This window comes from Mucilaginibacter sp. Mucisp73 (assembly GCF_059491465.1).
The window spans coordinates 4325225-4440567 of record NZ_CP168507.1 but is presented as its reverse complement, the minus strand read 5'-3'; the positions used below and the strand labels follow the sequence as shown (position 1 = coordinate 4440567).

64 protein-coding genes and 1 riboswitch (2 of these 65 running past the window's edge) are annotated in these 115343 nt (G+C 44.5%); of the genes, 56 read left to right on the top strand and 8 right to left on the bottom strand.

Features of this window, described 5'->3' with window-relative positions:
* The 12 genes from ACEN82_RS18315 to ACEN82_RS18260 form a co-directional block, all read left to right on the top strand.
* Positions 1–578: the 3' portion of a tagaturonate reductase gene (locus ACEN82_RS18315; RefSeq protein ID WP_413322603.1), read on the top strand. It extends 916 nt beyond the left edge of the window; only the last 578 of its 1494 coding nucleotides appear in the window; its start codon lies off the left edge, out of view; its stop codon occupies positions 576–578.
* A 12-nt stretch (positions 579–590) separates the two neighbouring features.
* Positions 591–2243 carry a UxaA family hydrolase gene (locus ACEN82_RS18310; protein ID WP_413322602.1) on the top strand — a complete coding sequence of 551 codons (1653 nt, stop codon included), beginning with the start codon at positions 591–593 and terminating at the stop codon, positions 2241–2243.
* 287 nt (positions 2244–2530) lie between these two features.
* Complete coding sequence (locus ACEN82_RS18305; RefSeq protein ID WP_413322601.1) at positions 2531–3547, top strand: zinc-binding alcohol dehydrogenase family protein; 1017 nt, start codon at positions 2531–2533, stop codon at positions 3545–3547.
* A complete protein-coding gene (locus tag ACEN82_RS18300; RefSeq protein ID WP_413322600.1) occupies positions 3547–5094 on the top strand; it encodes an MGH1-like glycoside hydrolase domain-containing protein in 1548 nt (515 codons plus the stop codon). Before ACEN82_RS18305 ends, ACEN82_RS18300 begins: the two co-directional genes overlap by 1 nt.
* Before the next feature lie 220 nt (positions 5095–5314).
* Positions 5315–8068 carry an alpha-d-galacturonidase gene (locus ACEN82_RS18295; protein WP_495643992.1) on the top strand — a complete coding sequence of 918 codons (2754 nt, stop codon included), beginning with the start codon at positions 5315–5317 and terminating at the stop codon, positions 8066–8068.
* A gap of 5 nt (positions 8069–8073) precedes the next feature.
* A complete protein-coding gene (locus ACEN82_RS18290) occupies positions 8074–10881 on the top strand; it encodes a glycoside hydrolase family 95 protein (RefSeq protein ID WP_413321382.1) in 2808 nt (935 codons plus the stop codon).
* A 174-nt stretch (positions 10882–11055) separates the two neighbouring features.
* A complete protein-coding gene (locus ACEN82_RS18285; RefSeq protein ID WP_413321383.1) occupies positions 11056–14703 on the top strand; it encodes a malectin domain-containing carbohydrate-binding protein in 3648 nt (1215 codons plus the stop codon).
* Positions 14704–14712: 9 nt separating this feature from the next.
* A complete protein-coding gene (locus ACEN82_RS18280) occupies positions 14713–17475 on the top strand; it encodes a family 78 glycoside hydrolase catalytic domain (protein ID WP_413321384.1) in 2763 nt (920 codons plus the stop codon).
* 13 nt (positions 17476–17488) lie between these two features.
* Positions 17489–18613: a glycoside hydrolase family protein gene (locus ACEN82_RS18275; protein ID WP_413321385.1), complete on the top strand. Its 1125-nt coding sequence runs from the start codon at positions 17489–17491 to the stop codon at positions 18611–18613.
* The gene (locus ACEN82_RS18270; RefSeq protein WP_413321386.1) at positions 18610–21036 is read left to right on the top strand and encodes a glycoside hydrolase family 2 TIM barrel-domain containing protein; all 2427 of its coding nucleotides are present in this window, start codon (positions 18610–18612) and stop codon (positions 21034–21036) included. Before ACEN82_RS18275 ends, ACEN82_RS18270 begins: the two co-directional genes overlap by 4 nt.
* A 479-nt stretch (positions 21037–21515) precedes the next feature.
* On the top strand, positions 21516–23072 hold the full coding sequence (locus tag ACEN82_RS18265; RefSeq protein WP_413321387.1) for a sodium:solute symporter family protein: 1557 nt from the start codon (positions 21516–21518) through the stop codon (positions 23070–23072).
* Positions 23073–23084: 12 nt separating this feature from the next.
* A complete protein-coding gene (locus ACEN82_RS18260) occupies positions 23085–24011 on the top strand; it encodes a dihydrodipicolinate synthase family protein (RefSeq protein ID WP_413321388.1) in 927 nt (308 codons plus the stop codon).
* A 196-nt stretch (positions 24012–24207) separates the two neighbouring features.
* On the opposite strand, the gene ACEN82_RS18255 is transcribed toward ACEN82_RS18260, so the two are convergent.
* Positions 24208–25101, bottom strand: a complete 894-nt coding sequence (locus ACEN82_RS18255) for an AraC family transcriptional regulator (RefSeq protein ID WP_090531643.1) — start codon at positions 25099–25101, stop codon at positions 24208–24210.
* Positions 25102–25535: 434 nt separating this feature from the next.
* Between ACEN82_RS18255 and ACEN82_RS18250 the strand changes: the two genes are divergently transcribed.
* The 23 genes from ACEN82_RS18250 (at position 25536) to ACEN82_RS18140 (ending at position 68281) form a co-directional block, all read left to right on the top strand.
* The gene (locus tag ACEN82_RS18250; protein WP_413321389.1) at positions 25536–26201 is read left to right on the top strand and encodes a DUF3826 domain-containing protein; all 666 of its coding nucleotides are present in this window, start codon (positions 25536–25538) and stop codon (positions 26199–26201) included.
* Positions 26202–26307: 106 nt separating this feature from the next.
* Positions 26308–29493 carry a SusC/RagA family TonB-linked outer membrane protein gene (locus ACEN82_RS18245; RefSeq protein ID WP_413321390.1) on the top strand — a complete coding sequence of 1062 codons (3186 nt, stop codon included), beginning with the start codon at positions 26308–26310 and terminating at the stop codon, positions 29491–29493.
* A 12-nt stretch (positions 29494–29505) separates the two neighbouring features.
* Positions 29506–31314 (top strand): RagB/SusD family nutrient uptake outer membrane protein, encoded by a 1809-nt coding sequence (locus ACEN82_RS18240; protein ID WP_176622974.1) that lies wholly within the window; start codon positions 29506–29508, stop codon positions 31312–31314.
* A gap of 62 nt (positions 31315–31376) precedes the next feature.
* Positions 31377–33038, top strand: a complete 1662-nt coding sequence (locus ACEN82_RS18235; RefSeq protein WP_413321391.1) for a polysaccharide lyase — start codon at positions 31377–31379, stop codon at positions 33036–33038.
* A 70-nt stretch (positions 33039–33108) separates the two neighbouring features.
* A complete protein-coding gene (locus ACEN82_RS18230) occupies positions 33109–36207 on the top strand; it encodes a DUF6298 domain-containing protein (protein ID WP_413321392.1) in 3099 nt (1032 codons plus the stop codon).
* Positions 36208–36372: 165 nt separating this feature from the next.
* On the top strand, positions 36373–37755 hold the full coding sequence (locus ACEN82_RS18225; RefSeq protein WP_413321393.1) for a glycoside hydrolase family 140 protein: 1383 nt from the start codon (positions 36373–36375) through the stop codon (positions 37753–37755).
* 2 nt (positions 37756–37757) lie between these two features.
* On the top strand, positions 37758–38708 hold the full coding sequence (locus ACEN82_RS18220; RefSeq protein WP_413321394.1) for a glycoside hydrolase family 43 protein: 951 nt from the start codon (positions 37758–37760) through the stop codon (positions 38706–38708).
* Entirely contained in the window at positions 38701–40536 is a 1836-nt protein-coding gene (locus ACEN82_RS18215; protein ID WP_413321395.1) for a six-hairpin glycosidase, read from the top strand. The genes ACEN82_RS18220 and ACEN82_RS18215 overlap by 8 nt, the downstream gene beginning before the upstream one ends.
* Positions 40536–41990, top strand: a complete 1455-nt coding sequence (locus ACEN82_RS18210) for a sialate O-acetylesterase (protein ID WP_413321396.1) — start codon at positions 40536–40538, stop codon at positions 41988–41990. Before ACEN82_RS18215 ends, ACEN82_RS18210 begins: the two co-directional genes overlap by 1 nt.
* Before the next feature lie 8 nt (positions 41991–41998).
* A complete protein-coding gene (locus tag ACEN82_RS18205; RefSeq protein ID WP_413321397.1) occupies positions 41999–44785 on the top strand; it encodes a glycoside hydrolase family 2 protein in 2787 nt (928 codons plus the stop codon).
* Between the two features lie 3 nt (positions 44786–44788).
* Complete coding sequence (locus tag ACEN82_RS18200; protein ID WP_413321398.1) at positions 44789–47545, top strand: alpha-L-rhamnosidase; 2757 nt, start codon at positions 44789–44791, stop codon at positions 47543–47545.
* A gap of 13 nt (positions 47546–47558) precedes the next feature.
* Positions 47559–48284: a DUF3826 domain-containing protein gene (locus tag ACEN82_RS18195; RefSeq protein WP_413321399.1), complete on the top strand. Its 726-nt coding sequence runs from the start codon at positions 47559–47561 to the stop codon at positions 48282–48284.
* A 7-nt stretch (positions 48285–48291) separates the two neighbouring features.
* Positions 48292–49422: a sialidase family protein gene (locus tag ACEN82_RS18190; RefSeq protein ID WP_413321400.1), complete on the top strand. Its 1131-nt coding sequence runs from the start codon at positions 48292–48294 to the stop codon at positions 49420–49422.
* Between the two features lie 265 nt (positions 49423–49687).
* Positions 49688–51088 (top strand): alpha/beta hydrolase family protein, encoded by a 1401-nt coding sequence (locus ACEN82_RS18185; RefSeq protein ID WP_413321401.1) that lies wholly within the window; start codon positions 49688–49690, stop codon positions 51086–51088.
* Between the two features lie 3 nt (positions 51089–51091).
* On the top strand, positions 51092–51976 hold the full coding sequence (locus ACEN82_RS18180; protein WP_413321402.1) for a sugar phosphate isomerase/epimerase family protein: 885 nt from the start codon (positions 51092–51094) through the stop codon (positions 51974–51976).
* A 9-nt stretch (positions 51977–51985) separates the two neighbouring features.
* A complete protein-coding gene (locus ACEN82_RS18175) occupies positions 51986–53908 on the top strand; it encodes a hypothetical protein (RefSeq protein ID WP_413321403.1) in 1923 nt (640 codons plus the stop codon).
* On the top strand, positions 53905–54618 hold the full coding sequence (locus ACEN82_RS18170; RefSeq protein ID WP_413321404.1) for an L-rhamnose mutarotase: 714 nt from the start codon (positions 53905–53907) through the stop codon (positions 54616–54618). Before ACEN82_RS18175 ends, ACEN82_RS18170 begins: the two co-directional genes overlap by 4 nt.
* A gap of 1 nt (position 54619) precedes the next feature.
* A complete protein-coding gene (locus tag ACEN82_RS18165; RefSeq protein ID WP_413321405.1) occupies positions 54620–55699 on the top strand; it encodes a Gfo/Idh/MocA family protein in 1080 nt (359 codons plus the stop codon).
* 8 nt (positions 55700–55707) lie between these two features.
* Entirely contained in the window at positions 55708–57297 is a 1590-nt protein-coding gene (locus ACEN82_RS18160; RefSeq protein WP_413321406.1) for a sodium:solute symporter family transporter, read from the top strand.
* A gap of 2 nt (positions 57298–57299) precedes the next feature.
* Positions 57300–59498: an alpha-L-rhamnosidase-related protein gene (locus tag ACEN82_RS18155; protein ID WP_413321407.1), complete on the top strand. Its 2199-nt coding sequence runs from the start codon at positions 57300–57302 to the stop codon at positions 59496–59498.
* Positions 59495–62803, top strand: a complete 3309-nt coding sequence (locus ACEN82_RS18150; protein ID WP_413321408.1) for a glycoside hydrolase family 2 TIM barrel-domain containing protein — start codon at positions 59495–59497, stop codon at positions 62801–62803. The genes ACEN82_RS18155 and ACEN82_RS18150 overlap by 4 nt, the downstream gene beginning before the upstream one ends.
* Entirely contained in the window at positions 62800–66141 is a 3342-nt protein-coding gene (locus ACEN82_RS18145; RefSeq protein WP_413321409.1) for a glycosyl hydrolase, read from the top strand. Before ACEN82_RS18150 ends, ACEN82_RS18145 begins: the two co-directional genes overlap by 4 nt.
* A gap of 97 nt (positions 66142–66238) precedes the next feature.
* Complete coding sequence (locus ACEN82_RS18140) at positions 66239–68281, top strand: aceric acid hydrolase (RefSeq protein WP_413321410.1); 2043 nt, start codon at positions 66239–66241, stop codon at positions 68279–68281.
* 604 nt (positions 68282–68885) lie between these two features.
* On the opposite strand, the gene ACEN82_RS18135 is transcribed toward ACEN82_RS18140, so the two are convergent.
* Genes ACEN82_RS18135 through ACEN82_RS18105 form a run of 7 tightly spaced genes read right to left on the bottom strand, consistent with a single transcriptional unit; the run spans position 68886 to position 78510 of the window.
* Positions 68886–71198 carry a DUF5703 domain-containing protein gene (locus tag ACEN82_RS18135; protein ID WP_413321411.1) on the bottom strand — a complete coding sequence of 771 codons (2313 nt, stop codon included), beginning with the start codon at positions 71196–71198 and terminating at the stop codon, positions 68886–68888.
* A 2-nt stretch (positions 71199–71200) separates the two neighbouring features.
* Positions 71201–72622, bottom strand: coding sequence for a sialate O-acetylesterase (locus ACEN82_RS18130; RefSeq protein ID WP_413321412.1), 1422 nt, complete (start codon positions 72620–72622; stop codon positions 71201–71203).
* Positions 72623–72631: 9 nt separating this feature from the next.
* A complete protein-coding gene (locus tag ACEN82_RS18125; RefSeq protein WP_413321413.1) occupies positions 72632–74197 on the bottom strand; it encodes a sodium:solute symporter family protein in 1566 nt (521 codons plus the stop codon).
* Entirely contained in the window at positions 74194–75360 is a 1167-nt protein-coding gene (locus tag ACEN82_RS18120) for a four-carbon acid sugar kinase family protein (protein WP_413321414.1), read from the bottom strand. The genes ACEN82_RS18125 and ACEN82_RS18120 overlap by 4 nt, the downstream gene beginning before the upstream one ends.
* 4 nt (positions 75361–75364) lie before the next feature.
* A complete protein-coding gene (gene pdxA, locus ACEN82_RS18115) occupies positions 75365–76405 on the bottom strand; it encodes a 4-hydroxythreonine-4-phosphate dehydrogenase PdxA (RefSeq protein ID WP_413321415.1) in 1041 nt (346 codons plus the stop codon).
* Positions 76402–77334: a dihydrodipicolinate synthase family protein gene (locus tag ACEN82_RS18110; protein ID WP_413321416.1), complete on the bottom strand. Its 933-nt coding sequence runs from the start codon at positions 77332–77334 to the stop codon at positions 76402–76404. The genes pdxA and ACEN82_RS18110 overlap by 4 nt, the downstream gene beginning before the upstream one ends.
* 9 nt (positions 77335–77343) lie before the next feature.
* Positions 77344–78510: an iron-containing alcohol dehydrogenase gene (locus ACEN82_RS18105; protein ID WP_495643991.1), complete on the bottom strand. Its 1167-nt coding sequence runs from the start codon at positions 78508–78510 to the stop codon at positions 77344–77346.
* Positions 78511–78929: 419 nt separating this feature from the next.
* On the opposite strand from ACEN82_RS18105, the gene fbp reads away from it, so the two are divergent.
* The 21 genes from fbp to ACEN82_RS18000 form a co-directional block, all read left to right on the top strand.
* Positions 78930–79973, top strand: a complete 1044-nt coding sequence (fbp, locus tag ACEN82_RS18100; protein WP_413320344.1) for a class 1 fructose-bisphosphatase — start codon at positions 78930–78932, stop codon at positions 79971–79973.
* Positions 79974–80112: 139 nt separating this feature from the next.
* The gene (locus ACEN82_RS18095) at positions 80113–82578 is read left to right on the top strand and encodes a TonB-dependent receptor (protein WP_413320346.1); all 2466 of its coding nucleotides are present in this window, start codon (positions 80113–80115) and stop codon (positions 82576–82578) included.
* Between the two features lie 285 nt (positions 82579–82863).
* Entirely contained in the window at positions 82864–85077 is a 2214-nt protein-coding gene (locus ACEN82_RS18090; protein ID WP_413320348.1) for an alpha-N-acetylglucosaminidase, read from the top strand.
* A complete protein-coding gene (locus ACEN82_RS18085) occupies positions 85077–86249 on the top strand; it encodes an acyltransferase family protein (RefSeq protein WP_413320350.1) in 1173 nt (390 codons plus the stop codon). Before ACEN82_RS18090 ends, ACEN82_RS18085 begins: the two co-directional genes overlap by 1 nt.
* 556 nt (positions 86250–86805) lie before the next feature.
* On the top strand, positions 86806–87765 hold the full coding sequence (locus ACEN82_RS18080; protein WP_413320352.1) for a family 43 glycosylhydrolase: 960 nt from the start codon (positions 86806–86808) through the stop codon (positions 87763–87765).
* Positions 87766–87779: 14 nt separating this feature from the next.
* The gene (locus ACEN82_RS18075) at positions 87780–89762 is read left to right on the top strand and encodes an alpha-L-arabinofuranosidase family protein (RefSeq protein ID WP_413320354.1); all 1983 of its coding nucleotides are present in this window, start codon (positions 87780–87782) and stop codon (positions 89760–89762) included.
* Positions 89763–89799: 37 nt separating this feature from the next.
* A complete protein-coding gene (locus ACEN82_RS18070) occupies positions 89800–91941 on the top strand; it encodes a glycoside hydrolase family 43 protein (RefSeq protein ID WP_413320356.1) in 2142 nt (713 codons plus the stop codon).
* Between the two features lie 186 nt (positions 91942–92127).
* Entirely contained in the window at positions 92128–92943 is an 816-nt protein-coding gene (locus ACEN82_RS18065; protein WP_090531577.1) for a helix-turn-helix domain-containing protein, read from the top strand.
* A 70-nt stretch (positions 92944–93013) separates the two neighbouring features.
* A complete protein-coding gene (locus ACEN82_RS18060; protein WP_090531576.1) occupies positions 93014–93394 on the top strand; it encodes a YybH family protein in 381 nt (126 codons plus the stop codon).
* A 220-nt stretch (positions 93395–93614) separates the two neighbouring features.
* Positions 93615–94403 (top strand): isocitrate lyase/PEP mutase family protein, encoded by a 789-nt coding sequence (locus tag ACEN82_RS18055; protein ID WP_413320358.1) that lies wholly within the window; start codon positions 93615–93617, stop codon positions 94401–94403.
* Positions 94404–94707: 304 nt separating this feature from the next.
* Positions 94708–94821, top strand: a riboswitch (SAM riboswitch).
* Between the two features lie 121 nt (positions 94822–94942).
* Positions 94943–95512, top strand: a complete 570-nt coding sequence (locus ACEN82_RS18050; protein WP_413320360.1) for a TlpA disulfide reductase family protein — start codon at positions 94943–94945, stop codon at positions 95510–95512.
* A gap of 334 nt (positions 95513–95846) precedes the next feature.
* Entirely contained in the window at positions 95847–99029 is a 3183-nt protein-coding gene (locus ACEN82_RS18045; RefSeq protein WP_413320362.1) for a SusC/RagA family TonB-linked outer membrane protein, read from the top strand.
* Between the two features lie 6 nt (positions 99030–99035).
* Positions 99036–100472, top strand: a complete 1437-nt coding sequence (locus ACEN82_RS18040) for a SusD/RagB family nutrient-binding outer membrane lipoprotein (RefSeq protein WP_413320364.1) — start codon at positions 99036–99038, stop codon at positions 100470–100472.
* Positions 100462–100644, top strand: a complete 183-nt coding sequence (locus tag ACEN82_RS18035; protein WP_413320366.1) for a hypothetical protein — start codon at positions 100462–100464, stop codon at positions 100642–100644. Before ACEN82_RS18040 ends, ACEN82_RS18035 begins: the two co-directional genes overlap by 11 nt.
* 3 nt (positions 100645–100647) lie before the next feature.
* A complete protein-coding gene (gene idi / locus ACEN82_RS18030; protein WP_413320368.1) occupies positions 100648–101190 on the top strand; it encodes an isopentenyl-diphosphate Delta-isomerase in 543 nt (180 codons plus the stop codon).
* Between the two features lie 173 nt (positions 101191–101363).
* Positions 101364–105551 carry a hybrid sensor histidine kinase/response regulator transcription factor gene (locus ACEN82_RS18025; protein WP_413320370.1) on the top strand — a complete coding sequence of 1396 codons (4188 nt, stop codon included), beginning with the start codon at positions 101364–101366 and terminating at the stop codon, positions 105549–105551.
* Between the two features lie 470 nt (positions 105552–106021).
* Complete coding sequence (locus ACEN82_RS18020) at positions 106022–109204, top strand: SusC/RagA family TonB-linked outer membrane protein (protein WP_413320372.1); 3183 nt, start codon at positions 106022–106024, stop codon at positions 109202–109204.
* Positions 109205–109216: 12 nt separating this feature from the next.
* The gene (locus ACEN82_RS18015; protein ID WP_413320374.1) at positions 109217–110917 is read left to right on the top strand and encodes a RagB/SusD family nutrient uptake outer membrane protein; all 1701 of its coding nucleotides are present in this window, start codon (positions 109217–109219) and stop codon (positions 110915–110917) included.
* Positions 110918–110987: 70 nt separating this feature from the next.
* Positions 110988–112490, top strand: coding sequence for an RICIN domain-containing protein (locus ACEN82_RS18010; RefSeq protein WP_413320376.1), 1503 nt, complete (start codon positions 110988–110990; stop codon positions 112488–112490).
* A 54-nt stretch (positions 112491–112544) separates the two neighbouring features.
* Positions 112545–114080 (top strand): glycoside hydrolase, encoded by a 1536-nt coding sequence (locus ACEN82_RS18005; protein WP_413320378.1) that lies wholly within the window; start codon positions 112545–112547, stop codon positions 114078–114080.
* A 22-nt stretch (positions 114081–114102) separates the two neighbouring features.
* Positions 114103–115343 carry the 5' portion of a glycoside hydrolase family 2 TIM barrel-domain containing protein gene (locus tag ACEN82_RS18000; RefSeq protein WP_413320380.1) on the top strand. 1192 nt of this gene lie beyond the right edge of the window, so only the first 1241 of its 2433 coding nucleotides appear in the window; the start codon lies at positions 114103–114105; its stop codon lies beyond the right edge, outside the window.

Here is a 115343-nt window from a genome sequence, read left to right as displayed (position 1 = left end):
TAGCCTATCTATCCGGCTTCAAAACAGTGAAGGAAGCCATGGATGATGCGCATTTTACCAAATTCATCACTCAACTGATGTTTACGGAGATCATGCCATCTATCCCATACCAGATTGATGAAGACGTAGCCCGTGATTTTGGTAACAAGGTGCTCGACAGGTTCCGCAACCCCAACATCAGGCACGAGTGGCTGAGCATTTCGGTGCAGTACGCTACTAAAATTAAAATGCGGGTTATTCCGTTATTATTGAACTATTACAAACAAAACAATAAGGCACCTCAAATGATGGCTCTTGGTTTCGCAGCTTTTATCCGCTTTATGCAGATTACCGAGACGGCTGATGGTAAATATACCGGAACAGCACATTCGGATAATTACGCGGTAACCGACGACCAGGCACCTAATTTAAGCAAAGCATGGAACGGCGCTGATGCAGAAACAGCAATTGCAGCTATCCTTAAAAATAAAAGCCTTTGGGATACCGATTTGACAACGTTACCCGGCTTTACAGAAGCAGTGACAGCACAGTTTAAGCTTATTAACGAACAGGGAAAACTGGAAATAAGCGCTATTTAAATAGGAGGACAGATGAAACAGAATATATTAAAAGTACACCCTGCCGATAATGTGCTTGTAGCACTTACCGATCTGCAGGCCAATGAACAGGTTACTTACAAAGGTGAAACTTATACCGTAAAAGAATTGATCCCGGCAAAGCATAAATTCGCTATGGTCGAGATTCCCGAAGGTGGCGAGATCATTATGTATGGCGTACTGGTCGGCAAGGCGCAAAGCCTGATCCCGGTAGGCGGATTGCTCAGTACCGCTAATGTAAAACATGCGGCAAACAGCTTTTTAACAGGCCAAAGCCATACTGATTGGCACAGGCCTGATATCAGCAAGTGGGAGGGTAAAACATTTAACGGCTATCACCGCGGAGACGGCAGTGTAGGTACTGCGAACTATTGGCTGGTAATACCGATGGTTTTTTGCGAAAACCGAAATATTGAAGTATTGCAGGAGGCCCTGGTAAAACCTTTGGGTTATGGCCGCAAAAAAACATACGAGATCAAAGCGCAGGAGTTGATCGGTAAGATCAAAGCAGGCGCCGAGATAGATGAGGTTTTATACACCGAAATAGGTAGCGACACCGCTCAAAACGCCGGTAATAAAGTTTTCCCTAATGTTGATGGGATTAAATTTCTAACGCATACAGGCGGTTGCGGGGGTACCCGCCAGGATTCAACTGCGCTTTGCGGTTTGCTGGCCGGTTATATTACGCACCCTAACGTTGCAGGTGCAACAGTATTAAGCCTTGGCTGTCAGAATGCCGAAGTAAAAACACTACAGGAGGAGATCAATAAACGCTCGCCGGAGTTTAACAAACCACTTTATATTTTAGATCAGCAGAAAACAGGTAAAGAAGCCGATTTAATGGAGCTGGCTATCAGGCAAACACTTGCCGGGTTGATGCAAGCTAACCAATATACCCGTAAACCGGCTCCTTTAAGTAAACTGACCATCGGTTTGGAGTGCGGCGGATCGGATGGCTTCTCTGGTATTTCGGCAAACCCTGCTATCGGTTACACATCTGATTTGTTAGTGGCGATGGGTGGTTCGGTTATTTTGGCCGAGTTTCCTGAACTTTGCGGGGTTGAACAAAACCTGATTGATCGTTGTTTGGATAAAACTAAAGCCGAGCGCTTTGCCGATCTGGTACGTACCTACAGCCAACGGGCCGAAGAGGCCGGTTCTGGTTTTTACATGAACCCGTCGCCGGGTAATATTAAGGATGGCCTGATCACGGATGCCATCAAATCTGCCGGGGCAGCCAAAAAAGGCGGCACATCGCCGGTTGCGGATGTGCTGGATTATCCCGAAAAAGTAACACAGCCGGGGCTAAACCTGTTGTGTACCCCGGGTAACGACGTGGAATCGACCACGGCCGAGGTTGGCTCGGGCGCTAATATCGTATTGTTTACTACCGGTTTAGGTACGCCAACCGGCAATCCAATAGCTCCGGTTGTAAAAATCGCCACTAATACTGCATTATTTAACCGAATGAGCGATATTATTGATATCAATACCGGTACTATTGTAGAAGGTGACGAAACCATTGAGCAGGCGGGCGAACGCATCCTGGATTATGTGGTAAAAGTAGCCAGCGGCGAAATTGAAGTTCACGCTGTACGCCACGGTCAGGATGATTTTATCCCATGGAAAAGAGGGGTTTCACTTTAATTTGATATTTATTTCTCCGTGTTCGTGGGGACACGAACACCCGGTAGATGAGCATAGATAAAACTTCATTGCCGTTGGTTTTAACCAACGGAATAATGAGCCGCGAAAAGAGGGCTTCAGCCCAAATTCGCTTATAGAGTTGGGCTAAGGCCAGAATATTTTAGTTTTTTTTACCGTTGGTTAAAACCAACGGCAATGAATATTTTGCATTTTAAACAGATTCTAAGCATAAAAAAAGAGAAAAGCCTGAATTTAACTTCAGACTTAGTACTACTAACTTAACACTAATGAAAATACTAACCTGTACAACACCCGGTCAATTGGATTATGGCACTGCTGATGTACCCCAATTAAAACCGGGTAATGCACTGCTTAAAATAAAACGAATAGGGATTTGCGGTACCGATCTGCATGCCTTTGAAGGTACTCAGCCATTTTTTAGCTATCCACGAATTTTAGGCCACGAACTTGCGGCCGAACTGGTTGAAGCCGGCAATGCCAAAGGTTTTGAAAAAGGTGAGGCTGTTACTTTTATCCCGTATTTCAATTGCGGGCATTGTATCGCTTGTCGCTCGGGCAAACCAAACTGTTGTGTAAATATCCAGGTTTGCGGCGTACATACCGATGGCGGTATGGCCGAATACCTGGAGGTCCCATCACACCTATTGGTTCATGGTGAGGGCTTAAGTTTTGACGAACTGGCCTTGGTTGAGCCCCTTGCTATTGGTGCCCACGGGGTACGACGGGCAGATGTAAAGCCGGGCGAATTTGTACTGGTTATTGGCGCCGGCCCTATAGGTTTGGGTATTATGGAATTTGCCCGCATTGCAGGAGCAAAAGTCATTGCTGCCGATGTGAACGAACAGCGTCTTGATTTTTGCAGAGAAAATTTGAAGGTTGATTATACCATCAACGTAAAAAACGAAGATGTGAATGAGCGCCTGAAAGAGATCACCAATGGCGATATGCCTACTGTGGTGATTGATGCTACCGGCAATCAAAAGGCTATAAACGGCGCGTTTTTGTACCTGGCGCATGGCGGCAGGTATGTGTTGGTTGGTTTACAACGAGACGAACTTATTGTAAGTCACCCCGAGTTTCACAAACGTGAAAGCACGTTGATGAGCAGTCGCAACGCTACCCGCGAGGATTTTGAACACGTGATCCGTTCCATGAAAAATGGTTTGGTAAACCCGCAAACCTATATTACCCACCGGGTAACTTTTGATGAAGTTAAAGATCAGTTTGAAAGCTGGCTTAACCCGGCAAATGGCGTTATAAAAGCAATTGTGGAAGTATATTGATGAGGAAAAGGGCGTTTTTGACCGGCTTGCTTTTTTGTATTGCATGCAATGCTTTCGCACAGCAAAAGCATATAGTGGGTTTTGACAAGCTGAAAACGTATGTAAACGGTTTTAATAAAACCGATACCGAAACGGTTAAAAACTATATCACCAATGACCATGCTTACGAATGGCTGGCCAAAAATGTACCCTTATTTGATTGCCCGGACTCGGCTATTCAAAAAATCTATTATTACCGCTGGTGGACGTTCAGGAAACACTTGAAACAAACACCCGATGGCTTCATTTTTACCGAATTTATAACGCCGGTTAGCTTTACCGGCGTTTATAATAGTTCAAGCAGTGCCCTTGGTCACCAGATTTATGAGGGACGCTGGCTGCATGATCCGCAATACATCAACCAGTACATCAACTTTTGGCTGTATGTTGATCCCAAACAAAAGAAACCTCATTTACATGCTTTCAGTAGCTGGATAGATGATGCAGTTTACAATTATTACCTCGTAAACCTTGATAAACATTTTGTTGAGCAGGCGTTGCCTTTACTCAATACTGATTATCACGTTTGGGAAACGGAAAAGCAGCTGCCTTCCAAACTGTTCTGGCAGTTTGATGTACGCGACGCGATGGAGGAAAGTATCAGCGGGGGCCGCAAAGTCAAAAATATCCGCCCTACTATTAATAGCTACATGTATGGCAATGCCGTGGCTTTGTCAAAAATGGCGGCGCTAACCGGTAATGATTCGCTAAAAACAAAGTATAAACAAAAGGCTATCGACCTAAAAAAACTGGTGCAGGATAGTTTGTGGAACGATAGCGCATCCTTTTTTGAAGTGCGTAAACCCGATGGCCATTTTGCCAATGCCCGCGAGGAACTGGGCTTTATCCCCTGGTATTTTAACCTGCCCGATGATAAACCCGCTTATGCCAAACAATGGGACCAGCTCACAGATCCTAAAGGTTTCAATGCACCCTGGGGAATTACTACTGCCGAGCGCAGGCACCCATTGTTCCGCACCCATGGTACCGGGCACGGCTGCGAGTGGGACGGCGCTGTATGGCCTTTCGCCACTACCCAAACATTGAAAGGATTGGCTACCCTGCTTACCACTTATCAAAATAAAGGCGCCATGAACGCAGGTGTTTTTTATAATGAACTACATAAATATGCCCTTTCGCACATCAAACGCGGACTGCCTTATTTGGGCGAGTACCAGGACGAAAAAACAGGCTATTGGCTTAAAGGTGATAACCCTCGCAGCAGTTACTATAACCACTCCGGTTTTTGCGACTTAGTAATTAATGACCTTGTAGGCCTGAAACCGCGTGAAGATAATATGCTGGAAGTTTTCCCGCTAATCCCTCAAAATCAATGGAAATGGTTTGCGCTGGATAATGTGCTTTATCACGGGCATACTATCAGTATTGTATGGGATAAAAACGGCACTAAATATCGCAAAGGCAAAGGTTTTATCATTTATGCCGATGGAAAAATGATATCCCGGAGTACGCAACTGAAGCATGTACTGGTGAAACTCCCGGGTTAAATCCTGACTCATTTTCTCTCTTTTATTGGCTTGTTGGCTTTAATGATGATAATATCGTATAGTAGATAGAGAAAATATCAGATGAAATTGCAGCAGCGTACTGATATTTTTGAATACTATACAACCAATTAAGTTCAAAACTAAAGAGTAGGTTTCAGAAGCTAATTCGCTTTAGATATTGAAAGCCTGCTTGGGTACGCCTGTCTAAATACCAATGAAAATGAAGCTGTTTAACCGTTGCCTGCTGCTGTTGCTATTAATCTCTTGTTTTCATTCAAACTTAAAAGCACAGGGAAAGTCACAAAAAGTCACCATTGTTACCTTATCTAAGCATCATGCAAGGATAAGCTATGGCGTACAAAAGTTGACTCAGGCTTTACAGCATGCGGGATATTCGGTTACTGAACAAACTTATAAAGGCGCAATGCCTTCCGGTAGCGCAATAGTTATTGGGCTGCTTACCGATGCTCCGGTTAAGAAATTCGCGGCTGCTGCAAATAGTCAACCCCGAAAAGAGGGATTTATAATCAGTGATAGCGGCCTTAAAAATAAACTCCTGATAGCAGGTGCCGATAATTCAGGTGCGCTTTATGGCTGTCTTGAACTGGCGGATAGGATCAATTTAAATAACAAGCTTCCCGTAAATATCAACCTGCATGATCAGCCCGAAATGGTTTTGCGGGGTGCATGCATCGGCGTACAGAAGCCTGCTTTATTACCTGGTCGCGGTACTTATGAGTATCCTTATACGCCGCAGAATTTTCCATGGTTTTATGATAAGGCTCTGTGGATCCGTTACCTGGATTCGCTGGCGCATAACCGTATGAACTCTTTGTATTTGTGGAATGGTCATCCTTTTGCTTCATTGGTGAGGGTAAAAGATTATCCGTATGCTGTTGAGGTTGATGATGCTACTTTTAAGAAAAACGAAGAGATCTACAGTTTTTTAGCCGAAGAGGCTGATAAACGCGGTATCTGGCTTATTCAGGGTTTTTACAATATCATCGTCTCCAAGCCCTTCGCCGAAAAAAATAACCTAAAAACGCAGGATAGGAACCGGCACATTGTACCCGTCATCGCCGATTATACCCGTAAATCAATAGCTGCTTTTGTTGAAAAATACCCTCATGTTGGATTGTTGATTACGCTGGGCGAAGCCATGGAAGGTGTAGGTCAGGATGATATCGACTGGTTTACGCAAACCATTATTCCGGGCGTAAAAGACGGATTAAAAGCCCTGGGGCGCACAGATGAGCCGCCGATTGTGCTCCGTGCGCATGATACCGACGCACCTGCGGTGATGAAATACGCCAAACCTTTATATCACAACCTGTACACCATGGCCAAATACAATGGTGAGGCACTTACTACGTATGAACCACATGGTCCCTGGGCTGATCTTCATCGCACTTTGAGTAATATCGGTACCGTACAAATAGAAAATGTGCATATCCTTGCCAACCTGGAGCCTTTCCGCTATGGCTCGGCCGATTTTATTCAGAAATGTGTGCAGGCCATGCATACCGTTTATGGGGCAAATGCTTTGCACCTGTATCCGCAGGCATCCTATTGGGATTGGCCCTATACAGCAGATAAAACGGATGGCAAACGCCTGCTGCAGTTGGACAGGGATTGGATCTGGTATAAAGCATGGTCGCGCTACGCCTGGACCAGCAAGAGGGACAGGGCCGGCGAAATAAACTATTGGTCAAAACAACTGGCTGATAAATACGGATGCGACCAGGCTCATGGCGAAGCCATCTTAAAAGCTTATGAACAATCAGGCAATATCTCACCCGAGTTATTGCGGCGTTTCGGGATCACCGATGGTAACCGCCAAACCATGACTTTGGGGATGCTGATGAGTCAACTGGTTAATCCTGAAAAGTATGGTTTGTTTTCTTTGCTCTATAACTCCGAAAGCCCTGTTGGTGAAATGATGAGCGAGTATGCCGAGAAGGAGTGGAAGCACCAGCCGCACATAGGCGAAACACCGGTTAAAGTTATCGATAGTGTAATAGTGCAAGGGAAAAAAGCCGTTGAGGCTATCGACGAAGCATCACTGAAAATTAGTAAAGATAAAGCCGAGTTTGCCCGCTTAAAAAATGATATGTATTGCTATAACGCAATGGCCAATAATTATGCTTACAAAGCAAAAGCAGCTTTATGGGTGTTGCGCTATAAATATTCAGATGATGTTGCCGATCTGGAAAAGGCTTTACCCGAGTTGCAAACCAGTTTGGATTATTATAAGCAATTGGTGAAACTAACTGAAAATGCTTACCTGTATGCCAACAGCATGCAAACCAAACAACGCAAAATCCCGGTTGGAGGCAATGATGCCAAAATGAAAACCTGGGCCGAGCTTTTGCCGGTTTATCAAAAGGAACTGGATAATTTTAAAAGAAATATCGATTCATTGAAATCGCCTCAAACACAGCAAAAACAAAAGGAGGTTGTGGTTTTGAAAGATGCGCTTGTGAGGTTTGAAAATAGTGGCAGTAGCAGTTATCAGGTCAAAGCCGGCGAAGTGGTATTTTCCGATACAGCAGCAGCCATCAAAAATATCGCAAAAGAACTGGCGGCTCTAAAAGGTGTAAAACTATCCAAGACCGATCAGCAGAAGAACGGCACGACAATCAGCTTTAAAAATGATAGACCGGTAAAGGTGCTGGTTGGCTTTTTCAATAGTAAATTGCCTCAATACCTGCCCGAACCGCAGCTGGAAACAGATGCCAGCGCCAATGATTATGGGCAGGCCGATATCAAGATTGCCAATGCCATTCAAATTGATGGCTTGCCGCCGGTAAATATCCATACCTATACCTTTAAGGCAGGTTCAAATACGCTTACCTTAGGCAAAGGTGCTGCTTTGGTATTAGGCATTGTTGATGCTGACGCTAATGTGCCGGTGTACGACGCCGGGCTGAGCAACGAAGGTAATATCAAAGATTTACGCTGGCTTTTTAACTGATGTTTATGAATAGCAGAAAGAGTTTTTGTATCGCGATATTAATGTTTGGGGCTGTACAGGCTTTTGCCCAGCAGTCCTTAAAACTTTGGTATAAGCAACCCGCTCAAAAATGGACGGATGCTTTGCCTATTGGCAATGGCAGGATAGGAGGTATGATCTATGGCGGCGTTACTGAAGACCATATCCAATACAACGAACAAAGCCTTTGGACAGGCGGTCCCCGCGATTATAACCGTAAAGGTGCTGTAAAATATTTAGAGCCTATCCGCAAGCTCCTTGCAGATGGTAAGCAAGCCGAAGCAGAGGCCCTGGCCCAGCAGCATTTTATGGGGATGAAGAGCAATGAAGCCACTTATGCGGTTGATTCGGCGAAATGGTTTAATATGATGAGTTCGTATCATTTACCGCAGGACGTGCTATTTCATGATAATAATCTCAGAACTATCAATTTGCCAATTGAACAGGGCTGGGAAATAACACCCGGTTTTGAAGGTTTGGATGGAGCAGTTTGGTTTATTAAGTATTTTAATATTCCTTCTGGTTGGAAAGGAAAAAATATCGTAATTAGTTTAGGTAGGATACGTGATATAGACCGAACCTGGCTTAACGGAGATTACATCGGCACAACATCGGGTAACGCTTACAGGAAATACATTATCCCTTCTGATAAGGTACATATCGGCGAAAACAGGATCGCTGTACAGGTAGTTAATTTTTACGATAAAGGTGGATTTACAAGCAACGCTAAAACTTTATCTGTTTATCCCGGAGGAAGTGAATGTGATGCGATTAGTTTGGCCGGTCAATGGAAATATTTTATCCAGGATGATAGCCCACCCGCATATCCCCGTTACAATGCCGATTACCAACCCTTTGCCGATCTGTACCTGCAATTTCCAAAACAGGAGGTTACGGACTATAAACGCGACCTTGATCTTACCAATGCCACTGCCCATGTGAGCTATAAAGTGGATGATGTTACTTACACCCGCGAATATTTCAACAGTGCTCCCGATCAGGTGATGGCAGTGCATTTAACTGCCGATAAACCCGGTAAAATTACACTCAAAGCTTTGCTAAGTAGTCTGCATAAAAATTACGTTACCCGCAAAGTTGATAACCATACCCTTGCGCTATCTTTAAAAGTAAAAGATGGTGTTTTGCGTGGCGTAAGCTATCTAAATGTACAGGCGGCGGGTGGTAAGGTTGTAGTGGATTCTAAAGATATATCGGTTACCGGAGCTAATGAAGCCACATTTTACCTTACAGCGGCAACTAATTTTAAAAACTATCATGATGTATCAGGTAATCCGGAAGCCATCTGCAAAAAACAAATTACAGCTATAGCCACTAAGAGTTATGTAAGTATCAAAGCTGCTCACATCTGGGATTATCAAAAATATTTCAATACTTTTTCTATTAATTTAGGCAAGGGAGAAAACGCGGAGCTGCCAACAGACGAAAGGATCCTGAAGTTTAGCCAGTCGCCAGATCCTTCGTTTATTAGTTTATATACACAATATGGCAGGTATTTGTTGATCTCCTCATCCCGGTCGGGCGGTGGTCCGGCAAATTTACAGGGATTGTGGAATAACCTGCTTACACCGCCGTGGGGCAGTAAGTTCACCACCAATATCAACCTCGAAATGAATTACTGGCCTGCCGAAGTGCTTAACTTATCAGCTTGCAGTCAGCCGTTTTTTAGTATCGTTGATGATCTTTCCAAAACGGGTCATGAAACCGCGGTTGAGCATTACGGTGCGCCGGGTTGGGTGCTGCATCACAATACAGATTTATGGCGGGGGGCGGCACCTGTTAACGCTTCCAATCATGGCATTTGGGTTAGCGGCGCTGCCTGGCTTTGCCATCAGTTATGGGAACATTATTTGTATACCGGCGATAAGGATTTTCTGCAAAAACGGGCTTATCCCGAAATGAAGGGTGCAGCCGAGTTCTTTGTGCATTCTTTGGTGAAAGATCCGAAAACCGGCTTCCTCATCAGCACGCCATCTAACTCGCCGGAGCATGGGGGTTTGGTTGCGGGGCCAACGATGGATCACCAGATCATCCGCGACCTGTTCAAAAACTGCATGGAAGCTGCCAAAGTGTTGAATATCGATAAGGCTTTTGCCGATACATTAAAACTCAAATACAGCCGGATAGCACCAAATAAAATTGGCAGATACGGCCAGTTACAGGAATGGCTTGAAGATAAGGACGATACTACGGATACCCACCGGCATGTTTCGCATATGTGGGGCGTCTACCCCGGCACTGAGATCTCGCTTAAAACTCCCGAACTGTTGAAGGCCGCCGAACAATCTATGAAATACCGTGGCGATGAAGGCACTGGCTGGAGTATCGCCTGGAAAGTAAACATCTGGGCGCGGATGCACGAGGGAGATCACGCTTATTTGATGTTAACTAAACTACTGTCGCCCGCGGATGTAACCTCGGGTAAGGAGAAAGGCGGCGTTTACCATAACCTGTTCGATGCACACCCGCCATTTCAAATTGATGGAAATTTTGGCGGCGCCGCAGGTTTAGCCGAAATGCTTTTACAAAGTCAGGGTGACGTTATTGAATTGTTACCTGCTTTACCAACTGCATTACCGCAGGGCAGTATCAGAGGCATCTGTGCAAGGGGCGGTTTTGTGCTTGATTTTGAATGGCAAAACGGGCGCTTGAAAAACCTGCAGGTGTTTTCTAAACTGGGTAAAACCTGTCGCTTAAATTATGCCGGAAAGACCATCGATATCGAAACTCAAAAAGGTAAAAGTTATCGCTTTGATGCCGAGCTGAAACAATTATAAAAGATGGGCGAAACTCAAAAATATCACAATGGGATCGCAGAAAAAAAACAATGTGATTTGGGATTGTGCGATTCTCCTCTTGAGAGCGTAAATGCTCACGTGTTGACAATTCCCTCCCTTGGGAGGGGTGCGTTAGGATTGCGTGTTGGCAGGGAGGGGTTTATACGCCTCTCAATGACTGGGCATCTCACTGAAACCCCTCCCTACACCCTCCCAAGGGAGGGAATCGCGCGGCCCAATACGTTCAAAATTCTCTCTGTCGATTCATGGGCTATTACTCCTGAAAGCACGCGTAGAGTAAGTTTCCCTTTTTTTAAACTGATTGCCTCACTGCTGTTTTTGCTTCTTCGTTTCAATAGTTACCTTTTTGCACAGCGTAATGATATCCCGCTAAATACCAACTGGAAAAGTATTGCAGATGATAACAATCCAAAAGCTAATGCCGGTTTTGAGCAAGCCGGTTTTAATGATGCTAAATGGGAAACAGTAAATGTACCGCATAACTGGGACACCTACGGAGGCTATCGCCGCCTAAAACACGGCAACAGGCATGGCACCGCGTGGTACCGCAAAACATTTGCTCTGGAAAAGAAACAAAATGATAAACGGTATTTCCTGAGGTTTGAAGGTGTTGGTTCTTATGCCACGATTTGGCTTAACGGCAAACAGGTTGGCTACCACGCCGGCGGACGTACGTCTTTTACCATTGATGTAACGGATGCTATCAAAGCAGGCAAGCAAAACCTGTTATGCGTTAAGGCCGATCACCCTTCTTTTATTAAAGATCTGCCATGGGTTTGCGGGGCCTGCTCGGATGATCCGGGTTTTTCGGAGGGTTCGCAGCCGATGGGTATTTTCAGACCGGTGCATTTGATGGTTACCAATGCTGTCAGGGTGGAACCTTTTGGTGTGCATATCTGGAACGATACTACCGTTCGTGAAAAATCGGCTACGCTTAATCTCGAAACTGAAGTTAAAAACTATAGCGGACAGCCATCTGCAATAACCGTGACAAACAGCATGGTTGATGCCGCTGGCAAAACTATCGCGCAAGTAAAAGCAAAAAAAATATTAAAAGCCGGTGAGGTTAATACGGTAAGTCAACAATTTTCTGATGTTAAAAACGTGCAGCTATGGTCGTTAGAAAAGCCTTACCTGTACCAGGTAATAACAGAGGTTTGGGCCGATGGAAAACTGATTGACAGAACTCAAACCTCTTACGGTATCCGGTGGATTAGCTGGCCAATTGGCAGCAATAATAAGGACAATCGTTTTTATCTCAACGGAAAACCTGTTTTTATCAATGGCATTGCCGAGTACGAACACCTAATGGGCAAAAGCCAGGCTTTTGAAACGCAGGAGATCAAAGCCAGGGTAATGCAGGTAAAAGCAGCTGGTTTTAATGCTTTCAGGGATGCTCATCAGCCTCATAACCTCGCCTATCAGCAGTATTGGGATAAGCTGGGCATTTTATGGTGGCCGCAGTACTCAGCACATATCTGGTACGACTCGCCGGAGTTCAGGGCCAATTACAAAGCTTTACTGGTTGATTGGGTAAAGGAACGGCGCAACAGTCCTTCGGTGATATTATGGGGATTACAGAACGAAAGCAAGTTACCGGCTGATTTTGCCCGCGAATGCAGCGATCTCATTCGCAAGCTTGACCCCACAGCCTCATCGCAACGCAAAATAACAACCTGCAACGGCGGAGAAGGCACCGATTGGGACGTGCCCCAAAACTGGACGGGTACCTACGGCGGTAACCCGCTTACTTATGGTGATGACCTGAAAAAACAGATATTAGTAGGCGAGTATGGTGCATGGCGAAGTTTGGGTCTGCATACCGAAGGCCCTTTCAATGCAAACGGCCCCCTGAGTGAAGACCGCATGACCCAATTGATGGAAACCAAAGTCCGCCTGGCCGAGTCTGTAAAAAATCAGGTTGCGGGGCATTTTCAATGGCTGCTCTATTCGCATGAAAACCCTGGTCGCACACAAGGCGGCGAAGGGCAGCGGGAACTGGATAGGGTTGGCCCTGTTAACTATAAAGGTTTGTTTACACCCTGGGGGCAGCCAACCGATGCGTTTTACATGTACAGGGCCAATTATGCGCCTAAAGGTAGCGAGCCGATGGTTTACATCGTATCGCACACCTGGCCCCACCGCTGGCTTACTCCGGGTAAGAAGGATAGTATAATTGTTTACTCCAATTGCGATGAGGTTGAGCTTTTTAATGATCTCAACCATGAGTCATTAGGCATACGAAAACGACAGGGGATCGGCACACATTTTCAATGGGATGGCGCGGATATTAAATATAATGTGCTGTATGCTGTGGGATATATTAATGGTAAGCAGGTAGCGCATGATGAGATCATGCTGAACCATCTGCCACAAGCACCCCATTTGCCAAAAGAGGATCCCGCTATCCTGAAGCCCGAAGCAGGTTATAACTATTTGTACCGCCTCAATTGCGGAGGACCGGATTACACCGATACCTACGGCAATACCTGGATGGCCGACAAACACCAGGATAATAAACACCAACCCGGCTCCACATCATGGACGGATGATTATCCGGGTATGCCCCAGTTTTTTGCCAGTCAGCAACGCACTTTCGACAGGATCAGCAACACGGCTGATGGAGAACTGTTCCGGACATTCAGGTATGGCTTGGATAAATTAAAATTCAATTTCCCGGTACCCGATGGGGATTACCGTATCGAACTATATTTTACCGAACCCTGGTACGGCACGGGCGGCGGGATGGATTGCAGTGGCTGGCGTTTATTTGATGCGGTGGTGAATGGTAAAACTATGATCCGCAATCTTGATATCTGGAAAGAAGCCGGATATAACGAGGCGCTTAAAAAAAGTATCACTGCGCATGTTACAGGCGGGATGCTAAGCATATCTTTTCCAAACGCAGCAGCAGGCGAGGCGATCATATCAGCTATAGCCATCAGTACTTTAAATAAAACAGTAAAACCACAACAGGCAGGTAATGGAATAATCGGCCAATTACAGGGCAACAATAAATGGATGATAAAAAGCTGGATGGATATCGGCCAAAAACAATACACCGATGCCGGGGTAACTTTTAATGATCTGCCGCCAATATTTTATGGTGCAGATTGGATAAGTACAGCTAATTCAAATCAGGCTCAAACCTGTTCGTTTACTTTAAACGCTGACGCTGATGTTTACGTTGCTATGGACATACCCGCCTTGCAAAGACCATCCTGGATTGCTAATTATGAAAACACAGGCTTGTTTGTAAAAACGGATGCCGATGGAGGTTATCAGTTACCCGTTTACAGGAAGCGTTTTAAAAAGGCTGATGTAGTTACGTTAGGCGAAAATAAAGGAAGGTTCATGTACACCGTGGTGGTGTTGCCTGTTACTTCGCTGCAACCTGCTACTGATCTTCATAAAACCGTAAGTTATAAAGCGGAGACGGCTGAGATAAAAGGCGATGGTTTAAAAGCAGACACCCTGAACGGAAAAAAAGTAATTAAATTTAACAGCGTGGCAAGCGGCACTGTGGCATTCGCGTTAACACCGGGTGTTGCCGATTTGTACGCCTTGCGCATAAAATATTATAACCAGAGCAATCAAACTTTTACGGCAAAAATGCAATTACTGGCCGCCGATGGTACGGTGATGAAGGAGGAAGAACTGAGTTTTAAACCGGTTGCTAAAAATAAATCGGGCACGGTTGCAACCAATACGGGTACAAGTATCAATGCGGGGAATTATAAGCTGGTGATCACGGGCATAAAAGCTGATGGTTTGGCTGTTTCGGGTATCGAAATGCAATAAAATATTAACATGAAAAAGAGTATCAGCCTGTTGTTTTTGTTACTGCCCTTCGGACTTTTTGCGCAAAGCCTGAAGGTGTTAAACCTGCAATGCGAGTACAAAACCAATCCGTTGGGTATCGAATCGCTTAAGCCAAAGCTGAGCTGGCAAATGCAAAGCGATGCCCGGAATACTATGCAAACCGCCTACCGGGTTTTGGTTGCCGGTGACGCTGCTAAACTCAAAAGGAATATTGCCGATATATGGGATTCGGGAAAGGTACCATCCGGTGCGTCGTTACAGGTTTCGTGTAATGGCAAGCCTATGCAAGCCGCAAAAACATATTACTGGAAGGTAATGGTTTGGGACAACCATGGCAAAGCATCGGCATGGAGTAATACTGCCAGCTGGCAAATGGGCCTGCTTACAAAAAAAGACTGGCATGGTGCCGATTGGATAACTTATGATAAATTACCTGATTCATCGGTCATTGTTCCCTTTTATCATGGTAAAGGGCCTAAAAGGCTGGGCGCAGCCAATGATGTTTTGCCTTTAATCCGTAAAGCCTTTAATGTTGATGCCAAGCTAAAAAAAGCCACGCTTTATATATGCGGGTTAGGTCATTTTGAGCTAAGCCTGAATGGTAAAAAAGTGGGCGATCATTTCCTTGATCCCGGGTGGACAAAATATGATAAGCAGGCCTTATATGTGCCTTTTGATGTAACCAGTCAACTTCTTTCGGGAAAAAATACCATTGGCGTAATGCTGGGCAACGGATTTTACTATATCCCGCGGGATAAGCGTTATCGCAAGCTCACCGGTGCCTTTGGTTATCCTAAAATGATTTGCCGTTTGATGCTGGAATATGATAACGGCAAGGTAGAAAATGTTGTTAGCGATGGCTCATGGAAAACGACACCTTCGCCGGTTACTTTCAGTAGCATTTATGGTGGCGAGGATTATAACGCCAACCTTGAGCAACCGGGTTGGAATACCAACAATTTTGACGACCTAAAATGGCGAAATGTTGTTAAAGTAGATGGCATACCCGAATTGAACGCGCAAATGGCCGAGCCTTTGAAAATTATGCAGGCGTTGAAGCCTCAAAATAAAAAGCAACTTGCTAATGGTGCATGGATCTATGATTTGGGCCAGAACTTTTCAGGAATCCCGCAAATTACTGTGCAAGGTAAAAAAGGAGATACCGTGCGTATTATCCCCGCCGAATTGGTGAATGAAGATGGGAGCGCTAACCAGAAAGCTTCCGGCAGTCCACATTATTACGATTATGTGTTGAAAGGTAACGGCGTTGAAACCTGGCATCCCTTGTTTACTTATTACGGTTTCAGGTATTTGCAGATACAGAGTGCTGTAACTCAAGGTGAAACCAACCCTCACCGGTTGCCCGTAATTGTAGAGATTAAAGGATTGCATACCCGTAACAGTGCCGAAACCGTGGGCAATTTCGCCTGTTCAAATGAGCTGTTTAACAAAACGTTTAAACTAATTGATTGGGCCATGAAAAGTAATATGGCCAGCGTATTTACCGATTGCCCTCACCGCGAAAAACTGGGTTGGCTGGAGGAAGCGCATTTAGTTGGCAGCTCCCTGCATTATAATTATGACATTGTGGGCCTGGCGCGTAAGTGTGTTAACGATATGCGCATTTCCCAAACGGAAGACGGATTAATCCCCGAGATCTCACCCGAATATGTAAAGTTTGACGAGCCTTTCCGCGATTCGCCTGAGTGGGGGAGCAACGCGGTGATCCTGCCATGGTATGTGTACCAATGGTATGGCGATAAAGAGATTCTTGCTCAAAACTATGATATGATTAAACGGTACCTGGCTTACCTCGATAAAAAATCACAAAACCATTTGCTGTATCAGGGGCTTGGCGATTGGTATGACCTCGGCCCAAATCCTCCCGGTGTTTCACAGTTAACTCCGCAGGGCATCACAGCTACTTCGCTGTATTACTATGACCTCGATATAGCCGGAAAAATAGCAACCCTGCTTGGAAAAAACGATGATGCTGCATCATACAAAAAACTGGCAGCCGAAGTTAAACAGGCGTACAATCAAAAATTTTTTAATACTGACACTAAACAATACGGCACAGGCAGTCAGGCGGCCAATGCTATGTCGGTTTATGCCGGCTTGGTTGAGCCACAATATAAAGCAGCTGTAGTGAATAATATCGTAAAAGATATCCGCGGCAGAGGGAATGCCCTTACCGCAGGGGACATCGGTTATCGCTACCTGTTACGGGTTTTGGATGATGAAGGCCTTTCGGATGTGATCTATGATATGAACAGCCGTGCCGATGTACCGGGCTATGGTTATCAGTTGGCCCATGGTGCCACTGCCTTAACCGAATCATGGGCGGCGTTAACTTCGGTATCCAACAACCACTTTATGTTAGGTCATTTGATGGAATGGTTTTACAGCGGCCTGGCTGGCATTCGCCCTGCAGATGATGCCATCGCATTTAATAAAATCGAGATCAGGCCCGAAACTGTGGGCAATGTAACCTGGACTAAGGCTAATTATAAATCGCCCTATGGCAATATTTCAAGCAGTTGGGAGAAGGGGCGGGGGCAGTTTAAACTGGAGGTAAGTATCCCGGCAAATACTACTGCAAGTATCTTTCTGCCCGTAAAAAATAATGCGACTATAATGGTCGACGGGCAAAATATCAAAACCCGTCATGATATCAAATTTGTAGGTTATCACGATGGGAAGGCAGAGATCAAGTCTGGCTCAGGCAACTATACATTCATCGCCAAATAATATTAAAACTAAAATGAAACACATTTTTAAATCATCTGCACTCCTTATCTGTACTTTGTTACTGCTTAGGGCACATGCCCAGGAAGTACCCGAAAAGGTGATGAAAGACATTTACGAGCAGGTTAAAACGCCTTACAAATATGGTCTGGTGATAGCTCCTGAAGATAATAGCCAAAAGGCTGATTGTCCTACAGTTTTTCGCGGGGGTAACAGCTGGTATATGAGCTATATTATTTTTAACGGTCGCGGTTATGAAACCTGGCTGGCCGATAGTAGGGACCTGCTGCACTGGAAAACACGGGGCCGGATTCTGTCATTTTCGGATGATACTACCAAATGGGACAATAATCAAAAAGCCGGTTATGTCGGTTTGCAGGATTATAAATGGGGTGGATCATACAAATTGCAGCAGTATAATGGCAAATATTGGTTATCGTACTTCGGCGGGCAAAGCAAAGGCTATGAGAAAGGTTTGCTATCCATAAGTGTGGCTTCTACCGATAAAGATCCGGGTACGGTGCATGAGTGGCAAGGGTTAGATCATCCCGTATTATCAAGCATTGATAAAGATGTAAGCTGGTGGGATAACCATACGCAATACAAACAAACCGTGATCTGGGATAAAAAGAAGCTAACCGGTCACGCGTTCATTATGTACTACAACGCCAATGGCGACAGCGTTAATAAAAAACGTGGTGCCGAGCGCATTGGCATGGCTGTGTCTGATGATATGCTGCACTGGAAACGTTTTGGCAAAGACCCGGTATTGAATCACGGTGACGGCATTACCGGCGACCCATACATTCAGCAAATAGGAAATGTATATGTTATGTTTTATTTCGGCGCTTTCTGGAAAACCGGCGATTCGGGCGTGTTTAACCGCTTTGCCTGCTCTTATGATCTGGTGCACTGGACTGATTGGACAGGGGAGAAGCTCATTCAATCGTCCGAGCCTTATGATAACATGTTTGCCCATAAATCATGCGTGGTGAAATACAAAGGCGTGGTTTATCACTTTTATTGTGCTGTAAACAAAGCAGATCAGCGCGGTATAGCAGTAGCTACTTCAAAAGATCTGGGTAAAAGCGAGCTCAACTTTGTTGCGCCGCCTGTTAAGAAGAGCAAAACGAAATCATGAGGCTAAGTTATCTGTATCTACTGTGTTTAATATTTTTTGCGACTGGTTTTGTATCTGCCCAAAGCGTACGCAAAACAGAAAGTTTTAACTCCAACTGGAAGTTTTTTTTAGGTGATGATTCGACGGCGAACAATGTAAAATATGATGATAGCCGCTGGCGAAAGCTTGATTTGCCGCATGACTGGAGCATTGAAGGTAAATTCGACAGTAAAAATCCCACCACGCAAGCCGAAGGCGGATTGCCGGCCGGCATTGGCTGGTATCGTAAAAGCTTTCTGATCCCTGCATCGTCAAAAACTAAAACTATTTTGATTGATTTCGACGGTGTTTTTCATAACAACGAAATTTGGATAAACGGTCATTATCTGGGCAGGCGGCCTAATGGTTATATCTCGTTCAGGTATGACCTTTCACCTTATCTAAAATTTGGCACACAACAAAATGTTATCGCCATAAGGGTAGATAATAGTGATCTGCCTAACTCACGCTGGTATACAGGTTCGGGCATTTATCGTAATGTTTGGTTAACTATGGTTAATAAAACGCATCTGCCGCAATGGTCATCATTTATAACTACGCCGCGGGTTGATCATCAAAAGGCAAATGTCAATATTCGCACAATTTTGCCGCGTTCAATTAATTCAAAGTTTAAGCTTAAAGCGTCTGTTCTGGATGATAGGGGTAAGATTGTTGGATCTGCTACCACTGCCGTAAAGGACACTGTAATTCAGCAAAGCATCCGGGTGAACAATCCTCAACTATGGTCAGTGAAACATCCTTATTTGTACAAAGTAAAGCTGCAACTGATGGCTGGTGATCAGGTTATTGATGATTATATCGCCACTACAGGTATCAGGTATTTTAATTTCGACGCAGATAAAGGTTTCAGCTTAAATGGTGAGCCGATGAAAATTCTTGGTGTATGCCTGCACCATGATCAGGGAACTTTGGGTACGGCTGTTAATACCCGCGCTATTGGGCGGCAATTGCAGATCTTAAAGGATATGGGTTGCAATGCTATCCGTACATCTCATAATCCTCCCGCGCCCGAATTACTCGACCTATGTGATAAAATGGGTTTCCTGGTGATGGACGAGGCTTTTGATATGTGGAAGAAGAAAAAGAGCAAACACGATTACCACGAGGATTGGGACAAGTGGCATGTGAAAGACCTGAAAGACCAGGTTTTACGCGATCGTAACCATCCGTCCATTTTTGCCTGGAGCATTGGCAACGAAATCAGGGAGCAATTTGACAGTACGGGTGTAGGTATTGGTCGTGAGCTGGTTAAAATTGTAAAGCAACTGGATAATACCAGGCCGGTTACATCGGCATTGAGCGAAGCCGATCCTAAAAAGAATTTCATCTACCAATCGGGTGCGCTTGATTTGGTTGGTTTAAATTACCACCAGGAAGTTTATGCAGATTTTCAGAAAAACTACCCCGGTCAAAAGTTTATCGGTACCGAAAATATGTCGGCCCTGGCAACCCGGGGGCATTATGATATGCCGTCGGATAGTATCAGGCGCTGGCCAAAGGACGGTAAAACCCCGTTGAAGGATGGTAATGTCGACTTCACCGTATCATCGTATGATAATGTGTCGGCCTATTGGGGCTCAACGCATGAGGAAACCTGGAAGATCATTAAGAAACATGATTTTCTTTCGGGGCTTTTTGTATGGACAGGCTTTGATTATATCGGTGAACCAACCCCATACCTATGGCCAGCACGTAGCTCATATTTCGGTATTGTTGATCTGGCCGGATTCCCCAAGGATGTTTATTACATGTACCAAAGCGAGTGGACAAATAAACCGGTTCTGCACCTGTTACCACACTGGAACTGGAAGCCGGGACAGATGATTGATGTTTGGGCTTATTACAATAACGCCGATGAGGTAGAAGCATTTTTGAATGGCAAGTCGATTGGTGTAAGGAAGAAAGCCGGCGATGATCTGCATGTAATGTGGCACGTTAAATATGAACCGGGAGTATTAACAGCAGTATCGCGCCGTAAAGGCAAAGTGGTGATGACCACGCAGGTGGTTACGGCGGGTGAGCCTTACAAAATACAGCTAAAAGCAGATCGTGATAAAATCAAGGCAGATGGTAAAGATCTTTCGTACATTACCGTATCTGTTTTGGATAAAAACAACGTTCCGGTGCCCGATGCTAATCAATTGGTGAATTTTAAAGTAACCGGGCAGGGAATACTAAAAGGAGTGGATAATGGCTCACAAACAGATCTGGAACCTTTTGTATCTGATCAGCATCACCTGTTTAATGGTTTGGGATTGGCTATTATTCAATCTAAAGCTGTTGCTGGGAAAATTACCATTACTGCTACGGCTGGTGGACTGAAACCGGCTCACTTAATTATTGAAAGTAACCGTATCGCTTTTAAATTACAATTACAAAAATAAAGAGTGAATATGAAGTCCTTAAAAATAGTTTCAGGTGTAGTTTTTATAATTATAGGAGTTCTTTTCTTTATCTTTTTAAGAATGCTGAATGACCCGGAAATTGAAGGTGAATCTGGAAGGATCGGTTTAGACACATATTTCATTTCCCTTATCCCCATAACAATAGGTCTGATTATTTTATTCTTTAAAAAAAAGTAAAAAAAATTCCAGCCGCCGCTTGGCTCCAGCCGAGTGGCAGCTATCAAGCGGCCTCTGGCCGCCGTAAACAAGTGTTGTGTATACCGGCCAGAGGCCGGAGAATAGTTGCCACTCGGCTGGAGCCAAGCGGCGGCGTTTTTTGTTTATATATTTATTTGTTTGTGCTAATATCCTACAGTAGCAGGAGAAAATATTACAGTAAAGGTTAACTGCTGGACGTTAAATTTGTTATACAATTTTAAACCACAATACTAATTTTTACTGTACTACCCGATTAACGCATGAAAGTGTTGCCCGTGTTAGATTTTACCATTATAGGTATTTACCTTATAGCTATGGTGCTGGTGGGTTTTTATTTTTCGCGTAAAAATAAAAATGCCGAACAGTTCACCGTTGCATCTGGTTTAATACCGGGCTGGGCTATCGGTTTATCAATTTATGCTACTTTTTTAAGCAGTAACACCTTTTTAGGTGTACCCGGCAAAGCCTACGGCGGCAACTGGAACGCTTTCGTTTTTAGCCTATCCATGCCATTTGCGGCCTGGATTGCTGTTAAATATTTTATACCATTTTATCGTAATACCGGTAACATTTCGGCCTATACGCATTTCGAAAAACGTTTTGGCCCATGGGCAAGGGTTTACGCGGTTATTTGCTTTTTGCTTACGCAGATAGCCCGTATGGGTTCTGTATTTTTTGGCATAGCGTTAAGCCTGCAGGCGCTTACCGGTCTGTCTATGAAGACCATTATGGTGGTAATGGGAATCTCTATTATCCTGTACACAGTATCAGGAGGGATCAAAGCTGTGATCTGGACAGAAGTTGTGCAGGCTATCATCAAAACTTTAGGAGCCCTGCTGATCATTTATTTGGTGGTAAACAGCATCCCCGGCGGCTTTGATAAGATCGTAGAAATTGGTAAAGCTGATCACAAATTCAGCCTGGGCAGTTTTTCATTGAACCTTACCGAACCAACTTTTTGGGTGATCCTGTTCTATGGTTTCTTCATCAATCTAAATAATTTTGGGATGGATCAAAATTATATCCAGCGTTATCATGCGGCTACATCTACCAAACAGGCCGCCAAATCGGTATGGCTTTGCGTTGGTATTTACGTGCCGGCATCTTTCCTGTTTTTTGTAATAGGTTCATGCTTATATGCTTACTATAGTCAGCATCCCGATCTGATCTTAAGCCTTAAGCACCAGGTAGCTATCGAGCGCCTGCCTGCAACGGCTTCGGCAAATGAGGTTTCGGCATTTATGAACAAATTAACCCCTGCCGATTACGGTGATAAGATCATGCCGCATTTTATGGTTACCAAAATCCCGGCAGGATTGGTTGGTATTATTGTAGCTGCTATTTTATCAGCTGCCATGAGCACCATCAGTTCGGGCATGAACTCATCAGCTACCGTTTTTACCATCGACATTTACAAAAGGTACTTTAAGCCGCAACTTAATGAAAAAAATACATTGAACGCCCTGCACATTGGTACCGTGCTTTTTGGCTTTGCAGGTATGGCGGCAGGCATAGCCATGATAGGGGTAAAAAGTATCCTTGATTTATGGTGGCAGCTTTCGGGGATTTTTGCAGCAGGTATGCTCGGTTTGTTTTTGCTGGGCATTATCAGCAGGCAAACCCGTAACCATGAGGCCATCATTGCCAGTATCATAGGTGTTTTGGTGATCCTTTGGCTTACTTTTCCTACTCTTATCCCCGAGCAATACGCGGCCCTTCGCAGCACATTGAATACCAATATGATCATTGTAGCCGGCACATTGGCTATTTTTTTAACAGGAATTTTTTTAACCAAAACAAGGCAGTTAACAGTTTAATAATCATCACAGATGGAACAATCAAAAAAGGGTTTTATCCCGGTAATGTTAACGCCTTTTAAAGATAACGGTGCTATTGATTATGCAGCGCTTACCCGCTTAACCAAAATGTACCTGCGCGCGGGTGCGGCCGGTGTGTTTGCCAATTGCCTCTCGAGCGAAATGTTTGAACTGAGCGGTGAGGAGCGGTTAGCAATTATCAAACACGTGGTTGAAACTGTTGATGGCGCTGTTCCTGTTGTAGCTACCGGTACCTTTGGTGGCCCGGTTGAAAAACAAGCTGATTTTATAAAGAGGGTGTATGATACCGGCACTTCAGCGGTAATTGCCATTACCAGTTTACTGGCCGATGCAAATGAGCCGGATACTGCGCTTAATGATCGCGTTTTTGATCTTTTTGATCAAACAGAAAATATTCCTTTAGGATTTTACGAATGTCCCGTGCCATACAAAAGGTTATTATCGGCAGAACAGCTTCATCATTTTGCAGCAACAGGCAGGGTAATATATCATAAAGATACCTGTCTTAAAATTGACGTGGTAAAACAGAAATTGGAGGCAAGTAAAATTAACTCAGCTTTTGGTTTGTATGATGCTTACATGGTTCATGCGGTTGAATCGCTTAAAGCAGGTTCGGCGGGATTGTCATGTATCCAGGGGAATTTCTTCCCTGAGCTTATTGTTTGGGTATGCAATCATTATGCCGATGCATCGCGCCAGCATGAGGTTGCCATGGTGCAGGAATTTTTAACCGACAACATGGATGTGATGCACAATGTTTACCCGGTTATTGCAAAATATTATCTTACCAAACGGGGCTTCAAAATATCAACAACTACCCGGCGCGATGTTGGTTATTTCTCGCCGGCCATCCGCAATAAAATAGAAGATCTTTACGCTAACTACACTACACTTCAAAGTGAGATCGGTATTGATTAGTCTTAAGTTGAAAGTCCTGTTTAAATTCTGTTGTGAAGTTTTTACGTAGAGACGCATCACATGCGTCTCCCATAGGACAAGCCGTTTTGTAATTCATTAAACCCTGGATTTGCATGCGTGAGACGCATGTGATGCGTCTCTACATTTTAAAACAGCCTGTTGGAACTTTTGGCTAACGACTTAATACTTAACCCAATTAAGCAGAAATTGCCTGCTTTTGTCCTTTAATATAACGGCGTTTATACTCAAGAGGCGTCATGCCGGTAACCCGTTTAAAGTGTCGGTAAAAGTTTGAGATATTGTTATAACCGCATTCAAAGCACAAAACCTCGGTGGGTAATTTGTCCTCAATCAAAAAGCGGCAGGCATGACTGATCCTGATCTCGGTTAAAAAATCAAAATACGTTTTCTTGGTCATCAGTTTAAAATACCGGCAAAAGGAGGTAACACTTAGGTTGCCAATAGCTGCTATTTTTTCCAGGCTGATCTCCTGTTTATAGTTGGCCAATGTATAGGAGCATACTTTATTGAGGCGGATAGTATCCGATTCGTTTGATTGGTGGAAGTCGCTGTGCGATAATGTTATCGGTTCAAAGTCCTCGTTTTCGGCCAGCACTTTAAGTATCGATAGCAGGATAATGATCCTGTCGAGGTTGGTGGCTTCCGCTGCCTGCCGCATCAGTTTGGCCAGTTCGGTTCTTGCTTCGCCCTTAATTACCATTCCGCTTTTAGCTTTCTCAAAAAGCTTGGGCAGCATGAACGCTTCGGGTAAATTTAACAAGTAACGGCCAAGGCAATCAGGCAAAAAATGAATCACGATCACCTCAACATTCAATCCGGATTCGGGCAAAAAATATTCATCCTTGCAGCGCCAGCAGTGCGGCAGGGCCTCACCAAGCAAAGTAATTTCGCCTGGCGAAAAATTGCTGATATTATCACCGATAAACCTAACCCCTTCGCCCTTTATTACGTAGTGTAATTCAAGCTCGGGATGGTAGTGCCAGATACCCCGGAAGGTGGGCAAAATATCATGCCTGATACTGAATGAATTTTGCGGTTTTACCGCAACCTTGAGAAAATGGGGCTTCATTTTGTAAAAATCAATAAAGATTAGCAGGTGAGCGGACAATTAAGTATGCGTCGCGCTGGTTTATATTTTAAAAGTAGTAATTTTTAATCAAACCCAATTTGCACGAATGTAATTTTCTTTTGACAAAAAATTAGCCTAACACGAAAAGTGGGTTATGATAAGATTGTATAATAAATAGATAAATACAAATAGGAAAGGCAAAGGCTAACCATTGATATTTGTTAAAGCAACTTGTAAATCAGGCTGCCGGATACCAGGAAATATAAACCAATAAAATTAATTATACTTTTTATCAGGCTTTTAGAACTGACAAGATTTTAACAGTTAATTAATTGTGATATGAACAATTAATTGCGTAAAAAATGGCAGGATACCATATACTTTTTTAAGGGCTTTTATAAAAACTGTAAAGAATTTAACCAATTGAAACAACCATGAAACACTTTAAATACATAGTGATATTGTTATTATCAGTTGCAGTCAGTGAGGCTTTCGCGCAGGCACCAGTGGATAACAACTATATAAAAGTTATAACCGAACGTTCAAACAAAATTGTTACAGGAGCAGGCATCACCGACTCGGTAAAATTTAAGAAAGTGCGTGATATTGTAGTTGCCCAGTACAGTGATTTGAACACCATTTATGATGCGCGTAAAGCAAAAGTAAATGATATTAAAACCCAGATGCCCGATGATAAAGCAGGTGCCAATGCCAAAATCGCCCTTGTAGATAGTAATGTGGCTAAGCAGGTTAAGGTTTTACATACCTCATATATCAATAAGCTGAATAAGGAATTAAGCGCTGATGAGGTTGATAAAATAAAAGACGGCATGACCTACCGCATTTATCCCATCACTTATACCGCTTACCAGGATGAAATACCTACCCTTACCGGGGAGCAAAAAGACAAAATTAAAGGATGGCTGCTGGAAGCGAGGGAGAATGCTATAGATGCCGAATCGGCAGAGAAAAAACATGCCTGGTTTGGGAAGTTTAAGGGCCGCATTAATAATTACCTATCCGCACAGGGCTACGATATGAAAAAGGAGGGTGAAGAGTGGCAAAAACGGATCAAAGAGCGGCAGGCAGCAAAACAATAATTTTTGAACTAACCTAAATATCCCGGTATCATGAAATAAGCTTTAGCCGGGCAAACCAATTATACTAATTAATTAACCTGATCATGAAAATTAAATTATCAAGTTTATGAGAAAACTTTTCCTCTTACTTTCGGTGTTGCTGTGCTTAGGCAGCGCGCTAAAAGCCCAGGACCGTAATATAACAGGTACGGTTACGGACGAAAAAGGTGCTCCGCTGCCAGGGGTTGCCATCCAGGTAAAGGGCAGTACTACAGGTACTATCACCAATGCCGATGGTAAATATTCAATTAAGGCTACTAATCTGCAGGCCATTGTGGTTGGGGCTAAATTTCTTGGATACAACTACCAGGAAAAAACACTGAAGATTGGCGAGATGAATGCCGACTTTAAAATGCTACCATCACAAAATGCCCTCGATGAGGTTGTGGTAGTAGGTTATGGTACTCAAAAGAAGGTCCACTTAACAGGTGCTGTTGCCGCGGTGGATATGAAAACCATCCAGGATATTCCAACCACTAATCTTGCTGCCGCGTTACGCGGAACCAATGCCGCGGTAAGTGTTACCGGCGGTATTGCAAGGCCGGGCCAAAGCGGAACCATCACCATTCGTAACCCTGTTTTCCTGGCAAAGAATGGCGGTAGTACAACACCATTATACATTATTGATGGTGTACAACGTAGTGAAGCAGATTTCAACCTGCTTGATCAAAGTGAGGTGGAGAACATTTCGATATTGAAAGATGCAGCCGCTGCTATATACGGTATTTTAGGCGCGAATGGCGTTATCGTTGTAACAACCAAACGCGGCCAGGCCGGCGGGCCAAAGGTAAGCTTCAGTTCATCAGTAGGTATTGCCGATGCAATTCAGCTTCCTAAAATGATGTCGGGCTTTCAAATGGCTACCTATTTGAATGATATTGAGCAAACCAGGTATAACCACACCATAACACCCGAAGGTTATATCAACGGCGATTTAAGCAATAAAGACTTAAAATATTATACGCCGGATGAGCTTGAGTATTTTAAAGCCAATAACCAGAATTTCCTGGAGCAGGCGTTTAAACCGGCAGTAACCAGCAGGAACGCGCTTAGCATAACCGGAGGTAATGATAAGGTTACCTATTTTGCCGGTGCGAACTACGTAAATCAAAACTCTAACTTTAAAGGTGTAAATACCAATCGCTTCGGCTTCAGGGCCAGTGTTGATGCAAAAGTTGCTAAAGGTTTAAAACTGTCATTGTCATTGAGCGAAGATCTTGCTAAAAGCAAAATTTACTGGTATAAACTATCAAGTACCAGCGAAAGCCCCGATAACGACTTTCTGTCGCTTAACCAGGCACCACCATGGCAAAAATATTTTATCGACGGGCATCCTGTATATTTAGGAACCAGCAATAACGATAACCTTAACTTTTTTGCTGTTCAAAATTCTAACAACTATACAGGTAACAATAACACTGTATTTAATGGTTTAGCCAATTTGAGTTACGAAATTCCGGGTATTAGCGGCTTAACTGCCAATGTAAGCTACAACCGTAATCTTAATAACGCCTTTAACAAGCAATATGGCTCAACATTTTATTATAACCAATATTCGGGCGAAGGCGACAATAACCATATTCCCGGAGGAACAGTGGTGGGTGTAAAAGCGATAAAAAATGGGGATAGGGTCCGTCTTACCCCAACAATGGCCGATAACTACCAGTTCAATGCAAATCTTACTTACCACAAAAGGTTTGGTGCGCATGAAATTACAGCCCTTGCCTTGTATGAGCAATATGAATCATACAGCGAAGGTGTGGCGGCTGAGGCCGACGGTGTAATTGTAGGCGGAAAAGATAACCAGACATTCACCATCGGCGATCAATCGTCAAACCAGGCCACAATGGTGAAGGAATATGGCCGTAAAGCTGTTGCAGGCAGGGTAAATTATGCCTACGCCGATAAATACCTGGTTGAATTGGCCATGAGGGCGGATGCTAATACCAACTTTGCACCGGGCCACCAGTGGGGATATTTCCCTTCGGCTTCAGCAGGCTGGGTAGTTTCAAAAGAAAACTTCTTTAAATCAGTCAGCTTTGTTGATCTTTTGAAATTCAGGGGTTCGGTAGGTTTGTTGGGTTCTGATAATACACCGTCATTCTTATACGCGGTTAACTACCAGTTTGGTACCGGCAACAAAGGCGGTGCTGTTTTTGGCGGCAATGGCGACAGGGGCCTCGGCGCACTGCTAAATATCGCTATCCCGAATGCTAATTTAACCTGGGACCATGACCTGAAAACAAACTACGGTTTAGATGCCGCTTTCCTGGGTAACCGCTTATCAGTTTCGGCCGATTATTTCTGGGAGCACCGCTATGATATGCTTGCATCTCTGAACACTTCAGTTCCTGTAACCATAGGTGCAGCGCCATCTGCCGAAAATTATGGTATCGTCAATACCTTCGGATACGAGATCTCTGTAAGCTGGAAAGACAAAATTGGTTCTAATTTTAGCTATAATTTTAGCCCGTTCTTTTCCTGGAGCGATAATAAATACATTAAATACGATATCGCTGCTGCGCAGGTGGGTACCATTCAGGATTTGACCGGTAAATCAAGCGATCAGGGAACACTTGGGTACAAATCACTCGGTATCATCCGTACACAAGCCGATGCTGATGCGATCATTGCAGAAAGGGCCGCAGCAGCCGGTGGCGCGCAAAACGTTAAGATTTTTGGTTACGTGCCTTCACCTGGTATGATCAATTACGTTGACAAAAACGGCGACGGTGTTATCAAACAAAACGATCTCAACGACCAGTTTTATTTAGGTAAGAAATCATCAAACCACTACAATCTTGGTCTGAACTTTGGCGGTGCGTATAAAACTTTAAGCTTAAATGTGGTTATGGGAATGAGCTGGGGTGGCAACCAATCAATTGAGAGCGCCGCCATTAAACAAGCCACGGCTAACCAGAACAGGCCTGTATTCTGGGCCGACCACTGGACCCCATCTAATCCAAATGCTAAATATCCCGACCCTTATTACTCGGACGATGTGAGTGCTACAAGTGATTTTTGGTTTGTTAGCCCCTTCACCTGGAATATTTCCAGTGCTAACTTAAGCTATACCCTGCCCGCTTCCATCACAAAAAGGCTTGGAATGTCAAGCATAAGGGCGTATGTGGTAGCTACAAACCCAATCAACTTTGTAAACCCCTTCCCCGAACATTATCGTGATATTTCATCACCATTTGGGGCATATCCCAACTTACGCACAGTATCTTTTGGTTTAAACTTAGGCTTCTAAACTTTGAAAGACATGAAATTATTTAAAACCATATTTGCAGCTTTGATCGTATCAGCCCTGTTTACAAACTGTAAAAAAGTGCTTGATAAGGAAGATCTTACACACAGCACCCCCGGTCAGATTTTTAATGACTCAACGGTGGCTATTTTAAACATCAATTACCTGTATACAGCAAACCAGCCTGGCTGGTTTGGCGATACCGGCGGCGCTATTGGCAGCGGAGGCGACAAATGCGACGAATTTTACAGCGATAACGCATACGTAAAAGGCACGGTTACCATCGAAACTGTTGGTGACATCGGTACCTCGGTGAATATCAGCAATAACTACGGCCGGATCCGTAACATTAACCAAACCCTGCAGGACCTCGACGCCAGCACCTTGCCTGCCTCTACCAAAAACAGGTATAAAGCACAGGCTTATTTTTGGAGGGCTTTCAGGTATTTTGACCTGGTAAGGTTATATGGAGGTGTTCCATTGGTATTAAAACCGCTTGATGCTATTGGTCAGGACGCCAAAAACGCGGCGCTTTTGCCTCGTAACAAAACCTCAGAATGTTTTAAACAAATTGTGAGCGATCTGGACAGCTGTATAAAATATCTGCCCGCCAAATGGAGTGGCAGCGATTACGGTCGTATTTCATCGGCTGCTGCTGCTGCGTTTAAAGGAAGGGTGTTGCTAACGTATGCAAGTCCTCAGTTTAACCCCAGCAATGATGCGGCCCGCTGGCAAACAGCTGCTGACGCCAATGATAAGGCAATGCAGATATTGTCTGCTAATAATTACGGTTTAAACCCATCTTATGATAATATGTGGTTTACCGAAAACAGCAGCAATCCGGAGGCAATTTTGATAACAGGTTTTAACACATCATCAACCGATCAAAACCAGAATAATAATACCTATGATAACGCGACTCGTCCGGCCTATTTAGGTACTAAAGGCGGTTCCAATCAACCTACCTGGGATATTGTAAAATCATACCCGATGCTTGACGGAAAAGCACCAGGTACCTCCTTAAAGTATACATATGATGATGCAAAGTTTTTTGATAACCGCGATCCAAGGTTTAACAAAACTATTGCCTACAACGGTTGTAACTGGCCTATAAACGGCAATAGCTCTTATCGTCTGTGGACTTACTTTTATTACAATAAAGCGGATGGTTCGGGTGTTAAAACCACTGAACCGGCATCAGCAACAGGCTCAGGTTTCTACCTGCGCAAAGCTATTGACCCTAACGTCAGTGTGGCAAATACACCATATGTTGGTACAGATTGGATGGAGATCCGTTATGCCGAAGTTTTATTGAACCAGGCCGAATGTGCCGCCGCGTTAGGTAACGTAACTACCGGTTATACCAATATTGCCGCCATCAGGAAACGTGCGGGTATTGAAGCAGGTGCCGATAATCTTTACGGTTTAGATGCAGGCATGAGCCCTGATCAGATGATCAACGCTATCATGAATGAACGTAAAATTGAATTTGCCTTTGAGGGTAAACGCTATTGGGACCTTCGCCGCCGTAAACTGCTCGAAAGCACATTGAACGGTAAAAAGAGAACGGGGCTTACAGTTACCCTTAATAACAACGCAAGCGGTAAAGATTATCTTACCGGTACAAGAGATGCTTTGGCGGCTGCATCATTGGATGCCCTGTACAGCACATCTTTCACCGTTAAAACCAAAACAATGGATTCTTATAACATTGCGGTTCAGTCGGGCGATTACTTTTTCGGGATCCCTTCGGCGGCATTGTTAAATAATATCAATTTACAGCAAAATAACACCTGGGGTGGGCCGTTTGATCCGCTTCAATAATAAATTAATTGAACGATGGGTGCCTGCTAACCATTTAACAAAAGAAGATTACGAATACAGATATGAAAAAACACACAGCTTTATTTTTAGTAGCAGCGGCATTGGGTTTAGCTAAACCGGCTTTTGCCCAATACCCTGAAGTGCCGGAGAAGGTTAAAGCAGAGAGTGAAGCTTTGATGAAAGAGGCTACCCGTCGTTCAGATTCAGCATGGGCTGTTGCCCTGCCTATCATCCAGGCCGATCAGCGCCGTGGCAAAGTATACGTACCATGGGCCGCGCGCCCGACCGATTTGCCGCAGGCTAAGATCCCGGCTTTTCCGGGTGCCGAAGGTGGTGGTAAGTTTACCTTTGGCGGCCGCGGTGGTAAGGTATATGTAGTTACCAGTTTGGCAGATAATGGCCCCGGCACTTTGCGTGAAGCTTGCGAAAAAGGCGGCGCGCGTATCGTGGTATTTAATGTTGCCGGCATTATCCGCATCAAAACACCGATCATCGTGAGGGCGCCATATATTACTATTGAAGGCCAAACTGCCCCGGGTGATGGCGTTTGTATTGCAGGCGAATCATTTTGGGTGAATACACATGATGTTGTGATCCGTTATATGCGTTTCCGCCGCGGCGAAACCAATGTTGGCCGTAGGGATGACGCTTTGGGTGGCAACCCGGTAGGTAATATCATTGCCGATCACGTATCTGCAAGCTGGGGACTGGACGAAAACTTTTCCATGTACCGCCATATGTTTGATCCGGGTGATGGCTCGAAAGAAGAGAAGTTGGGTACCGTGAACATCACTATCCAAAACTGTATCTATTCAGAATCATTGGATTACTGGAACCACGCTTTCGGTTCAACAACAGGCGGCGAAAACAGCTCATTAATGCGTAACCTTTGGGCAGATAATACCGGTCGCAACCCATCTGTTGGCTGGAATGGCGTGTACAACTTTGTAAATAACGTAGTATTTAACTGGCACCACCGCTCAATGGACGGCGGCGATTATACCACCAATTACAACGTGATCAACAACTACTTTAAACCCGGTCCTGTTACACCTAAAGACGAGCCGGTTGGTCACCGCATCCTGAAACCAGAATCGGGTAGGAGCAAGCTGAAGGAAAAAGTATTCGGTCGTGTTTATGCATCAGGTAATATAATGGAAGGTTATCCCGAAGTTACCAAAGACGCGTGGAACGGTGGCATCCAGGTTGAAGGCCCTGGTGGCAAAGAATTGCCTGACGCCGGTCAGTATAAGGATTACATGAAATCGGATGTTCCGTTCCCTATGCCTCCGATGACTATCCTATCGGCAAAAGACGCCTTTAAATTTGTTATAGCAAATGCGGGAGCAACGCTTCCAAAACGCGATCCGGTTGATGTGCGCATTACCGAGCAGGTACGTACCGGTAAGATCACTTACAAAGAAATGAACACCGATACTGCTTACCAGTTTAAAGTGCGTAAATTACCTAAAGACTCGTACAAGCTGGGTATCATCACTGCCCCTTGGCAGGTTGGTGGCTATCCTGAATATAAAGGCACGCCTTACAAAGATTCGGACAATGATGGTTTGCCCGACAATTGGGAGCTGGCTCATGGCCTAAACCCTAAAGATGGTAACGACTCAGCCTTGCCTGCAAAAAATGGTGGTGGTTATACCAATATCGAAGTATATTTAAATACAGTAGCCGCTAAAGGCGAAAAGAAATTGGCTTCGTTAAAATAATAAAGACACTATAATGCGGGGATTGAGGTTTACAAGGATTTATATTTGGGTTGGTTTAATGACTGGGGGGATGTTTATGCATTCCCCCTTATTTGCACAGGATAAGAAAAAAGCCCCTAAACCCCAACCGCCTGTTGCTGCCGATAAAAACGGCAAATTAAATTATACCGTAGCGCCCAATGGCGACCGTATTCCTGATTATTCATATTGCGGATATATGGCTTCCGAAAAGCCGATCCCTTTTGTAGCTGTAAAAGTTGTGGTGCCTGTAAAAGCAGGTGACGCTACGCTGAGGATCCAGGCCGCTTTAGATTACGTAGCCGGTTTACCTGCAGATAAAGACGGTTTTCGCGGAGCGGTCCTGCTCAACAAAGGCACATATCAGGTTAACGGCAGCCTTGAAATAAATGCATCCGGCGTTATATTGCGGGGAAGCGGGATGGCTGCCAACGGCACCACATTATTTGCAGCCGGGACCGACAGGGAAACCTTTATTCATGTTACCGGTAAAAATGACCGGCAAACATCCAAAGAAATTAAAATTACCGATGCATACGTGCCGGTAAATGCTAACACTCTACACATTGCCGATGGTGCAGATCTTAAAAACGGCGATCTGGTTTTAATTCACCGTCCAAGCACACAGGCATGGATCAGCACCATTAAAACCGACCATTTTGGCGGCGACTTAACTGCCCTGGCCTGGAAACCCGGTGAGCGTGATGTTTACTGGGATCGCAAAGTAACATCAGTTGACGGCGACAAGATAACCCTTGATGCACCTTTAACCACGGCTTTAGATTCGACTTATGGTGGCGGTTTGATAGCATCTTACCAATGGCCCGGCCGAATAGCCCGGGTTGGTATCGAAAATTTAAAACTGCAATCTGCATATAACACTGCCAATGCGAAAGACGAAGATCATCGCTGGATGGCAATCACCATGGAAAATGTGAGCGATGCCTGGGTACGCCAGGTAACATTTGAGCATTTTGCAGGTTCGGCGGTGTTTGTTGGTACTACAGGTAACCGAGTTACGGTTGAGGATTGTAAATCGCTTGCTCCGGTTTCAGAAATAGGGGGACAGCGCCGTAATACGTTTCTTACTATGGGGGGGCAAAACCTTTTTCAACGTTTATACTCCGAACAGGGTTTTCATGATTTTGCTACCGGGTATTGCGCGCCGGGGCCAAACGCTTTTGTGCAATGTATGTCGGTAGGTTCGCTGGGCTTTAGCGGAGGTATTGATAGCTGGGCATCGGGCGTTCTGTTTGATATCGCTAACATCGATGGACAGCCCTTAAGTTATATGAACCGGGGACAGGACGGACAGGGCGCCGGATGGAGCGCGGCCAACAGCCTGTTTTGGAATTGTACCGCAGCCCGTGTGGATTGCTACCAGCCGCCAACCGCTCAAAACTGGGCTTTTGGTACCTGGGCACAATTCGCCGGCGACGGTTACTGGAGCACCTCCAACAGTACTATCAGCCCAAGGAGTTTTTATTATACACAGCTGGCTAACAGGTTGAATAAGGATGTAAGCAAACAAGCCGATATCCTGTATCCTGCCACCGAACCTTCAAGCAGCCCAACAGTTGAACAGGCAGCCGAATTAATGGCCGCCGCCCGCAAACCTGCTGTTACAATCAGTAACTGGATAGATCAATCGTCTAAAAGAAATGTTATCAATACAGAATCGGCTGGTGCCAAGACTATTGATGAAATAGGATATAAAAATGCTGCACCTACAGTATTAGCACCCAAAATGGTGGTTACCAACGGATGGTTAACCCGTGGCAATGTAGTATTAACAGGCAGACACTTTGAAACCCCATGGTGGAGCGGTACCGTGCATCCTGATTATACCGAAAAGGAAGCCAAACCTGCCATCAGCCGCTGGGTACCTGGCCAAACCGGAACCGGTTTAACGGATGATCTGAATGCAGTAACCGACTGGATGAAGAAAGATAACATCGTAGTATTTGAGCATAATTACGGCTTGTGGTATGATCGTCGCCGTGATGATCATGAGCGGATCCGTAGGATGGATGGCGACGTTTGGGCCCCGTTTTATGAGCTGCCTTTTGCCCGGAGCGGAAAAGAACTGGCCTACGACGGCTTAAGTAAATACGACCTGACCAAATATAATAACTGGTACTGGAACCGCCTGAAACAATTTGCCGACCTGGCCGATGAGAAAGGTTTGGTATTGGTTCACCAAAACTATTTTCAGCACAACATTATAGAGGCTGGTGCGCATTATACTGATTTCCCCTGGCGGACGGCAAACAATATTAACGGCACCGGTTTCCCGGAGCCTGTACCTTATGCCGGCGACAAACGCCAGTTTATGGCTGAGCAGTTTTATGACGAAACCGACCCGGCAAGGCGTAAGCTTCACATTGCCTACATCAATAAATGTATGGACAACTTTGCCGATAATACCGGGGTGATCCAGCAGATTGGGGCAGAGTTTACCGGTCCGCTGCATTTCATGAAGTTTTGGGTGGAGACCATTAAGCAATGGGAAGCCAGACATAAAAAGAAACAGATTATTGCTTTAAGCGCTACCAAGGATGTGCAGGATGCTATTCTCGCTAACCCAGCGACAGCTTCGGTTATTAACGTTATCGATATCCGTTACTGGTACTACCAGGCCAATGGAACGGCTTATGAACCCATCGGCGGTCAAAGCCTGGCCCCACGCCAGCAAGCACGGATCTTTAAACCAAAGGCGGCATCATTTGAGCAGGTTTACCGTGCGGTACACGAGTATCGTACCAAATACCCGGATAAAGCCGTGCTTTATTCTGCCGATGGTTATGATCATTTTGGCTGGGCGGTATTTATTGCAGGCGGATCATTGCCGGTCCTTCCTGCCAATACCAATAAAGCTTTTTTAGCCGATGCAAGCGGTATGAAACCTGCCGAGCTGCCGGGTTCGCCTAAAGATCAATGGGGCTTAGTCTCATCAAAAGGATATATCGTTTATAGTAATGGCGGTGATATTCACCTTAATTTATCGGCTGGTGTCAATTACAAAGCACAATGGATCGACCCTAAAACTGGTGAGCTTTTGCCGGGTGAAGAAACGGTGAAAGGTGCTGGTAATACAGAAATAAAAGGACAGGGGAACGGGGCTGCCATTTTGTGGTTGAACCGTAATTGAAAGGTTAAAAAAAGATAAAAAGCGGAGGGCCCGTGCGATTCCCCTCTCGAGAGGGGCGGAGGGGTGTGTTTGACAAAGCGACAATGAACGCAGACGAACACACTCCTGCCAACGCTCAACCCAACACACCCCCTCTCAAGAGGGGAGCTTTTAAAGAACTAAATTATGCTTAAAAAATCTACCATATTAATTGCCATTGCTTTATTGCTTTTTTCATTCAAAAGCGATGATGTAATGCCGCGTTTAAGCATATCCACCAACCACCGCTATTTCATGGCCGGGGATAAGCCATTTTTTTGGCTGGGTGATACCGGCTGGTTACTGTTCTCTAAGCTGAAAAGGGAAGAAGCTGAGCAATACCTTGATGTCCGTGCCAAACAGGGTTTTAACGTGATACAGGTAATGGTAGTGCACAGCATTAAAGAAACCAACGCCTACGGCGATTCAGCCTTGAGTAATAAAAATATCGCGTTACCAAAAACAACTCCCGGCAATACCTTTGGCAAAGGCAACGAATATGATTATTGGGACCATATTGATTGGATCATCACCAAAGCCGCCGAAAAAGGTTTATATGTTGCCTTGGTTCCTGTTTGGGGATCAGTTGTAAAAGAAAGCCATATCGGTGCTGACAATGCGAAAACCTACGCTGAGTTTTTAGCCAAAAGATATCGCGACCGTTCCAATGTGATCTGGATGAATGGCGGCGATATTGCAGGTTCCGATTCGTTGAATACCTGGAAGGCTATTGGTAATACTTTACATGATGTTGATGGCACACATCTGATAACTTACCACCCCCGTGGCCGTACACAATCATCAAAATGGTTTCATAATGAAAACTGGTTAAGCTTCAATTGCTTTCAATCCGGCCATCGTACTTATGCACAGGATACTTCTAAAAAAGATTTAAGATACGGCGAAGATAACTGGCGTTATGTTGAAACAGATTACAACCTGTCGCCTGTAAAGCCAACGCTTGATGCCGAGCCATCGTACGAAAAGATCCCTTACGGCCTGCATGATATTAGACTGCCCCGCTGGACAGCCGCCGACGTTAGGCGCTATGGCTACTGGTCGGTTTTTGCAGGCGCCTGCGGTTACACCTATGGTGATAACGACGTGATGCAGATGCACAAGCCAACAGATAAAGGCAGCGCTTATGGTTCCAAAGGATATTGGTATAATTCAATTAACGATCCGGGCGCAAAGCAGATGAGCTATCTGAAAAAACTGATGCTTTCTCGTCAATATCTTGATCGTGTACCGGATCAATCGCTGATCGCCGGTAACAACGGCATAAAGTACAACAGGCTGATAGCTACCCGTGGTAAAAACTATGCTTTTGTGTATACCTACACCGGCCGCGAGATCAATATTAATGCCGATAAACTGGAAGGTGTAAAACTAAAAGCATCATGGTATAACCCGCGCAACGGGCAAACTACGGCTATCGGAACCTTCGCGAAAGCTAAAGCAATCAAATTTAAACCGCCAGGCAAAGTATCAAACGGTAACGATTGGGTGCTCATTATTGACGCGATATAACAGTGGACAAAGGAATTAAACATATCACTTTACTATTTGCCATTGCGTTGATATTTTCATGCAAGGCAAGTAAAAGCGTGTACCTTTTTACATCGTTTCATGAGCCTGCAAATGAGGGTTTGCGCTTTTTATACAGTAATGATGCTTATCATTGGAATGCCATCGATCATATTTTTATTAAACCGGAAGTTGGCGATGCTAAGATTATGCGTGATCCGTCCGTCGCCCAGGGACCCGATGGAGTTTACCATTTGGTATGGACCACCGGCTGGAAAAATGATAAAGGCATCGGCTATGCCGCTTCAAAAGACCTGATCCATTGGTCGGCCGAGCAGCATATTGAGGTGATGGCTAACGAGCCCACCGCGGTGAATGCCTGGGCACCAGAGTTGTTTTATGACGAGAATAATAACTATTTCATCATTGTTTGGGCTTCAACCGTACCAATCCGCTTTCCTAAAGGACAGGAGGATGAAAACAACAATCACCGCCTTTACTATACTACGACTAAAGATTTTAAAACCTTCAGCCCTTCAAAGCTTTTTCTTGATCCGGGTTTTAGCGTAATTGATGCCGAGATCGTACAGCGGGGCAAAAATGATTATGCGCTGGTGATGAAGGATAATACCCGGCCTAACCGCAACATCCTGGTAACGTTCAGTAATAATCCGTTAGGGCCGTACAGCAACTATACCCCGCGATTTACCGAGCCTTTCAGTGAAGGCCCAAGCATGACCAAAGCCGGTGATAACTGGCTGATTTATTATGATTCGTACCGTTTAAAAAGATATGGCGCCATGCGCACAACCGATTTTAAAACTTTTACCGACCTGGCCGATAGCGTGAGCGTGCCTGTAGGGCATAAGCACGGTACCATTTTTAAAGTCACCCAAAAACAACTTAGGCAGCTTTTACAAGCAGCCGGGCAAAGCAAAGCAGCTAAATATGAATAAGTTCATCATCATATTGTTTTTTTTATCGATGGCCGCGATAGCCAGTGCACAGGATACTGTGCATTACAGTGGCAATACCTTAGCCAATGTCGATTACCATCACGGGCAGCTAACCCCGGTGATAGGCGTGCACAGCAAACAGATCTTCAGGGCAAACCGTGAACATCCGGAACTGGCTGATGGCTTTGGTTTTACCTACAACCATGCGCCCATGCTGGCCTACTGGAACAATACTTTTTATGTTGAATACCTGAGCGATAAAGTAGGCGAAAGCGTGTCGCCGGGCCAAACCCTGCTCATAACCTCAAAAGATGGTGAAACATGGTCGAAACCTACCGTAATTTTCCCTCAGTATAAAATACCCGATGGCACTACCAAAGAGGGGCATCCCGGCGTGGCGAAAGACCTGTATTCGGTGATGCACCAGCGCATGGGTTTTTATACGTCCAAATCAAAACGCTTGCTGGTGCTTGGTTTTTATGGGATTTGTTTGGATGGCCATGATGATCCGAATGACGGCTTGGGTATTGGTCGCGTTGTGCGTGAAGTATTGCCGAGTGGCAAATTCGGGCCGGTCTATTTTATCCACTACAACCCAAAATGGAACGAAAAGAATACCTCATATCCTTTTTATAAAACAAGTAAGGACAAAGGTTTTGTGCAGGCTTGCGATGAATTAATGGCCAACCCGTTAATGATGATGCAATGGGTGGAGGAAACCGACAGAAAAGATCCGTTGATCCCGCTGCATAAAGATTACAAGGCATTTAACTTTTATCACCTGCCCGATGGTCGTGTGGTTGGCTTGTGGAAATACGCACTTACGGCTATCAGTACCGACAACGGCAAAACATGGCCCACTAATGCTGCCCGTGCACCGCGTTTTGTAACTGCTAATGCCAAAATCTGGGGACAACGCACATCCGACGGTAAATATGCTACGGTTTACAACCCTTCGGAATTCCGCTGGCCACTGGCTCTGTCAGTTAGTAAAGACGGATTGGATTATACCAACCTGCTGTTAGTTAACGGCGAGATCACTACCATGCGCTATGGCGGCGCTTATAAATCATACGGGCCACAATATACACGCGGCATTGAAGAGGGGAATGGCACTCCGCCGGATGGTAAGCTTTGGGTAACCTACAGCATGAACAAGGAGGATATCTGGGTGTCATCTATCCCGGTGCCGATCACCGAAAAGGCGGATGCGCATGCAAACGAGATTTTTAACCAACTGCCTGCCGGCAAAGAACTGGAAAAGTGGAACACCTACAGCCCGCAATGGGCTCCTGTGGCTATCGACAAAACACCAGATGGGGAACGAGCCCTAACCCTGAAAGATAGCGACCCATTTGACTTTGCCAAAGCAGAACGTGTTGTGCCTGTTTCTAAAAAATTAATGACCGATTTCACCATCACTGCCGGGCAAAACAATACAGGTATGCTGGACATCGAATTTCAGGATGAAAAAGGCACCGCTGCTATCAGGCTTACGCTTGATTCAGCAGGGCAATTCAGGACCAAGGCCGGTTATCGCAACAAAAACTTCATGAAGTATGAAGCCGGTACGCAATATCATGTAGTGATCAAGCTGAATACCGATACCCGCTTTTATACTGTGAATGTAAACGGCAAGGATGTACTTACTGGCCTGTTTTTCGCGCCGGTGCTAAGCGTAAACCGGGTGGTGTTCCGTACCGGGGATATCCGAAGGTTTCCGGATGCAGATACGCCTACCGATCAGGATTTCGACCGGCTAAATGCCGGAGAAGCAGCGAAGCAAGCCGTGTTCTACATCAAATCATTTAAAACAAGCAATTATTAATGTTACGCTTAATAAAATATTGTTGGTTGACGATCTGCCTGCTTAGCCCCGGACTTGCAGGGGCGCAGGTTGTTTTGCCTAAAATATTGGGCAACAATATGGTATTGCAGCGTAATGCTCCCGTGCCCGTTTGGGGAACAGCCTCGCCGGGCGAAAAGGTAACAGTAAAGTTTGCTAAACAAACAAAGGCAACTACGGCTGATGCGGCGGGTAAATGGATGGTAAAGCTCGACGCGATGCCTGCATCAGCCAAACCCGCAACGCTGACCATAGCAGGAAAAAACACTATCCAACTGCAAAATATACTGGTTGGCGAGGTATGGCTTTGTTCGGGCCAATCAAACATGCAGTATGAAATGCGCAAGAACAGCAAGGTGAAAAAGCCGGATACGAGCACGGTAAACTCACCTGTTGACGAATTGGATCGGGCGCATAACCGACAGATCAGGATTTTCCTGGTTACGCAGAAAAATATGTTGAAGTCCGATTCAACTCATTCAGGATGGAGTGTGGCCGAAGATTCTGCTTTGAGGGCATTTTCGGCAGTTGGGTATTTCTTTGCTAAAAACCTGCAGCATGATTTGAAAGTGCCGGTAGGTATTATTTCATCGGCGGTGAGCGGCAGCAGGATTGAGCCCTGGGTATCACAGGAGGGTTTTGATGCCATCCCATATTTTAAAGCCAACAACATTAAAATTGAGGGTGATCCGGGTAAGTTCTATGCCAAAATGATTGAGCCGGTTGCTCCGTTTGCGCTGAAAGGTTTTTTATGGTACCAGGGCGAAAGCGCGTGCTTTTTAGGCGAAACCATCAGTTATACCTACAAAATGGAAGCGCTTATCAACAACTGGCGTAAACTCTGGGGCGATAAAACATTGCCATTTTATTATGTGCAGATAGCGCCATATTACTACACCCAGGGAAAAGGCCCTGTAACCTATACGCCCTTTACCGAACCTGAATTGCGGGAAGCCCAGGCCGCTGCTTTGCAGATCCCAAATACGGGGATGATCATCACTACCGATTTGAATGACGACTTTAAAAATATTCACCCGCCATTTAAATGGGAGGTAGGCAGGAGGTTGGAATTACAGGCACTTGCCAATACCTATAAACAACCGGTAGTTTTTTCGGGCCCGATGTACAAGAGCATGAAAATAAACGGCGACAAGATCATCCTTGAGTTTGATCATGTGGGCACCGGATTGGTAAGCCACGACGGGAAACCACTTACTGATTTCACCATTGCCGGTGCCGACGGAAATTTTGTCGCGGCCACGGCCACAATAAAAGGAAACACGGTTGAGGTATCAGCCGAATCGGTTACAAAACCTGTAGCCGCGCGCTTTGCCTGGTCGGAGTCGGCTCAGCCTAATTTTTATAATAAGGAGGGGTTACCTGCCGCGCCATTTCGCACGGATAACCCACTGAAATTTACTTTAACTGCTAACTAAATATACTAATGAAATCTGCCTGCTTTAAAATATGGATTGCTTTACTGTTTGTTATCAACTGGTCGGTGAGCCATGCCCAGGAAACACAAAAGCTGTTCCTGTCGGGTACCGGGAGCGACCATACCGTAAACTGGCAGTTTTACTGCACCGCAGGCAACAATTCAGGCAAATGGACAACGATTCCGGTACCATCAAACTGGGAGTTTCAGGGTTTTGGAAAATACAATTACGGGCTTTCCAAAGATAGCTTAAGAGGCAAGGAACAAGGACTTTATAAATACGAATTTAACGTGCCTGCCTCATGGCAGGGTAAGGCTATCAACATTGTTTTTGATGGCTCGATGACCGATACGGAGGTGAAGCTGAATGGTAAATCGGCCGGGGCAACTCACCAGGGATCATTTTACCGTTTTAAATATGATGTAAGCGCTTTGCTCAACTACGGCAGATCAAACCTGCTGGAGGTGACGGTATCCAAACATTCGGCCAATGCATCAGTAAACGCAGCCGAACGCAAAGGCGATTTCTGGATCTTCGGCGGGATTTTCAGGCCGGTATTTTTGGAGGCCGCCCCTAAGTCACACATCAGCTATTATGCTGTTGATGCCAAAGCCAATGGTGATTTAAAAGCACGACTGCGGCTGACATCTGTAAAAAGCGGTATAATAACAGGACAGGTATATACCTTGACCGGCCAAAAGTTAGGTACTCCTTTCTCCGTAAAAGTTAATACGGGCGATACCCTTGTCAATATCAGCACACATATTGTTTCGCCAAAATTATGGTCGCCCGAGTTTCCTAACTTGTATAATGTGGTGTTTACGCTGAATGAAAACGGCAAGCCTGTTCACACCGTAAAACAACGCATTGGTTTCCGTACGGTTGAGTTGAGGGAGCATGATGGCATTTATGTAAACAACGTAAAAATCAAATTTAAAGGGGTTAATCGCCATTCGTTCTGGCCAACTACGGGCAGGGCATTGAATAAAAAGGTAAGCATCGGGGATGTTCAGCTGATGAAGGATATGAACATGAACGCGGTACGCATGTCGCATTACCCGCCCGATGATCATTTCCTGGACGTATGCGATTCATTAGGCCTGTTTGTATTGGATGAGCTTACTGGCTGGCACCATGCCTATGACGATGTGGTAGGCTCAAAGTTAGCAAAAGAGCTTATCGAAAAAGATATCAATCACCCATCCATCGTACTATGGGACAATGGCAACGAAGGTGGGTTTAACTTTAACCTCGATCATTGGTTTGATGAACTGGATCTTCAAAAACGCCCTCTGATCCATCCATGGGGTATTTTCCGCGGAACAAATACGCAGCACTATATCAATTATGACTACGGCACAAACACCGGCATAAACGGTCACGACATATTTTTCCCGACCGAGTTTTTACACGGCTTGTACGATGGTGGCGCAGGTGCCGGGTTGGATGATTTTTGGAAACAGATGTGGCATACACCGATTTCGGCGGGCGGTTTTATCTGGGATTTTGCCGATGAGGCCGTGGTTCGTACTGATAAAAACGGTGAGCTTGACAGCGATGGTGACCATGGCCCTGATGGCATTGTAGGTCCTTACCATGAAAAGGAAGGCAGCTACTATGCTATCAAGGAGATCTGGAGCCCGGTTTATTTGGAACCACGCGAAATAACACCCGCGTTTAACGGAATATTACATTTGGAGAACAGGTACGCCTATACCAATCTCAAACAATGTACATTCAGCTATAAACTGGCTATACTCAACGGGGCTGCTTCAACAAGTAAAACTGGCACCATAGCTTCGCCGGATATTGCGCCCGGACAGAACGGAAACCTGCAGTTACAGTTACCTAAAGACTGGCAAAATTATGATGTGCTGTTTGTATCAGCTTTTGATGTAAACAAACATGAGCTGTTTACCTGGAGCTTCCCGGTAAGCAACCATGACAAGATCGCTAACCGCATTATTACCAAAACCGGCGGAAGCAAGGCTGTAATTACGGAGACCGATTCGCTGTACAAGGTGAAAACCGGTAACGGCATTGAGCTGGCGTTTAACCGTAATTCGGGCATATTGGTTAGTGTGAAAAACGCAAAGAGCGAGATTCCTTTTAACAATGGTCCTGTTTTAGTTGAAGGACAGGATCAAACAGGTTTTGAAAAGCTCAGCTATCATTACGAAGGCGATAACCTAATAGTTGAAGCAGTATTCCCGCCAAAAAAATCCGAGCCTTTGTTGAGGTGGACAATCTACCCATCGGGCTGGGTGCAGCTTGATGTTAAATACTGGCCAATTGGTGAGGATGCCACATTAATGGGCGTTAATTTCTCTTTCCCCGAAAGAAATATCAAAGGCGTAACCTACATGGGCGATGGTCCTTACAGGGTATGGAAAAACCGCACGAAAGGTACATCATTGGGGGTTTGGGATAAAACCTACAACAATACCATAACCGGGCAGGGTAAAGTTGTTTACCCGGAGTTTAAAGGCTATTACTCCAACTTGTATTGGATGAAATTGCAAACCACTGGTCAACCGGTAACTATAGTTTGCAACAGCCGTGATGTTTTTATGCGCCTGTTTACGCCGGCAAATCCTGCAAAGGTTTACAACACGGCCCCGGCTTTCCCATCGGGCGATATCTCGTTTATGCATGGCATAACGCCGATAGGCACCAAATCGCAAAAGCCCGAAAAGCTTGGTCCGGGCGGACAAAAAAACCAATATTTCAATTACGACAGAAATATAGAAGACGCGCTTTCGCTAAACCTGTATTTCGACTTTTCGGGCAAATAATTGATGAAAGGCTTGGGTTTACATATGGGTTTGGCTGTGGCGGTTATTTTAACCTGCTTCGGCAATTGCTATGCGGATGCCCGGATCGGCCTGCAAAACCTGAAATGTGAAATGCTGAACAATCCTTTAGGCATCGGCACCGGTAAGCCCCGGCTTAGCTGGCAGATCACCAGCGATACAAGGAATACCAACCAGGTTGCCTATCAAATTTTAGTGGCTTCAACTCCCGAAAAACTAATAGCAGGGCGGGGAGATCTGTGGGATTCGCATCGAATAAACTCCACTGAATCCATCATGGTCAGATATGCGGGTAAGCCCCTGGCGAGCCGTGCTGCATGTTTCTGGAAAGTTAGGGTATGGACAAACAATGGAGCAAGCGCCTGGAGCCAACCGGCTAAATGGAGTGTAGGACTTTTAAACCCGGCAGATTGGAAAGCAAAATGGATAGGTTATGACCGTGGTTTTGCCTGGGATAGTGTTTCTAAATTTTCCCGGCTTTCGGCAAGGTATTATCGTCGCGGGTTTAGTTTAAATAAAGCGATCAGACGCGCCACGGCTTATATAGTTGGTTTGGGCCATTATGAGTTATATATTAACGGACATGCTATCGGCGATCAGGTTTTGGCCGAAGTACCTACTGACTATACGCAGTCTGTTAAGTACAACACCTTTGATGTTACAGATCGTCTGAAACAGGGCGATAATGCTATTGGAACTGTATTGGGTAATGGTCGGTATTTTACCATGCGGCCAAAATACAAGCCAAAAAAAATCAAGGAATTTGGGTTTCCTAAAATGCTGCTGCAACTGGAAGTTGAATACACTGACGGAACAAAGCAAATCGTCATAAGTGATGATACCTGGCATTTTACTGCCGATGGCCCCATCCGCACCAATAACGAGTATGATGGCGAAGAATATGATGCCACTAAAGAATTTCCGAGATGGAACAGCGTGGGTTTTGATGACAGCCAATGGCTTAAAGCCGAGCTGGTGCCGGCTCCCGGTGGCAAGCTTGACGCGCAGATGAATGAGCCGATCAGGGTGATGGATATCGTTAAACCTGTAAGCATTAGTCAGCTCAAAAAAGATGTATGGATCCTGGATATGGGGCAAAATATGGCGGGTTGGGTACAGATGCGTGTAAAAGGAAACCGGGGCGATAAAGTAACCCTTCGTTATGCTGAGACGCTGCAACCCAACAATGAGCTTTATGTAGCTAACCTCCGTGATGCCAAAGTAACTGATGTGTATGCCCTTAAAGGTGGAGCAGAAGAGATCTGGCACCCGGTATTTGTATATCACGGTTTCCGGTATGTAGAGATCAGCGGTTATCCAGGTAAACCCGAATTAGCCGATTTTGAAGGGCAGGTGGTTTACGATGCCTTGCCGACAATCGGCCATTTTGAAACATCCAACGCCATCGTCAATAAAATCTATCACAATGCTTATTGGGGGATATTGAGCAATTACAAAGGCATGCCTGTAGATTGCCCGCAGCGTAATGAACGCATGCCCTGGCTTGGCGACAGGGCGGTAGGTTCGCTTGGCGAAAGTTTTGTATTTGCCAACGGCAATTTCTACGCTAAATGGCTGGATGATATAGCGCAATCGCAAAAGCCGGATGGTGCTATCCCTGATGTGGCGCCTGCTTACTGGAATTATTACAGCGATAACATGACCTGGCCCGGAACTTATATCCTGGTGGCCGATATGCTTTACCGCCAGTTTGCCGATAAAGCGCCCATTGAAAAGCATTACACCTCCATGAAAAAATGGATGGATTACATGCGGGTTAAGTACATGAAAAATAACATCGTCACCAAAGATAAATATGGCGACTGGTGTGTACCGCCCGAATCATTAGAGCTGATCCACGCCAAAGATTCATCATTGAATACCGATGGGCAACTGATTGCCACAGCCTATTACAATCACTTATCCGGCTTGATGGAAAAGTTTGCGACAATGCTGCATAAACCTGCTGATGCGCAGTTTTTTGCCAGTACGAAGCAAAATGTAGCCAGGGCGTTTAACGATAAGTATTTTAATAAAGCCACATCTAAATACAGCAACAATACGGTTACCGCCAACCTGCTGCCATTATATTTCGGGATCACGTCAAAAGCCAATAAACAAGCGGTATTTAAAAATATTGTAGCTAAGATCAACGAAGCGCATGATCATATCAGTACCGGCGTAATAGGCACGCAATGGCTCATGCGCGGCCTTACCGAATTTGGCAGACCTGATCTGGCCTGGAAAATTGCCTCTAACACCACCTACCCAAGCTGGGGCTATATGGCCACGAGGGGCGCTACCACCATCTGGGAGCTATGGAACGGCGATACCGCCAATCCGGCCATGAATTCACGTAACCATATCATGCTGCTGGGCGATCTGATTGCCTGGTTTTACCAGGACATAGCCGGGATAAAAACGGTTAATGCCGGCTTTAAGCAAGTAGTGATGCAACCGGCAATTATTATCGGGTTGGATAGTGTTAACGCCTCGTACCAAACAGCCTATGGCCTTGTGAAAAGCAGTTATACGAGTACTAAGGATAGTTTTAACTGGCATGTTACCGTGCCGCCAAATAGTTCGGCACTGGTTTATGTGCCTGCAAAAGCTATGGATGAAGTAATCGAGAACGGAAGGAAAGTATCTGCCATAAAAGATGGTAAACCGGTGAAAATGGAAAACGGAAAAGCGGTGCTCAGCATTGGTTCTGGCGATTATGATTTTGAAGTAAAATATTAAAGTAACATCTATAATGAAAAAATTAAATAGGACGGGAGCCATACTGATAGCCTTACTATCGCTATCGGGCACGTTGAAAGCCCAGGATCAGCAGGCAACTAAAGCAGCTCCATTTCCCGAGGCACAGGCCAAAGCCGATGCCGAAGTGGACAAGAAAGCTACTGACTGGGTTGCCTCCTTATCGCTTACCGATACAGCGAAGGCTACCCGCGTAAAAAATGCAATAGCAACCCACCTTAAAGCCATCCGCGACTGGAATAACAGCCATTCGTACGAATCAGTGCCAGCAGGTATTGATCCGGCTACGGGTAAAACTTTGAGCACCATGGACAGGCAGGTCATCGTTAATTCGTCGTTGCCAAAATCGGTACACGAAAACCTGATGACCGGTTTGCGTAACGACCTCACCGAAGAACAGGTTGAAGCCGTACTTGATAAATACACCATCGGCAAAGTGGCCTTTACGCTGGCTGGTTATAAATCTATCATCCCCGACCTGACACCAGTTGAAGAAGCAGCAATCCTCGCAAACCTGAAACAAGCCCGCGAACAGGCTGTCGATTTTAAGAATATCAAACAGGTATCGGCCATTTTTGAGATCTACAAAACCAAAAACGAGCAATACCTCAACAGCAACGGCCGTAACTGGCACAAGCTATACGGTGATTATACTAAAGCCATCATCGCGAAAAAAGCTGCTGATAAAGCAGCAAAGGATAAAGCCGCCAACCCAAAATAATTGTACTATGTTAAAAAAAATCTTGTTCGCCGGTGCGGTAAGCTGCTTATGCATGGTCAATGCTTTTGCCCAAAATCCATGGCGCAAGGGAATTGTGAAGGATGAGTTTATTTATGATAAAGCACCTTACCCCGAATGCCATGCGGCAACTATAGCCGAAACACCGACCGGCCTCGTGGCTTCATGGTTTGGTGGCACCAAGGAGCGCAACCCCGATGTGTGTATCTGGGTGAGCCGCTTTGTTAACGGCAAATGGACTGAGGGCATTAATGTAGCTAACGGCACCCAAAACGATACTTTACGCTACGCCTGCTGGAACCCGGTATTGTACCAGGTGCCCAAAGGTGAGTTGCAACTCTATTACAAAATAGGCTCAAGTCCGGCAAAATGGAAAGGCTTTGTAAAAACATCTAAAGATGGGGGCATAAGCTGGTCGGAGCAAAAAGCCCTGCCTGAAGGTTTTTTAGGCCCTATCAAAAACAAACCGGTGCTGCTTAAAAATGGTACGCTTCTTAGTCCGGTAAGTACCGAAGGCAAAGCCTGGCAGGTGCATTTTGAAGCCACCAAAGATTTCGGCAAAAACTGGACAATAATAGGCCCCATTAGCGATGGTAAAGATTTGAAAGCCATACAACCCAGTATTTTAACTTATAAAGATGGCAGACTGCAGGCCCTTTGCCGCAGTCAGAACAGGGCGATATTAAGCACATGGTCTAAGGATGGCGGACAAACCTGGTCGCCTTTGGAAAAGACCAGTCTGCCCAATAACAATTCCGGTACCGATGCTGTGACTTTGAAAGATGGCCGTCAGTTATTGGTTTATAACCACGTTTTGCCGCCAGGAAACCTGGCTAAAGGAGCCCGTACGCCGCTGAATGTTGCTGTTTCTAAAGATGGTGTTACCTGGTACGCAGCGTCGGTCCTGGAGGATTCGCCTATCAGCCAGTATTCTTATCCATCGGTTATCCAAACTTCGGATGGGATGGTGCATGTAGTTTATACCTGGCGCCGGCAAAAAATAAAACATGTGGTTATTGATCCGTCGAAATTGGAATTGAGGGAAATAAAGAATGGCGTTTGGCCTAAGGTAGATGGTTATACGTCACCGGTTCCAACGGGTGAGACTAAGGATTTGTAAGTGAAATAGACCTTGAGGGGCAAAAAAAGCGTCATGCCGAACTTGTTTCGGCACCCCACCAGATAGGTAGTCAATTTGCTTAGCATGATTGCTTAGCGAGTGGGGTGCTGAAACAAGTTCAGCATGACCATGATTTGGTTAATTGTTTCAATGTAGAGACGCATAATTGCGTCTCTCGTAGGACAGGCCGGTTAAAAAGGTCTTGAATGACCCAATTTGCATGTGGGAGACGCAATTATGCGTCTTTACAATAAATAAAATAAAAATGAAAAAACTGATCTACATAATGGTAACCGGCCTCACAGCAATGTGTTTTGCCGTTCATGCGCAGCAAACTACCGATGCTATGTACAGGAAAACCCTGAAGGAGGTACTTGATGAGGTGCAGGAGAAATACCATGTAAAGGTCAAATACACCGCTGCGCAGGTTGAGGGTAAATGGGTCAACTACGCACAATGGCGGTTCAGACCCAATGTAGATACCACGCTGGTTAACATCCTTACCCCGCTTGATTTGAAGGTGAATAAAGAAGCCCCCGGCAGGTATAAGCTCAAAGAATATGAATACTTCCGCTGGTCGGTAAGCGACGGCTGGAAGGAGCTTGACAGGATAGCCTCCCAATACCACGACCGTGATACCTGGGAGCAACGCGAGGCAATATTAAAACCTCAGCTTTATAAAGCTTTGGAGTTGTCACCTCTGCCTGCAAAGCCTGCTTCAAAACCAATCATCACCCCAAAAAGGATTTTTGATGGTTATACAGTTGAGAATATTGCTATTGAAATTTTGCCGGGTTTGTACATCAATGGCTCGCTGTATAAACCATCCAAAATTAAAGGAAAGATACCTGTGATATTAAGTCCGGATGGGCATTGGGAGCACCAACGCTATCGTGCCGATTGCCAGATCCGTTGCGCATCACTGGCGCGGATGGGGGCTATGGCTTACAGCTATGACCTTTTTGCCTGGGGCGAATCTTTGCTGCAATTTAAGGATGAGGATCATCGCCGTAGCCTGGCACAAACCATCCAGGCGCTGGGCGCTATCCGGATATTGGATTATGTGCTTTCACTTAAAGAAACCGACCCGGAACGCGTAGGTATTAGCGGCGGCTCGGGTGGTGGGAGCCATACTGTTTTAATGACAGCCATGGATGACCGGATCAAGCTTAGCGCCCCAGTGGTGTCAGTGTCATCTTATTTTTATGGAGGATGCCCTTGCGAAAGCGGTATGCCTATCCACCAATGTGGAAACGGAACAGATAACGTAGAATTGGCAGCTATGGCAGCGCCGAGGCCTCAACTCCTGATCTCCGACGGGCAGGACTGGACAGCCAATATGCCCGAGCATGATTTTCCTTACCTCCAGAAAATATATAGCTATTACGGAGCTACAGATAAGGTAGAGAATGTGCACCTGCCTAATGAGGGGCATGATTTCGGTCCGTCAAAACGGGCTGCGTTGTACGCTTTCGTAGCTAAAAATTTCCATTTAGATCTCAATAAAATCAAAGATAGCAGCGGCAATTTCGATGATAAGAAGGTCACTATCGAAAAAGAACCTGCCATGTATGTATTTGGCGATAAAGGTGAAAAGTTACCGGCTAATGCGATAAAAGGTTTTGATCAGTTAGAGAAAGTATTTGTGCAGGCAACAAAAAAATAAGTTATGAAATACAGGTTGATATTAAGTTTATGGATAGCGATAATGGTATGCACCTTCTGTATTCCTGCAATGGCTCAAACCTCATTAAAGCAGCGCTATAAAGTAGCGGTAGTTGATTTGATGATCCTTAAACGACAAAAGTTGGGTGCGTTTCAACTGGCTAAGGAGATTGGTGCTGATGGTGTTGAAGTAGATATGGGCGGCTTCGGCGACCGTGAGACTTTTGATAACCAGCTGGCGAATGATTCGATCAGAAATGTATTCCTGAACAAAGCAAAAGAACTGAACCTGGAAATTCCATCCATGGGCATGACCGGCTTTTTCGCCCAATCATTTGCCGAGCGGCCAACCGCAATTAAAGCGGCTGCCGATTGTATCAACACCATGAAGCAAATGGGTGTTAAAATTGGCTTTCTACCGATGGGGATCAAAGGCGACCTGGTGAAATTTCCTGAATTGCGCCCGGCTATTGTTTCCCGCCTGAAGGAGGTTGGCAAAATAGCCGAAAAGGCCGGCGTGGTAATTGGTATAGAAACTGCGCTGGACGCCAAAGGCGAGTTGCAGCTATTGAAGGATATAGGCTCGCCGGCCATCAAAAGCTATTTCAATTTTGAAAACGCCATCAGAAACGGCCGCGACCTGGATAAGGAGCTTCAAATATTGGGTAAAAAATACATCATTCAGATCCACTGTACTAACGATGATGGCGTTTGGCTGCAAAACGATCCTAAAATCAACATGGAGCATGTAAAAGCCACTTTAGATAAAATGGGTTGGACAGGCTGGCTGGTGATTGAACGCTCGCGCGATGCCAAAGACCCACGGAACGTTAAGTGGAATTTCAGCGCCAATACCTCATACGTAAAATCAATTTTTCAGGCTAAGTAATTAACGTAAATGAATATCCGCCGCATAGTTGTTTTGATATTGCTGTTAAATGTTATTTTGACAGATAGCCTCTTTGCGGCCGAAATTTGGGTATCGCCTGCTGGTTCTGATAGCAATGCCGGTACACATGAGCAACCATTGGCTACTGTAGCCATGGCCATCAGGAAAGCCCGTGAATTGAGGCGGTTGAATGATACATCGATAAAAGGTGGCATTTATATCAAAGTTGCTGCTGGGGTTTACACGTTAGATGAACCGTTATTTATCCGCCCGGAAGATTCCGGTACTGCCGATAGCCCAACCATTATTGACGGCGAGGGCATTGGTAAAACTATTTTAAGCGGCGGTATTAAGGTAGATGGCTGGCGCAAAGTAAATAATACCATCCCCGGTTTGCCGGCAGAAGCTAAAGGTAAGGTTTGGGTTGCCGATGCCCCTGTTATTGGCGATGAGCCAGTGCAATTCAGGCAGTTATGGGTGAACAACGAAAAGGCCATCCGCGCCCGGGATACTGAGGCCCCCTTGATGAACCGTATCCTTTCCTGGGATCATAAAACTCAAACCTGCGTCATTCCATGGTCTGCCTTTGTGGATACCGCTCATTTTAAGGGAATGGAGATGTTTATTCACCAATGGTGGGCTGTAGCTATTTTACGGGTTAAGGCCGTTAAAGCGATGGGAGATAGCGCCCGTTTATCATTTTATCAGCCCGAAAGCCGCATCCAGTCAGAACACCCCTGGCCTGCGCCCTGGATCTCCAAAAAAACGGGGAATTCGGCATTTTATCTCAGCAATGCTATCAGCTTTTTAAACAAACCTGGCGAGTGGTATCATGACCGCAGAACTAATAAAATATATTACATCCCCCGTAAGGGCGAAGATTTGCAAACAGCCACGGTAATCGTTCCGCAATTGGAAACATTGGTAAAAATGCAGGGCACTGTTGACAACCCGGTAAACTATATCAGCTTTAAAAATATCAGTTTTGAACATAGCAGCTGGCTTCGTCCCTCAAAAGAAGGCCTGGTTCCGCATCAGGCTGGCATGTATATGCTGGATGCTTACAAGCTTAAAATTCCCGGCACGCCGGATAAAAAAGCTTTGGAAAATCAGGCATGGGTGGGTCGGCCAAAGGCTGCTGTTGAGGTGGCTTATGCATCGCACATTACCTTTAATGCTTGCGGTTTTGAGCACATGGCCTCAACTGGGCTGGATTTTCAACGCGGTACACACCATGATGTTGTTAAAGGCAGCCTGTTTAAAGATATTGGCGGTACCGCGGTACTCGACGGAGTTTATTCGGACGAAGCTCAGGAAGTGCACCTGCCTTACAATCCAGGCGATAAACGGGAGATCTGCACTAATGATACCATTGCTAACAATTTAATCACCGACGCTACCAACGAAGACTGGGGTTGTGTGGGCATAGGCGCGGGCTATGTCAAAGGCATCAGCATAACACATAACGAGGTTTGCGACGTAAACTACACCGGCATCAGCATGGGCTGGGGCTGGACCAAGACCGTTAACGCCATGAGCGATAACCACATCATCGCTAACAAAATTCACCATTACGCCCGCAATATGTATGATGTGGCGGCCATCTACACCCTATCGGCACAGCCCGGCTCGGTTATCAGCAATAATTACGTGGATAGCATTTACAAGGCGCCTTACGCACATGACCCGCAGCATTGGTTTTACCTGTACACCGACGAAGGCTCGTCATACATAACCATCAAAAACAACTGGTGCCCGGCTGATAAATTCCTGAAGAATGCCAATGGCCCCGGTAATGTGTGGGAAAATAACGGTTCGCAGGTTGATGCTGCCATAAAGAACGCTGCGGGGCTGGAAGCGACTTATAATTACCTGTTTCAATACCGTAAAGTAAATCAGGATAACTGGCCCATTAATCATAAAACAGAATGAAGATATTAAAAGCATATATAGTTTGGTTTACGGGAGTTTTACTATTGCTGGTAGGTGATGTAAAAGCAGCTCCAAACCCTTACGACATAGTTGAAGTGACGGGGGCGCAGGGTAAGGAACTTGATTACACTGCCTTATTGAATATTGCCCGCAAGCAGGGATTACCAGCTTCTGCAGTTTACCATTGGGATAACCATCTCATTATTTACGGCAAGCATTTAAATACGGCATCTATTCAAAAAAGCGCTCAGGCAGCTTATCCTTCATGCCAGGTTACCGTTTACAGCAATCCGTTTTATGATTTTAACCGCAGGCTTCGTTGTGGTGGTAAGGGCATTGCCAAACAATGGGATAATATTATACTAACAGCAAACCTGGTTGCCGATGAGCACCTGCAGCAGGAATATATCGATTATCATGCTACCCAGTTTAAAAACTGGCCCGAGGTTTCTAAAGGTTTTTGCAATGCAGGTTTTCAGCAATTATTGGTGTTCAGGAACAGGCGCCGGTTGATGCTGGTGATCAGTATCCCGAAAGGAAAGAAACTTGAAGAACTCAATCCTAAAACCATCGAAAATAACCCGCGGGTAAACGATTGGAACAGGTTGATGAAGAAATACCAGGAAGGTGTGCCCGGCACCCGTAAGGGAGAGGTATGGGTATTTTTTAAACAGGTAACGGACAATAGCGACACTAAAAGATCATTATAAAATGAAAATAGGAATATTAGGATTAGGCGAAGGACGCAGCACTATGTCGGCAGTGTTAAAAAGCGATAAGCTTGAACTGAAAATGGTATGCGATATGAATATTGAAATGTGTAAGCACCGTGCGGAAGAGTTCAATTTTCATAACTACACCACCAGCTACCAGGACATGCTCAATGATGCCGAAATAGATATCATTGCTATTTATACGCCCGATCATTTACATGCTGAGCATGTAAAACAAGCTTTACTGCATGGCAAACACGTGGTATGTACCAAACCATTTATTGATGATTTGAGTAAAGCTGCCGGGCTGCTTGAACTGGTTGAGCAAAGCAGGAAAAAGGTTTTTGTAGGCCAAAGCTCTCGCTTTTTTGAACCGATGAAAAAGCAGCGTAAAGATTATGAGGCAGGTTTGATAGGGGATTTAATAACCATCGAGGCTTATTACCATGCCGATCATCGCTGGTTTTTAGAGAAGCCATGGTCATTACAACAAGCTTTTAAATGGCTGTACGGTGGCTTAAGTCACCCGGTTGATTTTATTCGCTGGTATTTGCCGGAGATCGAGGGGGTGATGGGCTATGGTATGTTGAGTGCCAACGGTGCCAAAGGCGGCTTAAAAAACCCGGACACCATGCACTTTATCTTCAAAGCAAAAGATGGTCGTATTGCCCGCGTAAGCGGCTGCTATACAGGTCCGGTGCAACCCGTTACCCGCGACAGTGAAATGAGCTGTATTTTACGTGGTACCGAAGGCTGTAGTCAGGGCGATTACATGGACCTGCGTTATGCAATTACCGATAATACCGGCGAAGAACGTATCATCACCTGGGAACATAAACTGAAACACTACTTCAGGTTTGAGGGCAAAAGCCACCACGCCGGCGAGTATCAAAACTACCTCGAGTACTTTGCCGATAGCATTACCGAAGGCTATACCGCTTATCCCGATATTAAAGAAGGTATTGGAACTATCGCCTTGCTTCAGGCTATGGACCGCTCCTTACAAAGCGGCAAACCCGTAAAGGTTGATGACATCCTGACCGAATTTAATTTAACCGTAAACGAGTTAAGCGCATGATATTGGGCATGAGCAATATTGTATCGCGCCTTACGCTGCTGGATTACTCGGTGGTTGCCGCATACTTGGTTGTTTTAATGGTAATCGGGTTCCGTGCCAGTTTTAGTGTTAAAAACAAAACAGACGAAACCCTTTTCCTCGCCAATAAATCATTGGGCTGGGCGAGCATTGGCTTTAACATGTGGGGCACCAATGTGGGGCCGTCTATGTTGTTGGCATTTGCCAGTATTGGCTACAGCACGGGCATAGTGGCCGTTAATTTCGACTGGTATGCCTTTGTTTTCCTGATGCTGCTGGCGCTGGTATTCGCACCAAAATACATTGCGGCTAAAGTATCAACCATGCCCGAGTTTATGGGCAACAGGTATGGCAATTCGACCCGCAATATCCTGGCCTGGTATGCCATGATCAAAATGCTGATCTCGTGGTTGTCGTTAGGTTTGTTTGCCGGTGGATTTTTAGTAAGACAGATCCTTGGCATTCCCATGTGGCAATCGGTCATTGTACTTGTTTCATTTGCGGGCTTATTCGCATTTACAGGTGGTTTAAAGGCTATTGCCAAAGTTAATGTTTTCCAGATGCTGCTGCTCATCGGCGTATCATTAACGCTTACTGTTTTGGGTGTAAGCAAAGCCGGTGGCTTATCGGCCGTATTTCATCAAACACCAGCAAATTACTGGAACCTCATTCATCCGGCAAGTGATGTAAAATACCCTTGGTATGCTATATTATTGGGCTACCCGGTATCGGCTGTAGCTTTTTTCTGTACCGATCAGGCTATGGTACAATCAGTATTGGGCGCTAAAAATCTGGAGCAGGGACAGCTCGGTGTTAACTTTATTGGCTGGCTCAAGATATTATCGCTGCCGCTGTTTATCCTCACAGGCATTTTGTGTTTTATCCTGTTTCCACATCTGAGCGATCCGGCATTAGCTTACATGACTATGGTTACCAATCTTTTCCCTCCGGGAATGAACGGATTAGTTATCGTCGTATTGATAGCAGTTTTGATAGGCACCGTTGGCTCGTCCTTAAACTCATTGAGCACCGTGTTTACCATGGATATTTATGCTGAAAAGATCAATCCTAATGCTACTAACAAAGACCTCATCAGGGTAGGGCGCTACACGGTAATTGGTGGATGCCTGTTTGCCATAGGCATGGCGCTGGCTATCGACAGTATCAAAGGGCTTAATTTGTTCGACGTATTTCAATCGGTATTGGGCTTTATTGCGCCGCCGCTGGCTGTAGTTTTCCTCCTTACTGTTTATTGGAAACGCACTACCCGCAAGGCGGTAAATATCATTCTTTCGGCTGGTTCGGCTTTTAGTTTGGGTACGGGTGTGGTTTACCTGTGGGTGTTACCTCCCGATAGGTACAGCTTTTGGCCGCATTACTTGATGCTGTCGTTTTTCATATTTGTGTTCCTGGCGGCATCTGCCGTGTTTATTTCGCTGCTTGATAAAACACCCGCCGTTTACGTTGCAACGGAATCTGAAATGGAACACACTTTAAAGCCTACTAAACGCGTGAAGATTGCCTGGGGACTCCTCACTATAATTATGATCGCTTTATACCTCATTTTCAACGGACATTAAAAATGGATCAAATATCTACCCATATAAAACTCAATAAGCTGCATTTTTTAATTATGCTATTAAGCTTCATGTTTTTGGCTGATATGGCAAAAGCGCAAAAAGCTACCTGGATCTGGTATCCCGGCGATTATGAAGTGTGGCTGAGCAACCGGATGCAAAACCGACGCACCGAGCGGGGTGCTTTCTTTCCGCCATTCTGGAAACTGGACAGCCATTATGTATTGGTTGATTTTCATAAGGATTTTATGCTTGCCAATCCCGAAACAGTTGAACTGGCTGTTGAAGGTCAATACAATGTAAAGCTTGATGGTAAGGCGTTGGCGGGTTATCCTAAAAATATCCATGTGCCGGCTGGCAGGCACAGGCTTAGTCTCAAAGTCTATAACCAGGCTGCTGCCCCCGCCATATTTGTGAAGGGGCAGCAACTGGTGTCAGATACTTCATGGCTGGTAACTTATGAAGATAAAGAATGGATTGACGAATCGGGGAAAACCTCAGATATCTCGGCCACAAAATATGTAAATGCCGGCAACTGGAATTTTGACTCGGCAGATAAGCTGCCCTCAGCATTTCGCCTACCCACAGAGGAACATAAGCCGGAAAAAACCGAGCGGAAGGAACATTCCATTTTGGTTGATTTTGGAAAAGAAACATTTGGTTACGCCAAGCTTATCGGCTTAAAAGGCAAGGGCAATATTAAACTCTGCTACGGTGAATCAAAAGAAGAAGCTTTATCCCTAAGCGCTTGCGAACTGTTGGATAGTATTTATATCGATCAGCCTCAAAAAGCTGATTATACCATGGAGGGGTCCCGTGCATTCCGCTACATCAATGTTTTGTTTGATGATAATGTGAGTGCAGATGATGTAGCTATGCTATATGAATACTCACCGGTTGAGCAGCGGGGGAGTTTTAGATGTTCGGATGAGCTGATCAACAAGATCTGGGATGTTTCGGCGTATACCCTGCACCTGAATACGCGTGAATTTTTTATAGATGGCATTAAGCGCGACAGGTGGATCTGGTCGGGCGATGCTTATCAAAGTTATTTGATGAATTATTACCTGTACTTTGATTCGCCAACGGTAACCCGCACCTTGTATGCCCTTCGCGGTAAAGACCCGGTAACCAGCCACATCAATACCATTATGGATTATACTTTTTATTGGTTCATGGGTATCTATGATTATTACCAGTATACCGGCGATAAAAGTTTCATCAAACAAATGTACCCCCGAATGCAAAGTCTGATGAGCTATTGCCTGCAGCGCCGCGATAAAAATGGCTTGATGGAAGGCTTGCCCGGCGATTGGGTATTTATTGACTGGGCCGATAAACTCAGCAAAAAAGGAGAGGTAAGCTTTGAGCAATTACTACTTTGTCGCAGCCTGGAAACCATGGCTTTATGCGCCAATATCATGGATGATAAAACAGGCAACGATCAATACCAAAAACTGTCGGCAGACCTAAAATCAAAGATCTTTTCCCTGTACTGGAACAGTGATAAGCACGCTTTTGTACACAGCCTGGTTAATGGCAAGCAAAGCGATAATGTGACCCGCTACACCAATATGTTCTCGATATTTTTCAATTACCTCAATGCCGGCCAACAGCAGGAAGTTAAAAAGTATGTACTGCTGAATGATAATATCCAAAAGATAACCACCCCTTACATGCGCTTTTACGAGCTGGAAGCGCTTTGCGCCATGGGCGAGAAAAGTTATGTACTTAAAGAAATGAAGGATTACTGGGGAGGCATGCTCAATTTAGGAGCCACATCTTTTTGGGAAGAGTACAACCCGGCTAAGACCGGTGCCGACCGCTATGCCATGTACGGACGCCCGTTTGGCAAAAGCCTTTGCCATGCCTGGGGCGCAAGCCCGATATACCTGTTAGGTAAATATTTTCTCGGCATAAAACCAACTGCTCCGGGCTATCAGCAGTATGTCATCGAACCTAAATTGGGCGGCCTGCAATGGATGGAAGGCAGCGTGCCAACTGCTGATGGGGATATCAAGGTATCATGCAGTACCAAACAGATCAAAGCAAACAGCAATACCGGGATTGGCTTGCTCCGGTTTACAAGTACCTCAAAGCCAGTTTGTAAAGAGGGGGAAATAACTGCTAATGGAAATGGCACCTATGAGCTTACCATCCAAAAACAAAAACAATACACCATAAACTACAGCGCAAAAAAATGATGAAACGCCTCCTATCTATCCTGCTTTTAACAGCATTTTCATCAACAGGGCTTTACGCGCAATTGGTTGATAAAACACCTGCGCCTATACCAAACGTGCCTACAGTTTATGATGCCGAACCCTGGGAAAATCCTTTGGTTGATGGCATAAACCGGGATGCGGCACGCGCTACGGCCTATTCGTACAGCAGTATCAAAGAGGCATTGGCTGGCGACAGGGAAAAATCAGGCAGGATGTTGTCCCTGAATGGTTATTGGGATTTTAGCTACGCTGCTAAACCGGCCGATGCGCCGAAAGATTTTTATAAAAGCCGGGTAAGCGGTTGGAAAAAGATCATCGTTCCCTCAAGCATTGAGATGCAGGGTTATGATAAACCTATTTATAAAAGTGCGGTTTACCCGTTCCGCCCGGTTAACCCGCCTCATGTGCCGCAGGATTATAATGGCATTGGCAGTTATCAGCGTACGTTTACCCTGCCAGCCAACTGGAAGGACATGAACATTACCCTGCATTTTGGCGGGATAAGCTCTGGTTTTAAGGTTTGGCTCAACGGTAAGTTTTTGGGTTATGGGGAGGACAGCTTTTTACCATCGGAGTTTAACATTACGCCATACCTGCAGGCTGGCGAAAACGTAGTATCCGTACAGGTGATCCGCTGGAGCGATGGTTATTTCCTCGAAGATCAGGACCAGTGGCGCATGAGCGGCATCCATCGCGAAGTAATGCTTTTGGCAGAACCTAAATTGCGCATAGCCGATTTTCAATGGCAGGCTAAACTGGATAAGCAATACAAAGACGCTGTTTTCAGTATCCGCCCGCGGATCGAGAACCTGACAGGCAAAGCTGTTTCCGGATATAAAATTGAAGCAAGACTTTTCGACAGGAACAACAAAGAAGTATTGCAGAAGCCTTTAGAGCGAAGTGTGGAAAGCATCATCAACGAGATCTACCCGCGATTGGATAACGTGAAATTTGGTTTGCTGGAAACTACACTGAAAAATCCGGATAAATGGAGCGATGAAAAGCCAAACCTGTATACGCTTACTTTATCCTTAGTAGATAGCACCGGCCAAGCGCTTGAGGTTAAGAGCTGCAAAGTGGGAATCAGGAGTATTGAATTTAGTAAGGAAGATAGCAAGCTGCTCATTAATGGTAAAGTTACTTACCTATATGGTGTAAACCGCCCTGATCATGATCCGGTTAAAGGTAAAGCATTATCCCGCGAGGATATCCTGAATGATGTGCGCACCATCAAACGTTTCAATTTTAACTGTATCCGAACCAGCCATTATCCGATGGATCCATACCTGTATGATCTGTGCGATGAGTACGGGATACTGGTGATAGACGAAGCTAACCTGGAAACCCACGGCCTGGGTTCAAAACTGAGCAACGACCCCATGTGGACCGGCGCTTACCTCGACAGGGCTACCCGTATGGTAATGCGCGATAAAAATCATCCAAGCGTGATCATTTGGAGTTTAGGTAATGAGGCCGGCAGGGGGCCAAACCACGCGGCGATGGCAGGTTGGATTCATGATTTTGACATTACCCGCCCGGTACATTATGAGCCGGCCCAGGGTACACCGCAGGCCGAAGGTTATATCGACCCAACCGATCCGCGCTATCCAAAAACTAATGATCATTCGCACAGGTTACAGAATCCTATAGATCAGCCTTATGTGGATATTGTAAGCCGGATGTATCCCGGCATTTATACCGCACCTTTACTGGCCAATCAGCAGAATGGCGATACCCGCCCGATATTTTTCGTGGAGTATTCGCATGCGATGGGCAACTCCAATGGAAATTTAAAAGAGTTTTGGGATCAATGGCGATCAACAAAGCGGGTTATTGGTGGGGCGATATGGGAGTTTAAAGACCAGGGTTTACTAAAACATGATTCGACAGGTAAGGCATACTATGCCTACGGCGGTGATTATGGCGAACGTTATTTTGATAATTTTACCATCAAAGGTATCGTAGCATCCGACGGTCGCCCGAAACCTGCCATTTACGAATGCAAGCATGTTTTTCAACCTGCGGTTTGTGAACTGGTTGATGCCGATAAAGCAACTATCCACATCAAAAACTGGCATAGCGTAGCTTCACTGGGCGATTATGACGTTACCCTGCAATTAAGAGAGGACGGAGAGATCATCCTGAAAAAACAAATTCCCCGTATCAAACTTGCAGCCGAGCACGATACAACCATCAGCATTAAACAATACCTGCCTGGTTTAAAACCCAATCACGAATACCTGGCCGATATTCATTTTGCCCTTGCCGAAGATGAGCCCTGGGCCAGCAAAGGCTATGAAATAGCAAGCGACCAAATTCAGCTAACCCAGCCTAAAACATCAACTACAAATGTGGATGCCAAGCATTATCCGGAAACCAAACTATCCGAAGATGACAAGGCTTACCACATCAGCGGAAAAGATTTTGAGATAGGCATCAGCAAAACAAATGGCGCTTTAACCTCGTACGTGTACAAAGGTAATCAGCAGGTATTTGCTCCTCTATTGCCTCACTTTACCCGCCCGGTTACGGATAACGATCATCGTGGCTGGAAAATGGAAAAGAAACTTGCAGCATGGTTTAAAGCGGTGCCCGTTTTGAAGAAAATCTCCGGTCAAAAAACAGGAGGCGGTTCAGTGGTGGTTACGAGCGTTTATTCTATGGTTAACGATAGCGCTTCGGTACAAGTAAATTATACAGTCCGTGGTGATGGCTTGTTAAATGTTGCTTATGCTCTTGATGCTAAAACCGGCTTGCCAAATCTCCCTAAAGTTGGTATGCAAATGGGGATTGCCCAAGCCGATAGCAATATCAGCTATTATGGCCGTGGTCCTTATGAAAACTATATCGACAGGCGTACAGGCTCGGAAGCGGGCATCTATTCGCAAAGCATTAACCAATTCATGGAACCTTACGTAGTTCCCCAGGAAAACGGCAACCGTACCGATGTACGCTGGATGCTGCTGCACCATACAACAGGTGGTTTGCTGATCGCCGCCGATAGCCTGCTGAGCATGAGTGCCTGGCCTTATACCGAAGAGAATATTCAAAAGGCGAAGCATACCAACAAGCTAAAGGATGCCGGCTTTATTACGCTGAATATCGACCTGATACAGATGGGCGTAGGCGGCAACGATAGCTGGTCGGAAGTGGCCGAGCCTTTGGAGCAATACCGTATTCCGGCCAAAAAGTATCAATACAGCTTTTACCTGAAACCTTATGAAGGTAAACCGGATGCGGTAGGTAATACCGCATATCAGATCAAATTTAACAGGAAGCCATGAGGAAATACGTTTTTATAATTTGCCTTTGCTGCCTGTTTTCACCGGGTATAGCCCAGCAGCGAAAAGTATCGCCAGCAAAAGATGCTTTGAAACAGGCGTTTTTGCATCCTCCTGAATCGGCAAAACCATGGGTGTTTTGGTACTGGATGCAGGGTGCCGTAAGCCGGGAGGGCATTACTGCTGATCTGCAGGTTATGAAGCAGGCCGGAATAGCGGGTGCTTATTTAATGCCCATCAAAGGCCCTGCTAATCCGCCGTTTATTTCACCGTCAATTAATCAGTTAAGCCCCGAATGGTGGGCAATGGTAAAATTTACCATGCAGGAGGCCGACAGGATAGGCCTAAAACTGGCTATGCATGATAGCGATGGTTTTGCGCTGGCCGGTGGCCCATGGATAACGCCGGAGCTTTCCATGCAAAAGGTGGTATGGTCAAAAGTTGAGGTTGAGGGAGGCAAAGCTGACCATGATACTTTGCCAGTGCCAAAGCATTATAAAAACTACTATAAAGATATCGAAGTATTGGCCTATCCGTCGCTCCCGGGCGAGGGGATAAGCAGCTACGACGAGCATCCGAAGGTAACTGCCAGCTTGCCTAATACCGACGTACAATATCTCACTGAAAAAGGAAATACCAAAAGCTTTACAAGCAACGAGCGTTGCTGGCTGCAGCTTGAATTTGAAAAGCCCTTTACCTGCCGCTCGCTAATCATTCATACTTCGGCAAGTAATTACCAGTCGCAAAGGTTGTTGCTTGAGGTAAGTGATGATGGTAAAAATTACCGTTCATTAGACAGATTGGAGCCACCGCGCCACGGCTGGCAGGATGGTGACGCGGAGATCACACACGCCATCGCCCCAACAACAGCAAAATATTTCAGGTTTACTTACGATAAAGAAGGTTCTGAACCGGGGGCCGAAGACCTTGATTTTGCCAAATGGAAACCTACGCTGAAATTATCAGGCGTTGAATTGTTGAGTGAACCCCGGATCCATCAGTATGAAAGTAAAACAGGTGAGGTATGGCGGTTAAGCAAACAAACTACTGATGCCCAATTGCCGGCTAATCTTTGTGTTGATAAAAATAGAATCATCAACCTAACCGATAAATTAGGAGCAGATGGTAAACTGAACTGGCAGGCTCCCGCAGGCAGATGGACAATTATCCGTATCGGTCATACTTCTACCGGGCACACCAATGCTACCGGCGGTGGGGGCATTGGCTTGGAGTGCGATAAGTTTAACCCGGAGGCTGCCAAAATACAGTTTGAGAACTGGTTTGGCGAGGCTGTAAAACAGGTTGGCCCGGATTTGGCTAAACGGGTTTTAAAGATCTTTCATGTGGATAGTTGGGAGTGCGGCAGCCAAAACTGGTCGCCGGTTTTTGCTGCCGAATTTCAGAAGCGGAGGGGGTATGATCTGCTACCATATCTTCCGTTAATGGCCGGTGTGCCGATGGAAAGCGCCGAAAAAACCGAAAAAATATTAGCGGATGTAAGGCAAACCATAGCCGAGTTATTGGTAGATAATTTCTACGGTACGATGGCTAAGCTGGCGCATGAAAAGGGCTGCACATTTACCGCCGAAAGCGTTGCCCCAACCATGATGAGCGATGGCATGCTGCATTACCAAAAGGCAGATATCGCGATGGGGGAATTTTGGTTCAGGAGCCCTACGCATGATAAGCCCAATGATATGCTGGATGCCATTTCGGGCGGGCACATCTACGGTGAAAATATTATCCAGGCCGAGGCTTTTACAGAGTTGCGGTTATTATGGGACGAGCACCCCGGAATGCTTAAAACAGCTGCCGACCGCAATTTTGCCCTTGGCATCAATCGTTATGTTTTTCACGTAAATGTGCATAACCCCTGGCTTGACCGTAAGCCGGGTATGACACTGGATGGTATCGGCCTATTTTTTCAGCGGGATCAAACCTGGTGGAAGCCGGGCAAGGCCTGGTTTGATTATATCAGTCGTTGCCAGGCTATGCTGCAACAAGGGCATCCGGTTGCTGATATCGCTGTTTTTACAGGCGAAGAAACACCACGCCGCGCAATTTTGCCCGACAGGTTGGTTAATACCCTTCCCGGTATCTTCGGCACCGAACGTGTGAAGCAGGAAAAGGAGCGCTTAGCCAACAAAGGTGTACCGATCATCAATTCGGTTGAAGATGCAAGCCACTCGGCAAATATGGTGCTGCCCGAAAACTGGATAGACCCGCTGAGGGGATATAACTATGATTCATTTAATAAAGATGCCCTTTTGCGCCTGGCTACCGTTAAAAACGGCAGGATTATTTTGCCCGGCGGAGCAAGTTATGCCATGCTGATAATACCGGGTGTAAGCCAGATGTCGCCTCAGCCATGGCAGTTATCGGCAGAAGCAGTAAAAAAGCTTCAGCAATTGGTAAATGAAGGCGCTACGGTTTTATTCGGCGATAAGCGGATGAAAGCGCTTTTATCTAATGGTTCTGCAGGAAAGGTACTCATTGGCTCGTATCAAAAAGATACGTTTGATGAGGTAGGCCTCTCCCGCGATCTGATAGCTACGGATTCAGCTAATCAAACGGCAAAAGATATTGCATGGACACATCGTAGCGCTGATGGCTTTGATATTTATTTCATTTCAAATCAACAGGCTTTAAACCGAACCATCAAACTGTCATTGAGAGTAACAGATCGAGTTCCTGAACTATGGGATCCTTTAACAGGTGAAATCAGGCAATTGGCTAATACCAGCAAATCGCCCCGTACAAATATTAAGCTTGAGTTGGCTGCCAATGGGTCAGCTTTTATCGTTTTCAGAAACGTTTCTGCTATTGCAAAAAGCGAGGATAATAAGCCATCTCATCTTAAAACGGTACAGACTTTCTCAGATTGGCAGGTACAGTTCGACCCTAAATATGGAGGCCCAACGAAACCGGTAATGTTTAATCAACCTGAAGACTGGTCACATAACGCTAACGACAGTGTAAAGTATTATTCAGGAACAGCGGTTTACAATCACACTTTTCAGTTTATTGCAAAAACAGGGGCCAAAACATATCTTGATTTGGGAAATATCGCCAACCTGGCCGAGGTGTATGTAAACGGCGTCAATTGCGGCACCGCCTGGACATATCCTTATCGGGTAGACATTAGCAAAGCCATTCAGCCCGGCGAAAATAAATTGACAATCAAAGTAACCAACACCTGGGCTAACCGCCTGATGGGTGATCATGCCCTGCCCGAAAATAAACGTATTACATGGACAAACGCGCCTTACCGTTTGGAAGGCCGTTCGTTGTTACCGGCTGGTTTGCTCAGCCCGGTGAAATTGCTCACATCTATCCCTTAATGATATGAAATGGAATTTTAAATATATCGGAATAACCTCGTCCTCGTCCCCTCAGGGTCTCTCGCAGAGGACTCTGAGGTCTTCGCTTACTTCCGAAATGAAAACATTGTATAAGTACTTTATCATCCTATTATTGATGATTGCCGGCAATGAACTATCGGCCCAAAACAAAGCTCTGGTCAACACCAGCAAAAGCAATTACGCCAAACTCAGCAGCCTTGATATGGGCGCGGTACAATGGACAGGCGGCTTTTGGGCCGACAGGTTCAAAGTTTGCCGTGATACCATGATCCCTAACCTGTGGCGGGTTTATACCGATCCGAAGATCAGTCATGCCTACCGCAACTTTGAAATAGCCGCCGGTTTAGACACCGGCTCACACGAAGGGCCGCCATTTCATGATGGTGATCTTTACAAACTGTTTGAAGCTGTGGCCAGTATGTACGCTAATACGCATGATCCCAAACTGGATGAACTGATGGACAAAACCATAGCCGTTATTGCTAAAGCGCAGCGGGCTGATGGTTATATCCACACACCAACCCTTATTGAAGAGCGCAAGAACAGCGACAAGGAAAAAGCTTTTAACGATCGTCTTAATTTTGAAACGTATAACCTTGGTCACCTCATGACAGCGGCTTGTGTACATTATCGGGTTACAGGCAAAACTACTTTGTTGAAAGTGGCTGTTAAAGCCACTGATTATCTCTACAAGTTTTATAAAACGGCCTCGCCCGAACTGGCGCGTAACGCTATTTGCCCTTCGCATTACATGGGGGTAGTGGAGATGTACCGTACCACCCGCGATCCCCGATACCTGGAACTGGCTAAAAACCTGATCGATATCCGCGGGTTGATGAAGGACGGTACCGACGATAACCAGGACAGAACACCTTTCCGGCAGCAAACACAGGCGATGGGGCATGCGGTGAGGGCCAATTATCTTTTCGCCGGTGCTGCCGATGTTTATGCCGAAACCGGGGATACCACACTTATGCACACCTTAAATTTGATGTGGAATGATGTGGTGAACCGCAAAATGTATATTACCGGTGGCTGCGGAGCATTATATGACGGGGTTTCGCCTGATGGTACATCTTACAATCCTAACGAGGTGCAAAAGGTACATCAGGCTTACGGGCGCGATTACCAATTGCCAAGTTTCACGGCGCACAACGAAACCTGCGCCAACATAGGCAATGTACTCTGGAACTGGCGCATGCTACAGGTAACCGGCGACGCCAAATATGCCGATGTAATGGAGCTGGCGTTGTACAATAGCGTACTTTCGGGTATCAGTCTTAATGGTCGTAACTTTTTATATACCAATCCGTTGGCTTATTCAGATAGTTTGCCCCTTAAGCAGCGTTGGTCTAAGGATAGGATAGGGTATATCAAACTTTCTAACTGTTGTCCGCCCAATGTGGTGCGTACCATTGCCGAGGTGAGCGATTATGCCTACAGCGTATCAGATAAAGGGTTGTGGTTTAACCTGTATGGCAGCAACACCATAACCGCTAAATTGAAAGATGGCACGCCGGTAAAACTCACTCAAACTACAAATTACCCCTGGGATGGGAAGATCCATATCAGGTTTGATGAAGTACCGGGCAATAAAGCATTCTCGGTATTTTTGAGGATCCCTGGCTGGTGTAAGGGCGCAAGTATCAAACTCGAAGGTCAGCCGGTGCCGCAGTTAGATACTACGCCTGGAACTTATACGCAAGTTAACGCCGTTTGGCGAAAAGGAATGACAATTGATCTCGACCTGCCAATGCCGGTAACCCTAATGGAAGCAAACCCGCTTGTTGAGGAAACCCGTAATCAGGTTGCAGTAAAACGCGGTCCGGTGGTTTATTGTTTGGAATCAGCCGATCTGGCTAAGGGGCAAAAGGTTTTCGATGTGGTGCTTTCTGCCAATAATGAGCTTAAGCCTGAAATGATCAGGATAGATAACAGTGAGATCATGAGCTTAACCGGTAAAGCCGACCTGCATGATGAAAATAACTGGACTAACCGGCTTTATAAAGAGGTATCTACCCCAAAACAAAACGCTGTTGATATCAGGCTGATCCCGTATTATGCATGGGGTAACCGAGGACATGTGGATATGGAAACGTGGATGCCGTTGGACAGGTAGTTTCGAGGCGAAAGGTGAAAGGCAAAAGGTGAAAGGCAAAAGGTGAAAGGTCAAAAAAGCTCCACGCCGCCGCTCGGCTCCCAGCCGGGTGGCAACTATCAGGGCGGCCTCTGGCCGCCGGGACTAAAGCAGCCTTTTGTTCTTACACTTAAAACTTCGGCCGGTAATTGGTGGCGGTTGTTTTTTCGTCCCAATATGTGTTAGCTGAGCTTCAGCCGGATGGCATGAAATATCGATATTCACCCCCGCAATTTTGGTGGCATTATTTTGTCAGTGCTATTTATAAATGAGGTTGATCAATTCCAAAAAAGCCTAAAAACCTTTAAAAAAACAAGAAATAAAAAAGGTTTTTTACCTGTCTTTGAAATAAGGAAAGTTTACTCTTTAAAGTTTTAGTCATTGGTAATCAGGTATTTAATGGCGTTTCGAATGGATTGTTATCTATTTGATTATCAGTTTGTTTCATTTTTAAGGTGTTCCGCGTTTTCACTCTCAAAAAATGAAACAGCCTCTTTTTACAAAAAAGAGCAGCGGGAGTTTTTTCAATTTTTTTTTGAGAATCAAAAAATTGGGACACCCTTTTTGTTACAAATGAACGAGGGAATTATTGGGCTAACATCATTGTAATATCCTTCTTTCTATCTTCGGGGAGAACTTTTAAATCAACTACTTTCCCATCCTTCAGCGTAGCTTCAATAGTAGTATTATAAGGCGCATGAAGTTTAAAATGTACATCCCAGTCCTTTGGCCAGGCGGGGAACAACAGGATCTTTTTATCGTCTACCTGCATCAGCATTTCCTGCAGACCGATCATGCCTGAGCCACCCCAGTTATGGTCGGGTGTCCAGTCGAAACCCGGCCCCCAAAATGCCGGGAAACGCCTGCCCGAGTTTTTGAGTTTGAAGGTGGTTAGTTTGGCTGCCTCACCGGTAAGACCTAAGCGGGCCGCAAAAATATTGTCCTGTTTCCAGCCAATGCCGCTCCTGAATTTGGCTACAAGGGTGTCCAGTTTCCATGTATTCAAAGCGGTACCCAATCCCGGTTTGCCCAAGCCAAATATGCCCCATGGAAATACCGGGTAAAATTGCGTGTTTTCCTCGTTGTTAACCCGCTCCCACGATTTTGCCGGGGTAAGGGTTTTATGCCCGCTAATCTCAGCAAATGTAATAGGAGGGATACGTTTTAAAAAGCCTTCCAGTTTGCCACGCTCTTCTTTGCTCAGGTAATTATCCGGTAAGGCCAGTATCCGTTTGGTAATGGTTTGCAGCGCTGCTATGGTCGAGTTGGAATTATAGGCCATTTTGAAAGTTTCGGCAGATGAACCGGGGTATAGCACCAGGTGGCCATTACCATCAAGCGCTTTGGCGCTGCGCTTGCGGGAGAGGTATTGGTAATGGTCGTCGAAAAAGGTTAAGCAGCTTTCAATAAAGGGAATGTATTGGTGGATGTCGTTGCTGTTATACCGTTCCGTTTCCAGCATCATGAGGCAAAACTCAAATACGGTGTCCCAGGTATATTCGAGCCAGGCGTTGTACTCTAATCCTTTATCAAAATCGGCAGGGCGTTTCCAGGTATACTCGGCGCTATTGGGCAGACCGAAGTTCTCCACTTGCTCGGTAAAGCATGCGCCATTATGGCCCCAGTAAACCTTACTGCGTAACTCTGCGTTTTTTAGGGAACGGAGATAGAAATCAAACTCCGGTTTCATCATATCAATATCGCCGCTTTTGAGCATCGGGAAATAAACCAACCGCTGGTTTTGGGCCGTCATCAGGCCACCACCCCAGTTGCGGAAATCGGGCGTAAAAGCGTACTGTGCATTAACAAAAACAGGATCGTAGGTGAACAGACCGCCGTTAAATTTGGTGGGTGCTTGTCCGTAAGCATTGCAGCCCAGCATATACCTGAAAAGCTGATAGTTTTTACCGGTTTGCCAGGCCGTGGTATCATTGTCGGGCTTAGCTGTATTGATGTAGATAAAACTTCTGTCCCAATATTGTTTCCACCAGTCGGCTGTTTTTTGCCATGCGGTTTTGTTATTGGTTTCAGCTTCTTTAAGTACTTTGTTGAGGCCTTGCTGCCATTCATTTACCGAGGCGGTTTGTAGCGTATTAAGATAGATCTCGATATCCTGATTGGTCGCAGGTTTAATGCTCGCCAGTTTCCAGCCTTCAAAATCGGTGTTGAGGTATTGGCCTTTTGTAGTGCCTGCGGGCTTTAGGTTTTTGCCTTGCATCAGCCCGCCAAAGGTTAAGTTTTTAAGCGGATTGTACATTTGATCCTTAACCGCATCCATACCTTGCTGCTTTACCGTAACATCAAATATAGTTGAATCGAGATTATGATGATAGAACTGGATAGCATTGCCTTTGAAGCCAATATTATCCTTCAGTGTTTTTACATCATTACGCGGGGCAAATTTCCATGAGCCTTCATTTTTTTCGAGACCTTTCACTTCCCGGTCACGATAACGCCAGTTTTCAAAAACAGCTTCGGTTTTAATGGCTTTATTGCTGCTGATGTTAAGGTGGATCACCGGGCGGTAAACATCAACCCAAAGCTTTATTTCAGCTTTTAAATCGCCGTTTTTTCCGTTGATGAGTACCGAACCATTTTGAAGTTTCAGCTCCTGTTTAAAATCATTGCCATCAAAAGGGTTGGGCGAGAGCCTGACCCTTACCCGGCCGGGTTTGAGCATGGCATTATTTTCGTCAAAAGTGCCACTCTTGGCGATGTAAAAAAGCAGCTCGCCTTTTTCAACCCATACGTTCAGCCCTATATCGCCGCCTCCGCAGGGCATCGACTGGCCTGAGTTTTGGCTTTGGCTGGTCCACACTTCATTGTATTGTTCAATGCCTTTTTTTTGAGCTAACGCGATATTACAGTACAGGAAGCAGAGCAGCAGGAGTTTTTTCATAATTACCAGTCGTCGGTTCTGAATGAGGAAACGGGGAGCCCGTTAGTGCCGAACAGATCGCCCACAACAAAATCTTTGAAGGCATAACGCACGGCCACAGGCTCTTTTACCAAGGGTGAAGATACAATAATTACACTGCCCGATATCATGGCCTGGGCCGGATAGAACATTTTGTCTTTACCGGCTATCTCAAAGTTTTGAATGGGCTTGTTGAATGAGGTCAATCCATTTTCTGCATGTTCAAACTTGATGGTAGCCCGGTTGCCGTCAACCGTCATTTCTTTATATAATGGACTTGCATAATCGAAACCTTTAATACCATACGTTTGCGCCAACGCCAGGTAAGCTAACCTTGTGCCTATAGGTTCTTTGCGCGGAGGATGGATAAGTACCTGCTCGCCCACATCAAGCGATACGGCCATACCGCTGTTTGATATAGTTTTTAGCGATTTCCGTTGAGCATCGCGCAGATAGGCCGAATTATATTTCCCGCCACTATTGTAAGGCGGAAGCTGTGCATAATCATACGGGGCTATCTGCACATAATAAAAAGGGAAATCACCTTGCTGCCACAGCTCACGCCAGCGTTTTACCAGGGCCGGAAATAGTTTTTCGTATTGATCGGGGCGGTCATAGTTGGATTCGCCCTGGTACCAGATGCAGCCTTTAATGCCGTAACCGATCACCGGGTTCAGCATACCGTTGAACAGGGTAGTAGGCGTGCGTGATACAGCTTTGATGGAGTCTGTTTTAGCCGGAATTTTGATCTCCGGAAAATCTTTCAGTCCATCAGCATCCATCCAGGCTTCGGCATTCGAGCCCGCGTAACAATCACTGATTAAACCGATAGGTACATGCAGTATCTCGTTTAATAATCTGCCGAAATAATAACCTGTAGCACTAAAGGCGGAGACAAATTCGGGGGAGGCGACATGCCATTCTGATGGTTCGCTATTGTCCTGTACTTCGGTTACTGATGAGTGGGGAACGGTGTAAATATGGATATTGGCGTTAGATGATTTAAGTATAGCATCAACAGAACCGCTTATTGGCTGGCTTTTATACCCCTTCATAGGGATCTCCATATTTGATTGCCCGGTGCACAGCCAAACTTCGCCAATAAGCACATTGTTTAATGTTATAGTATTACCATCGCTGATGGTGACGGTGTACGGGCCGCCGTAAACGGGGGTGGCAACTTTAACAAGCCATTTGCCATTGGGGTTTACTTTGACTTTGTAGCTTTTTTTGTTCCATGAAGTATTGATGGTAACCGTTGAACCGGCTTTGTCCCAACCCCAGATTGGGGCCGCACTTTGTTGTTGCAGAACTACGTTGTTGGTAAAAATGGATGCCAGTTTTACTTGTGCCTGCGATGATATAAACAGGAGCAAACCCAGGCCTGATGCCAGTAATTTTTTCATTGCTATAAATTATTTGGTAAGCTTTCCGGCTCGCTTAGCCTCAAGCCATCCGCTGAAAAGGAGGTTTTTATTCAACTCGGGTTTAGGGAAAAACAAGCTGGCCACATAGCCTACTATAATTACCACCAGGTGACTATACACCCCAAGCATGTATTTATGCTGATTGAAATTGTACCTACCTAAATCAAGCAAGATGTGTTTGTCCGTACCCAAACCAATTTTGGCTGATGTTAAAAAAGCATAGCCCGTAAACAGGATACAGGCAATAATACCAATGTTCACCCCCTGGCGATTGGCGCGGCTGCTGAACAAGCCCAATAAAAATATCCCGGCAATACCGCCTGAAAATATCGCGTATAGGGTAAAAACAATGCCCAGCGCACCTTCGTCACCTGCAAGCAGGTAGAGGGTGGCTATACCCATTGCGCCCAAACCCGCCAGAATCACTATCCAGCGACCAGCTTTTAAATATTCTTTATCCGATTTATTGGGCCTGAATTTTTTATAGTAATCTTCCACGCCAATGGCCGAAAGGCAGTTGAGGTCGGCCCCGAGGCTGGAGATCGCCGCCGAGATCAGCGCAGCTAATATCAATCCTACAACCCCGGTAGGCAATTTACTCATGATAAAATAGGGGAAAACTGCATCGGCTTTAATACCTGCTGGTAATGGGTTTTGCTGATAATAGGCAAACAAAGCTGTGCCGATGAACATGAACAAAGCCCATAAAGGAACGGTAAGCGCCACACCTAATATGGATGCCCTGATAGCCGCCTTATCGGTTTTGGCTGTAAGATAACGCTGTACCATAGTTTGATCGGTGCCGTATTTTTGGATGGCGTAAAACACACCGTTTATGGCCATTACAATAAATGTGAGCTTTTTGAAATCCAAGGAGTAAGGGCCAAAGTTGTTTTTGTGATTTACGCTGGCAATATGCCAAAGCTCGGGAAAGCCGCCTTTGATTGAACAGATGAGGATGATAAATGAGGCTATACCGCCGCCTATCAGCAGAAAACCTTGTACCACATCTGCCCAGATTACGGCCTCAATCCCACCAATAAGTGTGATGACGATGATCACGAATCCTATCACCCAGATAATGGCGAATGTGTTGGTGTTGGTCATGTTGGATAGTGCCAGTGCCAGCAGAAAAAATACTGTTCCCATTTTTGAAAAGTGGGTTAATACAAAACTGATAGAGCTGTAAAAACGGGCAAACAAACCAAAGCGTTTTTCAAAGTACTCGTAGGTGCTTACGCCTATAACCTCGCGGTAAAGGGGGACGATAAACCATACCATCAACAGCAATACAATAGGTACCATTAAACCCTGAACAAGCAGGATCCAGTTAGAGGCAAAGCCTTCACCCGGGTAGGCCAAAAAGGTTACACTGCTGATGAGTGTTGCCATTAACGACATGCCTATTGCCCATGCCGGGATGGAACCGCGTGATACGAAATATTTTTTGGTTGAATTTTGTCCTTTTGAAAACTTAAGACCGATGGTTAATGAAATGGCCAGTGCCAGGGCTATGATGATATAATCTGCCAGGTGCAGGGTTTCATGTTTCATATGCAGGTATAATTATTGGTTGCCCAAACGGGGGCAGGCCAGGGGTAGCTGCCGGGTTTTAAAGTTAAACATAATTGGTTATTGCCGGCTATGCGCATATGAATAACTCCGGGAGCTATTAGTTTTGAGGGATATAACTTTTTGATGTTTAAACGCTCAAGTATAGCCCAGGCTGTTGCCCCGCCTTCAATCAGTAATTCGTGAAGCGAGGTGTGGTCAATAACCTGTTTTACAATATCCGCCATTTTGTGGCTCAGCAATACCGGGTCTACCTTTATATCCTTGATAAAATCGGGGTTTATGGCAATGATCGCATTATTGCCGGCTACAATGCTTGATGCTACATGACTTGCAAAAAGGCCATGTACATGATCACCGCTGGTTTCGGCACAGATGGTTGCCGCAGGTACATAGTGCACCGGGATATTATTGTGTTTGCCATCAAGAAGATTCAGCTTACCCTGGTAAAAGGTACTGCCAAATACAAACAATCGCCTGCCTGTTGTCTCGGGGTCAGGGGGTTCGATCTTTTGCGGAGTTGTTAGGTATTCAAGCAGTGTAGTAAACAAATTTGCTGAGCCTGCTAATAGGGTGTTGCTATTTGTTTTACTGATCCAATATTTAAGATCATCCTCATCTTCAGCTCCTCCTATGATAATTCCTGTCGATGGTAGCTTGTCATCCCTTTTTACTAATCGAACCTTTTCATCAGCCTTTAATAACTCAACAATATTTGAGCTTAAGGCCGGGAAGGTTGGATCGTTAGCAAAATCACTGAGGTGGATTGGCGCACCATTGTAATGGAACGTATCGCCGATAAGTTTTTTTGAATGGTGAGGATTGCCGGGGATAATCAAAGCCTTTATTAAACCTGATGCCGCAAGCTGGCTTTGCAATTCCTCAATAATATGCCCTCTTAAAACCGAATCTATCTTTTTGAAAATAAAACGGGGTTTTAGCTGCTGTAACTGAACAGTAAGTTTATACACAGTTTCCTTTGCCTGAACTACGGAAAGGGAACGCGTGTCGGTAGCGATAATGAGCAAATCTGCATCGCAGTGTTCATCAACAGTAGTACTCACTTCGGTTCTTAGGCCGTGGTTGAGCCCTATACCCGCCAGTTCGGCGGCTCCTGTTAAATCATCTGCAATTACAGCGATCATATACTTATACTTTTATCCTGTTTTTACTCAACTGTACCGCCGATTCGATGGCCAGTATCATGGCATCGCTGCTGGCAACGCCCTTACCTGCAATTTCAAAGGCTGTCCCATGATCAACCGAGGTGCGGATAATAGGCAGTCCCATAGTGATGTTAACGCCTTTCACGCTGTCCATTTGCTGCTTTTCGGCGTTCCATTTAAAACCGGTAAGCTTAAAGGGGATGTGGCCCTGGTCGTGGTACATAGCTACCACACCACCATAATATCCGGTTGATGCTTTGGAAAATAAAGTATCGGCAGGTACAGGGCCTTCTGCATCGTAACCTAATTTCATTGCTTCTTGAACAGCAGGGAGGATCTCAAAATCATCTTCGGTACCAAACAAACCTGAGTCACCTGCATGGGGGTTAAGTCCGGCTACACCTATCTTCAGGTTTTTTTCTCCAAGGGAAATAAGGCCATCCTGTAAAAGCTCGATTACTTCAATAATGCGGTCTTTCTTAACCAGGTCACAGGCCTGCCTTAGTGAAACATGGGTTGATACATGGATCACCTTCATGTTATGTTCAACCAATAGCATGGCATATTTTTTTGTGCCGGTGTAATGGGCGTAAATTTCGGTATGCCCGGCAAAATGATGCCCGGCTTCATTGATTGATTTTTTGTTGATTGGCCCGGTTACCGTTGCATCAACATCGCCAGCAAGTGCCAGTTCAATTGCTTTTTTAACGGCTTCAAACGAGGCATTGCCCGCCATAGCCGAGATTTCGCCAAAACGCAGCTGTTCCATATCTACATTTTGCAGATCATACACATCGGGCTTGCCAAACTCAAAATTTGCTTTGCGGATATCTTTTATCGAGTTGATACGCGCATCGAAACCCAACCGTTTTACGATATCAAAAAATACACCGGTATCGCCAATGATCACCGGGCGACAAATTTCAAACAGCCTTTCGGTAAGCAGGGCTTTAACAACTATCTCAGGGCCGATACTGGCCGGATCGCCCATGGTTATGGCTATGATCGGTTTTTCGGCTGTCATTGGTATATTGGTAAGCTGAGGTTTTCAACGTTAAGCATGCGCTGTAGTTTTCTTTGCAGGTCTTCGGCTTCGGCTTCAGTAACTTGCAATAAAGGGGGCATCATGTAAGTGCGGCATAATCCCGCGCTTTGCATTAATGATTTTAATGCGGCCAACGACTCGCCCAGTAGGCGTTTGCCCTGGTAAATATCACCTATCAGGTTGGAATGCCTTTGTAGTTGCAGCGCGGCGGCTTCGTCGTTATTATCTGCAGCAACTATCATTTTGTAATAAATATCCGGGAACAGGTTTCCTGTACTTGGCACCAGGCCGTCGCTGCCGGTAAACAGCGCATGGGCAGATTGCGCACCCCAGCCCAAGAAGTGGCTGAAATCGGCCCTGTCGGCCCATAATTTAAGCGAATCCTTTAAACGCTCGTGATTCCGCTCCGAATCTTTAGTTCCAACAATATTATCATGATGGCTTAATTCGTCGAGAAGATTTAGGTTTATTGATACATTGGTGGTAGCCGGAATGTTGTAAACTATCAGCGGGATAGGTACTTCATTGGCCAGCGTTTCAAAGTATGTTTTAATTTCGTATTCAGTTAAAGTGAAATAGGCGGGCAGGTGGGCTACTGCAACGTCAATACCTTCATCGGCACAACGTTTGGCCAACTCGATGGAATCGGCAAGGCAGTTTGACGAAATGCCCGCGTAAAGCAATCTTCCTGGCTGCCTTACTGATGTTGCCAGCTTAACAAAATCAAGCTTAACATCGTTTGGTAAGGAGGCCGATTCGCCTGTAGTGCCCAAAATAAAAGGTACACCGCCGTAGTTGAAAATATTGTCGAAGATTTTTTCAACCGCTTCGTGGTCAAGTTTATAGTTATCGGTAAGTGGCGTAATTGATGGCACTACCAGGCCATTATATTTCTTTTTTAGTTTCATTAGTATGTTTTAATAAGCAGCCTCGTAAATGCTAACAGCGTCATCTATGTTTATTGGTCGCGGGTTGTTTTTAAGCAAGCGCGTAATTTTCATGGCATCAGCAGCCATTTGCGGAATGGTATTTTTATCTATGTCTATTTCTTTTAAGCTTGCAGGGATTCCACAATCCTTAATCAGCTGCCTGATCTTTTCTACTCCTGCATGAGCTGTTTCAAAATCATTGATACTACTGTTACAACCCAATGCACGGGCAACGGCAGCATATCGTTCAGGCGCGGCAGGGATATTATACTCCATTACAAAAGGTAGCAGTAAGGCATTGGATAAGCCGTGGGCAATATGGTATAAGCTCCCCAACGGATAGGAGAGCGCATGCACTCCAGCCGTATTTACCGGGCCTAAACAAAAGCCACCCATCAAACTGCCAATAGCCAATTGTGTACGGGCATCTTCATTAGTGCCGTCATTTACTGCTTTAACCAGGTTATCAGCTATAAGCCTGATCCCTTCAAGTGCATACATATCTATAAAAGGATGTGCGTATAGATTGGTATATGCTTCAAGGCAATGAGTTAAAGCATCAAGACCTGTGGCCGCGGTAACCTCTGGTGGGAGACTGGTCATCAATGCCGGATCAATGATCACTACATCCGGAACCAGGTAAGTGCTGATAATACCTTTTTTCTGGTTGTCTGTATCATCTATCAATATAGCATTGGGGGAAGCTTCACTACCTGTACCCGCCGTTGTAGGCACACAAATGAGCTTTTTAGATCGCTTTTTAAGCAAGCCAATTCCCGTGATATCTGCCAGGGTTTGGTCATTATCAAACTGCGCAGCTATGAGTTTAGCCACATCAAGCACACTGCCACCACCAATACCTATGATCAGATCTGCTTCAGTATGTTTTACAGATGCAAGCAAATCTCCAAAATCCTTGAAAGAAGGCTCCCGTACTATGGAGGTATCAACACGAGCGTTAATCCCTGCTTCTTTAAATTGAGCCAAAAGTGGTTCAAGTTTATTTAATAGCGGACTAATGGTAATAATTAAAGCTGATTTATACCCGCCGCTGATAACATCGCCGGTTAATTTAAAAAGCGAGTTTTTGCCAACAATTACCTGACCCGGAAACCGGATAATAATGTCGCGATAAGGATGTACAGTTTGCGGCATATACTTATATATTAATAATAGCTGGCCCTGGTTAATTGGTTTTGATATAAAACAAAGATGGATAATGCCGCCTCCCATTTTTATCCAACCGTTATCCAATTATTATACGATATTATCAAAACGGATATCTGCCGGTAAGTTATTATGATATGATCTGCCTGTAATTGACTTTAATAGGTAGTTGGAGTAGTAAATAATAGCTAAAATATAAGGAGACGGGGCATGACAGTTCGGCAACTAAAGGCCGGTAACTTAGCAAAAAGTTGAATATAAGGATATAGAGCCAAGTTTATAAAGGTCGTTTATCTTTTAACGCTTTTATTCATCGGTGATCAAACCGCTATCTCCTAATTATAAATCATCCGGCTAAATCCCGGTATTTTTTAATATTTCTGTTAACCAATTAAATACATATCTCCATGAAAGTAGTAAAAACGTTAGGACAATTTATTATAGAGAAACAAGCAGATTTCCCTTTTGCCAAAGGCGAACTGTCAAGGCTTTTGCGGGATATAGGCATTGCCGCTAAAATTGTCAACCGCGAGATCAGCAAGGCCGGGCTTATCGATATCATAGGCGAAACCGATTCTGTGAACTCCCATGGTGAACGTCAGAAAAAGATGGACGTTTATGCCAATGAGCAATTCATTTCGGCATTGCGTAGCGGCGGCGAATGCTGTGTTGTGGCTTCTGAGGAAAATGATGAACATATCCTGATAGAATCAGAGATCTCAAAACACGCCAAATATATTGTGGCGATTGACCCGCTTGATGGCTCATCAAATATTGATGTGAATGTAAGTGTGGGCACCATATTTTCTATCTATCGCCGTAAATCAACCGAAGGTGCAGCTAAACTGGAAGATGTATTGCAAAAAGGTACTGAGCAGGTAGCGGCCGGTTATGTAATTTACGGCTCATCAACAATGCTGGTTTATACAACTGGCAAAGGAGTTAACGGCTTTACACTTGATCCGTCAATAGGCGAGTTTTGCCTGTCGCATCCTGATATTAAAATGCCTAAAGATGGCTATATCTATTCTATTAATGAGGGGTATTATGCGCATTTTCCTCTGGGGGTAAAAAAATATATCAAATACTGTCAGGTTGAAGATGAGACAACTAACCGCCCCTACACCTCACGCTACACCGGGTCAATGATTGCCGATATTCATCGTAACCTGATTAAAGGGGGCATATTCCTGTATCCAACTACGGCCCAATATCCTAACGGAAAATTACGATTGGTTTATGAATGTAACCCAATGGCTTTTATTGTTGAACAGGCAGGCGGTACAGCTTCTACCGGTTATGAGCGCATCCTGGATCTGGATGTTAATGAGCTTCATCAGCGTTCGGCTATTTTTATCGGTTCGGAAAATATGGTTAAACGCGCCGAAGAGTTTATGCTGGCCTTTTCACCCGAACACCCATCTATAAGTAAGCATAAGCAAGTTATTTAGGCATTAAAGAGCTGCTGTTTGCAGCGTAGTTTTTACTTTGATTAGTAAATGGGGTAATTTTATGCGCTTTGTTATAAAAATTAGTTAAGACTAATTTTTTTTATTTGTTTTGTATATTGTTTGTAATATGCTAAGACGAATGAAAATATTATCTTTACTATGCTTTTTATTAACGCCGACTGCAGTTTGTGCTCAGCATGGTTCTCTCAAAGGGAGATTAACGGCCGGCAGCGAACCGCTCTCTTTTGCTACTGTTGCACTTTCAGGAACCTCCATTGGGGCAACTACCAATGATAAAGGCTACTATCATTTAAAAAATGTTCCGGCAGGTACATACACGATCGTATTCTCTAACATAGGGTATGTTACTGAGCGCCATAGCGTGAGTGTAAAGCCCGGTGAAGCAATTTCATTGGATGGCAATCTCCAGGAAAGTAGCTCCAAATTAAGCGAGGTAACTGTAACCGGGGTTTCACGCAAAACCGAGTTGAGAAGCAACCCTATACCCATTGCCGTGATGACCCGGAAAGAGATGGATCAGAATGTAAATAATAACATTATTGATGCCATTGTAAAAGGAGTACCGGGTGTGAATGCTGTCACCACTGGGCCTAATATCTCCAAGCCATTTATCAGGGGATTGGGCTACAATCGTGTTTTAACTTTGTATGATGGCGTGCGCCAGGAAGGGCAGCAATGGGGTGATGAACATGGTATTGAGATAGACCAGTATGGCATTGGTCGCGCAGAAGTAGTGAAAGGACCGGCGAGTTTAACGTATGGCTCGGATGCATTGGCCGGAGTGATTAACATGATCCCTTACCTGCCCATTGGCGAAAACAATGTTTTAAGAGGTGACTACACTGCCGATTACCATACCAATAATGGCATGATCGGCACCTCGCTGGGCTTGTCATACAAAAAGAACGATTGGGGATACGCCTTCCGGGCAACTGCGAAAGCGGCGCATGATTATCATAATAGTGTTGATGGTTATGTGTATAACACAGGTTTCCGGGAGTTCAATTTATCGGCTATGGCCAGGGTTGATAAAAATTGGGGGTACTCGCAAATTGCTGCAACTGTTTACGACAACCGACAGGAGATTCCCGATGGCAGCAGGGATTCGCTAACAAGACAGTTTACCAAACAAATAGCTGAAAGCAATACCGACAATATCAGGAACAGGCCAATTGTAAGTAATGACGAGTTAAGATCATACAGTATAACCCCGCTGCATCAGCGTATTCAGCATTACCGGATCTATTCGCATAATGAATTTAAATTGGGCGAAGGTAGTAGCATCAACGCTTCGCTTGGTTTACAACAAAGCATCCGCAGGGAATATAACCACCCTACATTGCCTGATCAGCCGGGTTTGTATGTGGTGCTTAATACTCTTAATTACGATTTTAAATATAACCTGCCGGCTATTGCAGGTTTAGAAAGTAGCCTCGGCTTAAATGGTATGTACCAGGTCAACCGCAGCAAGGCTGCGACAGATTTTCCGATCCCGGATTATAACCTGTTTGAGGCCGGGGCTTTTCTGTTCGCCAAAAAGACTATTGGGAAAGTTGATATCTCGGGTGGCATCAGGTATGATAACAGGCACATCCGCTGGAACGATTTTTATGTGGGGCCAAACTCCAAAAACGGGTTTGAGCAGCATGTGAAATTACCGGATACCGCAAGCGCCCATTTACAGTTTCCGGCTTTTAGGCATGTTTACCAGGGTGTTTCGGGTAGTTTGGGGATAACTTATAATATCAGCGAACGCTTACTGTTCAAGGCTAATGTCGCCCGTGGATACCGTGCACCCAATATCACCGAAATAGGCTCAAACGGGCTTGACCCGGGTGCACATATCGTGTATTTAGGTAACCGCAGCTTCGACCCTGAATTTAGTTTACAGGAAGATCTGGGCTTCATCGCTTACCTGAAGGATGTTGACCTTATTGCCGAGCTGTTTAATAATCACATCAACAATTACATTTACCAGGCTAAACTTACTGATGCCAATGGCAATCCTGTGGTGATTGTACCGGGTAACAGCACTTATCAATACCAGCAGAGCAGTGCCCGCTTGTATGGGGCCGAGTTTACGCTAAATGTGCATCCCCAAAATGTTAAATGGCTGGCTTTTAACAACAGCCTGGCTTATGTAACGGGGATAAATGGCAATCAACAGCTTATTGATGAATCTAACGGCGCAGCTAAATATCTGCCATTTATCCCGCCACTGCATATCCGGTCGGAATTTAAGGCGAGTTTTCAGAAAGCGTATGGTGCTTTTTCTAAGATTTACTTTAAGGCCGAGATGGATGCTTATACTACCCAAAACCGCTTTTATGCTTTAGATAATACCGAAACGGCTACGCCCGGCTATACGCTGTTTAATATAGGAACCGGTACTACTATCAAAAACAAATCGGACAAAACCATCTGTGAGCTTTTTTTGCAGGTTGATAATTTGTTTGATAAAGCCTATCAATCCAACCTTAACCGTTTAAAGTATTTTGAGTATTACCGGTCGTCGCCAAACGGGCACCTGGGTATTTATAATATCGGGCGAAATATCAGTTTTAAAGCTGTTTTTCCTTTTTGATTTATTTTTAATGAAATATGGCTTTTTTTGTTTTTATTGCCTTGAGTTTCTGCACATCATGTAAGCGTGCGATAATAACTTTGAAATTCATTGATTAACGTCCCATCCCCTGATGTATACAAGCAAATTCGCCGTTCTGAATGCTCTTGTAAAATATAGAATGCGGTTGAACCTCAGGGTTCTCTGCGAGAGACCCTAAGGGGACGTGAAAGTGTGCGATAATGATTTCAAAATTTATCAGGCGATGTGCCTAAAACTCAATAATCATAAAAACATCTAAAGTAAATGGTTTATAAAACGAAGATTTTCATTTGTATGCTGCTGTGTGGCATATGCGGTGGGATGATCAGCGCTCAGGCACAATTGCAAGTGCCGGCTTCTTATGCTTTAATTAAACGGGTGGTGCCCGGTTATGCACAAAATTTTGTTGTTCAACCGCTTTCTGAAAATGAAGCCAAAGATGTTTTTGAAGTAGAAGGTGCTAAAGGCAAAATTGTACTCAGGGGCAATAATGGTATCGCAGTGGCGTCGGCCTTATACTATTATCTCACCGAATATGCACATTGCCAAATCACCTGGAACGGTACAAATCTGAAGCTTCCTGTAAAGTTGCCTATGCCGGCCAAAAGGATTCATAAAACCACGCCTTACCAATACCGGTACTACCTTAACTATTGCACCTATAGCTACAGTATGAGCTGGTGGGACTGGAAACGGTGGGAAAAGGAAATTGACTGGATGGCCTTGCACGGCATCAATATGCCGCTGGCCATAACCGGACAGGAATACGTATGGGATAAAGTTTATAAAGACATGGGCTTTAACAACAAAGATATGCAGGACTTTTTTACCGGGCCCGCATATTTTGGCTGGTTTTATATGGGCAATATAGATAAATGGGACGGCCCGCTGCCCGCAAGCTGGATAACCAGTCACCGGGATTTGCAGATCAAAATATTGCAGCGCGAACGCGAACTGGGGATAAAACCAGTACTTCCGGCATTTACAGGTCACGTGCCGGTATCGTTTAAAAAACATTTCCCGAATGCTAAGCTAAAGCAAACCAACTGGAACAACGGGTTTGCCGATACCTATATCCTTGATTCGGAAGACCCGCTATTTGCGGAGATCGGTAAAAAATTTATACAGGAACAAACCAAGGTTTATGGCACGGATCATTTATACTCTGCCGATACATTTAATGAGAATGAGCCTCCATCAAACGATCCTAAATTCCTTTCGGAACTAAGCGCAAGGGTTTATGACGGCATGAAAGGGGCAGACCCGAAAGCTGTTTGGGTAATGCAGGGCTGGTTATTTTTCAGCGATCGCAAGTTCTGGCAAAATGAGCAGATCAAGGCATTGCTGAATGCTGTACCTGATGATCATATGATTGTGCTTGACCTCAATACCGATTATGAACCGATATGGAAGCGCACCGAAGCATTTTACGGCAAACCCTGGATCTGGAACATGCTGCATAACTATGGCGGTAACAATAGCTTGTTTGGCAGGATAGAGGCCATCGCAACCCAACCCGCGCAGGCTCTTAACGACCCTAAATCAGGAAAAATGCTGGGCATTGGTTTAACTATGGAAGCCATTGAACAAACTCCTGTGCTTTATGAGTTAATGACGCAACACACCTGGCAAAACAAGCCAATTGACCTTGATCAATGGCTGCCAGAGTACTTGTTTAACCGCTATGGTGTAAAGAGCAAGGATGCGCTGGATGCCTGGCAAACACTCAGGGCTACTGTTTTTAACGGCAAAGATATTCGTGACGGTGCCGAATCGATCATTACCGGGCGGCCAACGCTTGATTCGGCCGCTATATGGACACGTACCCGTTTAAATTACAATAGGAAAGACCTGCTGCCAGCCTGGGATAAAATGATTGCAGCTATACCTGAATGTAAACGAAGCAGCGGTTTTAACTATGATTTGGTTGATGTGACCCGGCAGATACTGGCTAACTACGGTCGGCCGATCCAGTTAAAATGGATCAAGGCATATCAAGATAAGGATGAAAAGGCTTTTGATAAATATACTGCCGAATACCTTGACCTGATAACTGATATGGACAGGCTGCTTGCCACCTGTAAAGATTTTATGCTGGGCCCGTGGATAGCGGATGCCCGAAACTGGGGAACTACCCCGGCCGAAAAAGTGCTTTATGAGAAAAACGCCCGTAACCTGATAACGCTTTGGGGGGATGCCAATAGTCCGCTGCATGAATATTCATGCAGGCAGTGGAGTGGATTGCTCAATGACTTTTATAAAGTGCGCTGGCGAAAATTCTTCGATTTATTGAAAGGATCATTTAAAACAGGTAAAGAACCCGATTTTAAACAATTTGACAAATCAATAAGCAATTGGGAATGGCAATGGGTTAATTCGTCCAAAACTTACCCGGTTGCTCCTGCCGGAAACAGCGCTGCAGTTGCAAAACAGCTTTATGAAAAATACAGAACAGACATGGGTAACGATCTTAAATAATGGATACATCAACAGCTAAATCTGCAACTGCCATTGTAAAGCCAGCAAGGTTATTGTCGTTAGACGCCCTTCGTGGGTTTGATATGTTTTGGATTATGAGTGGGGAAGGGGTGGTGCATGCCCTCGCTAAAGCTACCAACTGGCCCCTGCTGGTATGGATGTCGGGACAGCTACATCATACCGAATGGAATGGGATCACCTTTTATGATATGATCTTTCCTTTGTTTTTGTTTATTGCCGGGGTTTCCATGCCTTATTCAATGGGCAATAAAGTTGCTAAACATGGAGTGGCTTACCCTTATCTGTTACCATCCTCATCTAAAGGTGAAATTTATCGTTCCATGGTCAGGCGTACCATTATTCTATTGTTTTTAGGGGTGGTTGTTAACGGCTTGTTTAAGTTTAACGGCCTGGAGAATACCCGCTTTGCAAGTGTGCTGGGGCGGATCGGTCTTGCGTGGTTTTTTGCGGGTGTAATTTATCTCAATTTTGGTACCCGTGGGCAAATTTTATGGTTTGGTATTTTGTTGTTTGGCTATTGGGCAGCAATGGAGTTGATCCCGGTTCCGGGTTACGGGGCAGGGGTTTTAACCATGAATGGCAGCCTGGAATCTTATGTTGATCGTTTATTACTTCCCGGTCGTCTGCATGATAAAGTGCATGACCCAGAGGGTATATTATCTACCATTCCGGCTATTGGTACCGCCATACTGGGGATTTTTACAGGCCAGTTCCTGAAGTTAGAATCTGCTAAATGGCCGATGTGGAAAAAGGGAGTTTGTTTATTAGCAGTCGGTGTTTTATTTATTGGCTTAGGGATGCTTTGGAATCTTGCTTTCCCTATCAATAAGCGCTTATGGACAAGTTCGTTTGTGATGTTTGTAGGTGGTTGGAGCCTGGTTTTCCTGTCGGTATTTTACCTGGTGATAGACGTTGCCGGATATAAAAAATGGGCATTCCCTTTTGTGCTTATTGGTGTAAACTCTATCCTGATTTACCTGGCATCCGAAGGGATGGTTGATTTTCAGCATACGGCCAATTTTTTATTCGGAGGGGTTATCAGCCATCTCGCACAAAGCTGGCAACCGGTTTGGGCCGCCATATCTATTGTATTTGTACAGCTTGCTTTGTTGTACTTTTTATACCGAAATAAGATTTTCCTGAAAATATAAACTAAGAAGCTGTTTGAATGTAGAGACACATAATTGCGTCTCCCGCATGCAAGGTCAAAGTAATTTGAATTCTTTCAACGGCTCTCGTAAGTTTAAATTTTCCCTTAAAGATGCATTGTTGTTTAATCTGCAATGCGTGTTGTTTTGCCCCTCTGGGGCAAAGGATATTCCTATAATTTTTTATGCTACAAACCTTTTGAACCTCTGGTGCACTTGTCCTTAAGAACATCTCAATTAATATCATTTGTCAAATTATACCCCCCCCCCTCTGGTGCACCTGTCCTTAAGTACATTTCAATTAGTATCGTTTATCAGTTTATAAAAATCCCCCAGAGGGGGAAAAGGGTTGTAATAGACAATTTTCAACCTCTTATCCGAACCCCAGAGGGGTTCAACTTACGCTGGTTACTCAATTAGCTATAGCCATTTGACTATTAATTTGTAAGCTAACTTGAGTCTGCGAGTGACGAAATCAGAAAAATAATTAAGATAAAATCGTATTAAATTAGTTAATTGTTAAAATAACACTTAATATTGAATTGTTTTTACCTTTATTATGACCAGGCGCATACTTTTCTTTTTTACACTTGTTTTGATTGGCACAGCTTCACGTGCGCAAAAACAAATGATCCCAAATCCAATAGCCGGGGGATACTTCGCCGATCCAACTATTGTGAAAGATAAAGGCCGCTATTTTATTTATGCCACAATTGATCCCTGGGGCGATAAAGAGCTGGCTGTGCTGGAAACTACCGACTTTATTAAATTTACGCGTCATCATATCAACTGGCCTACTAAACAAGCCTGTAACACTCCAACCTCGCTCAACGAAATGGTTTGGGCGCCATCTGTAGTAAAAGGAAAGGACAATAAATTTTACATGTATGTAGCCGTGGGGGGCGAGGTTTGGGGAGGCGTAAGCAATACACCACTTGGCCCCTGGAAAAATTTAAAAAGCGACAATACGCCTATGGTAAAATCTACAGATTACCCGCAGGTACATAACATAGACCCGGATTGCTTTATTGACGCCGACGGCAGCGCATATCTTTACTGGGGATCGGGGTATAAATGGATTAACGGACATTGTATGGCTGTAAAGCTAAAGGGAGATATGGTTTCGTTCGATGGAGCACCAAAAGATATCACCACACCTCATTTTTTTGAAGGCGCGCATATGGTTAAACGCAACCAAACCTATTACCTCATGTTTTCGGAAGGTAAGGCCATTGATGCCACCTACCAGGTTGGTTACGCCAAAGGAAACAGTCCACTTGGTCCTTTTCAAGAGGATGGGCACAGGGTTATATTGAACACCTCTGCCGATAGCACCGTGATTGGCCCGGGTCATCATACTACTTTTATTGAAAAAGGACAGCGCTATATTTTATATCACCGCATTTTTCCGCAAAAGGAGTCTTTTGTGTTGCGGCAGCTGTGTCTTGATAGTTTAAATTTTGATGCGGATGGCAACATCAAAAAGGTAAGCACCAAAGGAGTACAAAAGTTCAATTAACCTTATAACCTGTTATGATGAAAAAAATAGCCTGTACAGCGCTGTTATTAACACTTGCATTTACCTGGTTTGGAGCCTCTGCACAGCAAAAAGCAGATGCCACAAAACCCAAAAAGATTAGTCCTGACCTTTTCGGGATCTTTTTTGAAGATTTAAGTTATGCGGCAGATGGAGGCCTTTATGCCGAACTTATCCAGAACCGCTCATTTGAGTATAACCCGGCCGATAACCGCGACTGGAATTCAATGACCGCCTGGAAATATCAAACGGACGGTTTTGGCTATGGTACTATTTCTGTAGAAACGGCTGCCCCGGTTCATCCCAATAACCCGCATTATATTTTACTTGATATTCAGGATGAAGGGCAAAAAGGAGTGGGACTTGAAAATTCAGGGTTTGACGGGATCCCTGTAAAGGCAGGTAAAAATTATAATTTTTCAGTTTTTTTAAATGCAATTTCAGATCAGTCTTTACCTGTAAAAGTAGCTCTTGTTGACCGGAAGGGTAAAGAATTAGGTTCTTCCTCATTTACAACATCTGATAAAGGCTGGAAAAAATACGCCGAACAGATTCATGTGAATTTTGATAACGATAGTGCTAAACTGGTATTGCTGATTAAAGCAAAAGGAAAAATCGGGATAGATATGGTGTCATTGTTCCCGGAAGAAACTTTTAAAAATCATAACAATGGATTGCGTGCCGATTTGGCGCAGGTTATTGCCGATATAAAACCAAAGTTTATGCGTTTTCCCGGCGGCTGCCTTACTCATGGGGATGGCGTCGCCAACATTTATCGCTGGAAAAACACCATTGGCCCGGTTGAGCAAAGGGTAGAGCAACGTAATATCTGGAACTATCATCAAACAGCAGGTTTAGGTTATTTTGAATATTTTCAGTTTTGTGAGGACATCGGTGCAAAGCCTGTTCCTGTACTTGCGGCAGGAGTGAGCTGTCAAAACTCCGGCGGTACATGGAAAATAGGTTCTACAGGGCAAAAAGGTATCCCGATGGAGGAAATGAAAGCTTATGTACAGGATGTACTCGATCTGGTAGAATATGCTAACGGGCCCATTACATCTACCTGGGGCGCAAAACGTGCTGCAGCAGGGCACCCGGCACCTTTTAACCTGGAGTACCTCGGCATCGGTAATGAAGATAAGATCACCGGCGTATTTGAAGAACGGTTTAGGATGATCTATGATGCAGTGCACAAAGCCCATCCCGAAATTAAGATTATTGGTACAGTTGGGCCAAGTCCGAAGGGCGAAGATTTTGATAAAGGCTGGAAGTTGGCCGATCAGCTTTCGGTTGGTATTGTTGATGAGCATTATTATGAAAAGCCGCAATGGTTTTTAAAAAATACCCAGCGTTATGATGCATACAACAGGCTCAGGTCAAAAGTTTACATAGGCGAATATGCTTCCTGGGGCAATACCTTGTTTAATGCCTTATCAGAAGCGGTTTACATGACCAGTTTAGAACGTAACGGAGACGTGGTTAGAATGGCGTCATATGCACCGCTTATTGCCAGGATAGGCCATACATCATGGAACCCCAATTTGATATATTTTAATGGTAGCAAGGTTTTCCCAACGGTAAACTATTATGTTCAGCAGCAGTTTGCTGCCAATTCGGGTAATGAGTATTTACCGGATGTAATAAAATTGAAAGGCGAAAAAGCGGCTCTTGACACCACGGCAGGTGTTTCAACCTTGCGCGACTCTGCGACTGGCGATCTGATCCTGAAAATTGCCAATGCCGGTAATGCTCCCGTTTCGGGAGAGGCAGACCTGTCAAAAATTGGTCAGCTACCCCAATCGGCAACGCTTACTGTTATTACAGGCAATCCGGACGTAAAGAATTCCGCCGATACCCCGCAAGCTATCGTCCCACAATCATCAGTAATAAAATTGCAAAAGAAGTGGGCTTTCACCGTACCTGCCTATTCATTGACGGTTGTCAGAATTAGCAGCAGAGAGATAGAAAAGCACAAATAATTATCCTGAATATTCGAAAAAAACAAACCAATTATACATGAAAAAAATAGTTTTACTGGGCGTTTTGGTCAGCTTTTACACGGCGGTCATGGCACAGTCGCAGCAAAAATTCAGCGCCTACCTGTTTACTTATTTCACAGGGAGCAAAGGTGGCGAAGAAATTCGTTTTGCTTTGAGTAACGATGGTTATCATTTCCGTGCGCTGAATAACAATCGCCCGGTTTTAAATTCGGCCGATATCAGCGCTACCGGCGGTGTACGTGACCCGCATATTATGCGTGCCGCCGACGGTAAAACTTTTTATATGGTTGCCACAGACATGAATACAGAAAAATATGGCTGGGGACCGGATTATTCCATGGTATTGCTCAAATCAACCGACTTGGTACACTGGAGTTCGAAAACAATTGATATCACCAAACTTTATGAAAAATTTGCGGGTGTGAACAGGGTATGGGCACCGCAAACCATTTATGATCCGCAGAAGAAACAGTATATGATCTACTGGTCGATGCGTTTTGGCGAAGAGGCCGATAAGATCTATTATGCTTATGCCAATAAGGATTTTACAGGTCTTGAAACCGAGCCTAAACAGCTTTTCTTTAAGCCGGATGGCGGTGCCTGTATAGACGGCGATATTGTTTACAAGAACAATAAATATTACCTGTTTTTCAAAACAGAGGGATCAGGTGCAGGTATAAAAATAGCCGTATCGGATAAGCTAACTTCTGGCTATGTATTGCTTGATAAATACGTACAGCAAACCAAAGACCCGGTAGAAGGGGCGGGTACTTTTAAATTAAACGATGGCAGCGGTTATATTTTGATGTATGACCTATATACACAAGGTAAATACCAATTTACCAGGACAACCGATCTTGAAAACTTTAAACTGATTGACGACGAGGTGTCCATGAATTTCCATCCGCGCCATGGTACGGTGATGCCAATAACTTCAAAGGAAGCGGCGGCATTAACTGCCAAATGGGAGACGGCTGAAGATGTCATACTTTCGCCACTTAACAAGCAGATTAAAACCATCAATATTGTTTTAGATACGGCGAACCATAAAGCTCACCTGCCTGTAATGCCGGGTACTGATTTAAAATCATTTGATCCTCATTTTACCTTGTTTCCAGGTGTTACTATCAGCCCGGCAAAACCGCAGGATTTTACCAAAGGCCCGGTTAAATATTCTGTAACTATAGCAGGTAAAAAAGCGCAGGTTTTTGAGGTTACTGCCCAGGAAACCCATAACCCGGCTATTGCAGGATACTATGCCGATCCGGAGATCCTGTACGCCGAAAAAACGGGTAAATTTTATATCTATCCTACCAGCGATGGTTTTGATGGCTGGTCGGGCAAGTATTTCAAGGCTTTTTCTTCGGATGATATGGTGAACTGGAAAGATGGGGGTAAAATTCTTGATTTGCCGCAGGATGTGAGCTGGGCAAAAAAGAATGCCTGGGCTCCTTGTATCATCGAAAAAAAGATTGGCAATGAGTATAAATACTTCTACTATTTTGCCGCCGCTCAAAAAATAGGAGTGGCGACGGCAAATGATCCGGCAGGGCCGTTTACTGACTCCGGTAAACCTTTGATAGCACAATTGCCTGAAGGTGTTAAAGGCGGACAGCAGATTGACGCCGATGTTTTTGCCGATCCGCAAACAGGTAAAAACTATTTGTACTGGGGCAATGGCTATATGGCAGTGGCCGAGTTAAACGATGATATGATTTCATTAAAACCGGGTACTACCAAAATCCTTACTCCTTACTCGCATTATAACGAAGGTACATACGTGTTTTACCGCAATGGAACTTATTACTTCATGTGGTCTGAAAATGATACCCGGAGTCCTAATTATAGTGTGCATTATGGTACTTCTAAATCTCCACTTGGGCCAATAGAGGTTCCGGAGCAAAATACAGTTATCGCCAAAGATGCAGCAAAAGGTATTTACGGAACCGGCCATAACTCAGTGATCCAGATCCCGGGTACCGATGAATGGTATATTGTTTATCACCGGTTCAACTACCCCAAAGGCATTACCATGGGCGATGCCGCAGGATACAACCGTGAGGTATGTATTGATAAAATGGAATTTGATGGCAATGGATTGATCAAACAGGTACCCCCTACACATGAAGGTATAAAACCTGTACAGGTTAAAAAGTAACCTCGGTTTATATAAATAATGGTATAGCTGCTATGTGAACGTATTGAAGGTTCACATGGCAGCTTTTGTTTTATATAAAATTAAACACGTATTAGCTTTAAGCTTTGTGCCTTCCGCTTTAAGCTACTAAAAATATGTTCCGTTTTTTACAATTTGACGACTTCGTTGTATCCTATATTTGTAATCATGGTTTTCAAAGAGATGCTTCCGGAGCCAAGGCTGCAGCCTTACATCAAGTGCTTCTATCTGTATGAATCTGATTCGGACAGAAGCTACGATGATATTGTGTTCCCGAGCGGTACCATGGAGGTAATCTTTAACCTCGGTGCCGGAAATTGGAAATCAAAGAAAGGTGATACATTTTTTACCACTCCTCCAGTTGAACTTTGGGGCCAGATCACTAAACCTTTGCCCATTCAATCTGTAGGGCGCAATATTATGCTCGGCTTCCGTTTTTACCCGCATTCGGCTGCTTACTTTTTTGATGAAAATGTATCAGAATTTAACAACGAAATTGTTGATGCCACGCACGTATTCGGACCTAAATTAAGAACGCTTTATTTAAAATTATTGGAGACCGCCGACCTGAATGCGAAGGTGGCCATGATTGAAGATTATTTGCGGAGCCGTTTATCGGCAACCGAAAAAAAGCATTCGAAGATCAAATTTATCGGGGATATTGTCAGTAGTCTTAAAAAGAATTACAGCGACGATAATATCCTGTCTATTTCCAGCCGTTATAACATTTCCTCACGGCACCTTAATACCCTTTTTTCGCAGTATACAGGTTTACCGCCAAAATTATTTTACAAAATAAACCGCTTTCAGCATAGCCTTAACCTGGTTAGCGCTAATGAAGAAAAGCTAACGAATGTAGCCTACAGCGCCGGTTATTTTGACCAGGCACATTTTATAAAGGAATTTAAGCTTTTTACAGGTTTTACACCTAACTCATTTGCTGCTCAGGCGTCGCCTATAAACCAGGCGTTAGCAGGCAGTTAATACTCTTCCGTTTTATACAATTTTGGGCTATTCGAGCCACATAGTTTTGCTGATATAAAAAAACAACAAAATGAAATCAGCAAAAACACCACAGGAGGTGCACGCGGTACTTGCAGCCGCTTTTAACACCAAAGATGTAAATGTAGTTATGAATGTGTATGATGCCAACGGTATTATTTTTCCCGAGCCGGGAAAAGAAGTATCAGGCAAGGCTCAATTTGAAGAGGCCGTTAAAAGCATCTGTGCGGTTCCGGGAGTAATGGAAATCAAAACCGTTTACTGTCTGCAATCGGGCGATGTAGCGGTAGGCCGGTCGGAGTGGAGCGTCACCGACAATGGCAAAATACAGATTGCCGCAAAAGGGATAGAGTTAATGAAACAACAACCCGACGGCAGCTGGAAAATTGTCATCGATCATGCATTCGGAGCTGAGGCTAATCTCGTAGCCTGATTTTCTCTATCTGAAACAAAAAATGGCCGGATTTATCCGGCCATTTTTTGTTTCACCTTTCACCTTTCACCTTTCACCTTTCACCTTTCACCTTTCACCTTTCACCTTTCACCTTTCACCTTTCACCTTTCACCTTTCACCTTTCACTAATCTCTTCCGTTTTATACAATTTTTAGAAAAATGCTCAAGCTAATTTTGAGCATAAAATAAAAACAAGAACATGAAAAATAGATTCAATGAATTTTTAGCCCTGCATCATCAAACCGAACCTTTGCAAATTGGCAATGTATGGAATGCACAAAGCGCCCAGGTTTATGATAAATTAAATTTTAAAGCAATCGGCACATCAAGCGCGGCTGTTGCCAGCTCATTAGGCTTTGCAGATGGCGAAGAGATGAGTTTTGAGGATTACCTTTTTGTTGTTAAACGCATAGCTGCAACAACATCAGCCATGTTAACTGTGGACCTGGAGGGAGGTTACGGTGATACACCGGAGGCAATCTGCAGTAACATCACTAAACTATACAATATTGGCGTGGTGGGGATCAATATAGAGGATTCGATAGTGGTGAATGGCCAGCGAAGTATTGTTGATGCCGAAGGCTTTGCCACAAAACTTAAACAGGTAACCTCATTGTTAACTGCCACAGGGGTAGAGGTATTTATAAATGTAAGGACCGATTCCTTTTTGCTTGGTTTACCTAACGCATTGGAAGACGCTTTGACCCGTACTAAACTTTACCAGGATGCAGGTGTGCACGGTTTGTTTTTTCCGTGCATTACCCAAATAGCAGATATTGAAAAAATAACGGCCTTATCGCGCCTCCCGGTTAGCGTAATGTGTATGCCCGGCCTTCCGGATTTTAAAGCGTTGCAAAATGCGGGCATTAAAAGGATTAGCGCAGGCCCATTTTTGAATATGAACATCTACCGGTCACTGGAAAATTTGATTGAAAAAATAACAGCCGAAAATAGCTTTGCAGCCCTTTTTAACGGGGCTGCCAGTTAACAGGCGAATAAAAGTGCTACATAATTAAAAACCTAATTGCATTGTTTTACCTTATTATAAGGTAGTTTAATAATCTACAAAATAAGTTTAGGTTAAAGTCCCGGCAGCGAACGTTAGGGACTTTTTGTTGTTATGGAACTTATCTTCAAAAAGTTTCAGCTAATCCGATCAGTAAACAAATTCTGTAAATAAGCCTGCAGAACTTTAAAGTGTTAATTCATTTTATTGCAATAATTATATAAAGTCTATGGTTTTAGTAGAACTTATATATATTTGCATCGTCAAATCGGTTCTTTGAATATTTTAATTATCAAGAAAGACTGAGGGAAAGGCCCTGTGATGTCTTAGCAACCTGTAAGCCCACTGTTATAAAGGTGCTAATTCCTGTCTGCCCAAAATAGGGTAGAAAAGATAATGTAATACGCTATGGCCTTGTATAGTGCAAGATGTTGTATACTTCTTTTTCCTCTTCATTTTTCTTGCTAATTAAAATATTGAAAATATCACCGGGATGATATTACGGTTTAACCTGTATAGCAATGAACATTAAACAATTACTTTTTACCTGTTTGCTTTTTATAACAACATTGCCGGCTGTTGCGCAGACCACCAAGGCAATTGATCCGACAGCTGACGACCGCGGTTATATCATAAAAACCGGTGATCTTGCTCCTGCCGATTTTGAGCTCGTATTGACCAATGGTACAAAAACTTCTTTAACGAAGTTGCGTGGTAAGGTGGTTATCCTGCAGTTTACTGCAAGCTGGTGCAGCGTATGCAGAGAAGAAATGCCGCATTTGGAAAAAGAGATCTGGCAGGCTTATAAAGATAAAGGCCTTGTTCTAATTGGCGTTGATCGCGATGAACCGCTCAATAAAGTAAAAAGTTTTCACCAGGTCATGAATATAAGCTATCCGTTGGCACTTGATCCTGGTGCTGAGATTTTTGGCCGGTTTGCCAGCAAAAAGAGCGGTGTTACCCGCAATGTGGTTATCGATCGGGATGGGAAAATTGTTTACCTCACCCGCTTGTACGATAAACAGGAATTTGGATCCATGTTAAAAGCTGTGGACGCTTTGGTAAACAACAAAACAGCGTCCATCAATTAAAAAGAATCTATCAGTACTTATTTAATACCCGTTTTATGAAAACAGAATCTACTTTTTTACACAAGAAAACTTTCGTTTCGGAAAGCCAGTCAATCTGCAAATCCTTCTGTCTCAATATGAAAAGCATGCATTGTTGCTGTTATCATTTACAGCATGCATGGTGTTTAAATGCGGGCTTGCTGCAGCTTGTCTTAGCTTAATAATTACCATCCCCTAATCAATTCTTTACAGTTACGATAGGCTTATGAGCCGGGCAAATTATGCCCGCTAAGGCGATAGCCATGTCTTTTGTACCGGTAAAGGCATCAAAAATTAATCTCAATTATTAATTATCATGTTAAAAATTTACAGGCTATTACTGGCAATTATATTGCCTTTTATTCTCGTCCAGACGGTTGCGGGGCAATCCGTTAAAATTAGCGGAGTGGTAACCGCCAAGTCGGACGGCCTACCGTTGCCGGGCGTTAGCGTATCTGTTAAAGGTAAAACCACGGGCGCACAAACCAATGTTGATGGTAAGTTTATCATCAACGCCAATGTTAATGATGTGCTTAGGGTTAGCTACATTGGCTTTACAACCCAGGAGATCCCGATTACGCAAGGCATAACTACCTTAAACGTGGTTTTGGTTGAAGCACCAAATTCTCTGAATGAGGTAGTGATAACGGCCCTCAATATCTCAAAGGATAAAAAATCGCTTGGATATGCGGTACAAGGTTTAAAATCGAAAGATATTTCTGAGGCAAAGGAAACCAACTTTGTAAACGCGCTGGCTGGTAAAATTGCCGGTGTGCAGGTTACCAACAGCCAGGGCGATATGGGCTCATCCCGTATCATTATCCGTGGAGAAACGTCTATCTCACGGGAAAATCAACCTTTATTTGTAGTTGACGGGGTTATTGTTGATAATAGCCAGTTTTTGGGCACTAATGGTTCAAGAGATTTCTCCAATGCCATTTCTGATTTAAATTCTGAAGACATTGAATCGGTAAGTGTATTGAAAGGCCCGAACGCTGCAGCGCTTTACGGCTCACGTGCTGCTGCGGGTGTTATTCTCGTCCGTACCAAAACAGGCAAAGGCGCGAAGGGATTAGGTGTTACCGTAAATTCAAACACCAGTTTTTCGAACGTACAGATCCTACCTGATTATCAAAACCAATATGGACAAGGTTCAAACGGTAAATTCAGCTATGTAGATGGTAAAGGCGGTGGCATTAACGACGGTGTTGACGAAAGCTGGGGCCCTGCTTTGGATGGTTCGCTGATCCCGCAGTTTTATTCAAATGGCCAGGCAGTACCTTTCGTGGCTCATCCCGATAACGTAAAAGACTTTTTTAAAACCGGTGTAACGCTTAATAACGGTATCGCCATAGCAAGCAGCAGCGATAAAAGCGATTTCAGGTTATCATATAATAACCTGCACCAAACCGGTATTGTGCCTAATACTTCACAAGGGCGTAACTCGTTTGCTTTAAACTCAAGCTACCGCATCAATAATAAATTAACAGTAAATACTATTGTTGATTACAGCAAGGATGATGCTGATAACCTTCCTGGCGCATATGGAAAACGTGCAACCAGCACCATGCTGCAGTTTACCTGGTTTGGCCGCCAGGTTGATATCAACAGGCTTAAAAATTACAAGGATGCCAATGGTAATACCTTTAACTGGAATAATAGTTACTATAGCAACCCTTACTGGCTCGCCTATGAAAATACAGTAGGGCAGCATAAAAATCACCTGATAGGTAGCATCGAATTGAACTATAAGATCATTGATGGTCTATCGGCCAACTTCCGCACCGGAACGGATTATTATAACGATCGTCGTAAGATCAAAGTGGCGTACGGCACCAACGGAACACCATTTGGCTCATATGAAGAGGATGCTTACAGTGTAAATGAAAACAATACCGAAGCCAGATTACAATACACCAAAAAGCTGAATAACGATTTCTCGCTTGATGTATTTGGCGGCGGTAACATAGCCGTCAGAACAAATGAACGTAATGATCAACTGGCACCTAAACTTGCAGTTGCAGGTTTATATACCTTGAGTAACTCGCGCGATCCCCTGGTTTCAACTAATGAGTATTATAAATCTAAAACCTACAGCTACTTCGGTTCGGCCCAGATTGGTTTCAGGAATTACGCTTTCGTCAATTTTACAACCCGTAATGATTGGTCATCAACTTTACCGGCAGATGCACTGTCATATTTCTACCCTTCCATTAACGGAAGTTTAGTACTGTCAGAAGTATTGGACATTAAAAGTGATGTCCTTACTTATGCAAAGGTAAGAGGCGGTTGGTCAAAAGTAGGCAAGCCTGCTGATCCTTATCAGTTGTTCAATGTTTTCACATCTTCAAACCTTTTTGGCTCAAATCCCCAGCAAAGTTCAGGATCTACTTATCAGAATTATCGTCTTAAACCCGAAACCACAAGGTCAGCAGAGGCTGGTTTTGAATTGGGATTTTTCCACGATAGGGTGCACTTAGACGTAAGTGGCTATAATACTAACAGCGTTAATCAGATTCTTACAGTACAGGTAAGTTCATCAACAGGTTATGGCTATAAAGTAATAAATGGGGGGCGTATCAACAATAAAGGCATTGAGGTACAGTTGGGTATTACTCCAATTAAATCGAATAGCTTTACCTGGGATATAACCACCAACTATTCGTTAAATCGTGGCAAGGTTGTCTCGCTTGATGCTGACGGCCGCCTGCAAAACGTCGTTTTGGGTACAGATCGTACAGTACAGGTTTTAGCAGCCGTTGGTCAGCCCTATGGTGCGTTGTATGGTACCGCCTACACACGTAATGCTTCAGGCCAGATCGTTATTGATGCCAATGGTACACCTGTATTTAATACCACCAAACGTTACCTGGGTAAATTTACTCCAAATTGGCTGGGAAGCATCAATAACAGCTTTACCTACAAAGGCATTAACCTGAGCTTTTTGGTTGACGCGCGTTTCGGTGGATCCATCTACTCAAACACCAACCGTACTGGTACCTATACCGGCGTACTGGCCTCTACCTTGCCAGGGCGCGGTGCTGCTAATGGTGGTTTAAGCTATTACTATCCGGATAATAAAACAACAAATCCAGCGGTGCAGGTAACCGGCGCAGCTCCGGCGGGTGTAACCATTTATAATGATGGTATGATATTTAAAGGTGTAAAGGCTGATGGTTCGCCAAACACCATTATCATCCCTGCGCAATCATATTACAAAGGCTTTACCAATATTGACGAAGCATTTGTTTACGATGCCTCATACATTAAACTTCGCGAAGTAAAACTGGGATACTCTTTACCCGCTAAATGGGTGAATAAAATAGGCTTCCAGGGAGCTACATTTTCGGTAGTTGGCCGTAATCTGTGGATCATCCATAAAAACGCACCGAACATTGATCCGGAAACAGCCTTTAATGCCGGCAACGGACAGGGCCTTGAAGACCTTACCCTGCCTACCGTGCGTAACATCGGTTTTAATGTAAACCTTAAATTCTAAAACATCATGAAACTTAAATATATCAGCATATTATCCGCCGCGGTTTTATTATCGGTAACATCGTGCAAAAAGGAACTTGCCAGGATCAATCAAAACCCTAACGGCTCGCAAACGGCGCAGCCAGATTACTTGTTGACAGCAGCTACTAAAGCCACTTCTGATACTTATTGGGGCGTAGCCAATAACATGGATGCCAGCTTGCTTTTTGTGCAATACTGGTCTAAAATTCAATATACCGACCCCGACAGGTATATTTATGCCAGCAGTGCGTTTGAGGAGCTTTGGAGCACGGGCTATTCAAAGAGCATTGTAAACCTTAACCAGATCATCAAACTTGCCGATGCCCAGGGTAATACCAATTACAAAGGCGTTGTGCTTGTACTGCGTTCATGGACATTTAGCTTATTAACAGAGGCTTATGGAAATATTCCTTACAAGCAGGCCACCAACATAGATCAGTACCTTACGCCCGCTTATGATGCCCAAAAAGATGTTTATTTTGCTTTATTAGATGATTTGAAAGCCGCTCAAACAGCGCTTGATCCATCAGGCAAAGCTATAGCAGGCGACGTGATCTATGGCAACAATATTGCTTCATGGAAAAAGTTTGCCAACTCGTTAAGGCTTCGCATCGCCCTGCGCATTGCCGATAGGGAACCGGCAAAAGCTAAGCAAGTGTTAGACGATATCAAAACCGAGGGTGGCTCGTACATCAGCTCAAATACTGAAACCGCGCAGTTTACTTATGTTGATTCGCCAAATCAAAACCCGGTGAGCAACCTGTTTGATACCCGTGACGATTACCGCATCAGCAAAACTATAGTTGATAAGCTGTTTGCGCTTAATGATCCACGCTTATCAATATATGCCGCCAAAACGCAGGACCCCACACCTCAAAACTATGTTGGCTTGCCAAATGGCTTGTTAGTGGGTGATGCCAGCAGTTACGGCTTTACTAAAACTTCAAAACCAGGCACCTATTTTAGAGCTCCGCATGCCCCGGCCGTAATATTAAGCTACGCCGAAAGCTTGTTTGATAGGGCTGAAGCTGCCGCTCGCGGTTTTACTACCGAAGATGCCGCTTCATTATACAGTCAGGCGATTACTGCTGCATTGACACAATACAGTATTGCTTCCGCTGATATCGCTACTTATATAGCGCAACCGGCAGTGCAATATGATGCCTCTAATTATAAAAAATCAATTGGCGAGCAAAAATGGTTAGCCTTGTTTGGCCAGGGATTGGAAGGCTGGACCGAATGGCGCAGACTTGATTATCCTCAACTGCAACCCGCCGTTGCAGGTACACTGAATGGTAAAATACCGGTAAGGTTTATTTATCCAGGTACAGAGCAATCGCTGAACAAAACTAATTACCAGTCGGCAGTGGCAGCACAGGGAGCCGATGCGCTTACCACAAAGCTTTGGTTTGATGTACACTAAACAAGTGTCGCTTCATAAAATAAAACGGGTTTCTCCAAAAGGAAATCCGTTTTTTATTGAAAATAAAGCTGAAATTTGCGACATGGCTTTAGCCCTGTTTTTAAGATTAACAAAAAAACAAGAAATTCCGGAGATCAGCGTTTCTCATCAGGAAGATTACAACAAATTATAGCGAGTGAAGATAGAAGAAACCGTGATTTTGGTTGATCGCGATGATCAGGAAATTGGCACTATGGAAAAAATGGAGGCGCATCTTCAGGGGAGCCTGCACCGTGCCTTTTCAGTTTTTATTTTTAATAAAAAAGGAGAGCTGCTATTACAGCAACGCGCCGAAGGCAAATATCACTCGGGTGGTAAATGGACAAACACCTGCTGCAGCCATCCAAGGCCCGGCGAACTCACATTTGCAGCAGCCCATCGCAGGCTACAGGAGGAGATGGGAATGGCCGCCGAACTTAACTTTGTATTTTCTTTTGTTTACTGTGCAGCTATCCAGGACGACCTGGTTGAAAATGAATACGATCATGTGTTTTTTGGCATCACCGATGCTTTGCCGATCCCTGACCATGACGAGGTCTCCTCATTTAAATACATAACGATGGCCCGGCTGGCAGTCGACCTGAAAGAAAACCCGGGCGATTATACCAGGTGGCTCGCCATATGTTTCGACGAGGTAATGAATCATTATCAGCAATTACAGATCACTGATGGGCTGTGATCGTCGTCGTAAATAACGCCGGACTGATAATTTGCTATGTAGCCCGAATAAGCAAATCTTCCCTTATTGTAACGGGTATTTTACATTTTTGTAATATTATTGTTTACTTTACAATTAATTAGGTAGCTTTAATCTTCCAATTATTTGTGTAATTCACAGCCTGCAACTTGTTAATGAAAAAGGGATCCTTCTGCTGCATTGTTCTTTGTTTGATCATTTCCTCGGCCCATGCCCAGTCGCCCATCAAAAATAAGATCCTCAATTATTCTTTAAAAAATGGTCTTTCTTTTGGTATTGTAAATAGCATTACACAGGATGATAAGGGTTTTATGTGGTTTGCCACCAATGATGGGCTCAATCGTTTTGACGGTACAACTTTTAAGATTTTTAAATCGCGCCTGGGCGATTCAACTGCGCTGGCCAGTAACTATGTACAAAAGGTTTTGTGCGATGTTCATGGCAGCATCTGGGTATCGTCAAGAAATGGCCTCAGCAAATTTGATAGCCGTACAGAAAAGTTTATCCATTATAAATTCACCTCTAACAGGGCCGTCAAAAACGATATCAGTAATATCATCCAAAGCCATGATGGTAATTTATGGATCACATCTTATGGGCAGGGATTTTCTTATTTCAATACCAAATCAGCAAAGGTTGTTAATTACACCCAAGCCAATTTGTCCCGGCTGTCAAGTAACAGGGTGCTTTGTTTGTACGAAGATTCAAGGGGCCTGGTATGGGTGGGTACACAGGAAGGCAGCATCAATGTTTTTAGCCATAAGGATGGTGTAATAGCTAACCTTGCGGGCGTAGGCCCTCCAATAGCCAACCTGCCGGGTACCCGGATCAATGACATTTTTGAAGATCATTTTCACAACATGTGGATAGCAACGGGAAGCGGGCTCGGCTACTACAACAGGCAATCAAATAAATTTACCTTACTGCAAACCAGTCAGCAGGGTATTAAAAGTAAACGATACATATCAGTTATTGAGGATAGTGATAAACAATTGCTTGTAGGTCTGCAGGATGGCGGTCTGTTTAAAGTTAACATTGGCACAAGTCCCAACTACAACATTAATAACTTTTTTCTTCAGCCGGTAACCGGCGATGATGGATATTACCTTACACAGCGCTCTGTTCAAACGCTTTATATAGATAAGGATAAAAATGTTTGGGTAGGTACCTATGGCGATGGCATTTACATGGTAAGCAGCATCAAGGAGAAATTTTCAAAGATTGCTAAAAAGCGATATGGGGCCAGCGGCGAAAGCTTGGTAAGGTTTTATGGCCTGTGCCAGGATAGCGACGGCTTTTTATGGCTGGGCACTGATGGCGAGGGGATTTACAAAACCAGCCACAACGGCACCCTGATAAAGCAATACAAAGCAGATGGGCAACCCGGCAGTATTACCGATAATGCCATTTTATTCGGCTATACCGATCAGGATGGTAATTTATGGTTTGGTACTTATGCAAAGGGACTTTTGCAATATAACAAGAAATCGGATTCGTTTGTCAACTACCTACACACCCAGGCAGATAACAAAAGCCTGGGTGGTAACGACGTACGGGTTATCTACCAGGACAAGCATAAAAATTTATGGATTGGCACCAACGGCGGCGGCTTGTGCCTGTTTAATGCCGTTACAAAAACTTTCACCAACTATACACCTGCCAATAGCGGACTTACTTCGTACGATGTAAGATCAATTGCTGAGGATGATAATGGTAATTTATGGGTTGGTACTTATGGCGGGGGACTTGATTTTTATAACGCCGGACAAAAGAAATTCAGCAGATATTTTAAACCCGCCGATGAAAAAAGCAATTTACCAGGTCAGGTGATATTTTCACTCCATCCCGACAAACAACACAGGTTATGGATAGGAACTGAAGGCGATGGACTAATTTCATACGATCTTCAAAACCGGGTTTTTAGAAAATTCAATGAAACTAATGGTCTGGCTAATAATACAGTATCGGCCATTAAGGAATCATCCGATGGTTCATTATGGCTAAGTACCAATAAAGGCTTATCAAACATTGATGTACGGAATAACAAGATCTTAAATTATGATCAGTCGGATGGGTTACAGGCCGGGCAGTTTAACGCAGGGTCTGTTTTGTTTGATTCTGCTAATGGATTGATGTATTTTGGAGGAACAGAAGGGCTTAACTTTTTTGACCCTGGAAAAGTAAATCAAAGCGACTATAAACCAAAAGTTATTATAACAGGATTACAAATTTTTGGTAAGCAGGTTGAAGTTGGCGGACTTGACAAGGACCGTACCGTATTGCCCGAAGCCATTAACCAAGCAAGGCAGATCACATTACAGCCTGATCAGTCGGTATTTTCTATCCAGTATGCTTCGTTAAATTATACCTATCCGGATAAAGGCGGGTTTGCTTATAAACTGGATGGCCTTGATAAAACCTGGAACTATGTTGGCGATCAGCGGCTTGCAACTTACCGCTACCTTGAACCCGGAGAATATACGTTCAGGGTAAAAGCATCCAACCAGGATGGTTTGTGGTTTGATAATTATGCTACATTACAGGTTAAGATCCTGCCGCCCTGGTATAAAACCTGGTGGGCTTATTTAATTTATATAGCAGCAGCTGGGGTTGTAACTTATTACTATATACTTTACAGAAACCGCCAAACCAGGCTTAAATACGAGGTTAAAGTAGCCCAGCTTTCTGCCGAAAAAGATAAGGAGCTTAACGAGCGTAAACTTTCCTTTTTTACCAACATCTCGCATGAATTCCGCACCCCATTAACGCTCATCATCAACCCGGTAAAGGATATGTTGTTCGGGAAGGGCGAGGTTACTGATGACGCCGGTAATTTGCATATCATTTATCGCAACGCACGGCGTCTTTTGAGTTTGGTTGATCAGCTTTTACTGTTCAGGAAAGCCGAAAGCGACACTGATAAGCTTAAAATAGTAAGGCTTAATATCGTATCGCTTTGTCATGAGGTGTTTTTGTGTTTTAACCATCAGGCGCGCACCAAACACATCCAGTTTGATTTTATTAGTGAAAAAGATGCTATAGAGATTTACGCAGACAGGGAGAAAATGGAAATAGCATTATTTAACCTGATCTCAAATGCGTTGAAGTTTACGCCAGAGTTTGGTATAGTAACCTGCACAATCACGGATTTTAACGACAAGATCACGATAGAAATAAAAGACAGCGGCTGTGGCATAGCCGAAGGTACCGGCGATCAGTTATTCGGCAAGTTTTACCAGCTGCAAAATTCGGTTCCGTTGGCAGGTGGCTTTGGTATCGGGCTTTATCTGGTTAAAGCATTTATTGAAAACCATAAAGGCAGCATCGGTTATACCAGCCAACAGGGACAGGGTACGATATTTCATGTATCGTTGTTAAAAGGCAGAGAACATTTTGGGCAGCAGTTTGTGTTTGAAGACGTTGCTGAAACTTCGGTATTCCTGGATGAACTGATGGAGAACAAGGGCGAATTGGCCGCCGTTGAGGTTGAAAATGCGGCTACTGCTAAAAGCCATGAAGCTTTAAGCTCTGATACTAAAACCATGCTGCTGATTGACGATAACCAGCAGATCCGTACTTACCTTAAACAAATTTTTACCGGCGAATTTGAGATTTTTGAGGCCGATAACGGCACGGATGGCCTGGAACTTGTTTATCACCTTGTACCCGATATCGTGATAAGCGACGTAATGATGCAGGGATTAAGCGGTATTGAGGTATGCAGCCGTATTAAGGAAGATCCTGTGCTGAACCACATCCCCGTGATATTGCTTACCGCCAGCTCCTCGCCCGAAATAAAGCTTAAAGGCATTGAAGGTGGTGCGGATGATTATATTAGCAAGCCTTTTGAAAAAGAGATCCTGGTGGCCCGTGTAAACGGGATTCTGAAGAGCAGGAACAACCTGCAAAAATATTTCTATAATGAAATAACCCTTAATAAATCAAATGATCTGAAGATCTCGCAGGAGTACAAAGAATTTTTAGAGAAATGTTTGCAGATAGTTGAACAGCACTTAACCGACCCGGATTTCAGCATTAAAACACTGGCTGCCGAAATAGGCATGAGCCACTCTAATTTGTACAAGCGGATCAAATCCATTTCCGGGCAATCGGCAAACAGTTTTATCCGTTTTATCCGCTTGCGTAAGGCTGCCGAGATCTTGCTGACAACCGATAGCACAGTTTACGAAACGGCCTACAAAGTGGGCTTAAATGACCTCAAATACTTCAGAGAACAATTCAACAAGCTGTTCGGTATAAATCCGTCCGATTACATTAAGAAATATCGTAAGCCATTTCACAACAATTACAACGTGAACCGGGATGTGATTAAAGAGAATTAATTGTGTTTATCGGTTGGTTTATTCACCTGTTACATATCTCGCGGGACCAACTTCCCTTCGGCTTCAGTTTCACAGCAAAGAGCTAAGAGTGGTTTTTGGGGCTCTTTTTTACCAAGTGATGAGGGGACGACAAGTGTAGCAATGTTTGGGGGCTAAATACTACAACTTATTTTTGTCCCCTTGCCAGTATTGATTTACCCCTCTTTAAAAAGCGCCCAAAATGCTGTTTTTAAGCGCTTTTTTATGAAATACCCCCTGTCTTATTCAGAATTTACCCCTCACTCATTTTTGCTTTAAAACGCAATTTAGCCCTACCAATAACCAAGGTTTAAACCAAACTTTTGTACCGTGTATAAATAATAAGGTCAAAATGGGGCGGTAGTATATCGATGCCGAATCCACTTTCTTGTTTTTATGCGCCTCGCTTTGCAAGGTTTGAGCCGATTAAAAAACCAATTTTTTAAAACCATATGAAACTAAATTTACATGTAAAGGATTCTCCCCATCGGAAAAGGTCACCCCGCTTTTTCGTAGTTGCGGCCGGCATGGCCGTTGCTTGTTTCGCTACAGTCCAAATGCCGGTAATGGCTTTTGCGGGTACCATTAATGAGCAGCGCTTACCTGATGCCAGGATTAGCGGTAAAGTAACCGACGAAAAAGGCGAAACATTACCAGGTGTAAGTGTATCCTTAAAAGGGACTTCAACAGGTGTAGTTACCGACATTAATGGCAAGTTTAGCCTTAATGTACCAAATGCTTCATCAGGTACGCTGGTATTTAGCTACATCGGTTACGCATCGCAAGAGGTTGCACTGAATGGACAAACCACCATTAATGTACAATTAACTGCCGATTCAAAATCATTGAACGAGGTAGTAGTTGTAGGTTACGGTACGCAGAAAAAGGCAACCTTAACAGGTTCCATTTCGCAGGTAAAAGGTGCCGAACTGGTAAAGAGTCCTCAGCCCAACTTATCTAACTCTATCGCCGGTCGTTTCTCGGGCGTTATTGTTAACAATCGCAGCGGTGAGCCTGGTTATGATGGTTCAAACATCACTGTACGTGGTTTGGCAACAACCGGCAGCAACAACGTGCTTATCGTAGTTGATGGTATTCCGGGCCAGATAGGCGGTTTGGAAAGGCTTGATCCTAACGATATCGAAAGCATGTCGGTATTGAAGGATGCGTCGGCTGCTATTTACGGTAACCGTGCTGCAAACGGTGTTATCCTCATCACCACCAAGCGTGGTAAAAGCGGTAAGCCGACCATCAATTACAGCTTTAACCAGGGTTTTGCTTCACCAACCCGTTTGCCAAAAATGGCTGATGCTGCAACCTACGCCCAGATCATGAACGAGATCAACCTCGATTCGAACCCGAATGGTGGCCCGAACCAGGCTTATACTACTGATCAGATCCAGAAATTCAAAGACGGATCGGATCCGTTAAACTATCCAAATACTGATTGGGAAAAACAAACGCTTAAAGGCACTGCCCTGCAAAATCAACACAGCCTATCGGTTAGCGGTGGTAGCGACGATGTTAAATATTTTGTTTCATTAGGTACCCTTTACCAGGATGGTATTTACAAAAGTGGTGTTACTAAGTATCATCAATATAATTTCCGCTCAAATATTGATGCAAATGTTACCAAGCGCTTAAAGGTAGGTTTATCATTATCTGGCCGTCAGGAAGACAGGCAGTTCCCGGTAACAGGTGCTGGTGATCTTTTCCGTTCTGTGTACAGGGCTAAACCTATTGTAGCAGCATATTATCCTAACGGGTTGCCAACAACGGGTATCGAAAATAATAATCCTGCTGTACAGGTAACCGATATTGGCGGTATTAACAATAATCCAACACAGGTTTTCAATGGTATTTTGAGAGGTAGCTACTCCATTCCGGGTATCGAAGGCCTTTCATTAGATGGTTTCTTTTCAGTAGATAAGTCTAATGCCTTTGATAAAAACTTCAGCAAGCCATATAACCTTTACAGTTACAACTCAACTACAAAAGTATATACTCCGGTAGTTGTTGGTGGTAATAACAGCAAACCAACATTGTTCGAATCGCAAAACAATCAATCGCTTATCACCTCAAATATAAAGTTGAATTATGTGAGGAAATTTGGTTTGCATGATATCAATGCCTTTGTTGGTTATGAGCAAAGTAAAAATCACCTTGAGTATTTTGATGCTACGCGTTATAATTATCTTTCATCACAACTGCCTGAGTTATCACAGGGTGGTAGTGCTGCTACCGATTACCTTAACTCGGGTTACAGTTCAAACTACAACCGTCGCAGTGTGATCAGCCGTTTAGCTTATGCTTATGACGAGAAATATTTGTTTGAAGGCCAGTTACGTGCAGATGGAAGCTCGATATTTCCATCAGGAAAGCAATGGGGCTACTTCCCGTCAGCTTCAGTAGGCTGGAGAATTTCGAAAGAAGACTTTTTCAAAAACAGCGTTACCTTTATCGACGATTTAAAACTAAGGGCCTCTTACGGTTCGTTGGGTAATGATAACGTGAACGGTTTCCAGTATTTTGATAACTATGTGCTGGTCAATAATGGCTTTGTAGCCAGTGCTCCGGGCAGTGGCTCAAATACTATTCAGCCAAACGTAAACCTGGTAAAGCTTGCAAATCCTAATATTACCTGGGAAGTTGCAAAAAAACTGGATATCGGTATCAACGCTACATTTTTACATAACTTCACAATTGAGGCTATCTACTTCCAGCAAAAAAGGTCTGATATCCTCGCTGCCAGGAATGCATCATTGCCAGGTACATCAGGCATCGTAAACCCTTACGGTTCTGATCCATTAGTGCCATCTGAAAACATTGGTAAAGTAAACAGCAATGGTTTTGAAGCTACGTTGGGCTATAACCATACCGGCCATGAATTTAGCTGGGGTGTGAGCGGTAATATTACCTATGCTAAAAGTAAGATCATTTTTATTGACGAAGCCAGCGGTACTTTAAGTTATCAGCGCCAAACTGGTCGTCCATTGGGTACTTCACTGCTTTATGATGCCATCGGTATCTTCCGTACCCAGGCAGATCTTGATGCTTATCCGCATGTAACCGGAGCCAAAGTAGGTGATCTGAAATATCTGGACTACAACAACGATGGCAAAATCACTGCTGATGACCAAACCCGTACCAAATACGGTAACATCCCGCAAATTACCTATGGCTTTAGCCTTAACGCAGCATACAAAGGGTTTGACCTTGCAGTATTGTTTGCAGGCCAGGCACAAGTTAGCCAATATGTTTTGCCTGAGGCGGGTAGCATAGGTAACTTCTACAGCAGTTGGGCCGATAATAGATTTAGTGCTACTAACACTAACGGAACCTATCCGCGTGTAACCGACCGTGCATCAAACGCCATCAGTGGTGGTTTATATAACAATACCTTCTGGCTTAATGATGCCTCGTTCCTGAGGTTAAAAAATGTGCAGTTAGGCTACAATTTCAACGCACCTTTCCTGTCCAAACTTAAAATTGGAGGTTTAAGGGTTTATGCAAGTGCGTTTAACCTGTTCACCATTACCAAAGTGAAGGATTACGATCCGGAAGGAACCAGTGGCAGCGGACAATTCTATCCGCAGCAGAGAATTTTGAACTTAGGTGTTAACGTGAAATTTTAATCAGAGACGATAATGAAACTACAATATAAAACCCCGCTATATTTAATGATATGCGGTATGATGAGCTTTACGGCTTGTAAAAAGAGCCTTTTAGATGTACAACCTACGGACAGGATTGCTACATCGGCCATTGAATCGGATACAGCAGTGTTTGAAGCTTATGTAACCAATCGCTATATCGGCGCTAAACTTCAGGACAAGGAAGGTGACGGATCAAACCCTGGTTTTGGCCGTGGCTTTGAATACAGCATGTGGAGTTCTTTAACCGATGAATCGATCTATAATAATGATGATGCTACCTGGCTTATCCAAAGAGGACAGCTGGCTCCGGAAAACTTAGGTGGTGCAGGTGTACTTTGGGCCCGAAGCTACCGCAGCATCAGGGAATGTAATTATGCTTTGAGCATCTTGCCGAAAATAGCGATGAGTGCCGGACATAAAAGACTTATTGAAGGTGAGCTTAAATTTATCAGGGCCTTCCGTTACCAGGATTTGATCCGTAACTATGGGGGGGTTGTTTTGATAGGTGATAAGGTTACCCAGCTTACCGATAATTTGCAGGATCCATCGCTGTTTAAGCGCGCATCTATAAAAGAGAGTATCGATTACGCTACTGCTCAGCTTGATGATGCAGCTTCAAAACTGCCTTTAAATAATGATGGTAGCTGGCTTTTGGGGCGTGCTACAAAAGGTGCGGCACTGGCTTTAAAGTCAAGACTAAAATTATATGCTGCAAGCCCATTATATGCTGCAGGTACCTGGGCCGATGCGGTTACCGCCGCACAGGCAGTTATCAGTTTGAATAAATATGGTATCTACACTGGTGGCTATAATAATCTGTTTTTAGTTAACGAAACCAACGAAACTATTTTTGAACGTTTATATACTAAAAATGCCAACCATACCCACCTTGAAATAGCCAACGGGCCAAATGGGTATGGCGGCTGGGCCGGTAATACACCGCTGCAAAACCTGGTTGATGATTATGAAATGGATAATGGTAAGGCCATTACCGACCCAACATCAGGTTATGATCCGACACACCCTTATGATCACCGCGACCCAAGGTTTGCAGCTACTGTATTATACAATGGTGCGATGTACAGGGGCCGGGCTATTGAATCTTTTATTCCAGGTGGTAAGGATAGCAAAGACGGAGCAGATAACTGGAATACTACCAAAACAGGTTATTACCTCAAAAAATATATGAATGATGCATATCCGCTTCAAAATCCGTGGGGTAACGCGGGCTTCCAGCCGTGGATCTATTTCCGTTATGCCGAGATCCTTTTAAACTTTGCTGAGGCAGCTAACGAAGCTTACGGACCGGATGTGATCCCTTCGGGTTCAACCTTATCTGCACGTACAGCGATTAATCTGATCCGTTCTCGTCCAAGTGTTAATATGCCGGCTTTGGCTTCAGGTATGTCGCAATCACAGATGCGTGATGCCGTACGTTACGAGCGTCGTGTTGAGCTGGCATTTGAAGAGCACCGTTTTTACGATGTACGCCGCTGGAAAATTGCTGATGTTACCGAAAATAAACCGGCGGGTGGGGTGATCATCACCAAAAACGCTGATGGCAGCTTTGCTTATACACCAAAAGTAGCCTTGGATGGCCGTTCTTTTGCAACCAAACATTATTGGTTGCCGATACCAAGGGCCGAGATCCAGGCGTCTGGTGGCCAATTGCAACAAAACGCTGGTTACTAATAACCAATATTCCGGGGGAAGAGCTTCTCTCTTCCCCCTTTTTTCTCCCAATTCTAACCTATAACAAATTATGAAGAACTTAAGTATTGCATTATTAGCGATGTGTTGTTTGGCGGCCGGGTGTAAAAAGGATATCGTATCAGTAAAAAAATCATCAAACCAGGATGAAGTAAAAACAGGAGATAAAACAGTAACCACAGATTCAACACCGGCAAGCGCGCTGAAAGGCGTGAACTGGGCTGCCGATGGTGATAACTTTAGTGATGGAATACTGGTATTAAGCGGCTTAACATCCGCCGATAGTTACGCCACGGTATCGGCTAAAGCTGATGCTGTATTAACAGGCATACAGGCTAATACAGGGGCAAATACGGTAAGGCTGCCTGTAAACTATTCAACCGTATCGCAAACCTGGTGGAACTCTTACACAGGTGTTATTGATAAAGCATTGAGCAAGGGGATGAATGTGATACTGGGTTATTGGGAAGCCAAATCATCCGAAGATGGGAAGATAGATAATACCACCGAATTTTGGTCGATGTGGCAAACCATTGTTACCAAATATGGCAGCAATGCCCACGTATACTTTGAAATATTTAACGAGCCGCATGGCTATTCTTTAACCGACTGGACAACCATCTGTGCCCAGTGGTTAAGCAATTATCCTTCCATCCCGCAGGGAAGGATACTGATCAGCGGTACTTCCTATTCGCAGGATATTACCGGTGTTGGTGCCGATAGCCGTTTTTCGGGCTGCCTTTTATCTATACATGATTATACCTTTTTCAGCAATGGCACATTGACAACCGCTTTGCAATGGGAAAATCGCTTAAAAGGCAATATCGGCGCCTATAGCAGCCGTGCGGTGCTTACCGAGTTTGGTATCCCGATGACAGGCGGTAAAAATTACACCGGCGCTATTGGCGGTGACCAGGAAATAGCATACCTGCAGGGTTTAACCAACCAGGCACGTGCTTACGGTATGGGGGCAGTTTACTGGCCGGGCGTACGTACCGGCGATAGCTATGCCATTCAACAACTAAGCGGCACAGGTACAAGCCTTACTGTATCAACCACAAATGCATCGGGGTTAAGTCGCATTAAATATGCCTGGGGAGTAGGTGCCGGTGGTACCGATACATTTTATACCGGTGCATACTACAGGTTTTTAAATGTTAACAGCGGCCAGGCGCTTGATGTTAATGGTGGGTCAACCACCAACGGCGCCGGCATCATACAATGGCCTCAAAACGGGGGCAATAACCAGCAATGGGTTATTGCTGCTAATGGCGGTGGCTATTATAAAATAACTAACCGCAACAGCACGCAGGCGCTTGATGTTAATATGAGTTCAACAGCCAATGGCGCGGGCATTATACAATGGCCGTGGAACGGCGGCAACAACCAGCAATGGCAGCTTACTACTACCAGCGATGGTATTTATAAAGTACTTAACCGTAACAGCGGGCTTGCGCTTGATGTTAACGGCGCATCAACCACAAATGGTGCAGGCATCATTCAGTGGCCTTATGGCGGCGCTACTAACCAGCAATGGCAAATAGTGCAACAATAATATTGCAATAAAACAGCGCTAAACAGTGCTGTTTTATTTGTTGATTTAAACACGATGATAATAAAAACTACTATAAAAAAAATACTGCTGGCTGCGGCCGTTTTGGGGATTAATATTCCTTTTGTAAGCGGCCAGGGCAAAGAAGTAACTATTGATATCAATTTTTCAAAAACGCACCAAACCATTAGCAATTTTGGTGCGTCGGATGCGTGGGCATGCCAGTTTGTGGGTAACTGGCCTGATGATAAGCGCAATAAAATTGCCGACCTGCTTTTTAGCCAGGATACCTATGCCAATGGATCGCCTAAAGGTATAGGCTTATCATTATGGAGGTTTAACATTGGTGCTGGCAGTACCCAGCAGGGAAACGAAAGTGGCATTAAGGACGAGTGGCGCCGTGCTGAATCGTTTTTAAATGGCGATGGCGGCTATAACTGGCAAAACCAGGCCGGGCAGTTGTGGTTTCTTGAGGCTGCCAAAAAGCGCGGGGTTAAGCAATTTTTAGGTTTTAATAACAGTCCGCTAGTGCAGTTTACCATTAACGGTAAGGCTTATGCTACCGATGGCAAAGTTAATATAGCCCCGGATAAGTATGATAGTTATGCCGTGTTCCTGGCTAAAGTTGTAAAGGGAGTTGAGCAGGTAACCAAAGTAAAATTTGATTACATAAGCCCGGTAAACGAACCGCAGTGGGATTGGAGCGATGGCGGTCAGGAAGGTGCCCCATATAATAATGCCGAGGTAGCAGGATTGATACGGGCCATCAATAAAGAATTCGTAAGTAATAAGATTAGCTCAAAGATTTTGGTTGGCGAGGCCGGGAGTATCAACTATTTATTTACTAAAGGTGATAAGCCGGGTAAAGGCAGTCAGATAACCGATTTTTTTAAACCGGGATCGGCCAATTACGTAGGCGACCTGCCTTCGGTAGCCAAAACTATCGCGGCGCACAGCTATTTCACTACGTCGCCAATGGCATCGTCAGTAAAAGCTCGCAGGGCATTGGCCGATAGTGTTGCGACTATTAATGGTCTTGATTTCTGGCAATCGGAGTATTGCATCTTAGGCGATAATGCGGGTGAGATAGACGGTAACAAGCGTGATCTAGGTATTGATGCCGCGCTTTATTTAGCATCGGTGATCCACACCGATCTTACAGCGGCCAACGCGTCGGCCTGGCAATGGTGGACAGCCATTTCGGCCTATGATTATAAGGATGGCCTCATCTACATCGACAAAAATAAAACCGACGGCAATTTTTACGGCAGTAAAATGCTTTGGGCCATGGGTAACTACAGCAGATTTGTTAAACCCGGAGCTGTGAGGGTTGATGCCGAAGTTTCATCAGTAGCCGAGGGAAAACCCTTGCTGGTATCGGCATTTAAAAATGGAAAAAACTTAACCGTGGTTGTAGTTAACCAGGGTGCCAATGAGGTAAGCGCGACATTCCATATAGATAATGCTAAAGTTCAGTTTACATCATCCTATTTAACATCGCAGGTTAATGAGCTTAAAGCCGGTAAAATAACCGGTGATAAGAATGTTGTTCCGGCACGTTCTATTGTCACGTTTACAGGTGTCATCAAATAGCATTTTATCTCTCTATCATCAAATGAAAAATAAAAAACATCTGCTTCTTTTTGTATTTGGCATGTTAATGCTGCCTGGCCTACTTAAGGCCCAGGGCATTGGCAAGCCGGTTTTATTTAATGCGGCATGGTCTTTCCACAAGGGCAATATCAGCACGGGGATCAGGGGGATCGCTTCCGAAACGCAATGGAGAACTGTCGATCTGCCGCATGACTGGAGTATTGAAGGTCCTTTTAGCGACGAATGGGCAAGTGCTACCGGTTATTTGCCCGGGGGGATTGGCTGGTACAAAAAGAGCTTCGCCGGTAATACTGCATGGAAGGGGAAGCAGGTTTATATTTACTTTGATGGCGTATATAAAAATAGCGAGGTATGGGTCAACGGGCATTATTTAGGTAAACGTCCAAATGGTTTTATTTCGTTTCAGTATGAGCTGACCAAGTATCTAAATTTAACTAGAAAAAATACGATAGCTGTAAGGGCAGATCATAGCGAATTTGCTGATTCGAGGTGGTATACCGGTTCTGGTATCTATCGTAATGTATACCTCATCGTTAAAGACCAGGTACACATAGCCCCCTGGGATGTGGCCTTTTCCACGCCCGATGTTTCGGCAGCTAAAGCTACAGCAAAAATTAAGGTGAGTGTTACCAACAGCGACAAAGTTGATGCTTCTGTATTAGTGAAAGTAAACCTGCTTGATGGGAAAGGAAAAGCGGCTATTGCCCTCCAAAAACAAATAAAAGCAAAACCGGGAGTACACGAGGTTGAGTTTGAGAAAGAATTATCGTCCCCCAAACTATGGGATACCGAAAAGCCCGAGCTCTATAAATTACAGGTTTCACTTAGCCGCAATGGTAAAGCATTTGACGAGGTAACGCAATCTGTAGGGATCCGCAGTATCCGTTTTGACAAGGATAAAGGTTTCTTTTTGAATGATAAAAGCACCAAGCTCAAAGGCGTATGTATCCATGATGATGCCGGTGCCCTGGGGGTAGCTGTTCCACAGGAGGTTTGGGTACGCAGGTTGAAATTATTAAAGGATGCGGGAGTAAACTCACTCAGGTTAAGCCATAACCCTCATGCAGATTATTTATACGATTTGTGCGATAAGATGGGCTTTTTAGTAATGGACGAAGCTTTTGATGAATGGGAGGTAGGAAAAAACAAATGGGTAGCAGGCTGGAATGTTGGTACGCCATCCAAAAACGGATACCACGAATATTTTAAAGAATGGGCAGACCGGGATGTAGCTGATATGGT

Coding starts and splice junctions, on each gene's coding strand:
- ACEN82_RS18080 (WP_413320352.1), top strand. CDS start 86,806: ATGACCAGGCGCATACTTTTCTTTTTTACACTTGTTTTGATTGGCACA.
- ACEN82_RS18050 (WP_413320360.1), top strand. CDS start 94,943: ATGAACATTAAACAATTACTTTTTACCTGTTTGCTTTTTATAACAACA.
- ACEN82_RS18090 (WP_413320348.1), top strand. CDS start 82,864: ATGGTTTATAAAACGAAGATTTTCATTTGTATGCTGCTGTGTGGCATA.
- ACEN82_RS18170 (WP_413321404.1), top strand. CDS start 53,905: ATGAAGATATTAAAAGCATATATAGTTTGGTTTACGGGAGTTTTACTA.
- ACEN82_RS18060 (WP_090531576.1), top strand. CDS start 93,014: ATGAAATCAGCAAAAACACCACAGGAGGTGCACGCGGTACTTGCAGCC.
- ACEN82_RS18070 (WP_413320356.1), top strand. CDS start 89,800: ATGAAAAAAATAGTTTTACTGGGCGTTTTGGTCAGCTTTTACACGGCG.
- ACEN82_RS18310 (WP_413322602.1), top strand. CDS start 591: ATGAAACAGAATATATTAAAAGTACACCCTGCCGATAATGTGCTTGTA.
- ACEN82_RS18140 (WP_413321410.1), top strand. CDS start 66,239: ATGAAAACATTGTATAAGTACTTTATCATCCTATTATTGATGATTGCC.
- ACEN82_RS18265 (WP_413321387.1), top strand. CDS start 21,516: ATGAAAGTGTTGCCCGTGTTAGATTTTACCATTATAGGTATTTACCTT.
- ACEN82_RS18150 (WP_413321408.1), top strand. CDS start 59,495: ATGATGAAACGCCTCCTATCTATCCTGCTTTTAACAGCATTTTCATCA.
- ACEN82_RS18205 (WP_413321397.1), top strand. CDS start 41,999: ATGAAATCTGCCTGCTTTAAAATATGGATTGCTTTACTGTTTGTTATC.
- ACEN82_RS18155 (WP_413321407.1), top strand. CDS start 57,300: ATGGATCAAATATCTACCCATATAAAACTCAATAAGCTGCATTTTTTA.
- ACEN82_RS18240 (WP_176622974.1), top strand. CDS start 29,506: ATGAAATTATTTAAAACCATATTTGCAGCTTTGATCGTATCAGCCCTG.
- ACEN82_RS18210 (WP_413321396.1), top strand. CDS start 40,536: ATGTTACGCTTAATAAAATATTGTTGGTTGACGATCTGCCTGCTTAGC.
- ACEN82_RS18130 (WP_413321412.1), bottom strand. CDS start 72,622: ATGAAAAAATTACTGGCATCAGGCCTGGGTTTGCTCCTGTTTATATCA.
- ACEN82_RS18005 (WP_413320378.1), top strand. CDS start 112,545: ATGATAATAAAAACTACTATAAAAAAAATACTGCTGGCTGCGGCCGTT.
- ACEN82_RS18255 (WP_090531643.1), bottom strand. CDS start 25,101: ATGAAGCCCCATTTTCTCAAGGTTGCGGTAAAACCGCAAAATTCATTC.
- ACEN82_RS18045 (WP_413320362.1), top strand. CDS start 95,847: ATGTTAAAAATTTACAGGCTATTACTGGCAATTATATTGCCTTTTATT.
- ACEN82_RS18245 (WP_413321390.1), top strand. CDS start 26,308: ATGAGAAAACTTTTCCTCTTACTTTCGGTGTTGCTGTGCTTAGGCAGC.
- ACEN82_RS18180 (WP_413321402.1), top strand. CDS start 51,092: ATGAAATACAGGTTGATATTAAGTTTATGGATAGCGATAATGGTATGC.
- ACEN82_RS18260 (WP_413321388.1), top strand. CDS start 23,085: ATGGAACAATCAAAAAAGGGTTTTATCCCGGTAATGTTAACGCCTTTT.
- ACEN82_RS18185 (WP_413321401.1), top strand. CDS start 49,688: ATGAAAAAACTGATCTACATAATGGTAACCGGCCTCACAGCAATGTGT.
- ACEN82_RS18035 (WP_413320366.1), top strand. CDS start 100,462: ATGTACACTAAACAAGTGTCGCTTCATAAAATAAAACGGGTTTCTCCA.
- ACEN82_RS18065 (WP_090531577.1), top strand. CDS start 92,128: ATGGTTTTCAAAGAGATGCTTCCGGAGCCAAGGCTGCAGCCTTACATC.
- ACEN82_RS18145 (WP_413321409.1), top strand. CDS start 62,800: ATGAGGAAATACGTTTTTATAATTTGCCTTTGCTGCCTGTTTTCACCG.
- ACEN82_RS18235 (WP_413321391.1), top strand. CDS start 31,377: ATGAAAAAACACACAGCTTTATTTTTAGTAGCAGCGGCATTGGGTTTA.
- ACEN82_RS18280 (WP_413321384.1), top strand. CDS start 14,713: ATGAAAAAGAGTATCAGCCTGTTGTTTTTGTTACTGCCCTTCGGACTT.
- ACEN82_RS18290 (WP_413321382.1), top strand. CDS start 8,074: ATGAATAGCAGAAAGAGTTTTTGTATCGCGATATTAATGTTTGGGGCT.
- ACEN82_RS18135 (WP_413321411.1), bottom strand. CDS start 71,198: ATGAAAAAACTCCTGCTGCTCTGCTTCCTGTACTGTAATATCGCGTTA.
- ACEN82_RS18250 (WP_413321389.1), top strand. CDS start 25,536: ATGAAACACTTTAAATACATAGTGATATTGTTATTATCAGTTGCAGTC.
- ACEN82_RS18110 (WP_413321416.1), bottom strand. CDS start 77,334: ATGAAACTAAAAAAGAAATATAATGGCCTGGTAGTGCCATCAATTACG.
- ACEN82_RS18300 (WP_413322600.1), top strand. CDS start 3,547: ATGAGGAAAAGGGCGTTTTTGACCGGCTTGCTTTTTTGTATTGCATGC.
- ACEN82_RS18075 (WP_413320354.1), top strand. CDS start 87,780: ATGATGAAAAAAATAGCCTGTACAGCGCTGTTATTAACACTTGCATTT.
- ACEN82_RS18305 (WP_413322601.1), top strand. CDS start 2,531: ATGAAAATACTAACCTGTACAACACCCGGTCAATTGGATTATGGCACT.
- ACEN82_RS18195 (WP_413321399.1), top strand. CDS start 47,559: ATGAAAAAATTAAATAGGACGGGAGCCATACTGATAGCCTTACTATCG.
- ACEN82_RS18160 (WP_413321406.1), top strand. CDS start 55,708: ATGAGCAATATTGTATCGCGCCTTACGCTGCTGGATTACTCGGTGGTT.
- ACEN82_RS18025 (WP_413320370.1), top strand. CDS start 101,364: ATGAAAAAGGGATCCTTCTGCTGCATTGTTCTTTGTTTGATCATTTCC.
- ACEN82_RS18085 (WP_413320350.1), top strand. CDS start 85,077: ATGGATACATCAACAGCTAAATCTGCAACTGCCATTGTAAAGCCAGCA.
- ACEN82_RS18190 (WP_413321400.1), top strand. CDS start 48,292: ATGTTAAAAAAAATCTTGTTCGCCGGTGCGGTAAGCTGCTTATGCATG.
- ACEN82_RS18275 (WP_413321385.1), top strand. CDS start 17,489: ATGAAACACATTTTTAAATCATCTGCACTCCTTATCTGTACTTTGTTA.
- ACEN82_RS18175 (WP_413321403.1), top strand. CDS start 51,986: ATGAATATCCGCCGCATAGTTGTTTTGATATTGCTGTTAAATGTTATT.
- ACEN82_RS18105 (WP_495643991.1), bottom strand. CDS start 78,510: ATGCCGCAAACTGTACATCCTTATCGCGACATTATTATCCGGTTTCCG.
- ACEN82_RS18055 (WP_413320358.1), top strand. CDS start 93,615: ATGAAAAATAGATTCAATGAATTTTTAGCCCTGCATCATCAAACCGAA.
- ACEN82_RS18095 (WP_413320346.1), top strand. CDS start 80,113: ATGAAAATATTATCTTTACTATGCTTTTTATTAACGCCGACTGCAGTT.
- ACEN82_RS18015 (WP_413320374.1), top strand. CDS start 109,217: ATGAAACTACAATATAAAACCCCGCTATATTTAATGATATGCGGTATG.
- ACEN82_RS18020 (WP_413320372.1), top strand. CDS start 106,022: ATGAAACTAAATTTACATGTAAAGGATTCTCCCCATCGGAAAAGGTCA.
- ACEN82_RS18230 (WP_413321392.1), top strand. CDS start 33,109: ATGTTTATGCATTCCCCCTTATTTGCACAGGATAAGAAAAAAGCCCCT.
- ACEN82_RS18165 (WP_413321405.1), top strand. CDS start 54,620: ATGAAAATAGGAATATTAGGATTAGGCGAAGGACGCAGCACTATGTCG.
- ACEN82_RS18270 (WP_413321386.1), top strand. CDS start 18,610: ATGAGGCTAAGTTATCTGTATCTACTGTGTTTAATATTTTTTGCGACT.
- fbp (WP_413320344.1), top strand. CDS start 78,930: ATGAAAGTAGTAAAAACGTTAGGACAATTTATTATAGAGAAACAAGCA.
- ACEN82_RS18225 (WP_413321393.1), top strand. CDS start 36,373: ATGCTTAAAAAATCTACCATATTAATTGCCATTGCTTTATTGCTTTTT.
- ACEN82_RS18215 (WP_413321395.1), top strand. CDS start 38,701: ATGAATAAGTTCATCATCATATTGTTTTTTTTATCGATGGCCGCGATA.
- ACEN82_RS18040 (WP_413320364.1), top strand. CDS start 99,036: ATGAAACTTAAATATATCAGCATATTATCCGCCGCGGTTTTATTATCG.
- pdxA (WP_413321415.1), bottom strand. CDS start 76,405: ATGACAGCCGAAAAACCGATCATAGCCATAACCATGGGCGATCCGGCC.
- ACEN82_RS18125 (WP_413321413.1), bottom strand. CDS start 74,197: ATGAAACATGAAACCCTGCACCTGGCAGATTATATCATCATAGCCCTG.
- ACEN82_RS18200 (WP_413321398.1), top strand. CDS start 44,789: ATGAAAGGCTTGGGTTTACATATGGGTTTGGCTGTGGCGGTTATTTTA.
- ACEN82_RS18120 (WP_413321414.1), bottom strand. CDS start 75,360: ATGATCGCTGTAATTGCAGATGATTTAACAGGAGCCGCCGAACTGGCG.
- ACEN82_RS18295 (WP_495643992.1), top strand. CDS start 5,315: ATGAAGCTGTTTAACCGTTGCCTGCTGCTGTTGCTATTAATCTCTTGT.
- ACEN82_RS18010 (WP_413320376.1), top strand. CDS start 110,988: ATGAAGAACTTAAGTATTGCATTATTAGCGATGTGTTGTTTGGCGGCC.
- ACEN82_RS18285 (WP_413321383.1), top strand. CDS start 11,056: ATGACTGGGCATCTCACTGAAACCCCTCCCTACACCCTCCCAAGGGAG.